General features: G+C 65.0%; 105 protein-coding genes, 1 tRNA gene, 1 pseudogene and 1 riboswitch (2 of these 108 cut by a window edge). Of the genes and pseudogenes, 54 read left to right on the forward strand and 53 right to left on the reverse strand.

Annotated features, from left to right (window positions below):
* The 5 genes in view from J0H39_18485 to J0H39_18505 are tightly spaced (at most 49 nt apart) and all read right to left on the reverse strand, a layout consistent with a single transcriptional unit that may run on beyond the window.
* Positions 1-764, reverse strand: partial view of a protein phosphatase 2C domain-containing protein gene (locus tag J0H39_18485; GenBank protein ID MBN9498745.1) — the 5' portion only. It extends 226 nt beyond the left edge of the window; 764 of the gene's 990 nt are visible here — the first part of the coding sequence; it begins with the start codon at positions 762-764; its stop codon lies off the left edge, out of view.
* A gap of 7 nt (positions 765-771) precedes the next feature.
* Positions 772-1,749, reverse strand: a complete 978-nt coding sequence (locus J0H39_18490) for an extracellular solute-binding protein (GenBank protein ID MBN9498746.1) — start codon at positions 1,747-1,749, stop codon at positions 772-774.
* 49 nt (positions 1,750-1,798) lie between these two features.
* The gene (locus J0H39_18495) at positions 1,799-2,755 is read right to left on the reverse strand and encodes an SIS domain-containing protein (protein ID MBN9498747.1); all 957 of its coding nucleotides are present in this window, start codon (positions 2,753-2,755) and stop codon (positions 1,799-1,801) included.
* Positions 2,756-2,763: 8 nt separating this feature from the next.
* Positions 2,764-3,750: an N-acetylglucosamine kinase gene (locus J0H39_18500; protein MBN9498748.1), complete on the reverse strand. Its 987-nt coding sequence runs from the start codon at positions 3,748-3,750 to the stop codon at positions 2,764-2,766.
* Positions 3,743-4,534 carry a DeoR/GlpR transcriptional regulator gene (locus J0H39_18505; protein MBN9498749.1) on the reverse strand — a complete coding sequence of 264 codons (792 nt, stop codon included), beginning with the start codon at positions 4,532-4,534 and terminating at the stop codon, positions 3,743-3,745. The genes J0H39_18500 and J0H39_18505 overlap by 8 nt, the downstream gene beginning before the upstream one ends.
* A 177-nt stretch (positions 4,535-4,711) precedes the next feature.
* On the opposite strand from J0H39_18505, the gene J0H39_18510 reads away from it, so the two are divergent.
* Complete coding sequence (locus J0H39_18510) at positions 4,712-5,983, forward strand: D-tagatose-bisphosphate aldolase, class II, non-catalytic subunit (GenBank protein MBN9498750.1); 1,272 nt, start codon at positions 4,712-4,714, stop codon at positions 5,981-5,983.
* Positions 5,984-5,986: 3 nt separating this feature from the next.
* Here the strand turns inward: J0H39_18510 and J0H39_18515 are convergent, their stop codons facing one another.
* Entirely contained in the window at positions 5,987-6,871 is an 885-nt protein-coding gene (locus J0H39_18515; GenBank protein ID MBN9498751.1) for an aminotransferase class IV, read from the reverse strand.
* Positions 6,871-8,466, reverse strand: a complete 1,596-nt coding sequence (locus tag J0H39_18520) for a peptide chain release factor 3 (GenBank protein ID MBN9498752.1) — start codon at positions 8,464-8,466, stop codon at positions 6,871-6,873. Before J0H39_18520 ends, J0H39_18515 begins: the two co-directional genes overlap by 1 nt.
* Positions 8,467-8,591: 125 nt before the next feature.
* Here J0H39_18520 and J0H39_18525 point away from each other — a divergent pair, with 125 nt between their 5' ends.
* A complete protein-coding gene (locus tag J0H39_18525) occupies positions 8,592-9,236 on the forward strand; it encodes an aspartate/glutamate racemase family protein (GenBank protein MBN9498753.1) in 645 nt (214 codons plus the stop codon).
* On the opposite strand, the gene J0H39_18530 is transcribed toward J0H39_18525, so the two are convergent.
* From J0H39_18530 to J0H39_18605, 16 genes are all read right to left on the reverse strand, one after another.
* Complete coding sequence (locus tag J0H39_18530) at positions 9,233-10,279, reverse strand: hypothetical protein (GenBank protein ID MBN9498754.1); 1,047 nt, start codon at positions 10,277-10,279, stop codon at positions 9,233-9,235. The two genes, J0H39_18525 and J0H39_18530, sit on opposite strands and share 4 nt — an antisense overlap.
* Positions 10,276-11,787 carry an acyl--CoA ligase gene (locus J0H39_18535; protein ID MBN9498755.1) on the reverse strand — a complete coding sequence of 504 codons (1,512 nt, stop codon included), beginning with the start codon at positions 11,785-11,787 and terminating at the stop codon, positions 10,276-10,278. Before J0H39_18535 ends, J0H39_18530 begins: the two co-directional genes overlap by 4 nt.
* 12 nt (positions 11,788-11,799) lie before the next feature.
* Positions 11,800-13,275: an FAD-binding protein gene (locus J0H39_18540; GenBank protein ID MBN9498756.1), complete on the reverse strand. Its 1,476-nt coding sequence runs from the start codon at positions 13,273-13,275 to the stop codon at positions 11,800-11,802.
* Entirely contained in the window at positions 13,272-14,027 is a 756-nt protein-coding gene (locus tag J0H39_18545) for a creatininase family protein (GenBank protein ID MBN9498757.1), read from the reverse strand. The genes J0H39_18540 and J0H39_18545 overlap by 4 nt, the downstream gene beginning before the upstream one ends.
* Positions 14,024-15,118 (reverse strand): prolyl oligopeptidase family serine peptidase, encoded by a 1,095-nt coding sequence (locus tag J0H39_18550; protein MBN9498758.1) that lies wholly within the window; start codon positions 15,116-15,118, stop codon positions 14,024-14,026. The genes J0H39_18545 and J0H39_18550 overlap by 4 nt, the downstream gene beginning before the upstream one ends.
* An 8-nt stretch (positions 15,119-15,126) precedes the next feature.
* Positions 15,127-16,068: an ABC transporter ATP-binding protein gene (locus J0H39_18555; protein MBN9498759.1), complete on the reverse strand. Its 942-nt coding sequence runs from the start codon at positions 16,066-16,068 to the stop codon at positions 15,127-15,129.
* A complete protein-coding gene (locus J0H39_18560; protein MBN9498760.1) occupies positions 16,065-17,051 on the reverse strand; it encodes an ABC transporter ATP-binding protein in 987 nt (328 codons plus the stop codon). The genes J0H39_18555 and J0H39_18560 overlap by 4 nt, the downstream gene beginning before the upstream one ends.
* Positions 17,051-17,926, reverse strand: coding sequence for an ABC transporter permease (locus J0H39_18565; GenBank protein MBN9498761.1), 876 nt, complete (start codon positions 17,924-17,926; stop codon positions 17,051-17,053). Before J0H39_18565 ends, J0H39_18560 begins: the two co-directional genes overlap by 1 nt.
* On the reverse strand, positions 17,923-18,861 hold the full coding sequence (locus J0H39_18570; protein MBN9498762.1) for an ABC transporter permease: 939 nt from the start codon (positions 18,859-18,861) through the stop codon (positions 17,923-17,925). Before J0H39_18570 ends, J0H39_18565 begins: the two co-directional genes overlap by 4 nt.
* Positions 18,862-18,885: 24 nt before the next feature.
* A complete protein-coding gene (locus J0H39_18575) occupies positions 18,886-20,430 on the reverse strand; it encodes an ABC transporter substrate-binding protein (GenBank protein ID MBN9498763.1) in 1,545 nt (514 codons plus the stop codon).
* Between the two features lie 110 nt (positions 20,431-20,540).
* On the reverse strand, positions 20,541-21,554 hold the full coding sequence (locus tag J0H39_18580) for an SDR family NAD(P)-dependent oxidoreductase (protein MBN9498764.1): 1,014 nt from the start codon (positions 21,552-21,554) through the stop codon (positions 20,541-20,543).
* A 3-nt stretch (positions 21,555-21,557) separates the two neighbouring features.
* Positions 21,558-22,190, reverse strand: coding sequence for a VOC family protein (locus J0H39_18585; protein ID MBN9498765.1), 633 nt, complete (start codon positions 22,188-22,190; stop codon positions 21,558-21,560).
* A complete protein-coding gene (locus J0H39_18590; protein MBN9498766.1) occupies positions 22,187-22,603 on the reverse strand; it encodes a PaaI family thioesterase in 417 nt (138 codons plus the stop codon). The genes J0H39_18585 and J0H39_18590 overlap by 4 nt, the downstream gene beginning before the upstream one ends.
* Positions 22,600-23,790 carry an aminotransferase class V-fold PLP-dependent enzyme gene (locus tag J0H39_18595; GenBank protein ID MBN9498767.1) on the reverse strand — a complete coding sequence of 397 codons (1,191 nt, stop codon included), beginning with the start codon at positions 23,788-23,790 and terminating at the stop codon, positions 22,600-22,602. The genes J0H39_18590 and J0H39_18595 overlap by 4 nt, the downstream gene beginning before the upstream one ends.
* Positions 23,787-24,479: a GntR family transcriptional regulator gene (locus J0H39_18600; GenBank protein ID MBN9498768.1), complete on the reverse strand. Its 693-nt coding sequence runs from the start codon at positions 24,477-24,479 to the stop codon at positions 23,787-23,789. Before J0H39_18600 ends, J0H39_18595 begins: the two co-directional genes overlap by 4 nt.
* Before the next feature lie 169 nt (positions 24,480-24,648).
* Positions 24,649-25,524 (reverse strand): helix-turn-helix domain-containing protein, encoded by an 876-nt coding sequence (locus tag J0H39_18605; GenBank protein MBN9498769.1) that lies wholly within the window; start codon positions 25,522-25,524, stop codon positions 24,649-24,651.
* 123 nt (positions 25,525-25,647) lie between these two features.
* Here J0H39_18605 and pobA point away from each other — a divergent pair, with 123 nt between their 5' ends.
* From pobA to J0H39_18655, 10 genes are all read left to right on the forward strand, one after another.
* On the forward strand, positions 25,648-26,820 hold the full coding sequence (gene pobA / locus J0H39_18610) for a 4-hydroxybenzoate 3-monooxygenase (GenBank protein ID MBN9498770.1): 1,173 nt from the start codon (positions 25,648-25,650) through the stop codon (positions 26,818-26,820).
* Between the two features lie 41 nt (positions 26,821-26,861).
* The gene (locus J0H39_18615) at positions 26,862-28,055 is read left to right on the forward strand and encodes an ABC transporter substrate-binding protein (protein MBN9498771.1); all 1,194 of its coding nucleotides are present in this window, start codon (positions 26,862-26,864) and stop codon (positions 28,053-28,055) included.
* 63 nt (positions 28,056-28,118) lie between these two features.
* Positions 28,119-28,982, forward strand: coding sequence for a branched-chain amino acid ABC transporter permease (locus J0H39_18620; protein MBN9498772.1), 864 nt, complete (start codon positions 28,119-28,121; stop codon positions 28,980-28,982).
* Positions 28,979-29,995 (forward strand): branched-chain amino acid ABC transporter permease, encoded by a 1,017-nt coding sequence (locus tag J0H39_18625; protein ID MBN9498773.1) that lies wholly within the window; start codon positions 28,979-28,981, stop codon positions 29,993-29,995. The genes J0H39_18620 and J0H39_18625 overlap by 4 nt, the downstream gene beginning before the upstream one ends.
* Complete coding sequence (locus J0H39_18630) at positions 29,992-30,756, forward strand: ABC transporter ATP-binding protein (GenBank protein ID MBN9498774.1); 765 nt, start codon at positions 29,992-29,994, stop codon at positions 30,754-30,756. The genes J0H39_18625 and J0H39_18630 overlap by 4 nt, the downstream gene beginning before the upstream one ends.
* Positions 30,737-31,459, forward strand: a complete 723-nt coding sequence (locus tag J0H39_18635; GenBank protein MBN9498775.1) for an ABC transporter ATP-binding protein — start codon at positions 30,737-30,739, stop codon at positions 31,457-31,459. The genes J0H39_18630 and J0H39_18635 overlap by 20 nt, the downstream gene beginning before the upstream one ends.
* Before the next feature lie 36 nt (positions 31,460-31,495).
* Complete coding sequence (pcaH, locus tag J0H39_18640; GenBank protein ID MBN9498776.1) at positions 31,496-32,218, forward strand: protocatechuate 3,4-dioxygenase subunit beta; 723 nt, start codon at positions 31,496-31,498, stop codon at positions 32,216-32,218.
* Position 32,219: 1 nt separating this feature from the next.
* Entirely contained in the window at positions 32,220-32,789 is a 570-nt protein-coding gene (pcaG, locus tag J0H39_18645) for a protocatechuate 3,4-dioxygenase subunit alpha (GenBank protein ID MBN9498777.1), read from the forward strand.
* 21 nt (positions 32,790-32,810) lie between these two features.
* The gene (locus J0H39_18650; GenBank protein MBN9498778.1) at positions 32,811-33,518 is read left to right on the forward strand and encodes a 3-oxoacid CoA-transferase subunit A; all 708 of its coding nucleotides are present in this window, start codon (positions 32,811-32,813) and stop codon (positions 33,516-33,518) included.
* Positions 33,515-34,195 (forward strand): CoA transferase subunit B, encoded by a 681-nt coding sequence (locus J0H39_18655; protein ID MBN9498779.1) that lies wholly within the window; start codon positions 33,515-33,517, stop codon positions 34,193-34,195. The genes J0H39_18650 and J0H39_18655 overlap by 4 nt, the downstream gene beginning before the upstream one ends.
* A gap of 3 nt (positions 34,196-34,198) precedes the next feature.
* Here J0H39_18655 and J0H39_18660 read toward each other — a convergent pair whose 3' ends face one another.
* The 5 genes from J0H39_18660 to J0H39_18680 are packed head-to-tail and all read right to left on the reverse strand — an operon-like array spanning position 34,199 to position 38,758.
* Positions 34,199-34,945: an aspartate/glutamate racemase family protein gene (locus tag J0H39_18660; protein ID MBN9498780.1), complete on the reverse strand. Its 747-nt coding sequence runs from the start codon at positions 34,943-34,945 to the stop codon at positions 34,199-34,201.
* A 3-nt stretch (positions 34,946-34,948) separates the two neighbouring features.
* Positions 34,949-35,998: an ABC transporter ATP-binding protein gene (locus J0H39_18665; protein ID MBN9498781.1), complete on the reverse strand. Its 1,050-nt coding sequence runs from the start codon at positions 35,996-35,998 to the stop codon at positions 34,949-34,951.
* Positions 35,995-36,813: an ABC transporter permease gene (locus J0H39_18670; GenBank protein MBN9498782.1), complete on the reverse strand. Its 819-nt coding sequence runs from the start codon at positions 36,811-36,813 to the stop codon at positions 35,995-35,997. The genes J0H39_18665 and J0H39_18670 overlap by 4 nt, the downstream gene beginning before the upstream one ends.
* Positions 36,810-37,670 carry an ABC transporter permease subunit gene (locus J0H39_18675; protein ID MBN9498783.1) on the reverse strand — a complete coding sequence of 287 codons (861 nt, stop codon included), beginning with the start codon at positions 37,668-37,670 and terminating at the stop codon, positions 36,810-36,812. The genes J0H39_18670 and J0H39_18675 overlap by 4 nt, the downstream gene beginning before the upstream one ends.
* On the reverse strand, positions 37,667-38,758 hold the full coding sequence (locus J0H39_18680; protein MBN9498784.1) for an extracellular solute-binding protein: 1,092 nt from the start codon (positions 38,756-38,758) through the stop codon (positions 37,667-37,669). Before J0H39_18680 ends, J0H39_18675 begins: the two co-directional genes overlap by 4 nt.
* Before the next feature lie 113 nt (positions 38,759-38,871).
* Between J0H39_18680 and J0H39_18685 the strand changes: the two genes are divergently transcribed.
* On the forward strand, positions 38,872-40,203 hold the full coding sequence (locus J0H39_18685; GenBank protein MBN9498785.1) for an amidohydrolase family protein: 1,332 nt from the start codon (positions 38,872-38,874) through the stop codon (positions 40,201-40,203).
* A gap of 1 nt (position 40,204) precedes the next feature.
* Here the strand turns inward: J0H39_18685 and J0H39_18690 are convergent, their stop codons facing one another.
* Positions 40,205-40,906, reverse strand: a complete 702-nt coding sequence (locus tag J0H39_18690; protein ID MBN9498786.1) for a GntR family transcriptional regulator — start codon at positions 40,904-40,906, stop codon at positions 40,205-40,207.
* A gap of 98 nt (positions 40,907-41,004) precedes the next feature.
* On the opposite strand from J0H39_18690, the gene J0H39_18695 reads away from it, so the two are divergent.
* Positions 41,005-42,027: a hypothetical protein gene (locus tag J0H39_18695; protein ID MBN9498787.1), complete on the forward strand. Its 1,023-nt coding sequence runs from the start codon at positions 41,005-41,007 to the stop codon at positions 42,025-42,027.
* Positions 42,024-43,007 carry an isopenicillin N synthase family oxygenase gene (locus tag J0H39_18700; protein ID MBN9498788.1) on the forward strand — a complete coding sequence of 328 codons (984 nt, stop codon included), beginning with the start codon at positions 42,024-42,026 and terminating at the stop codon, positions 43,005-43,007. Before J0H39_18695 ends, J0H39_18700 begins: the two co-directional genes overlap by 4 nt.
* 5 nt (positions 43,008-43,012) lie before the next feature.
* Here the strand turns inward: J0H39_18700 and J0H39_18705 are convergent, their stop codons facing one another.
* From J0H39_18705 to J0H39_18730, 6 genes are read right to left on the reverse strand one after another with little or no spacing between them, the layout of a single operon-like run.
* Positions 43,013-43,669 (reverse strand): lysophospholipase, encoded by a 657-nt coding sequence (locus J0H39_18705; GenBank protein ID MBN9498789.1) that lies wholly within the window; start codon positions 43,667-43,669, stop codon positions 43,013-43,015.
* Positions 43,659-44,627, reverse strand: coding sequence for an ATP-binding cassette domain-containing protein (locus J0H39_18710; GenBank protein MBN9498790.1), 969 nt, complete (start codon positions 44,625-44,627; stop codon positions 43,659-43,661). The genes J0H39_18705 and J0H39_18710 overlap by 11 nt, the downstream gene beginning before the upstream one ends.
* Positions 44,624-45,607, reverse strand: a complete 984-nt coding sequence (locus J0H39_18715; GenBank protein MBN9498791.1) for an ABC transporter ATP-binding protein — start codon at positions 45,605-45,607, stop codon at positions 44,624-44,626. The genes J0H39_18710 and J0H39_18715 overlap by 4 nt, the downstream gene beginning before the upstream one ends.
* Positions 45,604-46,422 carry an ABC transporter permease gene (locus tag J0H39_18720; protein ID MBN9498792.1) on the reverse strand — a complete coding sequence of 273 codons (819 nt, stop codon included), beginning with the start codon at positions 46,420-46,422 and terminating at the stop codon, positions 45,604-45,606. Before J0H39_18720 ends, J0H39_18715 begins: the two co-directional genes overlap by 4 nt.
* Positions 46,419-47,372, reverse strand: a complete 954-nt coding sequence (locus J0H39_18725; GenBank protein MBN9498793.1) for an ABC transporter permease — start codon at positions 47,370-47,372, stop codon at positions 46,419-46,421. Before J0H39_18725 ends, J0H39_18720 begins: the two co-directional genes overlap by 4 nt.
* Positions 47,373-47,407: 35 nt before the next feature.
* Positions 47,408-48,982 carry an ABC transporter substrate-binding protein gene (locus J0H39_18730; GenBank protein ID MBN9498794.1) on the reverse strand — a complete coding sequence of 525 codons (1,575 nt, stop codon included), beginning with the start codon at positions 48,980-48,982 and terminating at the stop codon, positions 47,408-47,410.
* Between the two features lie 153 nt (positions 48,983-49,135).
* Here J0H39_18730 and J0H39_18735 point away from each other — a divergent pair, with 153 nt between their 5' ends.
* Complete coding sequence (locus tag J0H39_18735) at positions 49,136-50,020, forward strand: LysR family transcriptional regulator (GenBank protein MBN9498795.1); 885 nt, start codon at positions 49,136-49,138, stop codon at positions 50,018-50,020.
* Here the strand turns inward: J0H39_18735 and J0H39_18740 are convergent.
* The 5 genes from J0H39_18740 to J0H39_18760 all read right to left on the reverse strand — a co-directional run bounded on the left by J0H39_18740 (position 50,017) and on the right by J0H39_18760 (position 56,936).
* Positions 50,017-52,368, reverse strand: coding sequence for a glycoside hydrolase family 31 protein (locus J0H39_18740; protein MBN9498796.1), 2,352 nt, complete (start codon positions 52,366-52,368; stop codon positions 50,017-50,019). The two genes, J0H39_18735 and J0H39_18740, sit on opposite strands and share 4 nt — an antisense overlap.
* Before the next feature lie 12 nt (positions 52,369-52,380).
* Positions 52,381-53,454 carry a sn-glycerol-3-phosphate ABC transporter ATP-binding protein UgpC gene (gene ugpC / locus J0H39_18745; GenBank protein MBN9498797.1) on the reverse strand — a complete coding sequence of 358 codons (1,074 nt, stop codon included), beginning with the start codon at positions 53,452-53,454 and terminating at the stop codon, positions 52,381-52,383.
* Positions 53,454-54,524, reverse strand: coding sequence for a carbohydrate ABC transporter permease (locus tag J0H39_18750; protein ID MBN9498798.1), 1,071 nt, complete (start codon positions 54,522-54,524; stop codon positions 53,454-53,456). Before J0H39_18750 ends, ugpC begins: the two co-directional genes overlap by 1 nt.
* A 5-nt stretch (positions 54,525-54,529) precedes the next feature.
* The gene (locus J0H39_18755) at positions 54,530-55,579 is read right to left on the reverse strand and encodes a sugar ABC transporter permease (GenBank protein ID MBN9498799.1); all 1,050 of its coding nucleotides are present in this window, start codon (positions 55,577-55,579) and stop codon (positions 54,530-54,532) included.
* Positions 55,580-55,658: 79 nt separating this feature from the next.
* A complete protein-coding gene (locus J0H39_18760; GenBank protein ID MBN9498800.1) occupies positions 55,659-56,936 on the reverse strand; it encodes a carbohydrate ABC transporter substrate-binding protein in 1,278 nt (425 codons plus the stop codon).
* A gap of 151 nt (positions 56,937-57,087) precedes the next feature.
* On the opposite strand from J0H39_18760, the gene J0H39_18765 reads away from it, so the two are divergent.
* Positions 57,088-58,137, forward strand: coding sequence for a LacI family DNA-binding transcriptional regulator (locus tag J0H39_18765; GenBank protein ID MBN9498801.1), 1,050 nt, complete (start codon positions 57,088-57,090; stop codon positions 58,135-58,137).
* 62 nt (positions 58,138-58,199) lie between these two features.
* Positions 58,200-59,018: an acetylxylan esterase gene (locus tag J0H39_18770; protein MBN9498802.1), complete on the forward strand. Its 819-nt coding sequence runs from the start codon at positions 58,200-58,202 to the stop codon at positions 59,016-59,018.
* Here the strand turns inward: J0H39_18770 and J0H39_18775 are convergent.
* Both J0H39_18775 and J0H39_18780 read right to left on the reverse strand, forming a co-directional pair.
* Positions 59,015-59,908 (reverse strand): aldo/keto reductase, encoded by an 894-nt coding sequence (locus J0H39_18775; protein MBN9498803.1) that lies wholly within the window; start codon positions 59,906-59,908, stop codon positions 59,015-59,017. The genes J0H39_18770 and J0H39_18775 overlap by 4 nt on opposite strands.
* Complete coding sequence (locus J0H39_18780; protein ID MBN9498804.1) at positions 59,908-61,065, reverse strand: LLM class flavin-dependent oxidoreductase; 1,158 nt, start codon at positions 61,063-61,065, stop codon at positions 59,908-59,910. Before J0H39_18780 ends, J0H39_18775 begins: the two co-directional genes overlap by 1 nt.
* 99 nt (positions 61,066-61,164) lie before the next feature.
* Between J0H39_18780 and J0H39_18785 the strand changes: the two genes are divergently transcribed.
* The 8 genes from J0H39_18785 (at position 61,165) to J0H39_18820 (ending at position 72,481) form a co-directional block, all read left to right on the forward strand.
* Positions 61,165-62,268, forward strand: a complete 1,104-nt coding sequence (locus J0H39_18785; GenBank protein ID MBN9498805.1) for a Gfo/Idh/MocA family oxidoreductase — start codon at positions 61,165-61,167, stop codon at positions 62,266-62,268.
* A gap of 28 nt (positions 62,269-62,296) precedes the next feature.
* A complete protein-coding gene (locus J0H39_18790) occupies positions 62,297-63,811 on the forward strand; it encodes a malonyl-CoA synthase (protein ID MBN9498806.1) in 1,515 nt (504 codons plus the stop codon).
* A gap of 7 nt (positions 63,812-63,818) precedes the next feature.
* Positions 63,819-65,072, forward strand: a complete 1,254-nt coding sequence (locus tag J0H39_18795) for a sarcosine oxidase subunit beta family protein (protein ID MBN9498807.1) — start codon at positions 63,819-63,821, stop codon at positions 65,070-65,072.
* Positions 65,073-65,078: 6 nt separating this feature from the next.
* Positions 65,079-65,324, forward strand: a complete 246-nt coding sequence (locus J0H39_18800) for a sarcosine oxidase subunit delta (GenBank protein MBN9498808.1) — start codon at positions 65,079-65,081, stop codon at positions 65,322-65,324.
* Positions 65,321-68,269 carry a sarcosine oxidase subunit alpha family protein gene (locus J0H39_18805; protein ID MBN9498809.1) on the forward strand — a complete coding sequence of 983 codons (2,949 nt, stop codon included), beginning with the start codon at positions 65,321-65,323 and terminating at the stop codon, positions 68,267-68,269. The genes J0H39_18800 and J0H39_18805 overlap by 4 nt, the downstream gene beginning before the upstream one ends.
* Positions 68,262-68,798, forward strand: coding sequence for a sarcosine oxidase subunit gamma (locus J0H39_18810; GenBank protein ID MBN9498810.1), 537 nt, complete (start codon positions 68,262-68,264; stop codon positions 68,796-68,798). Before J0H39_18805 ends, J0H39_18810 begins: the two co-directional genes overlap by 8 nt.
* Complete coding sequence (gene purU, locus J0H39_18815) at positions 68,795-69,655, forward strand: formyltetrahydrofolate deformylase (protein MBN9498811.1); 861 nt, start codon at positions 68,795-68,797, stop codon at positions 69,653-69,655. The genes J0H39_18810 and purU overlap by 4 nt, the downstream gene beginning before the upstream one ends.
* A 165-nt stretch (positions 69,656-69,820) precedes the next feature.
* Positions 69,821-72,481 (forward strand): CHASE domain-containing protein, encoded by a 2,661-nt coding sequence (locus J0H39_18820; GenBank protein MBN9498812.1) that lies wholly within the window; start codon positions 69,821-69,823, stop codon positions 72,479-72,481.
* Here J0H39_18820 and J0H39_18825 read toward each other — a convergent pair.
* Both J0H39_18825 and J0H39_18830 read right to left on the reverse strand, forming a co-directional pair.
* The gene (locus J0H39_18825) at positions 72,478-73,206 is read right to left on the reverse strand and encodes a response regulator transcription factor (GenBank protein MBN9498813.1); all 729 of its coding nucleotides are present in this window, start codon (positions 73,204-73,206) and stop codon (positions 72,478-72,480) included. The genes J0H39_18820 and J0H39_18825 overlap by 4 nt on opposite strands.
* A gap of 25 nt (positions 73,207-73,231) precedes the next feature.
* Positions 73,232-73,567, reverse strand: coding sequence for a hypothetical protein (locus tag J0H39_18830; protein ID MBN9498814.1), 336 nt, complete (start codon positions 73,565-73,567; stop codon positions 73,232-73,234).
* 236 nt (positions 73,568-73,803) lie between these two features.
* Here J0H39_18830 and J0H39_18835 point away from each other — a divergent pair, with 236 nt between their 5' ends.
* From J0H39_18835 to J0H39_18855, 5 genes are read left to right on the forward strand one after another with little or no spacing between them, the layout of a single operon-like run.
* On the forward strand, positions 73,804-74,337 hold the full coding sequence (locus J0H39_18835; GenBank protein MBN9498815.1) for a spore coat protein U domain-containing protein: 534 nt from the start codon (positions 73,804-73,806) through the stop codon (positions 74,335-74,337).
* An 18-nt stretch (positions 74,338-74,355) separates the two neighbouring features.
* Entirely contained in the window at positions 74,356-75,078 is a 723-nt protein-coding gene (locus tag J0H39_18840) for a molecular chaperone (protein ID MBN9498816.1), read from the forward strand.
* A 5-nt stretch (positions 75,079-75,083) separates the two neighbouring features.
* The gene (locus tag J0H39_18845; GenBank protein MBN9498817.1) at positions 75,084-77,417 is read left to right on the forward strand and encodes a fimbrial biogenesis outer membrane usher protein; all 2,334 of its coding nucleotides are present in this window, start codon (positions 75,084-75,086) and stop codon (positions 77,415-77,417) included.
* A complete protein-coding gene (locus J0H39_18850; protein MBN9498818.1) occupies positions 77,414-77,881 on the forward strand; it encodes a spore coat protein U domain-containing protein in 468 nt (155 codons plus the stop codon). The genes J0H39_18845 and J0H39_18850 overlap by 4 nt, the downstream gene beginning before the upstream one ends.
* Positions 77,882-77,901: 20 nt before the next feature.
* Positions 77,902-78,336 carry a response regulator gene (locus J0H39_18855; GenBank protein MBN9498819.1) on the forward strand — a complete coding sequence of 145 codons (435 nt, stop codon included), beginning with the start codon at positions 77,902-77,904 and terminating at the stop codon, positions 78,334-78,336.
* Between the two features lie 7 nt (positions 78,337-78,343).
* Here J0H39_18855 and J0H39_18860 read toward each other — a convergent pair whose 3' ends face one another.
* On the reverse strand, positions 78,344-79,207 hold the full coding sequence (locus J0H39_18860; GenBank protein ID MBN9498820.1) for an isocitrate lyase/PEP mutase family protein: 864 nt from the start codon (positions 79,205-79,207) through the stop codon (positions 78,344-78,346).
* 285 nt (positions 79,208-79,492) lie between these two features.
* Between J0H39_18860 and J0H39_18865 the strand changes: the two genes are divergently transcribed.
* Entirely contained in the window at positions 79,493-82,651 is a 3,159-nt protein-coding gene (locus J0H39_18865) for a CHAT domain-containing protein (protein MBN9498821.1), read from the forward strand.
* Positions 82,652-82,677: 26 nt separating this feature from the next.
* The gene (locus tag J0H39_18870; protein ID MBN9498822.1) at positions 82,678-83,583 is read left to right on the forward strand and encodes a dienelactone hydrolase family protein; all 906 of its coding nucleotides are present in this window, start codon (positions 82,678-82,680) and stop codon (positions 83,581-83,583) included.
* On the opposite strand, the gene J0H39_18875 is transcribed toward J0H39_18870, so the two are convergent.
* Positions 83,569-84,600: a ribonucleotide-diphosphate reductase subunit beta gene (locus J0H39_18875; GenBank protein ID MBN9498823.1), complete on the reverse strand. Its 1,032-nt coding sequence runs from the start codon at positions 84,598-84,600 to the stop codon at positions 83,569-83,571. The two genes, J0H39_18870 and J0H39_18875, sit on opposite strands and share 15 nt — an antisense overlap.
* Positions 84,600-86,462 carry a ribonucleoside-diphosphate reductase subunit alpha gene (locus J0H39_18880; protein ID MBN9498824.1) on the reverse strand — a complete coding sequence of 621 codons (1,863 nt, stop codon included), beginning with the start codon at positions 86,460-86,462 and terminating at the stop codon, positions 84,600-84,602. Before J0H39_18880 ends, J0H39_18875 begins: the two co-directional genes overlap by 1 nt.
* A gap of 108 nt (positions 86,463-86,570) precedes the next feature.
* Positions 86,571-86,754, reverse strand: a riboswitch (cobalamin riboswitch).
* Positions 86,755-86,853: 99 nt separating this feature from the next.
* Here J0H39_18880 and J0H39_18885 point away from each other — a divergent pair.
* From J0H39_18885 to J0H39_18915, 7 genes are all read left to right on the forward strand, one after another.
* Entirely contained in the window at positions 86,854-87,963 is a 1,110-nt protein-coding gene (locus J0H39_18885) for an S-(hydroxymethyl)glutathione dehydrogenase/class III alcohol dehydrogenase (GenBank protein MBN9498825.1), read from the forward strand.
* Positions 87,963-88,808, forward strand: coding sequence for an S-formylglutathione hydrolase (fghA, locus tag J0H39_18890; protein ID MBN9498826.1), 846 nt, complete (start codon positions 87,963-87,965; stop codon positions 88,806-88,808). The genes J0H39_18885 and fghA overlap by 1 nt, the downstream gene beginning before the upstream one ends.
* Positions 88,809-89,101: 293 nt before the next feature.
* Positions 89,102-90,280 (forward strand): mandelate racemase/muconate lactonizing enzyme family protein, encoded by a 1,179-nt coding sequence (locus J0H39_18895; GenBank protein ID MBN9498827.1) that lies wholly within the window; start codon positions 89,102-89,104, stop codon positions 90,278-90,280.
* A 5-nt stretch (positions 90,281-90,285) separates the two neighbouring features.
* Positions 90,286-91,302 (forward strand): substrate-binding domain-containing protein, encoded by a 1,017-nt coding sequence (locus J0H39_18900; GenBank protein MBN9498828.1) that lies wholly within the window; start codon positions 90,286-90,288, stop codon positions 91,300-91,302.
* A 44-nt stretch (positions 91,303-91,346) separates the two neighbouring features.
* Positions 91,347-91,751 (forward strand): DoxX family protein, encoded by a 405-nt coding sequence (locus tag J0H39_18905; protein ID MBN9498829.1) that lies wholly within the window; start codon positions 91,347-91,349, stop codon positions 91,749-91,751.
* A gap of 58 nt (positions 91,752-91,809) precedes the next feature.
* Complete coding sequence (locus J0H39_18910) at positions 91,810-92,886, forward strand: tartrate dehydrogenase (GenBank protein ID MBN9498830.1); 1,077 nt, start codon at positions 91,810-91,812, stop codon at positions 92,884-92,886.
* Complete coding sequence (locus tag J0H39_18915) at positions 92,886-94,496, forward strand: acyl-CoA/acyl-ACP dehydrogenase (GenBank protein MBN9498831.1); 1,611 nt, start codon at positions 92,886-92,888, stop codon at positions 94,494-94,496. Before J0H39_18910 ends, J0H39_18915 begins: the two co-directional genes overlap by 1 nt.
* A gap of 3 nt (positions 94,497-94,499) precedes the next feature.
* Here the strand turns inward: J0H39_18915 and J0H39_18920 are convergent, their stop codons facing one another.
* A complete protein-coding gene (locus J0H39_18920) occupies positions 94,500-95,600 on the reverse strand; it encodes a hypothetical protein (protein ID MBN9498832.1) in 1,101 nt (366 codons plus the stop codon).
* Positions 95,601-96,009: 409 nt separating this feature from the next.
* Between J0H39_18920 and fdnG the strand changes: the two genes are divergently transcribed.
* The 14 genes and pseudogenes from fdnG (at position 96,010) to selD (ending at position 110,348) form a co-directional block, all read left to right on the forward strand.
* On the forward strand, positions 96,010-99,084 hold the full coding sequence (gene fdnG / locus J0H39_18925) for a formate dehydrogenase-N subunit alpha (protein ID MBN9498833.1): 3,075 nt from the start codon (positions 96,010-96,012) through the stop codon (positions 99,082-99,084).
* 12 nt (positions 99,085-99,096) lie between these two features.
* Positions 99,097-99,999 carry a formate dehydrogenase subunit beta gene (gene fdxH, locus J0H39_18930; GenBank protein MBN9498834.1) on the forward strand — a complete coding sequence of 301 codons (903 nt, stop codon included), beginning with the start codon at positions 99,097-99,099 and terminating at the stop codon, positions 99,997-99,999.
* Positions 99,996-100,655: a formate dehydrogenase subunit gamma gene (locus J0H39_18935; protein ID MBN9498835.1), complete on the forward strand. Its 660-nt coding sequence runs from the start codon at positions 99,996-99,998 to the stop codon at positions 100,653-100,655. Before fdxH ends, J0H39_18935 begins: the two co-directional genes overlap by 4 nt.
* A 76-nt stretch (positions 100,656-100,731) precedes the next feature.
* Positions 100,732-101,649: a formate dehydrogenase accessory protein FdhE gene (fdhE, locus tag J0H39_18940; protein ID MBN9498836.1), complete on the forward strand. Its 918-nt coding sequence runs from the start codon at positions 100,732-100,734 to the stop codon at positions 101,647-101,649.
* A gap of 1 nt (position 101,650) precedes the next feature.
* Complete coding sequence (locus tag J0H39_18945) at positions 101,651-103,030, forward strand: L-seryl-tRNA(Sec) selenium transferase (protein MBN9498837.1); 1,380 nt, start codon at positions 101,651-101,653, stop codon at positions 103,028-103,030.
* Positions 103,027-103,731, forward strand: coding sequence for a sel1 repeat family protein (locus J0H39_18950; protein ID MBN9498838.1), 705 nt, complete (start codon positions 103,027-103,029; stop codon positions 103,729-103,731). Before J0H39_18945 ends, J0H39_18950 begins: the two co-directional genes overlap by 4 nt.
* Positions 103,728-105,647 (forward strand): annotated as a pseudogene (selB, locus tag J0H39_18955) (selenocysteine-specific translation elongation factor). Before J0H39_18950 ends, selB begins: the two are co-directional and overlap by 4 nt.
* 42 nt (positions 105,648-105,689) lie before the next feature.
* Positions 105,690-105,785: transfer RNA gene (locus tag J0H39_18960), tRNA-Sec, on the forward strand.
* 17 nt (positions 105,786-105,802) lie between these two features.
* Positions 105,803-106,231: a hypothetical protein gene (locus J0H39_18965; protein MBN9498839.1), complete on the forward strand. Its 429-nt coding sequence runs from the start codon at positions 105,803-105,805 to the stop codon at positions 106,229-106,231.
* Positions 106,218-106,610, forward strand: a complete 393-nt coding sequence (locus J0H39_18970) for a hypothetical protein (GenBank protein MBN9498840.1) — start codon at positions 106,218-106,220, stop codon at positions 106,608-106,610. Before J0H39_18965 ends, J0H39_18970 begins: the two co-directional genes overlap by 14 nt.
* On the forward strand, positions 106,610-107,317 hold the full coding sequence (locus J0H39_18975) for a lipoate--protein ligase family protein (protein MBN9498841.1): 708 nt from the start codon (positions 106,610-106,612) through the stop codon (positions 107,315-107,317). Before J0H39_18970 ends, J0H39_18975 begins: the two co-directional genes overlap by 1 nt.
* The gene (locus J0H39_18980; protein MBN9498842.1) at positions 107,302-107,676 is read left to right on the forward strand and encodes a DsrE/DsrF/DrsH-like family protein; all 375 of its coding nucleotides are present in this window, start codon (positions 107,302-107,304) and stop codon (positions 107,674-107,676) included. The genes J0H39_18975 and J0H39_18980 overlap by 16 nt, the downstream gene beginning before the upstream one ends.
* Before the next feature lie 9 nt (positions 107,677-107,685).
* Positions 107,686-108,129, forward strand: coding sequence for a glycine cleavage system protein H (locus tag J0H39_18985; protein MBN9498843.1), 444 nt, complete (start codon positions 107,686-107,688; stop codon positions 108,127-108,129).
* Entirely contained in the window at positions 108,126-110,348 is a 2,223-nt protein-coding gene (selD, locus tag J0H39_18990; protein ID MBN9498844.1) for a selenide, water dikinase SelD, read from the forward strand. Before J0H39_18985 ends, selD begins: the two co-directional genes overlap by 4 nt.
* Here the strand turns inward: selD and J0H39_18995 are convergent.
* From J0H39_18995 to J0H39_19015, 5 genes are all read right to left on the reverse strand, one after another.
* Entirely contained in the window at positions 110,340-111,479 is a 1,140-nt protein-coding gene (locus J0H39_18995) for a cysteine desulfurase (protein MBN9498845.1), read from the reverse strand. The genes selD and J0H39_18995 overlap by 9 nt on opposite strands.
* Positions 111,480-111,487: 8 nt before the next feature.
* A complete protein-coding gene (locus tag J0H39_19000; protein ID MBN9498846.1) occupies positions 111,488-112,600 on the reverse strand; it encodes a transglutaminase domain-containing protein in 1,113 nt (370 codons plus the stop codon).
* A gap of 198 nt (positions 112,601-112,798) precedes the next feature.
* Positions 112,799-113,614, reverse strand: a complete 816-nt coding sequence (locus J0H39_19005) for an SDR family NAD(P)-dependent oxidoreductase (GenBank protein ID MBN9498847.1) — start codon at positions 113,612-113,614, stop codon at positions 112,799-112,801.
* A 1-nt stretch (position 113,615) separates the two neighbouring features.
* Positions 113,616-114,287 carry a GntR family transcriptional regulator gene (locus J0H39_19010; GenBank protein MBN9498848.1) on the reverse strand — a complete coding sequence of 224 codons (672 nt, stop codon included), beginning with the start codon at positions 114,285-114,287 and terminating at the stop codon, positions 113,616-113,618.
* Positions 114,284-114,805, reverse strand: the 3' portion of a protein-coding gene (locus J0H39_19015) for a carbohydrate ABC transporter permease (protein MBN9498849.1). Its footprint extends 321 nt past the window's final position; 522 of the gene's 843 nt are visible here — the last part of the coding sequence; the start codon falls outside the window, past its right edge; its stop codon occupies positions 114,284-114,286. The genes J0H39_19010 and J0H39_19015 overlap by 4 nt, the downstream gene beginning before the upstream one ends.

A 114,805-nucleotide genomic window follows, 5' to 3' on the forward strand; every position in this document is an offset into this window, starting at 1 on the left:
TCGCGGCGGATTTGGAAACCGTTCAGCGACGCGTAACCCAGAACGGCGTCGTCGTTGTTTTGGAAACCGCCTTGGCCGTGCACGATGCCGCCGAAGACCATCTTCTCGGCTTCCGCGCGCGGCACATGGGAAAGTTCGGCGCGGCAGAATTCGAGCGCCTTGGCCTCGACTTCGGCCATTTCAGCGGGAGTCATCACGCCTTCGACATCGGCATGGCGCGTGCCGCCCCAGGAAACCTTGCGCGACAGGCGTTCGCGTTCGTCGGGATCGGCGACCCGCGACGCGATGACCGGCCACGCGAAGCGGCGCAGCATCGAGGAGATCGTGTCGATATCCTTGTCCTCGCGCCACACGGTCTTGCCGTTGATGCGCAAGCCGCTATCGCCGACGAGCACCGCATAAGCGGTGTCGCCGGCGAACGTGACGAGCGTGAGGGTCGAAGCCATCTGCCTGTTCCAATCGCCGCGCACGGCGTCGGTAAGGCCGAGCCGGTCATACGTGCCGCGGATCGCGGCGGTCGCGATCTCGACCGCCGCCCACGGATCGTCGAGCTTCGCCGCGGGGCCTGTCAACCAGGCCTCGAGGGTCCGCCGCAGCAATTGCGAAGCATAGCGCCCGGCCAGCACGCCGTCGTAACGGCTGCCGATCCGGTCGCTGACGCCGTCCATCACCGCATAGGCGCGTCCCGGCAGGATTAGGAACGCGTCCTCGTTGGTGTCGGGGGCGTCGGCGCGCTTGGCTTCGCTGAAGGCTTCGATCCGCATGATGCGCTTAGCGACCCACCGCCATCGCGCGCCACTGCTTCAGAAGCTCGTCGCGCTGGGCGGCGATCTTCAGAATGTCGTAGTCGATCGTCTTGATCGCCGTGATCGGCGTGCCCGGGAAGGGCGTGTCGATACGCGCCGAGCGGCGATTGGTTTCCTTGACGACGTAGTCCTGAACCGGCTTCGACAGAACCCAGTTCATGAACTTCTTGCCTTCTTCCGGCGAGGGCGCGCCCTTGATCAGTGCCATACCGTCCGGCACGGTCGACGTGCCGTCGCCGGGCATCACGATCTCGATCGGGCCGCCGTTCTTCTTGTACTGCATCGCGTCGTCTTCCAGCGTGATGCCGACGGCGGCTTCGCCGTCGTTCACCAGGCGGTTGACGACGCCCGAGCTGGTGGCGAAGTTGATGTTGTCGAGGATCGCTTTGTAGATCGCCGGGCCTTCGTTGCCGTAGATCGTCAGCACCGTCGCGTATTGCTGGAAGGCCGAACCGGAAGCGTCGGCGCGGGCCGACGTGATCTTGCCCTTCCAGCGCGGATCGGCGAGGTCCTTCCACGACTTCGGGTACTGCTCGGGCTTCAGCATTTTGGTGTTGACCGAGAACACCGCGAGAATGCCGCTATAGGGCGACCACGCCTTGCTGATCTTGTAGGCGGGCAGGATCGCCGCGTCTTCGGCGGTCGTGAATTCCGCCAGCAGATCCTTGTTGGATTCAAGCTGTTCGCCGCCCACGCTCCAGATCACATCGGCTTTGGGCGAAGCGCTTTCCGCACGCACGCGGCGGATCAGATCGCCCGAACCCGCCTTGACGACCTGCACCTTGACGCCGGTCTCCTTGGCGTAGCGGTCGGTCAGCGCGTCGACCACTGCGCCCGGGGCGGCGGTGTAGATGACGACTTCCTTGGTTTGCGCGGACGCAGCGAACGCCGCGAACGCGATGGCGCCGGCGACGAGCGTGCCGGACAGTCGGATTGCCTTCATACTGTTCTCCTCTTTTTTGGGCGTTGTGTTCGTTTGGTTAGTCGGTAGATCAGGCCGTACGCACGACCTTGGTGAGATGGCGGGGCACGGCGGAATCGATGCCGCGCGCTTGGGCGCGGCGTTCGCCGAGGATTTGCAGGGCGGGCAGCACGATAAGCCCGCGCGTCAGCGCATCGGCGGGCAGATCGAACGACAGATCGCCCGGGCCGCCGAAGCCGACGACGAAGGCGCCCTTGGCGCGCAATTCCTCGGTCAACAGCGATTCCTCGGCCAGCGTGTCGGGATGATAGAGCATCACGACGAACGAGGATTTGTCGATCAGGCTGACGGGCCCGTGACGATATTCCAGCGGATGATGCGCCTCGGTCTGGCTCAGGCTCATTTCCTGGAGCTTCAAACCCGCTTCGCAGGCGATGCCGTAAAGCGGGCCGCCGCCCAGAAACACGTAATGCGAACGCCCGTCGAGCGCCTTGCCGAGCTTGGCGTCGAACGCCTTCATCGTCGCTTCGGCCGTCTTCGCCGCCGCGTCGATATCGAAATCGAGGCCGGCGAAGCGCATGCCCATCAGTAGCAGCAGGCTCGCGGCACTCGTCATGACGATATCCTCTTCGGCATGCGTTTGGGCATGGACGAAGCGGCTCGACTCACGCGCGAGCGAGCTGTCGATCGTGCAGGTGAAGCCGGTGACGTGCAAACCGGCCTTACGGCTGGCGATGGCAGCGCGCACGAGTTCGCTGGACTCGCCGCTGCGCGAAAACGCCAGCACGTCGGGCTTGATCGACGCGGCCATGGCGTCGTGCGGGCGGCGCGTCCATTCGTTGCCGGTCACGGCGCGCGCGTCGAAACCCTGATGGCACATGATCGCGGCGACGGTCTTCGAAACATGAACCGACGTGCCGCAACCGACGACCGCGTAGGCTTTCCCGGCTTCGGCGGTGAAAGCCGCCTTGGGCGCGCGGCGCCAAAAATCGAATTGCTCGCGGATGACGCGTTCGGTGGCGTTCATGGTCGTTCTCATCTTTCGTCGACGGCGTGAAGATTGATCGAAGCGGGTTTGAATTCGGCGAGCGACGCGGCGAGCCGCGCGATCCAGGCGGCGTCGATCGGCCAGCCCGCCATCTTGGCGGCGCGCCATAACGCACCGCCGATCGGCGGCAAGGCCGGCGGCATGGGTTTGCCCAAGCGCGCGATCATCGCGGCCTTCAAGGCGGGCGACGCGAAGCTGCCGCCGGCATGGCTCCAAATCGCACCCGCTTGCGGGCAGCGTTGGCGCGCCGTGCGCACAAGGGCGGCCAATTCGTCGGCGGCTTCGGCGAAGATGCGTAATGCCGTCGCGTCGCCCGACGCGGCGATCGCGTCGATCCCTTGCGCGAGTGCGGCGATCATCGGGCGCGGATGGGGCAGGGCGTAGAACCACGCCGTCAGCGCCTTGTCGGGATCGCGACGATCCGCGATACCGATCAGTTTCAGCATCGCGCGCACGAATCCGGGAGCCTCGAGCCGCCCGTCGAGCGCGTGGCCCAGCAGCACGACGGCGCGCCAGCCGATCCAATAGGCGCTGCCTTCGTCGCCGAAACCGTGGCCCCAGCCGCCGACGCGCACGATATCGGCGCCGTTCTGCGCCCAGGCCATCGATCCGGTGCCCGACAGCACCAGCGTGCCCGGTCGGTCGCCGAGCGCGCCGTCGTAAGCCATCTGCACGTCGTTATGCACGGCCGCGGGGCGGGCGAAGGCCTGCGCGATCGCGGCTTCCTGCTTCGCGTTCAAGTCCACGTGCTCGCCATAACCGGGAAGTCCGGCGGCGACGGCGACGGGACGCAAGCCCGACGCACGCGTTAGAATCTCGCCCAAGGCTTCGCGCCAATCGGTGCCGTCGAACGGGTTGACGCCGGGGCCGCGCAGCAGCGCCGTGACGGCACCCTGGCGCGTGGCGGCCGCGAGCAGCGACTTGGTGCCGCCGCCGTCGATCCCCAGCACCAATTCTTCGTCGCGGTTAAGCATGCGCGGCCTCGTCGGCGGGCGCATCGGCGATCGTCACGTCCAACCCGCAATCGGCGAGACGCGCGCGCCAGCGCGCGTCGAGGGCGGCGTCGGAGATCACGTCCGTCGCGGCTTCCAGCTTCGCGACGCCATAGGTCGCGGTCTGGCCGAACTTGGTCGCGTCGGCCAGGATGCAGCGCCGCGTGGCGCGTTGAAGCATGCGCAGATTGATGCTGGCTTCGGCCGCATCGGGCGTGGACAGCGTGCCGTCGTCCTGGACCGCGCTCGCCCCGAGGAACAATTGATCGAACCACAAGCGATCGATCGTCGCTTCGGCGATCGGCCCGACGACCGAATGGTTCTCCGGGCGCACTTGGCCGCCCAGCAGCGTCAGCCGCAAATCCTCGACACCGTTCAGCGTCTGCACCACGACCAAGCTGTTGGTGAAGACGGTGAGCGGCAGCGGGGCGACGCGCAGCAACCGCGCGAGTTGCAGCACGGTCGATCCGGCGTCGAGCATCACGCTCGTACCCGGTTGCAGACGGGAATAGGCGGCTTGGGCGATGGCTTTCTTGGCGGCGATGTTCTGCAACTCGCGCGCTTCGAACGCGACTTCCAGCCCGACCTTGCCCGCGATGCGCGCCCCGCCATGCGTGCGCTCGACCATGCCCTTGTCTTCCAGGCGCAGCAGGTCGCGGCGGATGGTGGCGAGCGAAGCATGTGCGACTTCCGCGAGTTCCTGAATCGACGCCTGACCCTTCGTATAAAGGTGCTGGCGGATCACGGTATCGCGGTCTGGCTGCATGGCGCTTGCGGGACGGCGGTTAAAGTTTCAATTTTGTGAAGCGTGATCGAAGATTTGATCACGGTCAATCATGATGATGATCGTTTGTGAATTATTTTGATGAAAATCGAGTGACAACGTGATCGAAATAGGGGCCGAAACGTCGATTTCGCGCCAAGTTTGGAAGGCCCGACCGCCATGTCCGATGTCCTGATGGCTCTCGCTGAAGCCCGAAAAACCAGCAAACCCAAAGGTTTGTCGTCGGTTTGCTCGGCGCATTCGAAGGTATTGGCGGCGGCGTTCCGCCATGGTGCGGCAAAGTCCAAGCCCGTTCTGGTGGAAGCGACGTGCAATCAAGTGAACCAGGACGGCGGCTATACCGGCCTGACACCGGCGGCGTTTCGTGCCCGTGCCGAGGCGTTGGCGACCGAAAACGGCTTGCCCGCCGATCGATTGATTCTCGGCGGCGATCATCTGGGCCCGAACCCGTGGACCAAGCTGCCGGCCGAAGCGGCGATGGATAAGGCGCGCGCAATGGTCGCGGCTTATGCCGCCGCCGGATTTCGCAAGATCCATCTCGACGCCAGCATGGCGTGCGCCGACGACGGCGAAGCGGTGCCGGAAGCGATCATTGCGGCGCGCGCCGCGAGCCTCGCCGCCGTGGCGGAGGAAGCCGCGCATGCGCAGGGTCTGCCTACGCCGGTCTATGTCATCGGCACCGAAGTGCCGCCGCCGGGCGGGGCGCGCGAGCGCATCGACACGATAACGCCGACATCGACCGCGGCGGCCGAAAGCACCATCGCCGCGCATGACGCCGCGTTCACCAAGGCGGGCTTGCGCGGCGCGTTCGACCGCGCGATCGGCATCGTCGTGCAGCCGGGTGTGGAGTTCGGCATCGAGAACGTCGTCGCCTACTATCCCGCCAAGGCGCGGCATTTGCGCGCCGTGCTCGATCGGCATCCGCGTTTGGTGTTCGAAGCGCACTCGACCGATTATCAATCGCGCGCGGCGCTGCAAACCTTGGTGCGCGACGGCTTCGCGTTGTTGAAGGTCGGGCCGGGCTTGACCTTCGCGTTGCGCGAGGCGCTTTACGCCCTCGACGCCATCGACGCGATCCTGCATCGTGACCGGCCGGCCGCATCCTTGCCCGACGCGATGGAAGCGATCATGCAAGCGCAGCCGGGCTATTGGCGCGGCCATTGCCATGGCGACGCCGCCAAGCAGCGCATCGACCGGCATTTCAGCTATAGCGACCGCATCCGCTATTACTGGCAAACGCCCGCGGCGGAAAAGGCGGTCGGCGATATGCTCGCACGGCTTCGTGCGGCAACGATCCCCGAAACGCTGGTTAGCCAGTTTTTCCCGGCACAAATCGGCGCATTGCGTGCGTCGGGCCAGCCAGCGACGCCCGATGCGTTGATCGAGGGTACGATCTTCGCCGTGCTCGACGACTACGCCGCCGCCGAATAGATCTCAGCCGATTTTCGTGCCGTGCCAACCGGCTTCGCGCTTCGTCCAATAAAGCGCGTTGAGCTTTTGGGTGATCGGGCCGGGGGCGCCGCCACGGATCATACGACCGGCCGCTTCGCGGATCGGCAATGCCGCCCCGGACGTCGAGCAAGTGAAGGCTTCGTCCGCCGCGAACAGATCGAACGCGGTCAGCGCGCCGGTTTCGACCGGAATGTTCAGCTCCGCCGCCAATTCGCAGAACGTCATGCGCGTGATGCCGTGCAACACGCCCAACGACGGCGTGCGCAAGATGCCGTTCTTGACCAGAAATAGGTTCGAACGCGGCGCTTCCTCCAGGAAGCCTTGCGACGACAGCCACACGACATCGTCGTATCCGGCTTCGAGCGATTCGATCTTCGCGAGCTGGTATTGCAGCCGCGACGTATGTTTGTAGCGCGGGTCGAGCGTATCGGGCGCCATGCCGCGCTGATGGCCGATCTGCACGCGAATGCCATTCGCGCGCTGCTCCGCCGTGCCGAGATGCGCGTAGGGTGTCGCGAAAGCGCGCACGCTGGGCTTCGCCGCGCGCGGGTCCGGATTGCCGGGGGCGAGCAGGCCGCGCGTGACGATGATCTTGATCGAGGCGTCCGTCAGGCCGTTGCGCTTCGCCGTCTCGCGCACGATCCCCCGCCAATCCTCGCGCGATAGGCCGGTGTCGATGCGCGCGGCATGCAGCGTGTCGATCAAGCGGTCGAGGTGATCCTCCATGCGGAAGATCAAACCTTTCCACGCCGAGACGACCTCGTAGACGCCATCGCCGAATTGCACGCCCAAATCGAACGCCGAAAGCCGCGCTTGGCTTTCGGGAACATAGGCGCCGTCGCAATAAAGGATGGGTTCGGTGGCCATCAGGCGCGCTCGTGCGTGGAACTGAAACGGATCGCCGGCCAATCGGTCGTCGTGCGCGAAAGATCCCACGAATTGCGCGCCATGAAGACCGGCGCTTCGTCGTTGTCTTCCGCTACCGCGAAGCGGTTGCCGTCGATGAACGCCTTCAGCTTGACCGGATCGTCCGACGAAATCCAGCGTGCGGTTTCGAACGGCGCTTGTTCGAAATGGATCGCCACGCCGTACTCGTTTTTGAGGCGCGAGGTTAGCACGTCGAGCTGCAGCTGGCCGACGACGCCGACGATCCAGTCGGCGCCCAGCATCGGGCGGAACAGGCGCGTGACCCCTTCCTCGGCGAGGTCCTGCAACGCCTTGCGCATCTGCTTGGCGCGGATCGGATCGTCGAGCCGCACGCGGCGCAGGATTTCGGGCGCGAAACTGGGCAAGCCTGTGAAGCGCAGCGCCTTGCCTTCGGTCAACGTATCGCCCACGCGCAGCGTGCCGTGATTGGGAATGCCGACGATATCGCCGGGCCAGGCTTCGTCCGCGACCTCGCGTTCCTGCGCGAAGAAGAAGATCGGGCTGGCGACGGAGATCGCCTTTCCGCTGCGCGGATGTTTGAGCTTCATGCCGCGCTTCAAACGGCCCGAGCACACGCGCATGAACGCCACGCGGTCGCGGTGGTTCGGGTCGGTATTCGCCTGAACCTTGAACACGAAGCCGGAGACTTCGCCATCGTCGGGCATGACGGCGGCGGGGACGGCCGGCTGCGGGCGCGGGCTGGGTGCCCAATTCGCCACGCGATCGAGCAATTGCGCGACGCCGAAATCCTTCAAGGCGCTGCCGAACAGCACCGGCGTCAGATGGCCCGCACGATATGACTCGAGATCGAGCGCGGGATATCCGGCGAGGGCCAATTCCGCCTGATCGCGGAATTCCGACAAGCGGACATCGCCGATCAATTCGGGCAAACGCGGATCGTCGAAACCTTCGAGCTGTTCTTCGGTCGCGAATACGCCGTTGGCGCCCGGCTTGTAGAAGCGATGCTGCAACAGATCGTAGCTGCCGCGAAACAACCCGCCCATGCCGGCCGGCCACAGCACCGGCGACACGTCGAGCGCGAGCTTGCTTGCGATCTCGTCCAGCAGTTCGAACGGGTCTTGGCCTTCGCGGTCGATCTTGTTGACGAAGGTCAGGATCGGCACGTCGCGCAGGCGGCAGATTTCGAACAGCTTCAGCGTTTGCGCTTCAATGCCCTTGGCCGCGTCGATCACCATCACGGCGGAATCGACGGCGGTCAGGATGCGATAGGTGTCTTCGCTGAAATCCTGGTGGCCGGGCGTATCGAGCAGATTGAACTGAATGCCGTTATGCTCGAACGTCATCACCGAGCTCGACACGGAAATGCCGCGCGAACGCTCGATCTCCATCCAGTCGGATTTCGTGCGGCGGCTTTCGCCGCGCGCCTTCACGTGACCGGCCAGACGCAAGGCGCCTCCGAACAGCAGCAGCTTTTCGGTCAGCGTCGTTTTTCCGGCGTCGGGGTGCGAGATGATCGCGAATGTGCGCCGCGGGAGGGGCGCGCCGGCTTCGGGTGCGGCGGCGGGGTCGGTCAAAACAAATCCTTCGAGGGCGGGACGCCTGGAATCGCGCGTATAGGGCGGGCGAAACTATGCCAGCCGGACCCGGCGGACAAGGGGCTTCGCCCGGGCTGGCATGGCGCTTGCTGCGTTTCGGCGCCATGAAGTTTTTGCTGGTCAATCCCAACACCAATACGCGCACGACCGACGCGATGGCCGCGATCGCCCGCGAAGCCGCACCCGGCGATACGATCATCGCGGCGACGGTGGCGTTCGGCGTGAATTTGATCGTGGACGAGAAGATGCTCGCCAAGGCGGCCGAGGCGGTGGAGGCGTTGTTCGCCGAGTTCGATTTCACGGGTTTCGATGGCGCCATCGTCGCGGCGTTCGGCGACCCCGCCCTTGAAACCGTGCGCAAATCCTGCGCCGTACCCGTCACGGGCATCGCGGAAGCCGGCATGCTGGAGGCCGGCGAAGGCGGACGGCGCTTCGGTGTGGCGACCACCACGCCGCTGCTGGTCAAGTCGATCGCCAAGCGTGCCGTATCGCTGAAGCTTGGCGGGCAATTCACCGGCGTGCGGCTCACGCCGGGCGACATTCACGCGCTGATGGCCGATCCGCCGGCGTTGGAAGCCGCGCTGGGCGCGGCGTGCGAAGCGTCGATCGCGCAGGACGGTGCGCAAGCCATCGTGATCGGCGGCGGGCCGTTGGCGGTGGCGGCACGCGCACTCGCCCCGCGTTTCGCCGTGCCGATCGTCGAACCGATTCCGGCCGCCGTAAGGCTCGCGCGCAAACGCGCGGCTTAAAGCTTGATCGCGGCGAGGCGCCTGGCCAATTCGCCGGGATCGATTTCCAGCAATGTCGGATTGGCGCGCAGCAGCACGGCGTCGCCCGACGCTTCGCCCAGGATTATACCGGCTTCCTTGCACGCGGCTTTGAACGCGGATGCCGGGCCGGGCGTGACCAGCCAAAACGTACTAGTGGTTTCGGCGCCCGACGGACGGATCGCGAAGCCCGCCTCGGTCAAGGCGCGTTCGAACGTCTGGCGCCAAACCATCGCGCGCGCCCAGTTGGGCTCCAGCTTGTCGAGTTCGGCGAGGACCAACGCCGCGATCGGCCAGAATTGCGGCAAGGCGCCACCATGCAAGCGCCGGTCGCGCTCGATGCCGTCGAGCAAGGCGGCGGGCCCCGCCAGGACCGCACCGAAGGGCAGGCCCAGCATCTTCCACAGCGACAAATAGACCGTGTCGAAGGGCTCGGCGAAATCCGCCATCGCGATGCCGCGCGCGGCCGATGCGATGGGCAAGCGCGCACCATCCAAATGCAACGCGACGCCCGCTTTCTTCGCGGCGGTGATCACCGCTTCCATTTGCGCGGCGGGGAACATTTCGCCGTGGCGGCGACGCACCGGCGTTTCGATGACGAGGGCGCCGATACTGCGACGGACCTTGCCGTCCTGCGCGCGCGCCAACGCATCGGTCAACGCTTTGGCGGCGAAACCGGGCCCGGTCGTCGCGGCCACAATGGGAGTAATACCCGCACCGGCGACCAGGGAGTCGCCGGTATCGTTCAAGATATGGCTGTCGGGATGCAGCAATACGCGCCGCGCATCGCGCCCGCAGAGCCGGTCGAGCGCCAGAAAATTGGCGAGCGTGCCGGTCGCGAAGATCACCGCGCGTTCCTTGCCCAGCGCCTTGGCGAGCTTCGCTTCGCATTCGCGGATCAACGCGCCTTCGCCGTAGCTGTCGGGCGTTATGTCGCGGCTGATCGCGGCGAGCCGCGTCGCGAAACTCGCATCGCCATAGGCGCCATCGACGTCCAAGCGAAGGTCGGGGAGGCGGATCGTCATAGCGTCGGCCGCTTGCCCTTCGACAAGCCCTCGGCCTCGGCGATCAGCTTTTTACGATCAGGCTTGTTCGTCGCCGCGAGCGGGATTTCATTCCGGAAAGATACGAAACGCGGATGCGCGTAGGCCGGGCCGTTGGCGAGCGCGAATTGCTTGATCTCCGCTTCGGTTGGCGAAGCGCCCGGCGAGGGCACGACGAAAGCGAAGGGGATCGCGCCTTTGATGTCGTCGGGGACCGGCACCACGCAAGCCTGGTGCACACCCGGCATGCGCTCCAGCAGGCGTTCGACTTCGCCCGGCCAGACGTTTTCGCCGCCGACCACGAACATGTCGTCCGCGCGACCGATGAAATAGAAGAACCCGTCCTTGTCGCGGCGGAAAATATCACCCGAGCGATACCAGCCGTCCTTCAGCACGGCGCCGGTCTTCTCGGGCAGATTGTTGTAGCCCTCCATCATCATGGGGCTGCGCATATAAAGAACACCTTCGTCGGCGTTCGGGCCTTCGCGCAATTCCGCTTCGCTGCCGGGGACCGGATAGCCGCAGGCGAGCGACGGGCGCGGGATCCCGTTTGGATGGATGCCGAACGGCGCGGGGCCCGCTTCGGTGGTGCCGTAGCTGTTGTTGATCAGCGCCTTGGGGAATAGCGCCTGGATCTTGTCGATCAGCGCTTGGGTCAGCGGCGCCGAGCCCATCGTCACGTTCGTGACGGAGGAAAAGTCGAGTGTGGAGAGCAACTCTTTTTCCTTGGCGACGAGGGCGAGCATCGTCGGCACGGAGGTGAGCCATGTCACGCGATGGTCTTGGATCGCGCGCGCGTAGACTTTCGCGTCGAACGCCGGCAGAAAGACGATCGACGCGCCGGAGGCAAGCGCGCCTTTGACGCTGATCGTCGCGTTCATATGGAACATCGGCGCGCCGACGATATAGCGATGATGCGAACGCTCGCCATAGAGCTTCGCCGCCGTTTCCATCGACCAGCGCTGGGAGTCGTGCGACAGCAGCACGCCCTTGGGCATGCCGGTCGAGCCCGACGTATAGAGCAGCATCGCGAGTTCGCGGGGCGCGGGCTCGACCGTGTCGAAGGGGCCGGGATCGAGCAATGCGTCGAACCCGCCATCGTCGTAGCCGATGCGCGTTACACCCGGCGGGCAGACCGGAATGCGGTCGGTGTCGTGGAACACGGCCTTCAATTGCGCGTCGTCGGAGATGTGTTTGACGATGTCGGCGCCCAGCTTGAACGAGATCGGCACCGAGACGAGGCCGGCGCGCATCGTGCCGAAATAGGCGTAGAGATATTCGAGCCGATTGAGCGACAGAATGCCGATCCGGTCGCCGCGCTTGTAGCCGCGCTTCAACAAGCCGCGCGCGACGGCGTTGCACTTCTCGTCGAGTTCGCGATAGGTGATCGCGCGCGGATTGGCGGGATCGCGCAATTCGACGATCGCGATCTTGTCGGGGGCGGCGTTCGCGTCGAAACAGCGACCGAGATTGCGCGACGGGATGGGCATGGTTTCGTTTCCTTAAACGGCGGCGTTGCGGCCGGCGATGCGCCCGCCGACGAAGCTTTCGGCGATGTTGCCGCCGGAGAGATAGAGATGGCCGAACACGCTGCCGAGTTCGCCCGCGACGTAAAGCCCCGGGATCGGCGCGCCATAGGGATCGAGCACGCGCTGCTCGGGATCGTGCGGCAAGCCGCCTTGGGTGTTCGACACGACCGGCCAGACTTTGGCGGTCGAGAACGGCCCTTTGCGGATCGGCAGCATCGATCCCGCGGGGCGGCCGAAGGCCGCGTCATTCCCCGCGTCGCAGGCCGCGTTCCAGGCATCGACGCTGCGCTTCAACGCGGCGGCATCGATCCCGTGACGCGCGGCGGCGGCGTCGAGCGTCTCGTCCTCGGCGAAAATCGCCGCATCGAGATCGCGCGGCGTGTGCTTGCCGAATTTCGCGGCGACCGACGCGTCGTTCCAGGTCGGCGCGCTGATCGGATAGCGCGCACGGCCTTCCGCATCGAGCAGCATAATCGCGGGCACACGCGGGAACTTCTGGCGCGAGGTGTCGTAATGCTCGAACGGCCGATGCCCTGTGTCCTGCATATAGGGCTCGTACTCGTTCATGAAGCGATGGCCGTCTTGATCCAGCAGGATCCAGGTCATGGTCACGTCGCCGCGCAAGCCTTCGGCATTGTTCCAATCGGGCAGGCGCTTCACGCGGATGCCGAATTTGTAATCCGGGTCCGGATGCTTGAGGCCGTAGGAGCCGTGGTAATGCCACATATGCCAAAGCCCGGCGCCGGCGGCTTGGCCCATGCGCAAGCCGTCGCCGGTATTGAAATCGACGGCCGCCGACAGCACCGGCTTCAGCACCCAATGCTGGCGCTGAATCTCGGGATCGGCTTCGAACCCGCCGCAGGCGAGTACGACCGATTTCGCCGCAATCGTCTTGCCCGCGACAACGATCCCGGTCACGCGGTCGCCGGTCTTCGCCAAGCGTTCGACGCGCGTGGCGAGTTTCACGTCGATCTTGCGATTGGCGACATTACGGCGCACGACCTCGAACAGCCGCGCCCCTTCAACGGCGCCGCGTACATGCGCGTAATCGCGCGCGACGTCGAACCCGTCGAGCGCTTCGACATAGGCGAAGCCGAACGTCTTATAGCCGGGCAGGGGATAATTGCCGGAATTGGGCTTCAGGCCGATCGCGCCGCCGACGGGCGTACTCAGCGTGCGGGCGTAATCCGCCAGCGTCGTCATGCCGTCGGCGAGGACTTTCAGAACGGGCTCTGGCGTCGTGCCGCCATTGGTGGCGACGAGATAGCTCATCGCGTCGTTGGCATCCTTGGCGATGCGCAATCCGCCGGCCGAGCAGACCGAGATGCCGCCGGGGATCGCGTTTTTCTCGACCAGCAGCACGCGCTTGCCGGCATCATGCGCCTCGATGGCGGCGACACCGCCGGCGAAACCGAAGCCGACGACGATAACGTCGTAGTCGTGGGTCATAGACCGAGCTTGCGCAATCCGTCGACCAGATCGGCGACCATCGCGTCGAGCGTAGCGCGACCTTTCTCGAGCGTGGCGCCGCGCGGGTCGCCGCGCGCCCCCGAGACGCTATAATCGGGGGTCGCCTTAGCGTTCCCGCGGAAAATCGTGGGCACGTAGAATACGGTCTTCGGTTCGTTCAGCGCGTTGCCGTAATCCTCGACCGCGCGGTCGATATGCGCAAGCTCGGGTGCGATCGCCAGGATCAGCGAGGCTTCCATCTCGTCGGCGTGGCCGCCGAGCTTCTGGCTCATCATGCCGCGCGTGGCGTTACCCAGCGCGCGGATATGCGCGACCGGAATGCGCACGTTCTTATGTTCCAGCGTTTCGCGCACCACGACCGTCACGGGGCCTTCGGTCGACACGCCCGTATTGACGATGACGATGTTCTTCGCCTTGTGACGGATCAGACCGTCGATGATGTCGTGCAGCACGGCCTGAAACGTCTCGGGCCGCAGATGTTGGCTGCCCGGATATTCGACGAAGGCGGGGTAGTAGCCGAAATCGACGACCGGCGCGATCAGCACGGGCAGCGACTTGGCGACACCATCGCACAGCGCGCGCGCGACCAGATAATCGGTCTGCATCGGCAAATGCGGCCCGTGCTCCTTGGCGCGTGCACCGATCGGAATCAGCACGGTTGAAGATTCGATCTTGGCCGCGACTTCCGGCCAAGTCAGATTTTCGATCCAAGCGCGGCTGGTGTCGGTCATAGGTAAAGCTCCAGGAAGCGATGGATGTCCGGGCCCCAGAAATTCTGGGCCGTGCTTTCGAACAGATGGCCTTCCCACGGCAGGAAGCCGAAGGCGGGATAGATTTTCGACCACACGACGCGGCCATTGCCCGCCAGCGCCGCCGCGATTTCCTTGGTCGGGCGGATCGAATAATCGTTCTCCGCCTGGATCAGGAACAGCGGCATCGTCACCTTCTTGGCGGCGGCGATCATCGTTTCGCGCAAGCGCGGCGTGCGGTCCCAATTCATCGCCGCCCCCGCGAAGTCGATCGCGCAGCGGAAGCGGTCGCATTTCGACGCGGCGAACAGCGTGTTCGTGCCGCCGAAGGACGAGCCCATCACGCCGATATGATCCTTACGGATCTCCGGCAGGGCTTCGACGGTCGCCAGCGCCGCGATTACGTCGTCGCTTTCGCGGTCGAGGCGCGTGGCGAGCTGGTCGTCGTATTCGTCGGTGCCGAATTCGGCCTTCACGTCCTCGCGCCACGGGGCGCCGGGCGAATTGCCGTAACCGCGCCGATGCGGCAGGAACGAGGCGATCCCCCAGGACATCAACGTCGAAGCCGTGCCAGGGCGGCTGACGTCGAGGGTGCCTTGATTTATGCCGCTGCCGTGGTTCAGCACCATGCACGGGAAGGGGCCGTCGCCCGGCGGCAGGTAGAGATAGCCGGCGAGTTCGCGCCCGTCCGATTTGAACTTGATCTCGCGCGGCACGATCGGCAGGGCATGCAGCGATGTGGGGCGCATGCCGCTGGGCAAAGCCGCATCGTCCTCGGCCACGATCACGCGATCGAACCCGTCGATCGCGGCCCCCATCGTTTTGCGCACGGCCTCGAAATCGGGGCTCGCCGCGCGCGCGTCGAGATCGGCTTGATGCGCCGCCTTGGTCGGGAATTCGCATTCCCAAGTGACGTCGGGCACGCGGCCTGCGCCGGCATCGACGCGCACGAAAACGCGGCCCGCCGCCAAACCGATCGCGCGGCGGACCGCGCACGCGCGCCGGCGGATCGCCAGCACGTCCGCCGCCTTGCCGGGCTTGGCGTAATAATGCGTGCGTTCGACGATCGGCATGGGAAACCTCAGTTCGGGAAGTGGCAGCGGATCTGGCGGCCGTCGTTGCCCGCCACCAAGGCGGGGTCTTCGACGCGGCAGCGAGCTTGGGCTTTCGGGCAGCGCGGATGGAAATGGCAGCCCGAGGGCCGCTCGCGCGCGTTCGGGATTTCGCCCATCAACGTGTCGGGTACCGGTAAATCGGGATCGGGCTCGGGCACGGCCGCGATCAACGCTTCGGTGTAGGGGTGCGCGGGCTTGTCGAAAATTGCGCCGACGGGGCCGATCTCGACGATGCGGCCCAGATACATGATCGCGACGCGATCGGCGATGTATCGCACGGCGCCGAGATTGTGCGAGATGAACAGCATCGACAGGCCGTAGCGCGCACGAAGCTCGCCCAGAAGATTCAACACTTGCGCTTGAACTGAGACATCTAGCGCCGAGGTCGCTTCGTCGCACACCACGAGTTTGGGCGAAGAAGCAAGCGCACGCGCGATCGCGATACGCTGGCGCTGCCCGCCGGAGAAGGCGTGCGGATAGCGTTCGGCCGCGTCGGCGGGCAGACCAACGATCGACAGCATTTCGCGCACGCGGGCTTCGCGCGTCGCGGCGTCGATGCCAGCCGCGCGCATCGGTTCGGCGACGATGTCGCGTACGCGCATGCGCGGGTTAAGCGACGACATCGGATCCTGGAACACCGCTTGGATGCCGCGCCGCAAGGGCCGCATCTGCGCTTCCGGCAGATCGGTGATATCGGCACCGTCCAAGCGGATACGGCCGGCACTGACCGAAAGCAGCTTCAGTACCATGCGTGCGAGCGTGCTTTTGCCGCAGCCGGACTCGCCGACGATGCCCAGCGTCTCGCCGCTCGCGAGTTTGAAGCTGACGCCGTCGACCGCGATCAGCGGGCTGAGGCCGGGGCTTTCGAAATTGCGGCCGACATTTTCGACCTCGAGGATAGGATTCATCGTGCGGCCTCCGCTATGCCGACGGCGATCGGGCAGCGGATCGAACGGCCCATGGCGCTTTCGATCAAGGCGGGCTCGGCCTGCGAACAGCCGGGCTGCACATCGGGGCAGCGCGGATGGAAGCGGCAGCCGCGCGGCAGATTGCCGGGGGCGGGCATCGTGCCGGGAATGAAAGGCAGATGCGTATCGCGTTTGCGCGCGGTCGGCATCGCCGCCAGCAGCAAGCGCGTATACGGGTGTTCGGGCGCCTTCAGCACGTCGCGCACGCTACCCGTCTCCACGACCTCGCCCGCATACATCACGACCACGCGGTTCGACATGCGCGCGATCACGCCCATATCGTGGGTGATCAACAGGATCGACGTGCCGTAGTCGCGGCGCAGCTCGTTCATCAGCGCCAAGATTTGCGCCTGGATCGTCACGTCGAGCGCGGTCGTCGGCTCGTCGGCGATCAACAAGGCGGGGCGGCAGGCCATCGCCATCGCGATCATCACGCGCTGGCGCATGCCGCCCGACAATGCGTGCGGAAACTCGTCGAAGCGCCGATCCGGGTTGGGAATGCCCACGCGCCCGAACCATTTGACGACTTCGACGCGCGCTTGACTTGCGTCCATGCCGAGATGCGCTTGCAGCACTTCGGCGACTTGGAAGCCGACGGTCAGCAGCGGGTTGAGGCTGGTCATCGGCTCTTGAAAAATCATGCCGATGCGTTTGCCGCGAATCTTCTGGAACGCTTTGGCATCCAGGCGCGCCAAATCCTGGCCGTCGAACATGATCCGGCCCGTCGTGATCGCGCCTTGCGCGCCGAGCAGGCCCATGACGGCCAGCGCGGTCACCGACTTACCCGAGCCGCTTTCGCCGACCACGCCGACGACTTCGCCTGCCGGCACGGCGAAGCTGACGTCGCGCAAGACTTCGCGCTTGCCGCTTTCGGTGGCGAAAGTGACGCTGAGTCCTTCGATGGCGACGATCGGCGTTTCCATCAGCGGCCCTGCAGCTTGGGATCGAGGGCATCGCGCAAGCCGTCGCCCAGCAGATTGAAGCCGATGATCGTGATGCCCAGCGCCAGGCTGCCGAAAATCGCGAGATAGGGATCGGTGCGCAAGGCGGGCAGGCCGTCGCGGATCATGCCGCCCCAGCTGGGGACTGGCTCCTGAATGCCGAGGCCGAGGAAAGAGAGCGTCGCTTCCGCCATCACGATGAAGCCCACGCCGACCGAAGCGCGCACCAGCAATGGGGCGGCGATATTCGGCAGGAGATGGCGCAGGAAGATCGCCCAGGTCGGCGTGCCCGCGACGATCGCGGCGTCGATATAAAGTTCTTCACGGATCACCAGCACGAAAGATCGCGTGAGGCGTGTGACGCCAGGCCACCAGACCAGCGCCAGAGAGATGATGACGGTCAGCACGCCCGAGCCGATCATCGACGCGATCAGGATGGCGATCACGACTTCGGGGAAGGCGAGCATGATATCGACGAAGCGCATCAGGAAGGCGTCGATCCGCCCGCCCATATAGCCCGCGATCATGCCGAGGATGGCGGCGACGGTCAGCGTGATCGCCAGTACCGCGCCCGCGACCAGCAGGGAGACGCGCGCCCCGTAGACAAGTCGGCTCAAAATATCGCGGCCGAGCTTGTCGGTGCCGAGCGGGTTTTGGGCGGTCGGCGGCGACCACGGATTGAAAAGATCGGTTTCCTCGGGCGAGTGCATCATCAACGAAGGGCCGAAGATCGCCACGAGGACGACGAAGAACACGATGGCGCCGCCGATCAGCACATTGCGCTGGCGGGCAAGGCGGCGCAGCACCAAGCGCCAGCCGTCGAGCGGATACTGGGTCGTTTGCGTTGCGGCGGTCATTTCACCCCCATGCGCTGCCGGATGCGGGGATCGATGATCGCGTAGGCGACGTCGACGGCGAGGTTGATGAGCACGAAGAAGGCGGTGAACAGCATCACGATCGCCATCGCGACGGGATAGTCGCGCGCGAAGACGGAATCGATCGCGAGCCGACCGAGGCCGGGGATATTGAAGATCGTCTCGACGACGAACGTGCCGCTGATAAGCCCGCCGAAGATGATGCCCATCGACGTGAGCAGCGGCACGAGGATGTTGCGCAGCGCATGGCGAGCGATCACCACGCGCTCGGCGAGGCCCTTGGCGCGCGCGGTGCGGATGTAATCCTGGCCCAGCACTTCCAGCATGAAGGTGCGGGTGAGGCGCGCGATATAGGCGGCGGAAGGGATGGCGAGGATCGCGACGGGCAGGATCGCCTGATCGATCCGGCCCCAGCCCGCCACGGGGAGGGCCCCCATTTTGATCGAGAAGATATAGACGAAGAACGTCGCGAAGGCGAAGTTCGGGATCGACAGCCCGGCGACGAGAATAAGGATGATCGCGGTATCGACGCCGGAATTGCGCTTGATCGCGGCGAGGATACCCGCCCCGATGCCGATCGCGGCGGCGGCGGCCAATGCGGCGAGGGCGAGGATCGGGCTGATTTTGATCCCGTCGGACAGCACCTCGACGACCGGGATGCGCACGTAACGATAGGACATGCCGAAATCGCCGACGACGACGCCGGCGATGTAGTTGAAGAACTGCTTCCATAGCGGCTGGTCGAGCCCGTATTCCGCCCGCAGGCGGTTCGCCATCTCGACGTTGGACGAGTGGTCGCTGAGCATCACCAGAACGGGATCGCCCGGCAGGGCGTAGGTGGCGAGGAAGGTCGCCACCAACACGATCCCGAGAACGGGAACGAGGCCGGCCAAACGCCATGCGACGAAACGCAGCATCTTGGCCGGCCCCTTTCCCTGACCTTACTTGATCTCGGCGAACACGAAGCGGTCGAAGCCGAACGGCGTGGCGCGCGCGTTCGTGACGTTCGGTTTGACCAGCGCGATCGCCGCCACCATCGGCAGCGGGGCGGCACCCACATCGTCGATGTAGACCATCTCCGCCTGACGGTAGAGTTGGAAGCGCTTGGCGTCGTCGACCGTCGCGGTCGCTTCGTCGATCAGCGCGTCGTATTTCGCGTTGAACCAGCGGCCGCGGTTATACGGGCTCTTCGAGTGCCACATCTGCTCAAGGTAATACATCGCGTCCGGATAGCCGGAGGTCCAGCCCCAGGGGAAGAACGCGACCTCACCCGCGTTCATCGCGCGGATGAACGTGGCGCGCTCGACGACGTTGACGTTGACCTGCATGCCCAGCGTGCGGTTCAACTCGTTGGCGTAGTAGGTCAGCTCGTCCTTGAACACGGCGGTGGACGAGATGTCGATCGGCGGCAGGCCGCGGCCACCCGGGAAGCCCGCGTCGGCCAGCAGCTTCTTTGCGGCTTCCGGATCGTATTTGGGCTTGGGCAGATCGTTGAAATAGCCCGCCACGCCCGGTGTGGTGATGCCGTGCAGTTGGAAGGCCGCGTTGTCGTAGAAGCCGCGGATCATGCCGTCGCGGTTGATGGTCAGCGAGATCGCTTCGCGCACGCGCTTGTCCTTGAACGGCGCGTAGACCAGCGGGTTCATGGCGAGGAAGCGCGACTGTGCGCGCGGCACGACCTGGCGTTCCTTTTCCTTGCTCGCGTCGCGCATCACGCGGCGGATGGTGCTTTCCTGCACGTCGAGCACGTCGAGCTCGCCCGCTTCGTACTGCGCCAGCGCCGTGTCACCGTTGGGGATCACCAGGAAGCGCACGGCGTCGATCTTCGCCTTGTTGCCCCAGTAATCCTTGTTGGCGTCGATTTCGACGAAGGCGCCGCGGCGCCATTCCTTGAACTTGAACGGGCCCGTGCCGGCCGAAACCGTGCGCACCCAATCGGCGCCCTTGTCGGCGACGATGCCGGAATCCATGAACCAGATCGGATAGATCGGGAACAGAACGTCGGGCTTGGTGAAACGGATCTCGATCGTGTGATCGTCGACGATCTTCACGCCCGAAAGGTCCTTGGTCTTGCCGCCCTTCACATCCTCGATGCCGACGATGCGCGCGACGTAACCCGCGCCGATACCGGCCTTGGTGTCGGGTGCGGCAAGCTGCTCGAGCGTGTATTTCACGTCCTTGGCCGTGAAGGCGCGGCCCGAATGGAACTTCACGTTCTTGCGCAGATTGAAGCGGAAACCGTGCTCGCCCGGCAGGGCGGTCCAGGATTCCGCCAGCACGTTGACGATCTTTCCGTCCGGCGTGAAATCGGTGAAACCTTCGTAGACGTTGCGCAGCACGCGCCCGGCCACGAGTTCGGAATAGGTGATCGGATCCAGCATCGCGGGATCGCCGGTCACGTTGATGCGCAGGGTCTTCGCGTCGGCGGCGGTGGCGACCGCCGCGAGCATGAGGAACCCGGCGAAGGCTTTGGCGAGGACTCTCATCGCGGCTCTCCGTTATTTATGGGCGCAAGCGCCCGGGATGATGATGAATACGGTTGCAAGCAAAGATTGGACCGGACGCGGAAGTCGGTCAATGCGCGCGAGCGTCGCGGTCATGGCTCGATCACCACTTTGCCGAAGCTCTTGCGTTCCTCCAGCACGCGCATCGCGTCGGCTGCGCGTTCCAGCGGGAATCTCTCGGGATGCAGCACGGGCTCCAACGTGCCGTCGCCCAGCATGGCGAGCAGCGCAGTGACGTCCTCGCGCGACCAGCCGTTGGAGCCGACGATGTTCAGCTCGAACGTCCAGATGTAACGAATATCTTCTTTGGGGTCGTAGCCGGCCGTGGCGCCGCAAGTCAGCATGCGTCCGTCGCGGCGCAGAACGCGCAGCGCTTTAGTCCAGGTATCGCCGCCGGTGAAGTTCACCACGACATCGATCCCGCCTTCGTCTTTCTTCGCCACGCGTGCACGTCCGAATTGGCGATGGCATTCGGCGACGAAATCCTGCGTCGCGTAGTCGATGCCGATATCGGCCCCGAGCGTCTTCAGGCGATCGAGCTTGTCCTGGCTCGACGCGGCGACGATGACTTTGGCGCCCGCGCGCTTGGCGAGTTGCACGCAGCATGTGCCCACACCGCCGGACGCACCCAGGATCAGGATCGTCTCGCCCGCTTTCAGCTTACCGCGATCCAGGATCATGCGATGCGCGGTGCCGTAGGCGGTGGGCAACGCCGCCGCCTCGGCATAGCCGATCGACGCGGGCAGGGGAATGCACATATGGGCGGGCACGCGCACTAGTTCGGCGAGACCGCCGTCGAAGGTTTCGCCCATGAAGCCGCGTTCGACGCGGTTGATCGGATCGATCAGCACGCGGTCGCCCGGTTTGAAATCGGTCACGCCCGGCCCGACTTTGGCGATATCGCCCGCCGCGTCGATGCCCATGATCAGCGGCAGCGGAATCTTGATGCCCGGCATGCCGCGCCGTGTGAACACGTCGTGATAATTCAGCGTGCAGGCGCGCACGCGCACCAGCACGTCACCTTCGCCGAACGGCGGATCGCGATAATCCGGCGTGTAGGTCAGCCGATCGATCCCGCCATGTTCGTGGATGACGACGGCGCGCATGGGTCAGGCCGCCGTCGTCAAGGTGATGTCGCCGCGCGGGCTCGTCAGCACGGCTTGGAAGCCGGCGCGATCGCCGCGCAATACGGGCACCGGAATGCCAAGCGCCGTGTAGATCGCCGACAGACGTTCGCTATCGGGATGCAAGGCGACGACCGATTTGAAGCCGATGCCGCCCGGCGTGGTGCCCGCCGGATGCGGCGAGCCTTTCCAATCGATTGCGAAGGGAATCATGTCCGCATCCTGTCCTTCGCCGAAATAGAGGATTTCCCAATGGAGCCGCACGCCGTCGCCGCGCGTGCGCCCGCCGGGAATAGGCCCGCGCACCGGCAGCCCCAGCTTCTTCGCCGCTGCTTCCATCGCGGGCAGATCGTCCGAACGCACGCTAAGTGCCGTGAGTCCCGGACCGGCGAGTTTTGCCAGACGGCCGCCGCGATTGCCGTTCAAATTTTGTGCGGGATCGGGCGCGATAATTTCAAAGAACAGCTGGTCGCCCATCGACAGCAGCGCATTGCGCGTGCCGAAGCCTTCATGGATGCCGCCGGGTCCGGGCTTCACGCCCGAAAGCTGTTCGAACAGTTTCTCGCCGGCGGAAAGATCCGGCGTGCCCCACAGAATATGATCGAGAAAGACGGTCATGCGGACACCGTTTGGGTGAAGTATGTGCCGCGCCCGGCGGCGACGATCGCGCCGTTCTTGTCGCGCAGCGCTACATCGACCGTGCCGAGCGTGCGGCCGGCGCGCAGCGCCTTCGCTTCGGCGCGCAGATCGGTGTCGATGGCGGGCCGTATATAGTCGATGCGCAGATCGACCGTCGGCAAGCCGCGCCCGGTTTTGGCGAAGGCTGCGTAAGCGCCGGCGACGTCGATCACCGCGGCCAGCACGCCGCCATGCCATTGCTTGGACCCCGGTTCGCGCTCGAAGCCCGGCCGCCATTTGGCGCCGAGCGTCACCGACGGCCCCGAGGGGTCGAGGTCGAGCAATTCGAGCCCGAGGAAATCGTGGAAAGGCGACGACGCCATCAAAGCGCGCAATTTGGCGGCGTCGGTCATCGCGCGTGCTCCAATGCCATGGCTTCCACGGCTTCGGCGAAGCGCGCGATCTCGTCCTCGGTGTTGTAGTAATGGACCGAGGCGCGGATCATTTTATCGATGCCGCGCGGAATGAGATCGAGGCGCGTGGCTTCCGCGACCGAGACGGTGACGTTGATCTTTCGCTCGGCGAGTTTGGCCTTGAGCGCCGGGGCGGGGATGCCCGCCTTGGTGAAGGTGACGATGCCGCAGCGCCGTGTGCCGCGATCCTGGATCGTCACCCCGGGCACATCGGCAAGGCGCGCGCGCAACGCTGCCGCGAGCGACGCGACGCGCGTTTCGATCGCCGCCATCGGCAAAGCAAGCGCGTAGTCGAGCGCCACGCCGAAACCGACCTTCGCGGCGAAGCTGCATTCGGGCGTTTCGAAGCGGCGCGCGTCGGCGCGCAGACGGTAATCGCCGTCGGCGTACCAATCGGCGGCGAAATCGTCGAGGAAGGGCGGATCGAGAAGGTCGAGCATCGAGCGGCGCACGTAAAGGAAGCCGATGCCCCGGGGCCCGCGCAGGAATTTGCGCGCCGTCGCCGACAGCATGTCGCAGCCGATCGCTTCGACGTCGATCGCCATTTGGCCGACCGATTGGCAGGCATCGAGCAGATAGGGCAATTTCGCGCGCTTGGCGATCGCACCGATCGCCGCGGCGGGATTGACCAGGCCGCCGCTGGTCGCGACATGGGTGATCGCGATCAGCTTGGTGCGCGGGCCGATCAGATTCTCGAACGCGGCGAGGTCGACATCGCCGTTGTCGAGGCTGGGCGCCACGTCGATTTCGATGCCGTCGCGCCGGGCGCGCTGCAGGAAGGCGATATAGTTGCTGCAATACTCCGTGCGCGTCGTCAGCACGCGGTCGCCCGGCGCCATCCGCACGGCATAGAACGCCATGTCCCAGGCGCGCGTCGCATTTTCCAGCACGGCGATTTCGTCGGGTTGCGCATTCAGCAGCGTGGCGAGCGCGGCATAAGGACGATCCAACCGCGCTTGCATCCGTGCGGCGGCTTCATAGCCGCCGATCTCCATTTCCAGGCGCAGATAATCCGTCATCGCGTCGACGACGGCGCGCGGCGGCAAAGCGCAGCCCGCGTTGTTGAAATGGATCAGTTCGGCCGTGCCGGGCGTATCGGCGCGCAAGCGGGCGATGTCGAGGCTCATGCCGCCATTCCTTTCCGCCGGCGGTCGAGCGCGTCGGCGAGATCGGCCCCGCCGCCCACGATATGCGGTTCGAACAGGCGGATCGCCGCATCGATATCGGCGTGACGGCACGCGGTCAGGATCGCGTTGTGTTCGGCGCTGTCGTCGTCGGCGGTGTTCATCGCGACGAATTCGATGCGCAAATAGCGCTCGACGGCATCGTGCTGTTCTTCGATCAGGCGGCGCAGGCGCTCGTTGGCATGGGCGTAGAGACCCATATGGAATTCGCGGTGCAAGGCGAGCCATGCGCCCGCATCCGTTTCGCCGTCCATGGCGCGCAATATCGCCGCCAGGCGGTCGAAATCGGCCGGCACCAGCAACGGAACGGATTGGCGCAAGGCGAGGGATTCGAGCGCGAAGCGGATCTCGAAAATCTGGCGGATCTCGTCGGCGGACAGGGTCGACACCACGGCGCCGCGATGGGGCAGGAAATCGATCCAGCCTTCGGCCTCGAGCAGGCGCAGAGCTTCGCGGATCGGCGTACGGCTCACGCCCAGTGCGGCGGCGATTTCATCCTGAACCAGGGCTTCGCCTTCGGACAGGGCGCCGGTCGCGATTGCCTCGCGCAGGCAATCGACGACGAATTGGGTCGCCGTCCGATGCCGGCTGCCGCCCCGTGTGACGATCTGCTCTATAGCCGCCCTGTTCATTGATTGGATATTGGATAAAATTCAGAACCAGAAAAAGAGGGATTCTTTTACTTATTTAAAATCATATACTTGACTTGAATACCTAAAGTGCATCGGCAGAAAATCTGTTCCTTTCGAACGCCAATTCAGACGGTAAAACCCGCGCGATTCCAAGCCGATGGCGCCGAGTCTAGCCGCTCATCCGGTAGGTTTTCGGCGATGTCCCGGCATGGGTAGCGAAAAACCGGGAAAAGTAGGCCGGGTCCGAGAAGCCGAGCTGGAAGGCGATCTGGGAGATCGATAGCGCCGTGTAGACCAGGTCGCGGCGTGCCTCGATCATCAATCGTTCCTGCATGATCTGGGTCGCCGACCGGCCGACGATCTGGCGGCAAGTCCGGGTCAGATGCGTGGTCGAAACCCCAAGCGCGCGGGCATAGTCGGTCAGCGGTCTATGGGTGCGGAACGACGCTTCGACCATCTCGATGAAACGGCGCACGAGATCGGCGCGCGGGGCCGGGGCAAGATCGCCGCCGGCGACATGGCGGCGCACCGCGCGCGCGAACCAGATCGCGATCAACTCGGCATAGGCCGACAGGGCGAAATCGCGATTGGCCCGGCCGCCGGCGAATTCGGCGAGGGCCGAACGCATGATGGCGCCCAGATCGCGCAAAGCCGGATCGTTGCGCGGGATCGCGGCGACCGAAGGCTGGGACAGGATCGCCGCCGCCGCCGGTTCGTTTTTCAGCAGGCGCAGCATCGTATTGCGCGCCGCACTGGCGACGAACCCGTCGCTGCCCGCGCGGAACTTGAATTCATGCACCGTCAACGGCGGCAGCAACACGGCCGTGCCCGGCTTCAGCGGGAACGCGCGCCCATCGACGCGCGTTTCGCCGCCGCCCTTTTCGACGAGCATGAACTGGAACATGTCGTGATGGCGATGCGGCTGGATCCGCCAGTTATAGGCCGCACTGCGCAGCTCCAGCGTTTCGATATGCAGCGCGTCCGGGAAACGGTCATCGCGCCGTTCGCCGTACAGCCAGAAAGCGGGGATCGCCTGGTCGCGCATGGGGCCGCCTTATGTTCGATTTGTCCAAGAGGCTGATCGAATGCTCCATTGCGGTCAAGCCGAATTCACAACCACTATGCGTTCCAAGGCCGCATCGAAGCGGCGGGGAGGACACGGCATCGCATGCGCACGCAAGTCGCCATCATTGGGGCCGGGCCTTCGGGCCTGTTGCTCGGGCAGTTGCTGACGCTTGCCGGTATCGACAACGTCATTCTCGAACGGCGCAGCGCCGATTACGTGCTCTCGCGCATCCGGGCGGGCGTGCTCGAACGCGGCATGGTCGATCTTCTGCACGAGGCCGGGGCGGGCGAAAGACTCGCCAAGCACGGCCTGATCCACGAAGGATTTTCGATCGCCTTCGACGAAGCGTCGCATCGCATCGACATCGCCGGGTTGACCGGCGGCAAGGCCGTCACCGTCTACGGCCAAACCGAAGTCACCGCCGATCTGATGGACGCGCGCAAACGCGCTGGCGGCATCACAATCTACGAAGCCGAAGACGTGACGCTCCACGATTTCGATGGCGCCAGCCCGCGCGTCGCCTTCGTCCAAGACGGTGTGGCCAAGGAACTGACCTGCGACTTCATCGCGGGCTGCGACGGTTATCACGGCGTGTCGCGCGCCTCGGCACCGCCAAGCGTGTTGAAGGAGTTCGAGCGCGTCTATCCCTTCGGCTGGCTCGGCGTGCTGGTCGACACGGCACCGGCGGCACACGAGCTCGTCTATGCCAGCGGCGAACGCGGCTTCGCGCTGTGCTCGATGCGCTCGCCCACGCGCAGCCGCTATTACGTGCAAGTGCCGCTCGACGAGAAGCTCGAAGATTGGTCGGATGACCGCTTCTTCGACGAATTGCGCCGGCGCGTGCCCGCCGATGTTGCGGCCCATGTCAAATCCGGACCCTCGATCGAGAAGAGCATTGCGCCCTTGCGCAGTTTCGTCGCCGAACCGATGCGCTTCGGCCGATTGTTCCTGGCGGGCGATGCCGCGCATATTGTCCCGCCAACGGGGGCGAAGGGGCTCAACCTCGCGGCCAGCGACGTGCGCTATCTGTTCGACGCGTTGCGCGAGCATTATCTCGACCGGTCCGATGCCGGGCTCGACGCCTATTCGGCGCGCGCTTTGGCGCGGGTTTGGAAGGCCGAGCGTTTTTCGTGGTGGATGACCGGGCTTTTACACTTGTTTCCCGGTGAAACGCCCTTCGATCGCCGGGTGCGCCGAGCGGAATTCGACTACATTGCGCAGTCGACTCACGCGGCGTCGGCGGTGGCCGAAAATTACGTCGGGCTGCCCTATTGAGGCCACCCGGCGCCAACGACGACAAAAAAGGAGGAACCCCCATGTCGAAAACAATCGTCTCGCGGCTGAAGCGCTTCGGCGCCGCGGTCGCTATGCTGGCGGCGGGCGCTGCGGGTGCGGCGCAGGCCGACACGATCAAGGTCGGCATCATCGGGCCGTATTCGGGCCCGTTCGCGTTGCAGGGCAAGAATTTCCAAGCAGGCGTGGAAGCCTATCTGGCGCAGAACGGCAAGAACGTCGCCGGGCATACGATCGAGATCGTCTATCGCGATTTGCCCGGCGCCAATCCGCAGCAGGCGCGCGCGCTGGCGCAGGAACTGATCGTGCGCGAGAAGGTGCAGTATCTCGGCGGCGTCTACTTCACGCCCGACGCGCTGGCGATCACGCCGCTGCTCGAACAAGCGAACGTGCCGCTGGTCATCTTCAACGCCGCGACCTCGGCGATCATGAATTCGTCGCCGCTGGTCGTGCGCACATCGTTCACCACGGCGCAGACGACCACGCCGCTGGGCAAGGCCGCGATCGAACGCGGCACCAAGAAATTCATCACCGTGGTCAGCGACTACGGTCCCGGTATCGACGCCGAGAACGCCTTCAAGAAGGCGATCGAGGCGGCGGGCGGGCAGGTCGCGGAATCGATCCGCATGCCGATGACCACGAACGAGTTCAGCCCGATCATGCAGCGTGTGCGCGGTGCGGGCGTGGAAGGCTTGTTCGCCTTCCTGCCGTCGGGCCCGCCCACGCTGGGTTTCGTCAAGGCGTTCAACGACGCCGGTTTGCGCCAGGCGGGTATTCGCTTCTTCTCGACCGGCGACCTCACGCAGGAATCCGACCTGCCGGCGTTGGGCGAGGCGGCTTCGGGCATGCTGACCGGCTTCCACTACGCCGTGTCGCATGACTCGGCCGTCAACCGCGCCTTCGTCGAGGCGGCGGGAAAAGCGCTGGGCGACGTCAATCAATTGTCGTTCCCGGCCGTCGGCGCCTATGACGGCATGCGCGTGATCGCCAAGATGATCGAAGCGACCGCCGGCAAGCAGGAAGCGGCCAAGGCCGTGGCGGCGGTCAAGGGCATGGCGTGGGAAAGTCCGCGCGGGCCGGTGAAGATCGACGCCGAAACCCGCCACATCACGCAGACGATCTATCTGCGCGAAGTCGCCAAGGACGCCACGGGCAAGTGGATCAACAAGGAGATTCAGAGCTTCCCCGAACAAGGCGATCCGGGTCTGGCGAAGTAAGCACGGCGTGCGGCCGGGGCGGCGAATGCCGTCCCGGCTTCGTGCGAGGATCACCACGTCGATATGATCACGTTCTTCAGCATCGCGGTCGACGCCGTCGCCTACGGGATGGCGTTGTTCATCATCTGCATCGGTTTGTCGCTGATGATGGGCTTGATGCGCGTGGTCAATCTCGCCCACGGCGCCTTCGCGATGATCGGGGGCTATCTCGCCTCCTACGCGACGATGCAGCTGGGCTTCGGCTATTTCGCCGGAATCGCGCTGGCGGTTCTCGGCACGGTTCTAATCGCCTTGCCGCTGGAGCCGCTGCTCTACCGGCGCATTTACGGCAAGCCCGAATTGATGCAGGTGCTGATGACGGTGGGCATCGCCTTCGCCGCCATCGGCATCGTCAATTATTTGATGGGCCCGACGCTGAAAACGATCCCGCTGCCGCCGATCCTGGCCACGCCGGTCGATATCGGCTTTCGCAGCATCGCGGGCCATCGGCTGTTCGTCATCGCCAGCGGCATCGTCGTGGTCGCGGCATTGTGGATCGCGATCGAATACACGACGCTGGGCATCAAGCTGCGCGCGGCGATCGAAAAGCCCGACATGGCGCGGGCACTGGGCGTGCGCACGAACGCCTATTTCCTGGGCTGCTATGTCGTCGCGACGGCGCTGGCGGCGTTCGGCGGGGCGGTGGGGGCGGAGTTCCTGCCGATCGAGCCGTTCTACGCGCTGCGCTATATCGTGACCTTCCTGGTGGTCGTCTCGGTCGGCGGGGCGGGCTCGATCGTCGGCTCGCTGCTTGCCTGCCTGCTGCTCGGCGCCATCGACGTGACGGGCCGTTATCTCGTGCCCGATTTCGGCAATTTCTTCTTCTATCTTTGCGTCATTGTCGTGATCTTCGCCTATCCCAACGGCTTGATGGGACGCGCGCGATGACGATGCGCCATCCCCCCTTGTCGGACGCGGCGCGCGGAGCTTGGCCCGCGTATAAGCGCGACGCTTACGGCATTCTCGTCGTCTTCGCGGGCGGCATCGCGGGTTATTACTTGTTCCCCGACAGCCTCGCCTTGCTGACGCGCATCGTATCGATCGCGCTGCTGGTGCTGTCGCTCGATCTGGTCGTCGGCTTCTGCGGTGTGGCGACCTTGGGCCATGCGGCGCTGTACGGGATCGGCGCCTATGCCGCCGGAATCGTGTGTTTGCGCGCCGGGATCACCGATCCGTTCTTGCTGGTCATGATCGGCGCGGGTGCAGGGGCGGTCGCGGGGATCGCGATGGGCGCGGTGCTGCTGCGCACGCATGGATTGCCGCAACTCGTGCTGTCGATCGCTTTCGTCCAACTCGTGCAGGAAGGGGCGAACAAAGCGTCGGCCTATACCGGCGGCAGCGACGGTTTGGCCGGAATGATGCCGGCTCCGATTTTCGGCGTGTTCGCCTTCGATCTATGGGGCCGCAGCGCCTATCTGTTTGCGATCTTCCTGCTGATCGCCGTTTTGGCGATCCTGGCGATCGTCGCGCGCTCGCCCTTCGCCATGCTGTGCCGGGGGGCGAAGGAAGATCCGGTGCGCGTCGAATCGCTCGGCGTGGCGATCCGCCTGGTGCTGCTGCGCATGTACGCGATCTCGGGCGCCATCGCGGGTATCGGCGGCGCGCTCGGCATGCTGGCGACGCAAGTCGTCGGGCTCGACGGCGTGTCGTTCGAATTGTCGGCCAACGCGCTGGTGATGCTGGCGCTGGGCGGCGTGGGCTCGCTTTACGGCGCGCTTGGCGGCACGGTCGCCTTCATGATGGTCGAACACATGGTCGCCGCGATCAACCCGTTCCATTGGATGACCGTGATCGGCGGTTTGATGATCGGCGTCGTGCTGGTCGCCCCGCGCGGCCTCGCGGGCGGGCTCGACGACCTCCAACGCCGTTTGTTCGGCGGTAAATCGGAGACGCGGCAATGAGCGCTGTCTTCGACGTCGCCGGTATCACCAAAAGCTTCGGCGGCTTGAGCGTCAATCGCGACGTGTCGATGCGTTTGGCCGAAGGCGATCGCGTCGCGTTGATCGGGCCCAACGGGGCGGGGAAGACGACGTTCGTGAATCTCGTCACCGGGCATTTGGCGCCCGATGCGGGGCGCATCGCTCTGGCGGGCGAGGACATCACGCGCCTCGACACCGTCGCCCGCGTCACGCGCGGCCTGGTGCGCACGTTCCAAGTCACGCGGCTGTTCGCCGACATGACGCCGGCCGATCACGTCGTGATGACGATCCTGCGCCGCACCGGAAAGGCGACACGCATCCTGGCACGGTTCGGCGGCGATTCCGCCGCCAACGACGAAGCCTATGAAATCCTCGCGGCGTTGGGCTTGAGCGACGCGATGCGCCGCAAAGTGGGCGAGATCGCTTATGGCCAGCAGCGTTTGGTCGAGCTTGCCATCGCGCTGGCGCACCAGCCCAAGGTGCTGCTGCTGGACGAACCGGCGGCCGGTGTCGCGTCGTCCGACGTGCCGCGCATCGAACAAGCGCTCGAAAACTTGCCGCCGACGCTGGCGGTACTGATGATCGATCACGACATGGATCTGGTAATGCGCTTCGCCCAGCGCGTCGCGGTGCTGGTGGCGGGCGAACTCGTGTTCGATGGCGCGCCCGCCGATGTGGCGCGCGATGCGCAGGTGCGCGCGGCCTATCTGGGGAGCTACGGCCATGCAAGCCGCGACGCTTGAGATCGCCGGCCTCGGCGCGGGCTATGCGCGCTCGCAAGTGCTGGAGGACGTGTCCTTCACGGTGCCGGCGGGCGGACGGCTTTGCGTGTTCGGGCGCAACGGGGTGGGCAAGTCGACGCTGATGGCGGCGATCATGGGGCTCTGCCGCCGCTTCACGGGCGATATCCGGATCGACGGGCAAAGCGTGTCGGCGCAAGGCCCGTCGTCGCGCGCCCTGGGCGGGATCGGCCTCGTGCCGCAAACCCGCGAGATCTTCCGCACGCTGACGGTCGAGGAGAATCTGATCGCGGGTCTCAAAAGCCGCCCGCGCGCGGCGATCGACGAGGCCTACGAATTGTTTCCGCGGCTGGCGCAGCGCCGGCGCAATCTCGGCGCGCAATTGTCGGGCGGCGAACAGCAGATGCTGTCGATGGCGCGCACGATTTTGGGCAAGCCGCGTGTGCTGCTGCTCGACGAACCGCTGGAAGGCTTGGCGCCGGTGATTTGCGATGCGGTGATGGCGGCGATCGACCGCTTGGCCGCGACCGGCGAAATGACGATTCTATTGGTCGAACAGCGCCTTGAACTCGCCTTCGAGTTCGGCGAAATGGCGCTGGTATTGGAACGCGGCCGGGTCGTATGGTCCGGCCGATGCGACGATCTGCGCCGCGACACCGCCGCCGTCGAACGGCATATCGGTGTTGGCGGTCTGGGCGGGCATTGACCCGTCCGCGCGACGGGGAGGGGGAGTAAGGGAACGATGTCGAACACCGAATATTATCGCCGGGACCGGAAATGGCATCCGGCGCCGATCGTGCCGAACTACAAATCGACGGTGCTGCGCAATCCGCAACGGCCGCTGCTGTCGCTGCCGCAATCCGCCGTCGATATGGCGAGCCCGGTCTTCGGCCAAGCGAAACTCGATCCGCTCGATCACGATCTGATCCTGAATTACGGCACGGGCGCGGAAGCGGTGGGCGAGCGTATCGTCGTCCATGGCCGCGTGCTCGATCAGAATGCGCGCCCCGTGCCCGGCGCGTTGATCGAGATTTGGCAGGCCAATGCCGGCGGGCGCTATCGCCATGTACGCGACGGCTATCTCGCCGCGATCGATCCGAATTTCGGCGGCTGCGGCCGCGTGCTCACAGATGCGGAGGGCAAATACGCTTTCCGCACGATCAAGCCCGGCCCGTATCCTTTCCGCAACAACGGCTCCGACTGGCGCCCGGCGCATATCCATATCTCGATTTTCGGTGCCGCGTTCGCGCAGCGCTTGATCACGCAATTCTATTTCGAAGGCGACCCGCTGATCGCCAAATGCCCGATCGTCAACACGATCGCGGACGCGGCGGCGATCGATATGCTGGTCGCGAAGCTCGACCTCGAAAACCAGGGGCCGTACGACCACCTGACCTATCGCTTCGACATCGTGCTGCGCGGCCGCCGCTCGACCTTCTTCGAGAACCGGCCGGAGGGGAACTGACATGACGATCGAACCGTTGAACGAAACCCCGTCGCAGACCGCCGGCCCCTATGTGCATATCGGCACGCTGCCGTCGGTCGCGGGGCTGAACGTCCGCACGCAGGAAAAGCTCGACGTCGCGGCACCCGCCAATGCGGCGGGCGAGCGCATCTTCATCGAAGGCACGGTGCGCGACGGCGCGGGCTCGCTGGTCGTCGATGCGGTGCTGGAGCTGTGGCAGGCCGACAGCAAAGGCAAGCTGCCCGGCTTCTGGGGCCGTGCGGCGACCGATTTCAAGACCGGCCTCTATCGGTTCGAAACGGTCAAGCCCGGCAAGGTCGCGGGCGCGCCGGACGCGCCCTTCGTCACGCTGCTGCTGTTCGCGCGCGGGCTCAACATCCATCTTCATACGCGGATGTATTTCGCGGACGAGAAGGACGCCAACGCCGCCGATCCCACGTTGAAGGCCGTGGGCGATCCCGCTTTGGCGGCGACGCTGATCGGCGCGCGATCGACGGAGAGTGGCAAGACGGTCTATCGTTTCGATATCGTTCTGCAAGGCGACGGCGAGACCGTCTTCTTCGACATCTGACCGGCAAGGAGCCCCCCGGCCTTGAACAAGACAATCGCAAGTCTCGCCGAAGCCGTGTCGGTGATCGGCGACGGCGCGTCGGTGATGATCGGCGGGTTCGGCGGGTCCGGCTCGCCGATCGAGCTGATCCATGCGCTGATCGACAAGGGGCCGAAAGGCCTCACCGTCGTCAACAACAACGCCGGGAACGGGCATGTCGGCCTCGCCGCGCTGATCGAAGCGGGATGCGTGGCGAAGCTGATCTGCTCCTTTCCGCGTTCGGCCGATCCGGTCGTGTTCACCGAACGCTACCTTGCCGGCAAGATCGAGCTGGAGCTCGTGCCGCAAGGCACGCTCGCCGAGCGTATCCGCGCGGGCGGGGCGGGGATTCCGGCATTCTATACGCCGACCAGCTACGGCACCGATCTCGCCAAAGGCAAGCCGGTCGCCGAGTTCGACGGGCGGCCTTACGTGCAGGAACGTTGGCTGAAAGCGGATTTCGCGCTGGTGAAGGCCGAGATCGGCGACACGCACGGCAATCTCACCTACCGTGCGGCCGCGCGTAATTTCGGCCCGCTGATGTGCATGGCGTCGGCCACGGCGATCGTGCAGGTCTCGAAGCTCGTCGCGCCCGGCGGTATCGCGCCTGAAAGCGTCGTCACACCCGGCATCTTCGTGCAGAAGATCGTCGAAGTGCCGAACCCGGCGCAGGAAGAAGATTTGAACCGCGCGGGGGCGCGCTACCCATGACCGCCGAAAAGCTTTCCAACGCCCAGATCGCCTGGCGCGCGGCGCAGGACATCGCCGATGGCGCTTACGTCAATCTCGGGATCGGCTTCCCGGAGATGGTCGCGCAGTATCAGCCGCCGGGCCGCCAAGCGATCTTCCATACCGAAAACGGCATTCTGGATTTCGGGCCCGCCCCCAAAGCGGGCGAAGAAGACTGGGATCTGATCAACGCCGGCAAGAAGGCCGTGACGTTGAAGCCGGGCTCGGCCTTCTTCGATCACGCGACCAGTTTCGCGATGGTGCGCGGCGGTCATTTGGATGTCGCGATCCTTGGCGCCTATCAGGTGGCGCAGAGCGGCGACCTCGCGAATTGGAGCACCGGCCCCAAGGGCGTGCCGGCGGTCGGCGGCGCGATGGACTTGGTCCACGGCGCCAAGCGCGTGGCGGTGATCACCGAGCACGTCACTAAGGATGGCAAGCCCAAGCTCGTCGAACGCTGCACGCTGCCGCTGACCGGGGTGGGGTGCGTCACGCGCGTCTATACCAGCCTCGCGGTCATCGACATCGCCGGCGGCAAGTTCGTGCTGCGGGAGAAGCTTGGCAGCATGACGCTCGACGAACTCCAAGCGCTCACCGGCGCCAAGCTTCATGTCGACGGCGCAGTCGGCGAGTTGAAGGTGCCGAGCCTCGCGGCGTGATTTTTATTTCTCGTGCGCGATGCGCGCGGCGAGGGCGGCGGCAAGCCCCGAGCTCGGTTTGGCGCCTGGGCGACGAAAGCCGCCAGCGGTCGCCTTGCGCGGCTTGAGCGTGGCCAGCGCTTCGGCTTGTTTGACGGCGGCGGCGGCTTGATCGACCAGCGGCACGGGGATGCGATCCGCGACCTTGGCGGCGAGACCCGATAACGGCGCTCCCGCCAGGATGACGACTTCCGCCCCGTCGAGTGCGACCGACTTATGGGCGAGGTCGATCAGCGCCGCTTCCTTCTCCTCCTGCACGTCGTCGATCGACCGGAAGCTGCCGTCGAGGCAGCGAATACCGGCACAGCGATGGGCAAGCCCATGCTGCTCGACGCATTCGCGATACCAGGCTTCCATGGCGGCGGCGAAGGTGACGATGCCGAAACGCTTTCCGAGCATGCAGGCGGTCAGCATCGCGGCTTCGGACATGCCGATGACGGGCACGTCGAACAATTCGCGCGCGGCGAACAGGCCGGGATCGCCGAAGGCGGCGATGATCGCGGCGTCGTAGGTTCCGGCGCGCTCGGCGAGCATTTCCAGCGCGATGGCGCCGCCGATCTGCGCTTCCGCGCGGCTGGAGATATAAGGGACACCGCGCGGGGCGGTGATCGGCACGATCTCGGTGCCCTGCGCCGCCGCCGGAATCGCCGCCGCGGCCAGGATATCCGTGATCGATTGCGACGTGTTCGGGTTCAGCAAAAGGATGCGCAAGGGTCAGTCCGTATCTTCGGGAACGGGCAAAGCGCGCGCCGGATCGAAGCCGATCGCGACGCGCGTCCCCGGTTCAGGGATCGGCGCACCGTGCGGCACTTCGATCGATACGGTCAAGCGCCCCGCGATATCCAGCTCCAGAAGATCGGCGTGGCCGCGATAGCGCACGGATTTGACCGTCGCGGGGAATCCGTCGCCATCGCCCAGACGCGCTTTCAAGGTCAGCGCTTCGGGGCGCAGCATCAGGCCGTAGCGTGCGGCCGACAGATAGGCGGGCGCGCAGCGCAAGGCGAAGCCCGTGTCGGTGACGAAACGCTCGCCGTCGAACTTGCCTTCGAGCCAGAGCGACTTGCCGAGGAATTCCGCCACAAAGCGCGTCGCGGGTTTCTCGTAAACTTGGCGCGGCGTGCCCAATTGCAGCGTGCGGCCGTGGCGCATCACCGCGATCCGGTCGGCCAGCGCCATCGCTTCTTCCTGGTCGTGGGTAACGATCAATGTCGTCGTGCCCACGCGGGTCAGGATTTCGCGCAGCTCCGTCTGCAGCACGCCGCGCAATTTGGCGTCGAGATTGGACAAGGGCTCGTCGAGCAGCAGCAAGCGCGGGCGGATCGCCAGTGCGCGGGCCAGCGCCACGCGCTGCTGCTGGCCGCCGGACAACTGCGCGGGCCGGCGTGCTTCGAGGCCCGAGAGGCGCACCGTTTCCAGCGTTTTCTGGACGGTGAGATTGCGTTCGAGCTTCGGCACGCCGCGCCGCTTGAGGCCGTAGGCGACGTTGTCGGCCACGCTCATATGCGGGAACAGCGCGTAGTCCTGAAAGACCAAGCCGATATCGCGCTTATGCGGCGGCAGGCGGCCGATCTCCTCGCCGCCCAGCATGACATGGCCGGAATCCGAATTCTCGAATCCCGCGACGATACGCAAGGTCGTGGTTTTGCCGCAGCCCGAGGGGCCGAGCAACGCGACGATCTCGCCGGAATTCGCGTCGAGGCTGGCGCCGTCCAGCGCCAGCGCGTTGCCGAAACGGCGGACGAGATTTTGAACTTCGAGTTTCATCCGCGCGCTCCCACGTCGCCGGCGAGCCGTTCGATACCGAGCGTGCGGTCAAGCACGAAAAGCAACGCCAATGTCGCGGCGAGAAAGACGGTCGATACCGCCGCGATGGTCAAATTCAAATTCGCGCGCATCTCGGCGACGAGCGCGATCGGCAGCGTTTGCGTGAACGCATCCGACAGGAACAGGCTGACCGCGACTTCGTCGAAGGACAGCACGAAGGCGATGGCCCCGCCCGCGACGATGCCGCTGCGCGCGGCCGGTACGGCGACGTCCCAGAGCGCGCGGGGTTCCGATGCGCCCAGCGACATCGCGGCTTCGATATGGCTGCGTTTGAGCGCCACGAGGCTGGCGGAAACCGCGCGGATAGTGAACGGAATGGTGATGATCGTATGGCCCATCACCAGCCGCACGAAGGGATCGTAGATGCCGATGAAGGCGGTGAAGACGAGCAGCGAGAAACCGATCACCACCGTCGGTACGAATTTGGGCGACAGGAAGACGGCTTCGATGGCGTCGCGGCCGGGCAAGCGCGGATCGGCCAAGGCCAGCGCCGTCGCCGTACCGATGGCGGTGGAGATGGCGCCTGCGATGATCGCGATATGCACGCTCATCCAGAACCCGTCCAGATAGGACGGATTGTCGAGGAACGAGCGATACCAGCGCAGCGAAAAATCCTTGGGCGGGAAGGGGCCCAGGAAGCTGCGATTGTCGAACGACAACAGGCATGCGACCAGCAGCGGGGCGAGCAGGAACGCGACCGTCGCGACGACGATTGCAAGCGTGACGATACGCAAAGGCAGGTCGAGCGGTTTCATCGCGTCGGGACCGCGCCGGGCAGAAATTTCTTCGCGATGGTCGCAAGGCCGTAGACGACCGCGAAGCTGGCGATCAGCATGAACACGCCGATCGCCGCACCTGCTTGGTAATTCCCGATATCGGTGAAGCGCGTGTACATCAAGTTCGTGGTGAACACGACCACGCCGCGTCCGAGCAGCAAGGGTGCCACGAAATTGCTGATGCACATGGCGAGCGACACGAGATAGGCCGACACCATCGCGGGTGCCGCGAGCGGCAGCACGACCGTCAGAATCGCCTCGCTACGTGTCGCCCCCAGTGAGGCGGCGGCCTCCTCCAGGCGCGGCGACAGCGCGCGGAAAGCGCCGACCAGCATCAGCGCCACGATCGGAATGGTGAAATGCATCAGGCCGATGGCGACCAGAACTTCGGCATAGCGCGGGCTACGCGGGGCCAGGCCGCTGACGAACGCGCCGATGAAGGCGAGCGGCCCGTGCGTGCCCCAGGTCATCTCGATCGCGTAAAGCCGCGCGATCAGACTCATGACCAACAGCCCGACGAGCAGCGTCAGCAGACCTTTGCGCACGATCGCACGACGGCTGCGCACCGCGACATAAGCCAAGGGTGCGCCCATGGCGACCGAGAACGCGGACACGATCAGTCCGATGCGGAAAGTTTCGTAGGCGTAGTTGAAATAGGCGGGCTTCGCGAGTTCGATGTAGTTCGCGAACGTGTACCCGTCGCCCGCCCGGATGCTGCCGGGAATATACGGGCGCAAGGAATCGATCGTCAGTACCGCGACGGGTCCCCCCATCAGGAGGACCAGCGCCGCGGCACCGGGAACGATCAGCCAAACCGCGATCGGAAGACGCATCATCCTTGGCGGACGAGCGGCGTGATCTCGGTTTCCCAACGGCGCGTCCATGCGTCGACCTGGGTGGACATGTAGCTGTAGTCGGGGATGTAGGCGTATTTCGCCAATTCGTCGGGCTTGTAGAAGATATCCTTGATCGCGTCGGCGGGCTTGGCGTTGACGTTGGTCGGGCCCGAGCCGAGCGGCATGTTGTAGCGCGTGTTGATTTCGGCGGTCGCGAAATGGTTGGCGAAGCGCTTGGCCGCGGCGATCTTCGCCGGGTTGTCGCCCTTCATCACGACATAGCCTTCGTTGAACAGGAAGCCCTTGTTGTCGTTGAGGCGCGTGAGCAGGCGTGTGGGGAAACGCTCGCTGACCGCCTGCCAGCCGCCGGTGTTCCAGAAGGCGACCGACAGATCGCCCTGGCTCATCGCGTTGATCATTTCGCTGTTGTTGGCGACGACGCGGCCGATATTGCCGCGCTGGGCGAGTTCCTTCAGGAACTGCCAGCCGGGTTCGATGTTGCGTTCGTTGCCGCCGCGTTGGATGGCCAAGCTGACCATCAACAGACCCGACAGGTTGACGGGAACGGGCACGCACAGCTTGCCCTTGAAGCGCGGCTCGAGCAGCTGCTCGATATTCTCGAGCGGCTTGTCGAGCAGATCGGTGCGATAGCCCCAGAACGCGCCGGCCGTGGACAGCGGCACCGTGATCTTGCGGCCCTGCTTATCCTTCTTGAAGAAGATCTCGGGGATCTCCTTCAGCGCGGACATTTCGGTTTCGCTAACGGGTTCGAGCCAATCGGCTTCGATCATCGCGTCGAACACCGGGTCCCAGGCCGCGACAAGATTCTGCTGGATGCGCGGGAATTGCGGGCGCATGCGGCCGACGATGCCCATAGCGCCGCCGGCATGGAGTTCCCATTGCACGCGGTCGCCGGTGGCGCGCAGCCATTCCTCGCCGATCGGGCGGCAGACTTCGATCCATTGGGCGCCCCACATGACGACGAGGATCTGTTCGCCGCGCGCCTGGCCGAAGACCGGCCCGGCGGAGGTTGCGGCCGCGGCACTCATCGCGGCGAGAAGGGAACGGCGATTCATCGAAACGGTCATCGGGGTCTCCCGGTTGGGGGTCGGTCGAAAGGATGCCGCCAAGCGCTTTGTCGGCATGTAAACTGCATTGTCGACAAAATCCTTGCACGCGGTATGCCAAGCGGAGAGACGCCGTGAAACCCGACCTGATCCTGACCGATGCCACAATTGTAAGCCCGGGGGCGGCCCCCATCGCGCGCGGCTGGCTGGCGTTAAACGGCGAGAAAATCCTCGATCTGGGGCCGATGGCGACGCTGCCGGCGTATGACGGGCGTATCGAAAGCCTGGCGGGCCGCGTGCTGACCCCGGGCTTCGTCAACATCCATACGCACGCGATCCTCAGCCTGATGCGCGGCATTGCCATCGATATGGGCTTCGCGCCCGCCTATACGCGCGGCGTGCCGCATGGGCACGAAATCGGGCCCGAGGAATCCGTCGCCTTGGCGCGTCTGGGCGCGTTGGAGGCGCTGCTCGCCGGCTCGACCGCGATGGTCGACAGCTACGTGCATGGCGAATTGACGCTGCCGGCGATGTGCGATCTGGGCATGCGCGTCTGGGCGTGCGGACGATTGCACGACGTCGATTTCTCGCGCGTCCATCTGTCCGATTGGGAACATAAGGACGAGATCGGCAAGCTGCGACTTGGCGAGATCGAGAAGCTGACCCGCGATTTCAACGGCGCGTTTGGCGGGCGCGCCCGCACCATCGCGATTCCGCATGCGCCCGATACCTGCTCGGCCGATCTATTGCGCCGGGCGGGCGAATTCGCGCGCGCCAACGGCTTGAAGGTGTCGACGCATCTGTCGCAGTCGAAGCTCGAAAACGCGCAGATCCAGAAGCGCGACGGCTGCACGCCCACGCAATTGCTGGAACGCGTGGGCTTGCTCAACGAAGATCTGATCGCCGCGCACTGCATTCATATGACCGAAGACGACGTGAAGCGCTTCGGTGCGGCGGGGGCGACGGTTGCCCATGTGCCCAAGGGCAACGCGACGGGCGGTGCTGTTGCGCACACGCCGAATCTACGCGCGGCCGGCGCCAATATCGCGCTCGGCACCGACAATTTGACGCAGGATATGGCCGAGCAAATGCGCTGGGGCTTGGCCAATGCGCGCGTGCATTTGGGCCGTGTCGCCGAGGATTGGCAGCCCGAAGATGCCTTCGAAATGGCCACCAGCAACGGCGCCAAGGCGCTGGGTGTGGATGCGTGGCTCGGCCGTTTGGCGCCAGGCTATGCCGCCGATATCGTCGCGTGGGATTTCCGCCGCGCGCATTTGACGCCGCTGCTTGACCCGCTGGGCACGCTGGTCCACGACGCCAATGGGCGCGACGTGCAGCATGTCTGGGTCGCCGGTCGCCAAGTGGTGCGCGATGGCGAAGCGTTGTTCGCCGATACGAACGCCGTTCGTGTGGACGCGCAGAAAGCCGCCGAAGGTTTGTGGGCGCGGGCGGCCGAAGATGCGTGATCTACGCGGGCAGCAGCGCCGCGCGCAGATCGGCCGTCTGCGCCGATGCCGCTACGCGCAGGCGTGCGCGGTTGTCCATCATGTGCTTGGACGCCAGGCGTTGCGCCAGCGCGCCGTCGCCCTTGGCGAGCGCGTCGACCATCGCGACGTGATCGTCGATTGCGCAGATCTGGGTTGGCGGCGGGAACAGCGCGGTCATGAAGCTGGTGCGCGCGACCAAGCGTTCCAGCGTTTCGGTGACGACCGGATTGCCGTGCAGCGTGGCGAGCAGGGTGTGGAAATCGCCCATCAAGCGCAGATGTTCGCGCCGCTCGCCGCTGTCGTTGGTGCGCCGCTGCGCGCCGATATGTTCGCGCAGCTTGCGGATATCGGCGGCGGTGATGTGCTGGGCGAGATCGGCGGCCATCGCCCCTTCGATCAACGCGCGCGCGGCATAGGTTTGGGTGACTTCGTCTTCGGTGGGCGAGGCGACGCGCGCCCCGCGATTGGGCTGCAGCACCGCGACGCCACGCTCGGCCAGCGCCTTCAACGCCTCGCGCACCGCCGCCCGGCTCGCACCGAATATCCCGGCGATTTCCTCCTCGCGCAGGCGCGTGCCGGCGGTCAAACGCCCATGGGCGATCGCCTCCAAAACCGCGTCGACGATCTTGGCGGAGACGAGGGCGGCTTGCAGCGGGCGCGGGGCGAGCGTGTCGGCAGGCATGTCCGCCCTTTAGCACATTCCCGGCAATTTGCCCTAATGGTCAATCATTGGGCTTTATTGCCGACAAAATGACTAATTCGTCAGCAAAGTAGGAATCGATGAAGACGACAGCGATACGCCCGATCCGCCTGCCCATGCGTGCCCCCGACGACCTCGCGGGCTTTGCCCAAATTCTGGATGGCGGAACGATCAACGCCGCCGACATTGTCGGGCTGTGGTGCAAGACGCGCGGCAACGGTCTGCGCAACGATTTCACCAAACCGTGGATCGACCTATTGCTGCGCACGATGCTCGCCAAGCGTTTGGGCGTGGACGAAGCCGCGGTCGCCGAGCAAGTGCCGATCCTGGTGTCGGGCGGATCGGAAGGGCCGGTCTCGCCCCATCTCGTGATCTGGACGAAGGGGCAAGCGACAGGCGAACGCGGCTTGCTTGCGGGCGTGTCGCGGATCGAGGTCGCGCCCGCCGATCACGGCACGGCCAAGCATCGCGACGCGACCGCGCGTCAGTTGGCCGATCTGATGGCGGCGTCGAATTGGCGCGCCGACGATATCGGGCTGGTAATCGTGCGCGCACCCTCGAATTTCGAAGACCCGGCCGCCGATCCCGCCGTGCGCAAGCAAGCGGCCCTTGGCGTGGCGCAAGTGGTGGACGGCAAGGATGCGAATTTCGCCAGCCGCGCTTTCGTCGTGGCGCGGCATGACGGGCCGGGTCAGCAGATTTTCGTGCTGGCGAACGGGGCGGGCGGCGATCCCGCCTATGCCGTATCCCACGCCGTGCTCGCCGATCCGTTCGACTCACCGTCGGTCGCGGGTGCGCTGGCGAAATTCGGATTCGCCGCTGCGCCGCAATTGCCGCCGGATCAGTCGAAGCGTTTGATCGCCGCGATCTCCAAGGGCGACGCGCCGGCGAACGGCACGATAAGGGGCATGCCGCATGCGATGAATCTCGACAACGATATCGCCATGCATCGCCATGCGCGCGCCGCCTATGGCGCGATGATCGGTTCGACGATCGGCCACGGTGCCGTGCTGGTCTCGGGCGGGGCGGAAGCCCAGGGCCCGGACGATGGCGGCTTCGCGTCGTTCGTCGCCCAAGTGAAAGCGGAAGGAAGCGAAGCATGAGCGCCGTCCCCGTCGTCGATATCGCGCCGATCCGCTCGGGCGATGCCGCCGCGATCGCAACGTTGGGCCGCACGATCGACGAGGCCTGCCGCAAGATCGGCTTTCTGGTGATCCGCGGCCATGGCGTGCCCGCCGATCTGATCGCCGAAGTGCGCCGATTGTCGTGGGAGTTCTTCGCGCTGCCCGAGGCCGAGAAGGAAAAGCTGCGCCCGCCCAAAGGCACGATGCTGCGCGGCTACACCCCGCCGGAGACCAACACGCTGGCGCGCTCGCGCGGCGTGGAAACGCCGCCCGATTTCCGCACGCTGCTCAGCTTCGGCCGCCCCGAAGTCACGGGCATCGAATACGCGCAATACGAAAACGCGGCGCCGTTCTACAAGCCGAACATTTGGCCCGCGAAGCCCGAGGGATTGAAGCTCGTCTTCACCGCCTATTTCCGCGAGATGGAGCGGTTATCGGGCGAGATCATGCGCTGCTTCGCCGCCGCGTTGAACCTGCCGATCGGTTTCTTCAACGACAAGATCGACAACCACTTCGCCGCGTTTCACGCGCTGCATTATCCCGCGTTGGACAAGCCGCCGGTCGAAGGGCAATTGCGCGCCGGCGCGCATTCGGATTTCGGCAGCTTGACCGTATTGCTGCCGCCCGAGGAGGGCGGCATGGGTTTGGAAGTGCAAACGCCCGACGGCGAATTCGTGCCCGTCGATCCGCCCGCCGACGCTTACGTCATCAATATCGGCGATCTGATGCAGCAATGGACGAACGATCGCTGGGTCAGCACCGTCCATCGCGTGCAGAACCCGCAAGGCGAGGCGGCGAAGCGCGCGCGCCTGTCGCTCGGCTATTTCTGCCATCCGAATTTCGACGCGCCCGTCGCGGCGTTGCCCGGTACGGTGCCGCCGGGTGAAAGCCCGCGTCATGCGCCGATCCTCGCGGGCGAATACATGCACAAACGGATCAGTGCGGTGCGGCGCGGTTGAACGCCTCAACGCCAAAGTTCGTCGGTCGCTTCCAGCTTCTCGCGCCACACATTATAGCCGGTGGCGTTGAGATGGATCTGATCGTCGGCGTAGTAGCGCCCGATGGGCCGTCCGTTGGGGCCGATCAAGCACGAGGTCAAATCGATGTAATGCCGGTTATTCGCGCGCGCGGCGTCCTCGCGCAGCGCTTCGTTCAGCCGGTCGAATTCCTCGCCATACAGCCAGCGCTTCGGGCTGTGCTTGATCGACACGTAGTAGAGCGGCACGGCACCGTAGCATTCCTCGATCCGCTTCACGAGTTGCATCATGCCGATCATGATCTGCGCCGCCGTCAGTCCGTCATTCGCGACGTCGTTCTCGCCGAAATACAGCACGATCTTGGCGGGATCGATGCCGTCGAACAGGCGGTCGAAATAGCGAAGCGCGCTTTCGACCGTGCCGCCGCCGAAGCCGAGATTGAGCACGTCGAGACGGCCGAGATCCTCCGTCATCCGCATCCAATAGCGGAAGGACGACGAGCCGAAGAACACGATCGGACGACCTTGGAAGCGGCGCCGGCGCGCCTGCTTGATGACGGCGAGGACGTCGTCGTCCCAATGCTGGGTGGTCCAATCCGAGCGTTCGACGTCGAGCGGATATTGGACGATCTTGTCATAGTTCATCGGTCGAGATCTCTTCGCTGCGGAGACAGGCGACGGAACGCGCCGGCGAGACGGCGCGAAGTTCGGGCACGGCGGCACGGCAGGCATCGATCGCGTGCGGGCAGCGCGCGACGAAGGCGCAGCCCGGCGGCAGATCGATGGGGCTCGGCGGATCGCCGGTCAACGGCGTGCGTGTGCGGCGTTGTTCGGGATCGGGGACCGGCACGGCGTCGAGCAGCCCGCGCGTATAAGGATGGCGGGGGCTGCGCAGCACGTCCGCTGTCGGCCCGATTTCGACGATGCGGCCCAGATACATGACCGCGATCCGCGTGCTGATATGCGCGACGACGCCGATATCGTGCGAGATGAAGACGAGCGCCAGATCGCCCGATGCGATCAGATCCGACAAAAGATTGATGACCTGCGCGCGCACCGAAACGTCGAGCGCGGAGACGGGCTCGTCCGCCACCAGCAGACGCGGATTGCCCGCGAGTGCCCGCGCGATCGCCACGCGCTGCTTTTGTCCGCCGGAAAGCTCGTGCGGATAGCGCTCGGCGAACTCGGGCCGCAATCCCACGCGCTTTAGCAGATCGCGGACCCGTTCCGCGCGATCCGTTCGCGTGCCGATGGCGAAATTCTCCAGCGGTTCGCGCAACGACTGGCCGATCGTCCAGCGCGGATTGAGCGACGTGCCGGGATCCTGGAAGATCATCTGGAAGCCCGCACGGCTCTTGCGCAAGGCCGTGCCGGACAGCGCCGACAGGTCGTTGCCGTTCATCCGTACGGCGCCCCGTGTGGGGCGGTCCAGCGCCACCAAGATGCGGCCCAGCGTCGATTTCCCGCAGCCGCTTTCGCCGACGACCGCGAGGACTTCGCCCGCGTTCAGCGATAGCGAGACGCCGTTGACCGCGTGAACGGTCGAAGCACCCGCCGGGAAATGGCGGACGATGTTTTCGGCTTCGAGGATGGCGGCGGTCATCGCGCGACGCTCCCGGCCATTTGCGGTGCGCGGAAATAGGGGCAAGCCGCGCCATGTGCGCGGGTCAGACGGCGCCATTCGGGCGGCGATTGGGTGCACGCATCGACGGCGTAGGCGCAGCGCGGCGCGAAGGCGCAGCCCGGAATCGCCTCGCCCGCAACCGGGACCGTGCCGGGCAATTCGACCAGGCGCTGGCCCCGCGCGTCGTTTGCCGTGCGATGGTCGAGCGTGGCGGCCATCAAGCCCGCCGTATACGGATGCGCGGGATCGCGAAAAATTTCACCGACCGGGCCGCGCTCGACGATGCGCCCCGCATACATTACCGCGACGTCGTGCGCGATTTCCGCCACCACGCCCAGATCGTGGGTGATGAACAGGATCGCCGTGCCTGTCTCGCGTTGCAATTCCTGCAACAGCCACAGGATTTGCGCCTGTACGGTCACGTCCAAGGCGGTCGTCGGCTCGTCGGCGATTAGCAGACGCGGGCGGCAGATCAACGCCATCGCGATCATCACGCGCTGGCGCATACCACCCGAAAGCTGATGCGGGTAGGCGGCGAGGCGCGTGGCCGGATCGGGAATGCGGACTTGGCGCATCACGTCCAGCACGCGCGCATGCGCGGCGTCGTTCGAGACTTTCTCTTTGAGCTGCAACGCCTCGCGCAATTGATAGCCGATGGTCAGGACCGGATTGAGCGAGGTCATCGGGTCCTGGAAGATCATCGCCATGTCGCGTTCGGCACGGCGCATATCGGCGAGGGGGCGGCCGCCCAGATTCATCGTCGCGGCGTCGATGCGCGCATGCGGCGGTAACAGATCCATTAGCGCGGCGGCCGTCACGCTTTTGCCCGAGCCGGACTCGCCGACCAGGCACAGCGTGCGGCTTTCGGCCAAATCGAAGTCGACGCCGCGCAGCACTTGCGTGCGGCCCTGATTCATCGCGACGCGCAGGTCGCGCACTTCCAGAAGCGGTGCGGTCATGCGCGCCGCCCCGACAGCATCGGATCGCCGCGTTCGCGCAGCGCGTCGCCGAACAGATTGATTGCCAGCACGAAGATCGACAGGAAAATGCCGGGGAACAGGATGACCCACGGCGCCACGCGGAAGAACTGCCGTCCGCCCGCCATGACGTTGCCCCAGCTCGGGATGTCGGGCGAGGTGCCCACGCCCAGGAAGCTCAACACCGCTTCGGTCAGGATGGCGGAGGCGCAAACGAACGTCGCCTGCACCATCAGCGCCGGCATCGCGTTGGGCAGGATATGGCGCAGCAGGATTTTGGGCGTGCTGGAGCCGACCGAGATCGCGGCGGCGACGAAAGGCATTTCGCGGATCGTCAGCACGACCGAGCGCACGAGGCGCGCGGTGCGGGGGATTTCGGGGGCGGCGATCGCGATGACGACGGTGTAGAGCCCGCTGCCCAGGATCGCGGCAAGCGCGATCGCCAGCAACACGCCGGGGATCGCCATCAGCCCGTCCATCATGCGCATGATCGCGCCGTCGAGCCGGTTGAAATACCCGGCGAGCAGACCGAACGCCGTGCCGATCAGCAAAGTGAGCCCCGCGACGCCGATCCCGACGATGACCGAATTGCGTGCACCCGACAGCGTGCGCACGAAGATGTCGCGGCCCAGATTGTCGGTGCCGAACCAGTATTCCGCGCCGGGGGCCCGCATGCTGCGCGTCATCACGATATCGTCGCTATAGCCCAGGATCATCGGCGCGAGCAGGGCGCAAAGCAGCGTCGCCGCAATCACCGTGCCGCCGAACACCATCGGGAAGGAATAGCCGCGTTTCATCGCGCGCCGCCGTGGCGGATGCGCGGATCGAACAGCGTGTAGCTCAAATCCACCAGCAGATTGACGCCGACCAGGATGACGGCGAAGACGAGCATCACGCCCTGCACGACGGGATAGTCGCGCGTCAGGATCGCTTCGACCGTCAGGCGGCCGGCCCCGGGAATGTTGAACACGCTTTCGGTGACGACCACGCCGCCGAGCAAGGCGGCGAAGGACGTGCCGACGACCGTGACGACGGGCACGCCGATATTCTTGAGCGCATGGACCAGCAGGATGCGAAAGCGGCCCGCCCCTTTGGCGCGCGCCGTGCGGATGTAATCCTGCGCCAGCACGTCGAGCATCGTGGCGCGGGTGATGCGCGCGACCAAGGCGGCGAACAGGCAGGTCAGCGCCAGCGTGGGTAAAGTGAGGCTCGTCAAGCACGCCATCAATCCGGCGGAGAGCGGGCGATAACCCTGCACCGGCAGCCAGCGCAGCGAAATCGCGAAACTTTGCATCAGCAGATAACCGAGCACGAAAACGGGCACGGAAAAGGCGAGGGCGGAAAGCCCCATCACGACGTAGTCGCCGAAACGGCCCACCCGCTTGGCGGCATAGATGCCGGCCGGAACCGCGACGATGACCGAGAGCAGCGTCGTGGTCGTCGCCAGCATCAAGGTCGGTTCGGCGCGCTGCAGGATCAGCGTCGTGACCGGCCGGTTGGAGAAGACGGAAACGCCGAGATCGAACGACAGGACTTGGCGCAGATAGATCGCGAACTGAACGATCAGCGGCTGATCGAGATGGAGCCGGGCGCGGATGCCCGCGATCTGCTCCGGCGTCGCGTTGTCGCCCGCCAAGGTGGCGGCGGGATCTCCCGGCCCGATATGCAGCAGCAGGAAGATCACCACCAGCACGGTCAACATGACCGGCACCGTCGACAACAAACGCCAGAGCAGAAAACGCGCCACTAATCAGTCCTCGTATCCGGAAAATCCCGCCGAACTTAGCGGGTCTTCTGGACGTTCCACAGCGTCAGGATCGGGCCCGGCACCATGCCCGACACGTTCTTGCGCCAAGCGGAGATGTCGTTGTACTGGCCGATCGGGATGTAGGTGACGATCTCGTTCGCTTTGGCTTGCAGCTTGACCGCGATTTCGCGCCGCTGGGCGTCGTTGCCCGCGAGCAGGAAATCCTGCCACAGCTTCTGCATTTCCGTGTCGCACGGCCAGCCGATCCACGCGCGTTCGCACGCCCCCGTCATGAACGGGTTGGTCAGCGGGTCCATCAACGCGTCGCCCGCGAAGCCGGTCATGAACACGTTCCAGCCGCCTTCTTTGGGCGTGCCCTTGTTGGTGCGGCGGGTGAACATCGTCGCCGTATCCATCTGCACGTCTTCAACAACCAGACCCGCTTTGCGCATCGCGGCGACCAGGATCGTACCGCCGTCGCGCTGGATCTTGCCATCCATCGGATGCAGATAGACGATCGGCGTGCCGTCATAGCCGGCGGCCTTGATCAGTTCTTTCGCCTTGTCGACCGACGGGTTGAGGAACCTCTCGCTGCCGATATCGGTGGCGTAGGGGCCGCCGCACATGAACAACGCGCCGCAGATCTCGTACAGGTCTTTCCTGTTGCCGAAGATCGCGGTCATCATGTCCTGCTGATTGACCAGATATTGCAGCGCTTGGCGCATCCGCACGTCGTTGAAGGGCGGTTGGGTGTGGTTGATGATCACCTGGAAGTTCTTGCCCAGGATCGGCGCCTTCGCCCATTGGATGTCCGGATCGGCCTGGAGCACGGGCAGCAATTCCGGCGGCACGGAGCTGACATAGTCGATCTCGCCCGCCAGCAGCGCGTTCACGGCGCTCATATCGTCGCGGAAGGTGATGCGCTCGATGCGGTCGACCTTGGCGATCTTACCGCCGGCGAGCGCCGAAGGCGCTTCGCTGCGCGGCACGTAATCCGCGTTCTTGGTCAGTACGAGTTGCACGCCCGGCACCCACTCCGACGCCGCCAGCTTGAACGGGCCCGAGCCGACGAACTCGCGGATCTCCTCCGTCGGCGGCGTTTTGGCCAGGCGCGCCGGCAAGATGAACAGCGGATAGGCGGTCATGCGCCCGAAACCTTCGATCACGCGATCGAATGGCTCCTTGAGAACGAGTTTGAACGTCGACTGATCGACGGCGACGAGGGACTCGCGGCGCTTGCCGATTTCCATCCCCATGCTGTCGCGCTGAAGCCAGCGATCGATCGAGGCGACGACATCGGCCGAGGTGACCGGCGCACCGTCGTGGAACTTGAGGCCGGGGCGCAGCGTGAAGGTATAGGTCTTGCGGTCGTCCGAGACCGACCACTTATCGACCATCTGCGGCTGCGGCTTGTAGTTGGCGTCGACCGAGAACAGCGTGTCGAAAATGAGATACGCCATGTCGCGCGTCGGATACGACGTGGTGAACAGCGCGTCGAGCTGCTTGATATCGCCGTCGCCCTTCACGCGCAGCACGCTTTGCGCCTGGGCGGGCAGGGCGAAGGCCAAGCCCATCAGCATCGCCGCGGCGATCGCTTTTTTGCGAAACATTCGTCTGGTTCCTCCCGAGACATCGGCCGCGCTTGGACTCGCGCGGACCGTTTTCGATGTCGCGACAATATGGACCGGCCGGGCCCCCAACTAGACGCGGAAGACGAATTCAGATATATAAAAATTATATATCCGGCGGCGCGGAAAATCGCGATGAACCTGCGGCAACTCAAGCATTTTTTGGCGATCGCCGAGGCGGGCAGCATTCTGGGTGCCGCCAATCGCCTGGGCGTGGCGCAGCCCTCGCTCAGCCGCGACGTGAAGCTGCTCGAAACCGAATTGTCGGCGCGGCTTTTCCGCCGCGACGGGCGCGGTGTGTCGCTGACGCGCGACGGACAGATCTTCCACGACGCGATCGAGCCGCATGTCGCCGGGCTCGATCGGGCGAAGGAAAAGTTCCTCGCCAAGCGCGCAGGTAAGGACGGCGCGATCCGGCTGGGCTGGACCGGCACGGTCTCCATTCCCTACGGGCCGAAGATCATCGCGGCCTTCACGCGCGCCTATCCGAAGGTCGAGATGCATGCGCGCGGCGGATCGAGTTCGCAGATCATCGACTGGGTCGCCAACGAGGCGATCGATATCGGCGTGATGAATTCCGAACGCCCGGCCTCGGGCAGCTTCGCCGAGAATTTGGGGCGCGCACCGCTGTATCTGGTGACCGCCCCCGACCCAAAGGAGAAGGGCGAGACGGTTACTTTCGCGCGCGCGGCCGAATATCCGATGTTCGTCCACAGCCCGCAGAACGCGCTGGGCCGCATCGTGCGCGCGGCGGCGCGCGAGCGCGGCATCGGCCTCGACATCTATGCCGAGATCGACGATTTCGTCGCCGTGCGTCCGATCATCGCGCAAGGTGTCGGCGCCGCAATCGTGCCGATGGGCTTGCTCGTCGGTGCGGACGGGCTCGATCTCGCCGTGCGCCGGATCGTCGATCCGGAACTGTGGATCTATTTCCACCTCGCGATATCGAAATCCGGACGACGCAAACCCGCCGTGCAGCTTCTGGCCGACGCGATCCGGGGCGAGTACCCGACGCGCTAACCAGCGATCGTTAGAGTCACCTTGCGAGCGCCCGCGCCGTCGATCCGCCAATCACCGGCTTGACCGGCGGGCCAGCCTTTCGCGGTCAGGCGGATATCGGCGTTCGTCGCGGTCCATTCGACGGCGATAGAAAGGTCCATCGCCGCCCCGCGCCGCAAGCCCCAGGTCACGCCGTCGTCTTCGAAATGGCGGCCGGTGATTTTGCCGGAACCGGGCGGCAGAGCGAGATAGAGGCGCCGTGCGGGGGCGTCATGCGGCTTCACGTCGGGCGTGGATGCGGCGAGCACCAAGGCCGCACCCGCACGGATGAAGATCGGCGGATGGCCCAAAGGTGCATCGACCGTCGCGGTCGTGCCGGCCGCATGGAACTTGCCGGTACGATACTCGATCCAGCCGGCCGGGCCCTTCGGCAGATACTGCGCCTTGGTCGTCGCCCCTTCCGTCACGACGGGGGAGAACAGAATATCCGAGCCCAGCATCATCGCGTCCTGATCGGCGTAGGCCGCGTCGTCGTCCGGGAATTCCTGGAACAACGGCCGGATCATTGCGTCGCCGGTCGCGTGATAGTCGTGCGCGAGCGTATAGATCACCGGCAGGAAGCTGGTGCGCAGATCGAGGGCCGTGCGGATCTGCGGCAGGATTTCCGGGTAGAGCCACGGCACCGTCGCGGCCGTCCAATCTGGGGCGACGTCCGGCTTCCAGGAATTCATCACCGCGCGCGGATGCAGCGCCATCATCTCGACGAAGCGGCACAGCAATTCGGGATTGGGGCGGGGGCCCGTAAAGCCGCCGATATCGTGGCCGACATTCGACTGGCCGCTCAGCGCCAACGACAGCGCGTTGCGCAGATTCCATTTGAGCGTATGCCACGACGTGGCGTTGTCGCCGGTCCAGGTCTCGCCATAGCGCTGGATGCCCGCCGGGCCCGCGCGGGTGACGGTGAAGGGCCGCAGATCGGGATCGCGGCTTTGCGTCGCGTCGAACGTCGCGCGCGTCATCAGCAGCGCGTGCAATGGGCGGATCGATGTGGCGTCGAGCGGCTTGCCGAACCCGGTCGCGACGGAATCCTCGCGGCCGACTTCGTATTCGTTGTTGTCGTTCCAGCCCGACGTAAATCCGTAATCGAGAACTTGCTTCTCGAAGCGGCGCTGCCACCAGCCGACGGTCTCGGCATTGGTGAAGTCGAGATAGGAACCCATCCCGTCCCAGAATTGTTCGACGACCGGCTTGCCGTCGCCGTCCTTGATGAAGCCGCCCGCCTTGGCGACTTCGGTGTAGTCCGGGTGATCGTCGATCAGCACCGGCTTCAGATTGGCGACGGTGGGAAAGCCCAGCTCGGTCAGCTTCGCGAACAGGGCTTGCGGGTCCGGGAACTTGTCCTTGTTCCAGGTGAACACGTAGCGCCGCTTGCCTTTGCTGGAATAGCCGGAGCCGAAATGGATCGCGCTGATCGCGATCTTTTCCTGCCGGCAGCGCTCGGCGAAAGCGGCGATCACCTTCTGGCCGTTCGCGTCGTCGGCATGGTGCATCGTCGTGAAGGCGAAGCCGAAGCTCCAGCGCGGCGGCAAAGCGGGGCGGCCCGTGAGCATCGTGAAGCGCCGCGAGACGGCGGCGAGATCGGGCCCTGCGATCAGCCACAGATCGAGGCCCGGCTCCTCGACTTCCACGTAACGATAGATGCCGTGATAATTCGAGCGTTCGGCGCCGATGTCGAACACCGACGGGGCGAGGCTGTCGTAGAACATGCCGCCCACGACGCCGTTCGACTGCACGGCCATATAAGGAATGTGCTTGTAGAGCGGATCGCCGATCTCGGCGTCGTAGCCCAGCGCGTCGAGCTGCAACACGCGATAGCGCCGCCCGGTGCGATCGACCGGGCCCGATTTGTCGCCCAGCCCGTAATGCCGGTCGCCCGCATTGCGGATCTGGAAATGCCGGACCTTGCGGCCGTGATCCTCGCGCACGAAGCCACCGGTCGCGCGATCGGCGAACCATTCGCGCCACGCGCCGTCCTTCCATTGCGCGACGGCCAAGCGCAACGGCGCCCAGCTCAGCGTCAAACGGAACAGCCCGGCGGTGAGGATGGCTTCGCCGTCTTTCTGCGCGAATGTAACCTTCGGCGGCGCGAAGCCAGTGGTCGCTTCGCGTGAACGTCCTTCCCAAGGCACATCGCCTTCGGGGGCGATCATCCAGGTGCGATCGACCGGCAAACCCTTCGCCGGTTCGACGACGACGCGCAGCAACCCGTCGTCCATCGCGCGCACGCGCAGGCGCCAGCCGTCGTCGAGGGAAGCGTCGAAGCCGTGCGCATGCGGCGCGATCGCCGTGACGTTCTGGAAAATACGCATTGTCGTTCCGGATCAGAGAGGAGCGAGGACGAGGCCGCTGGCGGCGTCGAAGACATGGCGCGCGGCCGGTGTACCCAGCACGAGACCGACCTTATCGCCGCGCGAGACTTGAGTTTGGCCGCCAAGGCGAACGGAAAGCGCTTCGCCCGAGGCGAGCGTGCCGTGCAGATAGGATTCGCCGCCAAGCTGTTCGATCAGTGTGACCGACAACGTCGCGTCGGGCGAAGCGCCATCGCTCAGCGAAATATGTTCCGGCCGCACGCCGAGCTTGACCGCTTGACCCGCTTTGCCGCCTTGGCAGGCGGCGGCGACGCGCTCACCGCTTTTGAGGCGCACGGCGCTATCCTCGAAAATACCGTCGAGGAAATTCATGCGCGGCGAGCCGATGAACCCGGCGACGAACAGATTGGCCGGGCGGTTATAAAGGTCGAGCGGTTTGCCGAACTGCTCCAGCCGCCCGTCGCGCAACACGGCGATCCGGTCGGCCATGGTCATGGCTTCGACCTGATCGTGGGTCACGTAGATCATCGTGTTGCCCAGGCGCTGGTGCAGATTGCCGATCTCCACGCGCATCTGCACGCGCAGCTCGGCGTCGAGATTGGAGAGCGGTTCGTCAAACAGGAAGATGCGCGGTTCGCGCACCACCGCGCGGCCGATCGCCACGCGCTGGCGCTGACCGCCGGACAATTGGCCCGGCCGGCGGTCGAGCAACGCGTCGAGGCGCAGCATCCGTGCCGCTTCGTCGACGCGTTTCTTGACCTCGGCCTTCGGCATTTTCAGGTTTTCGAGCCCGAAGGACAGGTTTTGGCGCACGCTCATATGCGGATAGAGCGCGTAGCTTTGGAACACCATCGCGAGGCCGCGTTCGGCGGCGGGCACGGTATTGACGCTTTGCCCGTCGATGGCGATCTCGCCGGTGGTTACGTCCTCGAGCCCCGCGATCATCCGCAGCAGCGTGGATTTGCCGCAGCCCGACGGGCCGACGAATACGACGAATTCGCCATGTTCGATCGCAAGGTCGATGCCGTGAATGACCTCGACTGGGCCGAAGGCTTTCTTGACCTGTTTGAGTTCCAGCCGCGCCATCACTTCAACCCCGTATTGGCGATGCCCGACGTGATGTGCTTTTGCAGGAAGACGAACACCAGCGTCACCGGCAAAAGCGTCAGCACCGTCATCGCGAGCAGATAATGCATGTTGTCGTTGAGCTCGCCCTTGAAGGTCGACAGGCCGAGTTGGAGGGTGAAGACCTCCGACTGGGTCAGCACGATCAACGGCCACATGAAGTCGTTCCAGCGCCACATGACCGACAGGATCGCCAGCACCGACAGTGCGGGCAGGGCCAGCGGCAGGATGATGCGCCAAAAGATCTTCCATTCCGACGCCGCATCCATGCGCGCGGCTTCGAGCAACTCGTCGGGAATGGTCAGCATGTATTGGCGCAGCAGGAATACGCCCGTGGGCGTAGCGATGGTGGGGATGATCACGCCCCACAGCGAGTTCAGCATGCCAAGCGACGACACGGTCATGAACAACGGCACCAGAATGACCGTCGGCGGGATCAGCAGCGTCGCCACGATGGTCAGGGCCATCGCATCGCGGCCGCGGAATTTGTATTTCGACAGCGCGAAACCTGCCATCGCGTTGACGATCAGCGTCAGCAGCGTCGCCATGACGGTGACGAAGGTCGAGTTCCAGAAATAGCGCAGGAAGTTGAACGTGCGCGATTGGGTCGAGCCGAGTGTCGGCTCGGTATAGTTCTCCCAGCGCGGATCGACCACTTCTTTGCGCGCGAGGCTGGTGCGCGGCACCTCGAACACCGTGTCGGGCTTGCCGAGTTCGTAGACGCGCGCGTTGATGCCGCGGGGATTCACGAAGGCGACGTCGACGGTCGTTCCGTCAGCGCGTGTATGGACGAACACGTTTTGATCGCGGCCGCCGGTCGGCGAAGGCACGGACAACTGCGTATAGGGCAGGATGCGCGGGTCGTTTTCGACCAAGGCGGCAGGCGACTTCACCGAGGACAGGAACATCCACATGATCGGCAGCACGACGACGAGCAGGCTGAGGATCAGATAGGCGTAGGTCAGCCAATCGGACCAATGCAGACGGCCGCGCCCGCGCGTGCGGGTCAGAAAGCGGATGACGTCGCCCATGCCCATCAATTGCCCGCTTTCTTGCGCGTGACGGCGAGTTGCAGGAAGGTCAGCACCATCAGCAGCAACGCGACCAGCACCGACGAGGCCGCGGCGATGCCGTAGCGCTTGGCGTCGCCGATGAAGGCGCTTTCGTAGATATGCTGGATCATCATCTTCGTCGCTTGGCCGGGGCCGCCGCCGGTCAGCACGTAGACTTCGTCGAAGACCTGAAAGGCGCGGATCAGCGACAGCACCAGCACCACGATCATCGTGGGCATCAGCAACGGCAGCGTGATGCGCCAGAACTGGCGCGATTTCGACGTGCCGTCCATCTGAGCGGCTTCGTAGAGATCGCGCGGGATCGCCTGGAGCCCCGCGAGCAGGATCAGCATGTAGAAGCCGAGATGCGCCCAGGTATAGACGAAGATCACCCAGAACATCGGCCAGCCGGAGCGCGCGTCGATCAGCCAGTTGATCGCGCGATAATCGGCCATCATCAGGAAGGTCGGCGTGATCGCGTTCCACGTCTCGACGGCCTTCTCGAGCGTGGCGTTGAGGATGCCGCGCCGCTTCAAGATCCAGTCCCAGATCACCGCGACGACGACCGGCGACAGCATCACCGGATAGAAATAGACGGCGCGCCAGAAGCCGCGCGCGCGGATGTCGCGGTTGAGGATCAGCGCGGTCGCCAGCGCCACGACGATCATCAGCGGCACCTGGACCAGAGCGAAGAACAGCGTGTTCCACAAGCCCGTCCAGAATGAATAGCCCGCCACGCCGCAAGTGCGCGGATCGAGATAGGAGGGGCAGGCGAGCAATTCGCGGAAATTGTCGAGCCCGACCAGCGGGCGGTCGGCGAGGATGACCGATTGGCCGCCGGTGAAGGCGATGTAGAAATTCAGCAGCATCGGCCAGAAGGAAAACAGGCCGAAGACGAGCAGATTGGGCAAAAGGAAAACATAGGCCATGCGGTGCGCGCCGATATGGCTTTGAATGGCGCGCATCGGACCGTCCAGCACATCGCCGGCGGATTTCCAGAGCCATTCGAAGGCGGCTTGCGGCCGGACCTGCATCGTTTTCCTTCGTGGCGCGGGTAAAGAAAAAGGCCGGCGGCGGGAGGAACGCCGCCGGCCCTCGTTGAACGCTGGAGCCTTACTTGCTCACGGCGTTGTCGATCTCCTCCTGCACCTTGGCGTAGGCCTGGGGCAGGGTGAGCGTGCCGGTGATCGCTTGCGCGACGTAGTTCACGGTCGCGTTAAAGATCGCGACGTTACGCTGGTAGCTTTGCAGCTGGTGCGCGACGGGCGAGATCTTCTGGAAGTCCGCGGTGAACTGCTTCAGCGCGGCCTGCGTTTCGGGGCCGACGTCCTTGCCGTAGTTCAGGCCCTTTTCCGCGATCCCCTTATGCGCGGGGATCTGGACGGTGCGCTCGTAGTATTCCTTCAGCACCGGCTCGGACGCCATGAACTCCATGACCTTGGCGACTTCGGCCGGATGCTTGGTCGCCTTGAACGCGACCATCGCGGCCCCGCCGGGCATCGCCGAGCAGCCCGCCGGACCGCAAGGCTGCGGCGGCACGACCCACTCGAACTTGTCGCCGACATCCGACTGGAAGCGCTGAATCATCCACGAGCCCGAGATGACCATCGCGACGTCGTTGTTGATGAACATGTCGCCGGCGTTCTTCCACTTCGCACCCGAAGCGCCCGGCCACAGATCCTGCGGCATCAAGCCGTCCTTGTGCCACTGGACCATACGTTCCGACACGGCCTTGAAGCCGTCGTCGACGACGTTGGACGGCACGCCTTTCGCGTCGAAATACTTGGCGCCGTAGCTGATCGACACGCCGGCGAAGCGATGGCCGGTGCGGTCCATCACCATGCCCGCGTAGACCTTGCCCTTCTTCTGGACTTCGGCCGTCGCCTTGGCCCAATCGTCCCAGGTCGCGCCGGCACCCGGCATCTTCACGCCGGCTTGGTCGAACATCGTCTTGTTGACGAACGGGCCCGTGACGGTGATCTGCGTCAGGAAGCCGTAGATACCCTTGTCGTTCTCGCCCACGCGCATCCAGGGCAAGGTGGAGGCGAAGTTACTTTCCCAATACGCCGCGTTCACATGCGGGCGCAGATCGAGATAGTATTTGTTGAGGCCGCCGAGATTGGTGACGCGCGCCATATCCGGCGCCTCGCCGCCTTGCAGGCGCGTCTCGAGCTGTTCGCGGATCACCGCGAAGCCGACCTTGTCGACCGTCACTTTGATCGTCGGGTTCGCCTTCTCGAAGCGATCGAGCAGATCGCGCGCGACGTCGCATTCATTCGCGTCCGCGTAGCACAGGTAACGCAGATTGACGGTCTGCGCCGATGCGGCGGTCGCCATCGCGAACAGCGACGCGGTCGCGAACAAAGCCAGCGTTGATTTCTGGATCTTCATCGTTGTCCTCCCAGCCGCCGGGGAATACCGGCTGGCGAATTGGCGGCGATATTGGTCGCCTTGCGAATTATCTTGGCAAACGTTTGCCGAAAGAGTCAAGCTGCCTACGATGACAAACCGGCGATGACGCCGAAAAAAGAGGGGGGAGGGCATGGAAAAGCGACCGCGCAAGCCGGATTCGCCCCGCGTCTCTCTGAATACAATCGCCGAAAAGGCCGGTGTTTCGGTTTCGACCGTCTCGCGCATCGTCAACGGCCATTTGAACCGCGCCAATCCGCGCACCGTCGAGCGGGTCCGGGCTCTGCTCGACGAATTCGATTACCGGCCCGACAAGATCGCGCGCGCTTTGCGCCGGGGTGAGAGCCGCGTGATCGCGATGCTCGTGCCCAATCTTGACAATCCGGCGATGGGCGCCATCGCGTCGTCGACCGAGGCGGCGCTGCGCGCGGCGGGCTACGTCATGCTGATGTGCGATACGCATGACGAGCCGGAATTGCAGGACTACTACCTCGCCGCCATGCGCGAGCAATCGGTCGAGGGCTATATCGTCGTGTCGGCGGTCGCGAGTCCGATGCTGGCGACGTTCCTCGACCGCGGCGAACCGATCGTGCTGGTCGGCCGCCATGCGCCGCCGGGCATGAAGCGCACGGCATTCGTCGGCATCGACAATTTCGCCGCCGGCAAACTCGCGACCGAGTATCTGCTGGGACATGGCGCCATTCCGGCGGCCGTGCATACGTCGCTGGCGTCGTCGGCCATCGCCGATCGCCTGAAAGGCTATCAAGCCGCGATGGCGGCGGCGGGGCATAAGGGCGATGCGGTGCGCATCGCGGGCTCGACGCATCTTCAGCATTTGGAAGCGGGCTATCTCGCCGCCCAAGCGCTGGTCGCCAAAGGCGGCTGGCCGAAAGCCGTGTTCTGCGTTTCGGACCTTATGGCTTATGGCGTCTACCGCTTGGCCAACGAGCATGGCGTCGCCGTGCCCGGGCATTGCGTGATCGCGGGCGTGGACGACAGCAAGCTCAACGATTGGATCGCGTCCTGGCTGCCGTCGGTCCATATCCCTTATGCGGAATACGGCGCCGCGATATTCGAGCAGTTAAAGAACGTGTGGTCCGGTGCCCCCGCCGGCGACAAATTGCTGCGGCATCGCTTGATCGATCGGCTGGCGGCACGCACCACGAAGGCGGGCGCCGCGTGAGCGGCGATCGCACGGTGCTGGCGGGTTTGCTCGGCGGCTTCGCGCCGTCGCGGTTCAAAACGTTGTCGCGCACGCCCGAACCCGCCGACGGATTCCGGGCGGAGAAACTCATCCTCGAACGCGTCGATGGTGTGCGCGTGCGCGGCTTTCTGATCGGGCCCGCCGGTGAATGGCGTGGTTTGCCCGCGATCGTCTACGCCCATGCCCACGGCGCCAAATACGATATCGGCGCGCGCGAATTGCTCGACGGGCGGCCCGCTTTGCGAGGGGCCTACGCGCCCGATCTCGCGCGGCACGGGATCGTGGCTTTGGCGCTCGATATGCCGTGTTTCGGCGATCGGGCGACCGAGCCGGAATCCGCCACCGCCAAGCGCCATCTGTGGAATGGTACGACGCTGTTCGGCGAGATGCTGAACGATCTCGGTGGTGCGGTGGATGTGCTGGCGGCGCAGGACGGCGTGGACGCCAAACGCATCGGCGCGTTCGGCCTGTCGATGGGGGCCACGCTCGCGTTCTGGCTTGGCGCGCTTGATATGCGCATCGCCGCCGTCGCGCATCTGTGCTGTTTCGCCGATCTGGGCGAACTCGTCCGGCAAAACGGCCACGATCTTCACGGCATCTACATGACCGTGCCCGGCCTCTTGCCGAAAATGCGCACGGGCCAGATCGCCGGATTGGCCGCCCCGCGCCCGCAATACGCGGCGATGGGGGCGAAGGATCCGCTCACGCCGCCTGAGGCGATCGATATCGGGCTCGCCGATCTCAAACTCGCCTATGGCGACTCAAGCGCGCTGCGCATCCATGTCGATCCGGACACGGGCCATGTCGAAACGCCGCGCATGCGCGCGGACGTTTTAAGATTTTTTGCCGAAAGCCTTTAGGGCACCGGCTTCCCGTTGGCGAGCGAGTAAAGCTCGTACCACGTCTCGCGATCCATATCGAGCTTCATCGCGTCGCCGATCTTGGCGATGCGCGCGAGATTGTTGGTGCCGAGCACGGGGATCAGGCGCGACGGGTGGCGCAGCAGCCACGCGACGGCGACCGCCGCTTCGTCGATGCCCGTTTTCGCGCCGATCTTCGCCAAGGCTTCGCGCAGCTTGGCGTGTTCGGGCGCGTAAATCCGCCCGCCGCCCAAAGGCGACCACGCCATCGGTGCCATGCAACGCTCCTGCATCGAGGCGATGTCGCCGTTGGTGAAGGGCGAAGTTTCCAGCAGACTCACTTCGATCTGGTTGGTTGCCAGGTGGTTCTTCATCGCCGATTGCAGCAGACTCAAATCCCAGGGGCGGAAATTGGAAACGCCCGCCGCACAGATTTTGCCTTCTGCGATCAGCGCGTCCAGCGCGCGGCCGGTCTCGACATGGTCCATTAGCGGGTCGGGACGATGGATCAGCAGCAGATCGATCCGCTCGATCGCCATTTCGCGCAAGGACGCCTCGACCGAGGCGCGGATATGCGCTTCGCTCGTGTCGTAATGCTTGACCCGGCGATGCGCATGCCGCCCGGCGGGCGCGATGATGTCGCATTTGGTGACGATTTCGACTTTGGCCCGCAGATGCGGCGCTGCCTTGAACGCGCCGCCCAAAATCGCCTCGGCCGTGTAGCCGCCGTAGATGTCGGCTTGGTCGAGTGTCGTGATCCCTTGCGCCAAGCAGGCTTCGATCTTCGCCTGAACGTGTTTGGGCGATTTGTCCGTGTCGTCGCCCAAGCGCCACATGCCGTAGACGAGGCGGCTGAGTTGCAGGCCAGGCGTTAGATCGATGCGTTGCATTAGCGGCGGACTCTGGTACCGAGCGGCGTGGCGGGCGTGGATGCCGGCACGCGGCCGTATTCGTGCGGCAGCGAGCAGGTTTTGAGATTGGGCAGCACTTTCGTGCCGAAATGCCGCGCCTCGTCGAGATGCGGATAACCGGAGAAGATGAAGGCGCGAATACCCATCTTCCGGTATTCCTCGATCTGCGTCATCACCTGATCGGTGGAGCCGACGAGGGCGGCGCCGCAACCCGATCGCGCGCGGCCGATCCCGGTCCATAGATGCGGCTCGACATAACCGAATTTGTCGGCGAGTTCGCGGATCTTGGCCTGATGGGCCACACCCAGGCTGATGCTGTCATGCGCGCGCTCGCGGATCAGCTTGCCGTATTCGTCGTCGAGCTTGGCGACGAGGTAATCGGCATACTCGCGCGCCTCTTTTTCGGTATCGCGCACGATCATGTGGACGCGCAGGCCGTAATCGAGCGTGCGGCCATGCGCGGCGGCCCGCGCGTGCACGTCCTTCATGCGCTTGGCGAGCAGATCCTTGGTCTCCGGCCACATCAAGTAAACGTCGCATTGCGCGCCGCACAGCTCCAGCGCGTCGGGCGAGTAACCGCCGAAATAGAGCAGCGGCCCGCCATTCTGCTGATAGGGCTTGGCCGGAACGGTGGTGACGCCCTTGAACTGATAGGTCTCGCCGTCATGGTCGATCGTGTCGCGCGTCCAGGCCTGGCGCAGGATCTGGACGACCTCGTGGCTGCGGCGATAACGCAGCGCGCTGTCGGCGACTTCGCCCGGAAAGTCGGAGGAGATCACGTTCAGCGTCAGCCGACCCTTCAGCATATGGTCGAGTGTCGCGACCGTGCGGGCCAGCATGATCGGCTGCATTTCGCCGCAGCGTATGGCGGCGAGCAGGTTGATCTTGCTGGTGATGGGCGCGCAGGCGGCGACGAAGCTCAGCGTGTCCTGGCCGACCTGATAGGACGACGGGCACAAAATATTGCGGAAGCCGTAGCCTTCGGCGGCCTTCACGATCGACGAGCAATGCTCCCAGGATGAGCGCAAGCTCCCGTCGGGCACGCCAAGCTGGGCGTAATCGTCGGAGCAAAGGGCGGCGAACCAGCTGATTTCGGCGGCGTCGAGGTCGGGCGAAGTGATCGGAACGATCGTCATACGCGTTTCCCTGATGGAAGTTTTATTCTCGCTGTCGCATTCTTTGCGCCGACGGCGCATGTTCCGTCAACGGTCAGTTCGACGCAATCGGGGAGAGGCATGGTCACGCTGCGCTACGGAGTCATCGGTTGCGGGATGATGGGGCAGGAGCACTTACGCAACATCGCCCTGCTGAAAGACGCGGAAATCGCGGCGATTTTCGAGCCCGATGCCGAGATGCGCGCGCGCTCGAAAGCACTGGCGCCGACGGTGGAATTCGTCGGATCGATTGCCGAGTTGGTGCGGCGCCAAGACATCGACTGCCTGCTGATCGCCAGCCCCAACGACAAGCATCTCGGCCAGTTGGAGGAGATCGCGGCGATTCGCCCGCTGCCCGTCCTCGTCGAAAAGCCCTTGTTCACCAACGCGGCCGATACTTCCCGTGTCGCGGAATTGCGCAAGCGCTATACGGCCCCGATCTGGGTGGCGATGGAGTATCGCTACATGCCGCCGGTGACGCGGCTGATCGAAAGCGTTGATGCGGCGACCGGCGGCGTAAAGATGCTGACGATCCGCGAGCATCGCTACCCGTTCCTGGAAAAGGTCGGCGATTGGAACCGCTTCAACGAGCGCACCGGCGGCACGCTGGTCGAGAAATGCTGCCATTTCTTCGATCTCATGCGCCATATCGCGCAGTCCGATCCCGTGCGCGTGATGGCGTCGGGCGGGCAAGCCGTGAACCATCTCGACGAGCGGATCGGCAATCGTACGCCCGATATCTGGGATCACGCTTACGCGATCGTCGATTTCAAATCGGGCCTGCGGGCGATGCTGGAACTGTGCATGTTCGCCGAAGGCTCGAAATACCAGGAAGAGATTTCCGCCGTCGGCCCTGCGGGCAAGATCGAATGCCATGTCCCCGGCCCGGGGCGGTTCTGGCCCGCGCATTTGGGCCCCGCACCGGTGGCGCAGGTTGTCGTCAGCCCGCGCGACCCGGCGGGGCCGCGCACGCTGGAAGTACCAGTCGATCCCGAATTGCTCGCGGCGGGCGACCATAACGGCTCGACCTTCTACCAGCATCAGCGCTTCGCCGATGTCGTGCGCGGCAAGGGCAAGGTGGAGGTGAGCCTCGCCGATGGCTGGTGGGCCGCCGCGATGGGCATGGCCGCGCAGGAATCCGCGCGCACCGGCCAGTCCGTGACGATCGCCGATCCGTTCGTCTGAATGCCGTATTAAGTTAGAGAGTAGGACTATGAACGCCAATCTTTTCGCTCGTCTCGAAGCCCGCATCGTCGATCCCGCGCGCATCGCGATCGAATTGCCCGACGGCACCCCGATTTCGTATGGCGCCTTGCGCGCACGCACGGCGCGTATCGCCAATCGCCTGAAGGCGCTGGGCCTGCAAACCGGCGACCGCGTGGCGGTGCAGGTGGAGAAATCGGTCGATGCGCTGGCGCTCTATCTCGCCACGGTGCGTGCGGGCGGCGTGTTCCTGCCGCTGAACACCGCCTATACGCTGGCCGAGCTGGAGTACTTCATCGGCGACGCGGGCCCGCGCATCGTCGTCTGCGATCCGGCACGCGAGGCGGGGCTGAAACCGGTCGCGGCGAAGCTGGGCGGTACGGTCGCGACGCTGGGGGCCGACGGTTCGGGCTCTCTGCTCGCCGAAATCGATGCGCTACCGGGCGATTTCGCGACCGAGCCCCGCAAGGGCGACGATCTCGCCGCGATCCTCTACACCTCGGGCACGACCGGGCGATCCAAAGGCGCCATGTTGACCCACGACAATCTGGTGTCGAACGCCGAGACGCTGATCGGCTATTGGCGCTTCACGGATAAGGACACGCTGATCCACGCGTTGCCGATCTATCACACGCATGGGCTGTTCGTGGCGTCGAACGTGATTCTGTTCTCCGGCGCCAAGATGATTTTCTTGCCGAAGTTCGACGCCAACGACGTGCTGAAGCGGATGTCGAAGGCCACCACGCTGATGGGCGTGCCGACCTTCTATGTGCGCTTGCTGCAGGCGCCGGGCCTCACCAAGGAAGCGACCGCCGGGATGCGGCTGTTCGTCTCCGGTTCGGCGCCGTTGCTCGCCGACACGCATCGCGAGTGGAGTGCGCGCACCGGTCACGCGATCCTCGAGCGCTACGGCATGACCGAGACGAATATGAACACCTCGAACCCCTATGACGGGGATCGCGTGCCCGGCGCCGTCGGTTTCCCGCTGCCGGGCGTGGACGTGCGCGTCGCCGACCCGGAGACGGGCAAGATCCTCGGCGCCGACGAAATCGGCATGATCGAGGTGAAGGGTCCGAACGTGTTCAAGGGCTATTGGAACATGCCGGAGAAGACGGCGTCGGAGTTCCGGCAAGACGGGTTCTTCATCACCGGCGATCTCGGCAAGATCGACGCCAAGGGCTACGTGCATATTGTCGGGCGCGGCAAGGACCTCATCATCACCGGCGGGTTCAACGTCTACCCGAAGGAGATCGAGGCGGAGATCGACGCGATCCCGGGCGTGTTCGAAAGTGCGGTGATCGGCATTGCGCACGCGGATTTCGGCGAGGGCGTGACCGCCGTCGTGGTGCGCAATCCGGGCGCCACGGTGACGGAAGCCGACATCGTCGCGGCGCTCGCCGACCGCTTGGCCAAATTCAAGCAGCCCAAGCGCGTGTTCTTCGTCGACGATTTGCCGCGCAACGCCATGGGCAAGGTGCAGAAGAACGTCCTGCGCGAGACCTATAAGGACATTTACAAGTCCTAAGCCGCGCATGAAATTCTCCGCCCTCTCCCTGCTGCGCCATGCGCTGACCGGCAACCGCGAATGGACGCCGCATTGGCGCGACGCGGCGCCGAAGCCCGGTTACGACGTCGTGATCGTGGGCGGCGGCGGGCATGGGCTTGCGACGGCCTATTACCTCGCGCGCGAATTCGGCATTCGCAATGTCGCCCTGTTGGAAAAGGGCTGGATCGGCGGCGGCAATGTCGGGCGCAACACCACGATCGTGCGCTCCAATTATCTGCTGCCCGGCAATATCCCGTTCTACGAGACATCGCTGAAGCTGTGGGAAGGGCTGGAGCAAGCGTTGAACTTCAACGCGATGGTCAGCCAGCGCGGCGTATTGAATCTCTATCATTCCGACGCGCAGCGTGACGCCTACGCGCGGCGCGGCAACGCGATGCGCCTGGAAGGCGTCGATGCCGAATTGCTCGACGCCGACGCCGTCGCGAAGCTCGTGCCGCAGCTCGATTTCGACAATGCGCGATTTCCGATCAAAGGCGGCTTGCTGCAACCGCGCGGCGGCACGGTGCGCCACGATGCGGTCGCCTGGGGTTTCGCGCGCGCGGCGAGCGACCTCGGTGTGGATATCATCCAGAACTGCGAAGTAACGGCGATCGAGCGCGACGCAAGCGGGCGCGCCATCGCCGTGCAAACCGCGCGCGGACGCATCGGCGCGGCCAAAATCGGTCTCGCGGTCGCGGGCAATTCCTCGCGCGTCGCGGCGCTGGCGGGTTTGCGCCTGCCTATCGAAAGCCATGTGTTGCAGGCTTTCGTGTCGGAAGGGGTGAAGCCGCTGATCGATGGCGTCATCACCTTCGGCGCCGGCCATTTCTATGTCAGCCAATCCGACAAGGGTGGGCTGGTCTTCGGCGGCGATATCGACGGCTATAATTCCTATGCCCAGCGCGGCAATCTGCCGGTGGTCGAGGATGTGTGCGAAGGCGGCATGGCGATTTTGCCGATGATCGGCCGCCTGCGTTTGCTGCGATCCTGGGGCGGCATCATGGATATGTCGATGGACGGTTCGCCGATCATCGACCGAACGCCGATCGATGGGCTCTATCTCAATGCCGGCTGGTGCTATGGCGGATTCAAGGCCACACCCGCTTCCGGCCTGTGTTTCGCGCATTTGATCGCGCGCGATACGCCGCATCCGGTTGCGAGCGCCTATCGCCTCGACCGTTTCGCGACCGGGGCGGTGATCGACGAAAAGGGCCAAGGCGCCCAGCCCAATCTTCATTGAGGCGCTATGCGTATTCCTTGCCCCTACTGCGGCGAACGCGACGCGCGGGAGTTCTCCTATCTCGGCGATGCGAGTGTTGCGCGCCCGGCGACGGATGACGCGGCCGCGTACCACGAATACGTCAATCTGCGCGCCAATCCGGCGGGCCCGCATCGCGAGTTTTGGTATCACGCGTCGGGCTGCCGGTCCTGGCTGGTCGTGACGCGCGATACGCGCACACACCGCATCGAAGGCGCGGAGCTTGTGCGATGATGCGAAGGCTCGACCAAGGCGGCGTGATCGACCGCGCCGACGCGCGGCGCTTCACCTTCGACGGGCGAAGCTACGCAGGCGTGGCGGGCGATACGCTCGCCTCGGCGCTGCTGGCCAACGGCGTCAAGCTGGTCGGGCGATCGTTCAAATATCACCGGCCGCGCGGCGTGTTCACTGCCGGGCCGGAAGAACCCAACGCGCTGGTCGAATTGCGCAGCGGCGCGCGGCGCGAGCCCAACACCAAAACCACGACGGTCGAGCTTTACGACGGGCTGGACGCCGCGAGTCAGAATCGCTGGCCGAGCCTCGACTGGGACATTCGTGCGGCGCATCGCTATCTGTCGCCGCTGCTGTCGGCCGGGTTCTACTACAAGACCTTCATGTGGCCGGCTTCGTTCTGGGAAAAGCTCTACGAGCCCTTGATTCGCCGCGCTGCCGGTCTGGGCCGCGCCAGCGGCGAAGCCGATCCCGACACATACGAAGCATCGGCCGCTTTCGCCGATGTGCTGGTGATCGGGGCGGGGCCCGCCGGGATATCCGCCGCACTTGCCGCCGCGCGCGCCGGGGCGCGGGTCATTCTCTGCGACGACGATTTCCGCCTTGGAGGACGCTTGCTGTCCGAGAAGCACGTTGTCAACGAACGCGACGCGCTCGATTGGGCAAACGATGCGATCGACGAGCTTCAAGCGATGCCGGAGGTGCGGATCTTCCGCCGCACGCAAGTGTTCGGCGCCTATGACGGCGGCGAATTCGGCGCGCTGGAGCGTGTCGCCGATCATCTGCCGGTACCGCCCCTGCACACGCCGCGGCAGCGCTATTGGCGTTTCATCGTGAAACGGGCGGTTATCGCGACCGGCGCCATCGAGCGCCCCATCGCCTTCGCCGACAACGACCGGCCGGGGATCATGCTAGCCTCCGCCGCGCGCAGCTACGTCAACCGCTTCGCCGTACGCCTCGCCGATAAGGCCGTCGTGTTCGCGAGCAGCGACGATGGCTGGGCATCGGCTTTCGACCTCGCGGCGAGCGGTGCCGTGACCACGATCGTCGATCCGCGCGACGCTGTGGCCCCCGAATTAATGACGAAGGCTGGCAAACTCGGTATTCGCAGGATCGAAGGGCATGTCGTCGGCAGCGAAGGCGGGCGGCACGGCGTGCGCGCGGCGATCGTCGAAACGGCGCAAGGCCGCGAAGCGCTCGCGGCCGATCTGATCGCCGTCGCGGGCGGGGTCAATCCCGCAATCGGCATCGCGACGCATTTGGGCGACAAGCCGGTCTGGTCGCCGGCGAAATCGGCGTTCCTCGCCGCCGAGAATAATCGCGTCGGCGTTGCGGTGGGCGCCGCGTCGGGCAAATTCACGTTGGGCGAAGCGTTGCGCGACGGTCATGCGGCGGGCGTCGCGGCGGCGGCGGCGCTCGGTTTCGCCAAAGCGTCGGACGATCCGCCGCAGGCCGATGACGAAGCGTCCGGCGTGACAGCGTTCTGGCATGTCGGTGCGTCGGCGAAGGCGTTCGTCGATTTCCAGCACGACGTGACCGTCGCGGATATCGAATTGGCGCATCGCGAAGGTTATCGCGCGCCCGAACACGCCAAGCGCTACACCACGCTGGGTATGGCGACCGATCAGGGCAAGACTTCCGGCGTGATCGGCCACGCGATCCTGGCGCGATTGTCGGGGCAGGGCGAGGGGCCGGTGGGCACGCCTGCCGCACGTTCGCCGAATTCGCCCGTCGCAATCGGCGCATTGGCGGGCCCACATCGCGGCAAGCATTTCCGACCCTATCGTCATCTCGCCGGGCATCGCTGGGCCGTCGATCACGGTGCCGTGATGGTCGAGACGGGCCAATGGCTGCGACCCCAATATTTTCCGTTGCCGGGCGAGACGGACTGGCTGGAATCCGTCACGCGCGAAGCGCGCGCCGTTCGCGCGAGCGTCGGCGTATGCGACGTATCCACGCTCGGCAAGATCGACGTGCAAGGCCCCGACGCCGGCGCGTTTCTCGACTTCGTCTACGCGAACACGTTCTCGACCCTGCCGGTCGGCCGCACGCGCTACGGTTTGATGCTGCGCGAGGACGGGTTCGTGTTCGACGACGGCACGGCCGCGCGATTGGCGGCGGAACACTTCATCGTCTCGACGACGACCGCCAACGCCGCGCGCGCGATGCAGCATCTCGAGTTCTGCCATCAAGTGCTGCGCCCCGATTTGCGGGTGACACTCGCTTCCGTCACCGAGGCATGGTCGCAATATGCCGTCGCGGGGCCGAAGTCGCGTGCGCTGCTTCAAGACCTGCTGGGCGACGCATTCGATTTGTCGGACGCGGCGTTCCCGTATCTTGCCTGCGCCGAAACGAAACTTGGCGCCGCGACGATCCGGTTGTTCCGCGTCTCGTTCTCCGGCGAGCTTGCTTACGAGATCGCCGCGCCCGCTCAGTACGGCGCGTCTCTGCTCGACGCGCTGATGAAGTCGGGCGCGACACCCTATGGCACGGAAGCTCTGGGCGTGCTCCGGGTCGAGAAGGGGCATGTCGCGGGTAACGAGATCAGCGGCCAGACCACGGCGGGCGATCTGGGCCTTGGCAAAATGCTGTCGGCGAAGAAGGATTATATCGGCCGCACGATGGCCAAGCGGCCGGCCTTAATCGCCGCCGATCGGCCGACGCTCGTCGGCTTGAAGCCCGTGGACGCCACGCAGCGTCTGCGTGCGGGCGCGCATTTCCTGGCGCTGGGTGCGCCGGCGACGACCGCGAACGACGAAGGCTACGTCACCTCGGCGATTTATTCGCCCCATGTCGAATCGTGGATCGGGCTCGGCCTGCTGAAAGGCGGAACATCGCGCATCGGCCAGCGTGTCCGCGTCTACGATCCGGTGCGCGGCGGCGATCTGGTCGTGGAGATCGTGTCGCCGGTCTTTACCGATCCGGCGGGGGAGCGTGTTCGTGGCTGATCCGATCGTTCTGACTGCCGAAACCGCGTTTGCGAGCTTGCTGAAGCCGGCGGGCGATACGCGCGATCCCGGCATGACTGTTCGCGAAGTGACGGGGCTGCAGATCGCGACGGTGATCGCGCGCGGACCGATATCCGGCTTGACCGATGGGCCAAAGCGCGTGTCGCGTGACGGCACCGACTATCTCGGCATCGGGCCGGGCAAATGGCTCGCTTTCGGCGCGATCGCGCCGGATATCGCGGCGTCGGCCAGCGTGATCGACCAAAGCGGCGGCTATGGCGTGTTGGAAATTTCGGGCCGCGACGCCGTGGCGACGCTCGAAAAGGGGATCGGCGTCGATCTCCATCCGCGCGAATTCGCGCCCGATGCCGTCGCCGTCACCACCGTCGCGCATATGGGTGTGATACTGTGGCGAAGCGAGCGCGAAGCGTGGCGCGTCGCCGTGTTTCGCAGCAACGCGGCCTCGTTCTGGCATTGGCTGGAATCGAGCGCCGCTGTTTTCGGGTTGGTCATTCAGGAACGAAGATGAGCGAACATTATCTGCTGACTTTGGCGTGCCCGAACCGTCCGGGCATCGTCGCCGCCGTATCGACGCGACTTTTCGAATGCGGCTTCAATATCGGCGAAGCGAACCAGTTCGATTCAACCGAGACCGACCGGTTCTATATGCGCGTCGCGTTCGACGCGGCGAAGTCGGACGCGTCGATCGACATGTTTCGCGCGGCGATGGCCGAGCTCGCGGTCAAGTTCGACATGAAGCTCGATATCGTCGCGGGCGCGGCACGGCCCAAGGTCATGCTGTTGGTCTCGAAATTCGACCATTGTCTGGCCGATATCCTGTATCGCTGGCGGATCGGCGAGTTGCGGATGGAGATTTCGGGCATCGTCGCCAACCATCCGCGCGAGACCTATACGCATCACGATTTCGCGGGGATTCCGTTCCATCATCTGCCGGTGACGCGCGACAACAAGGCGGCGCAGGAAGCCGAGCTGTGGCGCCTGGTGCAGTCGACCGGCACCGATCTGGTCGTGCTCGCGCGCTACATGCAGGTGCTGTCGAACGACCTGGCCGAGAAATTGGCGGGGCGCTGCATCAACATCCATCATTCGTTCTTGCCGGGATTCAAGGGCGCCAAGCCCTATCACCAGGCGCATGCGCGCGGCGTGAAGCTGATCGGCGCCACGGCGCATTACGTGACCGCCGATCTCGACGAAGGCCCGATCATCGAACAGGACGTCGAGCGCATCAGCCATCGCGACACGCCCGACGATCTGGTGCGCAAGGGGCGGGACATCGAGCGCCGCGTGTTGTCGCGCGCGATCGCTTGGCATATCGACCGCCGCGTGTTGATGGATGGCGCAAAAACCGTCGTTTTCGGTAACTGAACACCGGTCTCGATTCCACGATTTCGGACGGTACAAGAAAATCTACGGCGCAGTGCAGGTAGTTTGCATTGCAAAATTGTTTGGATTTAAAACGACGCATCCGGTTTCTGCAAACTCTCGTTATAGTAGTGGTCTCCCAAAGGATGGAGCAGCCGGAGACCGTTCGTGGAATCCTCGCCCATCGACCGGATGATCGCCGCTTTGCGGCAGTTCGCGGTATTCGCGCTCGGCCCCGCCGCGTTGATCGCGTTGGCGATCGGCTTCGCGGCCGCCGCCGGCGCATGGCAACTCGCGCGCTTGGTCGATGATGCGCGGATCGAACGCGCGGTCCAGATCCGCGTCGAATGGCGCGCGCGCGATATCGAAGCGAAACTGCATGCTATGACCGCGCCGATCGTGGCGACGGCGGCGTATTTGCGGACGAATTCGCGGCCGACGGCGGGCGAGTTCCGGCGGTTCGTGCGCGAAATGGCGCTGGGCGACGACGCATTGTCGAGCGTCCTATGGGCACCGCTGGTCGAACAAAGCGCGCGCGCGGTGTTCGAGTTAATGGATTATCATATCGTCGATCCGTCGGGGATGCCGGCGGGCACACGCGACGTGTATCTGCCGGTGCTTTATATCGAGACGTTCGGCCGGTGGACCGTGCCGGCGGGCCGCGATCTGCTGGCGGATCCGGCGTTGGCCGGTCTGATCGAAGCCGCGCGCCGGGCGGGCGGGCCGGTGGTGATGCCGGCGATAGAGTTAATCGGGGTCAGCGGAACGACGCCGAAGCGAATCGTCGCCGCACCCGTGTATGGCGCGACGAGCGGTGGCCAAGCCCAGGGCGCGTTGATCGGCTTCGTGATCGGCCATTGGCGGATCGAAGACGCGCTGAACGCGGCTATCGAAGGCACGCCGGAAATCCCGGAAACGTTGCGCTTCTATCTGGGACGCGGCCAATCCCTGGCGCAAGACGAATTGGTCGCGTCGCTGGATCCGTCGCGCCAGCGTTTCCGCACCGCCGCGGCCGCCGCCGTTGCGCCGTCGCCCGACGCGACACAAGCCACCGCGGATATCCGGGACTACGACCATCGCTGGCGGCTGGCGTTCGCCTTCCCGGCGGAATTCGGGGATTCGCTGCGCTCGTCCGCGCACTGGTTCGCGCTCGCCGCCATTCTGGCGCTGACGGCGCTCGCACTCGGCTACATCGTTTATCAACGCAGCACGCGCGCGCGGATCGAAACGGAAGTGACGACACGTACGCGCGCGTTGTCGGATGCCAACCGCCAGCTGGCGAACGAGATCGGCGAACGCAACCGGGTGGAAGACGAATTGCGCCGCCAGGCGCAATGGACCGATACGGCGCTGGAAGCCTTGCCCGTCGCGGTTATTTTCGTCGATACCGCCCGCAACATCCAATTTTGGAGTACCGCAGCCGAGCGGATTTTCGGCTATCGCGCGGTCGATGTTCTGCGCAAACCCTATGCGTTGACGCCCGATGAAGAAATGCCGGCGGTCGATCGCCTGTTCGAAGCGGTCGAGGGCGGATTGGTCGTCCGCAATCGGTCGATCGTCTGCCGGGATCGCGACGGCAAGTCGATCCATGTGCGCTTTTCCGGCGCACCGCTGTTCGGCGAACGCGTTTTGCACGGCAGCTTGATCGTGCTGGAGGACGTGACCCAGGCCAAGCAGACCGAAGATCAGCTTTTCCAGGCGCAGAAGATGGACGCGCTCGGTCAGCTGACCGGCGGCCTTGCGCATGATTTCAACAATCTGCTGCTCGTCATCATGGGCAATATCCAGCTATTGCGCGAGGAGCGTCCGGGCGACGCGGTCGTCGATAATTTCGCGACCGAGGCTTACAACGCGGCTTTGCGCGGCGCCGATCTGGTGCGCAGCATGCTGGCCTTCGCGCGCCGCCAGCCTTTGCAGCCGCGGCCCGTCGATATCAACCGCACGGTCAGCTCGACGACGCAGATGTTGCGTCGCGTGCTGGGCGAACGGGTGGAGATATCGCTCACGCTCGACCGCGATCCCTGGACGGTGATGGTCGATCCCACGCAGCTCGAAGCGGCTCTCGCCAATCTCGCGACCAACGCGCGCGACGCGATGCCCAAAGGCGGGCGCTTGTCGATCGTCACCACGCGGCGGCGGCTCGATTCCGACTATGCGATGCGCCATCCCGACGTGGTCGAAGGCGACTACGTGATGCTGCAGGTCAGCGACACCGGCGACGGGATTTCGCCCGAGAATATGAAGAAGGTCTTCGACCCGTTCTTCACCACCAAAGAGGCGGGGCGCGGCTCCGGTCTCGGCCTAAGCATGGTCTTCGGCTTCATCAAGCAATCGGGCGGGCATATCAACGTCTATAGCGAGGTCGGCGTCGGCACCACGTTCCGGCTTTATCTGCCGCGCCATTATCTGGCGTTGGAAACGCCCGACACGACGCCCGAGATCGTTAGCAGCGGCGGCAACGAGACGATTTTGGCGGTCGAGGACGATCCCGGCATTCGCCGGCTGGTGCGCATCGATCTTGCGTCGTTCGGCTACAAAGTGCTGATGGCCGAGAATGCCGCCGACGCGCTGCAAGTCCTCGAATCCGGCGAACGGATCGACCTTCTGTTCAGCGACATCGTAATGGCGGGCAAGATCGACGGGTTGGCGCTGGCGCGGTTGGTGCGTCAGCGTTGGCCGTCGATCCGTATCCTGCTGACATCGGGCTTTCCGGATACGGATATCGACGACGGTTCGCGGATGGGTGAGAATTTCGCGCTGCTCAGCAAGCCCTATCGCAAACCCGAATTGGCGATGGCGTTGCGCGCGGCACTCGACGGTCAAGATTAGACGGAAGGCGGGATCAGCATATAGCCCGTGCCGCGCACGGTGCGAATGATGCCTGCGCGATTGGCGGCGCCGTCGATCTTCTTGCGCAAATTGCTGAGATGCACGTCGATGCTGCGATCGTTGGGATCCCAGTCGCGGCCGGCGACGTCCTCGGACAATTGATCGCGCGGAACGACTTTGCCCGCATTGCGCGCCAGGATCGACAGAAGCCGGAACTCGGCCATCGTGAGCTTGATCTCGGCGCCGTTCGGGTCGCGCACCTCATGGGCGACGACATCGATCTCCAAACCATGGAAGCGGAACTTCGTTTCGGCCGCCGCCGCAGCGGGCTGTGCTTGTTGGATTTGCTGATCGGCGTAGACGCGGCGGCGCTGAATCGTGCGCAAGCGCGCCAGCAATTCGCGCATCTCGAACGGTTTGGCGAGATAATCGTCGGCGCCCATCTCCAGCCCGACGATCTTGTCGATCGTGTCGCCCTTGCCGGTCAGCATCATGACCGGCAATTGGCTGCGCTCGCGAATCCAACGGAGCGCGCCCCAGCCGTCGCCGTCGGGCAGCATCACGTCGAGGATCACCAACTCGGGCGGCGATTTCTCGAAACTCGCCTGCATCGCGGCGACGGAATCGGCGATTTCCGGCGCGTAGCCTTCGCGGCCAAGATAAGTGGCGAGGAGTTTGGAAACACCGGGGTCGTCGTCGACGATCAGCAGCCGGATTTTGTTCATGGCCGGCGCCGGGCGGGCAAGCCGATCAGCCAGCCGGACGCGCGACGATGACGAGCGGCGCGTTGGCCGTGCCGCAATCGGCGATCACAGGTTGGGTGCGGGAATGGGCGAGGGCGGCTACCAGCTTCGATGTCGCGGCGCAGTAATCCTTCGCGGCGAGATTGAGCTTGCCGACGCGATATTGGCCGACGGCGGGGTCGATCATCGGCACCGGACGACCGGCCTGTTCGGCCCAGCGCGTGACGACTTCCGTCAACGTCGCGGCTTGCGCGGTCGGCCATGCGGGCGGCGGTGCTTGCTCGGGAACCGGCATGACGGTCGTGGATACCGCAAACACCGCTGCTTTGATTAAACCGGGCACGAAGTCTCTCCAAATGACGCCAACGCAGCGTCGAGCGAATTATTAGATAAATTAACATGGCTTTACACTCTTCACAATCAAGGTCGCATCGCGCGACAAAATGGTTAATGGCGTAAGCGAGTTTAAAGAACGTCGAGAATCGCAAGGGATTCCGCGAGATTCTTGACTCTACTTAACTGGGATGCGCGCCACGCAACGCAGATAAAGGCTCCGTCGAATTCTCAACGGAGCCGAAAATGTCATCTGCGCTTAATCACACACGCAACTCGCTAATTCGCCGTCTGACGGCGGCCGCCGCGATCGTTGGTTTGCTCGGCGGCGCGATCGGCGAACATCAAGCGCGCGCCGCGACGGCGACGTCGTCGATCCTGGTCAGCGCCACGATCATCCAATCCTGCGCCATCGTGGCGCTGCCTTTGGCCTTCGGCCTTTACGACCCGACGTCGTCGACGCCGCATGACGGTTCGACGACCGTCTCGGTCATTTGCACGACGGGCACGCCATTCAATATCGGCCTCAACGCCGGCGGCGGCACGGGCGCCACGGTCGCCAGCCGCAAGATGACGTTCGGCGCCAACTTGCTGAACTACACGCTGTATCAGGACGCGAACCGCACGTCGCTGTGGGGCCAGACGATCGGCAGCGACACGGTCGCGGGTACGGCGACCGGTCTTCTGACGAACTTCACGGTTTACGGCCGCATCCCCGCCCAGCAGGCGGCGCCGACGGGCATCTACACCGACACCATCACCGTCACGCTGACCTACTGAAACGGAAGGATCGCAACCATGCGCAATTTCAAGAACAGCGTCGCGTCGGCCGTCAGCCTCGCCCTTCTGGCGATCGCGAGTGCGGCGCAAGCGGGCGAGTTGAAGCTCAGCACCGTTCGCATCGACCTCAACGACCGCCAGAGCAACGTGGCGCTGATGGTCACCAATGTCGGCACGACGCCGTCGCTGGTGCAGTTCCGCGCGATGAACTGGCGCCAGGCCGAACAGCGCGACACGCTGACGCCGACGCGCGAAGTGATGGCCAATCCGCCGATCGCCGAAATCGCCCCGGGCGCCCAGCAGCTCGTGCGCGTGGGCTACAACGGCAAGCTCCAAGCGCAGGACGAGCGCAGCTACCGCCTGCTGATCGAAGAAGTGCCGAAGAAGGACCGCGAGCGCGTCCAGGCGATCGAAACCTATCTGCGTATTTCGATCCCGGTCTTCGTCGCGGGCCTCGACGCCGCTTCGCGCAAACTCACGCCGTCGCTGGGCACGGGCGAGAACGGCGCGCCGGTCCTGATCCTGCGCAACGCCGGCAACAATCATGTGCGCCTCACCGGCTACAGCCTGAGCGACATGGCGGGTGCTGCGGGTTCGGGCCACAAGGGCCTTTATTACGTGCTGCCCGGTGCGACGATGTCGCTGCCGATCGCTGATGCGGGCGTGAAGCTCGACCGCCTTGCGCGCGTCGATCTCGCGACCGATGCCGGCCCGCTGCAACTGCCGCTAAGCGCGCGATGATCACAATGGCCGCGCGCGCGAAATCGGTTCTGGCGACGGGCCTGGCGTTGACCGCCGGCCTGCTGATCGCCGATCCCCGTCCGGGCTTCGCCCAGGCGGTCGAACCGATCGCTTCGCGCGAGACCGAAGACGAGAGCGAGATCCTGTCGGTCAGCCTCAACGGCACACCGCTCGTCGATACCGTCCTCGCGATGAAGCGCGCGGATGGCTACTACTTGCCGGTCGAGATCCTGACCGAAGCGCGCGTCGAAATTCCGGCGTCGGCGCGCCGCATTTCCGGCCCGGGTGCGGATTATGTGCGCCTTGCCGACATTCCCGCGATGAATGTCCGCTTCGATACCGCGAAGATGGATCTGGCGCTGACGCTCGACCCCAAGGGTTTCCGCCGCCAGGTCGTCGACACGACGCGCAGCGACACGGCGAAGGTCGACGCGTCGGCCAGCGGCGCCTATCTCAACTACGACGCCATCGCCCAAACGATCGGCGGCGTCAGCTACGCGGCGAGCCAGCTCGAAGCCGGCGGCCCGGTGTTCGGCGGCGGCTTGCAAACGGCGGGCATCGTTCGCACCGGTGCCACGAAAGCGGGCAACTTCACGCGCCTCGACAGCTCCTACATCCACGATCTTTACGGCAGCATGACGCGCGTGAAGCTCGGCGACGCGATCTCGCGCGGCGGCGCTTGGGGCCGGCCGGCGCGTTTCGGCGGCGTGCAGATCGCCAGCAATTTCGCGCTCCAGCCCGGCTATATTTCCTATCCGACCGCGAGCTTCGCGGGCCAAGCGGCTCTGCCTTCGACCGTCGACGTCTATGTCAACGGCGCGCTGCGCTATCGCGGCCAGGTCGATCGCGGCCCGTTCGAGCTCAATCAGTTGCCCACGCTGACCGGCGGCGGCGACGCGCGCGTGGTGCTGACCGATCCGCTCGGCCGCCAGCAAGCGCTGAACGTGCCGTTCTATGTGAGCCCGCGTCTGCTGCGCGCGGGCAAGTCGGACTATTCCTACGAAGGCGGGTTCCTGCGCACCGGCTACGGCTTCACCAGCGGCGGTTACGACGCGCCGATGCTGGCGGGCACGCATCGTTACGGTTTGACCGACAGCCACACGGTCGAAGCCCATGCCGAAGGCACGGATCGCCGCCAGGCGGCGGGCGCCAGCCTGACCAGCGCGTTCCTGGGCCTGGGCGAGTTCCACGAGGAAGTCGCGGTCGCCAACGGGACGCGCGGCACGGGCTGGCTGGCGGGTGCCGCGTTCTCGCGCAATGCGGGCGCTTGGACCTTCAGCGTGCGCCAGCGCTTCCAGTCGTCGAATTTCGACGCGGGCGGCTTCGTGTTCTCGACCGCCGCCGCTCCCCAGCGTTCGGAGACGCTCGCGACCGTCGCCCTCGGCCTCGAAAGCTACGGCTCGCTGTCGCTGTCGGCGGCGCGCGTCGGCTACGACGGCAAGGCGCCCGCGCGCGTCGTCTCGGCGAATTGGAGCTTGCCGCTCAACGACCGCGCGTTCGTCAATACCTACGCGCTGGGCACGAAGCAGGAGCGTTCGACCGCCGTGATCGGCATGACGGTCACTTTCATGTTCGGAACCTCAACCACCGCGTCGATCGACGCCAGCACGCGCGACGGCCGCGCGTCGAGCACGCTGCAAGCGCGCCATTCGCCGGCGGGCGACGCGGGCTGGGCTTTCGGCGCCGCCGTTTCGCGCGGCGAACTGGAACGCAACAGCGTCGATGCCACGCGCCGCACCAGCTTCGGCGATTTCGGCGGCGCCGTCGACCAAGCCGCGCGCCAGACAGGCGGGCGCATGTCGGCCAGCGGCGGCTTGGCGGTCGCCAACGGCAAGTTCTTCCCGACGCGCCGCATCGACGACGCGTTCGGCGTGGTCTCGGTGCCCGGCCGTGCGGGCGTGACCGTCCTTCAGGAAAATCGCCCGATCGGCAAGACCGACGCGGATGGCGATCTGTTCGTGCCGCGCCTGCTGTCGAACTACGCCAACCGCATCGCCATCGAAACGACAGATCTGCCGGTCGATGCCGATGTCGAGAAGCTCGAAACCTCCGTCACGCCGCGCCACCGCGGCATCGCGAAGGTCGAGTTCCGCGTCGAATCCGCCAGCAAGGTGTCGCTGACGGTCGTGGGCGAGGACGGCGAGCCGATCGATAGCGGCATCGAAGTGGTGCGCGTCGCCGACGCGAAGGTTTTCCGCTCGGGCTTCGACGGCGAAGTCTATCTGGAAGGTGCAGCGGGCGACGAATTCGAAACCGACAACCGCGCCCAGACCTGCCGCTTCCGCATTCCCGCCGCGATCGAAGAAGGCACCGTCGCGATCTGCGAGGCCGTGAAATGAAACGCCTTCTTCTCGCCCTGTTCTTGCTGGTCGCGTCGGTGCCAAGCGCTTTCGCGGCGATCGCCTGCACGGTCGCGACCAATTCGGTCGCCTTCGGCATCTACGATCCGACCAGCGGCGTCGATAAGACCAGCAACGGCAGCGTGACCGTCACGTGCCTGATCGTGGTCGGGCTGTCGGGCTCGGTCGCCTACAACATCCATTTTGCGCCGGGCAACGGCAGCTACGCGTCGCGCGCGCTGAAATCCGGTTCGCTGACGCTCAACTACAACCTCTACACCGATGCCGGGCTTTCGCAGGTTTGGGGCGACGGCACCGGTTCGAGCGGCCGGATCAGCGACAGCTATTCGATCCCGCTCGTGGGTTCGATCGTTTCCTACAACGTCTACGGCAAGATTCCGGCGCGGCAGAACCCTGGAATGGGCAGCTTCACCGACAGCATGATCGTCACCGTCAACTACTGAAAACAGGGCAGGGCAAGGTTATGAACGTATTGATCGCGGAACACGATGGGTTGCAGCGCCGCATGGCCTGCGATGCCGTGTCCGACCTCGGCATGAATGTCTGCGCCGCGGATGGTGGATTGCTGGCGCTGGAAACGCTGGCGGCCCGCAAGAACATCGATCTGCTGGTGACCGATGTCAGCCTGCCGGTGATCGAAGGCTATCGCTTGGTCGATATGGCGAAGCTCCGGCTGCCGAATTTGAAGATCATCTATCTTGCCGCCGATCGCTACGAAGCCGAATGCAAAATCGGCCGCGTGCATGGCGAGATCATCGCCAAGCCCTATATTTGTTGTCAGTTGCAGAAGGCGGTTGCCCGCGCCTTCGCGGCGACGCCCGGCGCCATCTGCGGCATGCTGGCCCAGCATGCGCATCTGTTCGACGGATGCGGGGTCGTCGCGCCGGTGCTCGCCTAATCCCGAATCACGTTCCGGCGACGAACTGCTTCGCGTGGGCGTCGTAAGCGTCGTAGCCCAGCACTTCGCGCAGCTTCTTGCCCGGCAAAGCGCCCGGCGCTTCGGCGGCACCCGAACCGATGGCATCGAGGCCGGCTTGCATACCTGCGATGGCCGGCGACAACATGCCGGTCGGATAGGTACCGATCTTCAGGCCCAACGCGGCGGCGTCCTTCTGCGACGGTGCGGCGCGCGGCTGGCCGGGCGTGAGCACCGAGAAAGCCGGTGCCTTGCCCGATGCCGCGACCGCGCGACGGATTTCGTTTTCGTCGGCGGGTGAGTCGAGAAAGGTGATCGCGGCCCCTTCGGCCACATACATCTCGATACGCGCGACGGCTTCGTCGATGCCGAGTGTGGGGCGGCAATCGGTGCGCGCCATGACCAGAATGCCGGTTTCCTTCGCGGCGGCGACGGCGGCGCGGATTTTCATGCGCGCTTCTTCGAAGGGCAAGCAAGGCTTGCCCGCAGCGGTGAGGGCGCGCGGGGTCAGCTTGTCTTCGATCAGCACGGCGGCGGCCCCGGCGCGGCCATAGGCGGCGACGGTGCGCTGCACGTTCATCGCGTTACCGTAGCCGTGATCGCCGTCGGCGAGGATCAGCAGATCGGGGGCGGCGTTGCGCGCCTTGTTGAGCGCATCGTACATCTCGCCGAAGCCGATTAGATCGAGATCGGGGCCGCCCAAGCAACTCGCCGCGACGCAGGAGCCCGACAGAAACGCGGTCTTGAAGCCGCTTTTGGCCGTCAGCTTGGCGGTCAGCCCATCCCAAATCGCGGGCATGACCACGAAGCCCGGCTGGGCCAAATAGCTGCGCATCTTCTCGCCTGGCGTCATCGTCAACGTCTCCTCCGACTCTACAATTGTCTCGAAGACTTTAACCAATACATGTGATCTCCGTCACGCGTGATGCGGCGGGGGATGTAATAAACTTCATGTTGCGCCAAAATCACTCGATCGTTGTACGAATTGTTTTTGGCAAGATACACTCGCGATGCTCGGTTCCAAACGATGGTGTAAGTCGAACGGACAAGCGAGGTCGAACGACGGTTCAATGTCGGGCGGTCGGGGGATGGAAATATGGGGTCTCGAAGCGTTGGTGTCGTTTGCGCCTCCATTTTCTTGTTTGGAGCGCTTGTCGCCTGTCAACCGGAGGAGCGTCCGGTCGTCAGCCTCGATCAAGCGCGGCGTACGGCCACGACCTTCCAAGCGCAGAGTTTCCGCGCACCGCCGCGCAGCGTTAACGACATCGCCGCGATCATCGAAGCGCGGCGGCCCGATACGGCGCGGCTAGCCGAAGCGCAAGCGCTCGCGGACTCGGCGCCGACGGATCGCGAGCGCGCCGACGCGGGCGAACTTGCCGCGTATTACACCCGCCGTGCCGCTGCCGCCGAGTTTCTCGGACGTGCTGCGCAACGCGCCGACGATTTGCGCCTAGCCTATGAGGCCGGCGTCATCGCGGGCGGCGACGCGCTAATCGGCGCGCGGCGGATTCAAACTTGGACGGTCGCCGAGCTCAATCGCGGCCATACCGCCAAAGCGATCGAATTGAGCCGCCAGCGGATCGAAGCGTCGCCGAACGCGTCGTGGGAACTTCAGGCGCGCGCCAATCTGTTGACCGCCTATATCCAGTTCGGAGACCTCGCCGCCGCACAAAGTGAACTCCCGAAGATCGACGCCAATCTGGCGAGCGTGCGGTCGAACTTCTTTTTTGCCGCTTGGGTCGGTCAGTCCAGCGAGTTCGCCGCGGCGCGCGCCCATGCGCTGTACGCGCTGGGCTCAGGCAACTACGCGGATGCGGAGCGGCATTTGCGCGCCGCGTTGGCCGCCAACGCGGCGCTGGTGCGCGACGAAACTTCGATCGTGCGCAACAACAATCTGCCGCCCAATGCGATGACGGGCAGTGGGCTCTACGCGAGGCAGGAATTGTCGCGCGTTTTGGCGCGCCAAGGTCGGCTGGTCGAAGCGGAAAGCGAAGCCCGGCTCGTGGTCGTCGAACGGCTGGAGAAATGGGGCCGCGATGCGCCGGAAACAGCCTGGGCGATCGCAGGTCTCGCCGATGTGCTGCGCGAGCAGGGCCGTTTCGCCGATAGCGAACGCTTGGCGCAGCTGGCCTACGACGCGCTCGATAAACCGGGGATCGCGCCCGATTCTGCGATGTTCGTGCGCGTGGCGCAGCTGCTGGCCGGCGCACAAACGGCGCGGCGGGACTATGCGCGTGCGGCCGCCACCTATGCGGAGCTGCGCCGCCGCCTCGCGTCGAACGCGGCCTTGAGCGAGCTGGTGTTCGAGCGCGGCTTAGGATGGGGCATCGTGGCGTTGCAGACCGGCGATGCGGCCGAGGCGCGGCGGGTGTTCGGGCGCGTCGCGACGCATGGCGCGACGTTTTTCGGCCCCGACCATGTCGAAACGCTGCTGGCGCGCGGATTGGCGGCGGTCGCAGCCATGCGCGGCGGCGACGCGTTCGGCGCACGCGCGGAGTTGGCGCAAGTGGCGCCCGCGTTGTTGGAAGGGGCACTGCGTGCCGGAATCGCGGACGACGGCGCGTCCGACCGCGACGCGTTGATCCGGCTGGTCGTCGAAGCCGCGATCGGCGCGCTGGAGGATTCGCAATCGCCCGACGCGGCGGCCGAATCATTCCGGCTCGCCGACGCGATCCGCGGGCGCAGCGTGCAGCGCGCCCTGGCGCAGTCCTCCGCGCGGGTCGCCGCCGCGGACGGGACGCTCGCGACCTTGGTGCGCGAAGAGCAGGACACCCAGAAGCAGTTGGGCGCGCTGCGCGCGGTGCTGACGGATATGTTGGCGTCGGCGGCACCGGACGCCGCCGCCGCGCGCGAACTTCGCGGCCGTATCGAGACGTTGCGCGTCGCGCGCGAGGCGATCGCGCGGGAAATCGAAACGCGTTTCCCCGATTATGCCGAGCTGATCGATCCGCGCCCCGTGACGATCGAGCGGGTGCGCGCGATGCTGCGCGACGACGAAGCGCTGATCGCGACCTATGTCGGCGAGGAACGCGGCTTCGTCTGGGCGGTCCGCAAATCGGGACCGGTCGCGTTCGCCGGTATCGCGAAGGGGCGCGGCGCGATCGCGGCGGCGGTCGCGAAATTGCGCGCGGCACTCGACCCGAACGCGAGCGTGCTGGGCGACATTCCCGCTTTTGACGTCGAGACCGCGCACAAGCTTTACGATGATCTCCTGCGCCCGGTCGAGGCGGGGTTCGCGGGGGCCGCGTCGCTGTTGGTCGTGCCGCACGACGCGTTGGGGCAACTGCCGTTCGGCGTGCTGGTGACCGCACCCGCGCGGCCGGTGCTCGACGGCGAAGGGACGGCGTTGTTCTCCGGCTATCGCGCGGTGCCGTTCCTGATCCGCAAAGCGGACGTGACGCAGTTGCCGTCGGTCGCGTCGCTCGCGTCGTTGCGCGGCTTGCCGGCCCCATTGACCGCGCGCAAACCCTTCGTCGGCTTCGGCGACCCCTGGTTTAGCGCCGCCCAGATGGCCGAAGCGCAAAGCACGGCGGCGACGCAGGTCGCGGCCGTGACGACGCGAGGTTTGCAGACGCGTAGCATTTCGCTGGTGCGTCGCAACGCGCCCGCGACGCGCACGATCGACAGCGCCGAACTCGCGATTCTGCCACGTCTGCCGGACACGGCCGACGAATTGCGCGGCGTGGCGCGGGCGTTGGGGGCGGGAACGTCCGACGTAATCCTTGGCGCCGCCGCCAACGAGCGCGCGGTTGCGGCGATGGATTTGAGCGACCGCAAGGTTGTCATGTTCGCCACGCACGGTCTGGTCCCCGGCGATCTCAACGGGCTGACGCAGCCCGCACTCGCCTTGTCCGCGCCAGACGTCGCGGGCGTCGATGGCGACGGCCTGCTGACGCTCGACGAGATTCTGGGGCTGAAGCTCGACGCCGATTGGGTCGTACTGTCGGCGTGCAACACGGCGACGGGCGACGGCGCGGGCGCCGAAGCCGTTTCGGGGCTTGGCCGCGCCTTCTTCTATGCGGGCACGCGCGCGTTGCTCGTCACCAACTGGCCGGTCGAGACGACGAGCGCACGCACGCTGACGACCGATCTGTTTGCCCGCCAAGCGGCCGACGCGACGTTGGGCCGCGCGGCGGCGCTGCGCCAGACGATGCTGGCGATGATCGACGGGCCGGGCTTCGTCGATCCGCAGAGCGGGCGGACGGTGTTCGCCTATTCCCACCCGATCTTCTGGGCGCCGTTCGCCCTGGTCGGCGACAATGCCGGCGGTGCAACGCGCATCGCAGGGCTTCGTTGATTTTTCAACCCGCGAGGTCGAACGACATGAAATCGAACATCATCCGTATGCTCACCGCCGTTTCCGTCGCGGCACTGTTGCTCGCAGCTTGCGGCGGTCAGGAGCGTTACGACGCGCGAATGGCCGAGTACGCTACGATCCAGCCGACTGTCGATATCCGTGTGCCGCTGGGGGCCGGACCGTTTCCGGCAGTCGTATTGCTGCACAATTGCGCGGGTATCGAAGGCGATCGCGGCGGTCAGATCACGCGCGACTGGGCCGGTTTTCTAATCGCCAATGGTTACGCGGTCGTAATGCCGGATAGCTTCGTTCCACGCGGACTTCGCGGCGGTGTCTGCGAGCGGCCGGGATCGCAATGGCCGGCAGCGTATGTGCGCGGCGGCGACGCCTATGTCGCCCTGCGCGCCGCTCAAGCAGACGCGCGGATCGACGGCCGACGCATCGCTGTTATGGGCGGCTCGAATGGCGGCGTCGCAACGCTCGCGGCGGCGAATGCGGACATGATTAAGGAATACGGCTGGTTGGCGCCATCGCAGCCCGGTTTTGTCCAGGCGATATCGTTCTATCCCGAATGCGGGTTGAGTTACGGGACATGGCAAGTGCAAAGCCGAACGCCGAAAATCGCTTCGACAGGCAGCTTCAAGCCCGCAATGCCGGTGCTGATTTTGATCGGCTCGGCAGACAATTGGACGCCGGCATCGTCGTGCGAAGCGATGCTTCGCGAGTCCGCGGGACAACCGATCGAAATGAAAATCTATCCTGGCGCGCATCACGGCTTCGACACTCCCAGTCCGGGAGTCTTCCACAATCCGCGGGTCTACAATTCGAACAACCCGAGCGGTGGCGCAACGACCGGACAGAACCCGGCGGCGCGCGAAGATTCGCGGCGCGTCGTTCTAGCGCTGTTGGGGGAGAAACTAGCCCGTAAGTGACGGTAAGCGCCCCGTCATGCGTTTATCGAAATTCGCCCATACGCCCTCGGCGCCGTGCCACGCCCCCTTCGTGGCGCCCTTCGAATACTCGGTCGCGCGCGCTTCGAAGAAATTGGCGTGCTCGACGCCGTTGAGGATTTCGCTGAGCCACGGCAGCGGGTGCTCGCCGATGCGATAGATCGTGGGAAGCCCAAGCTGCGACAGGCGCCAATCCGCGATGAAACGGATATAGCGCTTGATGTCGTCGGGCGTCATGCCGTCGACCGGGCCCATCTCGAAGGCGAGATCGATAAAGCGATCCTCGAGGCCGACGACGGTCTTGCAGCAATCGACGATGTCGTCGCGCACCGACGGCGTCAGGCATTGCGTTTCGGCGGCGAAAGCGTGGAACAGCTTTATCATGCCTTCGCAATGCAAGCTTTCGTCGCGCACCGACCACGACACGATCTGCCCCATGCCGCGCATCTTGTTGCGGCGGGGGAAGTTCAGCAGCATCGCGAAACTCGCGAAAAGCTGCAGCCCTTCGGTGAAGGCGCCGAACATGGCGAGCGTGCGCGCGATATCCGCGTCCGTCTCGACGCCGAAACGCTGCATATAGTCGTGCTTGTCCTTCATCGCCTTGTAGTCGGTGAAGGCGGCGAATTCAGAATCCGGCATACCGATGGTTTCGAGCAGCAGCGCGTAGGCGGCGATATGCACGGTTTCGATATTGGAGAATGCCGCCAACATCATCTTGATTTCGGTCGGCCGGAAGACGCGCGAATAGCGCTCCATGTAGTTGTCGTTCACCTCGACGTCGGATTGGGTGAAGAAGCGGAAAATCTGGGTCAGCAGATTGCGCTCGGCGTCGGTGAGCTTCACCGCCCAATCCTTGCAGTCTTCGCCCAGCGGCACTTCCTCGGGCATCCAATGGACTTGCTGCTGGCGGCGCCAGTAATCGATGGCCCAGGGGTAGCGGAAGGGCTTGTAGCTGTGGCTGGGCGTCAGAAGGCCGAGTTTCGTCATGAACTTTTCCATCACTGGCACGCCAAGCATTCTTCGTAATCGGTCTTGGCCGAGAGCGTCGGGCCTTCGACTTTCGTTTCGGTCTGTCCCGCGATCGCGGCGCGCTGGATGGATTTGGAGCGGCAGTAATAGAGGCTCTTGAGCCCGCGTTCCCACGCCGTCCAATGCAGCATCATCAAATCCCATTTGTCGATGTCGCTTGGCAGATAGAGATTGATCGACTGGCCCTGGCAGATGAACGGCGTGCGATCGCCGGCAAGCTCGACGACCCAGCGCTGATCGATCTCGAACGCCGTACGGAACACGGCTTTCTCGTCGTCGCTTAAGCCGTCGAGATGCGCGACCGAGCCTTCGTTCTCGAGGATCGATTTCCACACCGCGTCGGTGTCGAGCCCCTTCGACGCCAGCATGCGGCGCAGATGCGGGTTTTTGACCGCCGTCGAGCCCGACAGCGTCTTGTGCGTATAGACATTCGCCGGGATAGGCTCGACGCACGCGGACACGCCGCCGCAGATGATGCTGATCGACGCCGTCGGCGCGATCGCCATTTTATGGCTGAAGCGTTCCATCACGCCGCGCTCGGCGGCGTCGGGGCAGGGGCCGCGCTCATGGGCGAGCTTCACCGACGCCGCGTCGGCCGCCGCGCGGATATGCTTGAACACGCGCATGTTCCACGCCTTGGCCATGGCGCTTTCGAACGGCACGCCTTGGGCTTGCAGGAAGGAATGGAAACCCATGACGCCCAAACCCACCGAACGCTCGCGCATCGCGGAATAGCGCGCGCGGTCCATGCTGCCGGGCGCGTGGTCGATGAAATCCTGCAACACGTTGTCGAGGAAGCGCATGACGTCTTCGACGAAACGCGGCTCGGCCGACCATTCGGCCCATGTCTCGATATTGATCGAGGACAGGCAGCACACCGCCGTGCGGTCCTTGCCGAGATGGTCGGTGCCCGTCGCCAGCATGATCTCGCTGCACAGATTCGACTGGCGAACCTTCAAGCCCAATTCGCGCTGATGGGGCGCAAGGCCACGGTTTACGGCATCAACAAAGAGCAGATAGGGCTCGCCCGTCTGCAAGCGCAGCTCCAGAATTTTCTGCCAGATCAAGCGCGCGTTCACTTTGCGCAGAACGGCGCCGGTCTTCGGGCTGCGCAGGCCGAACTCGGCGTCGTTGCGCACCGCCATCATGAATTCGTCGGTGATGTTGATGCCGTGATGGAGATTGAGGCTCTTGCGGTTGAAATCGCCCGACGGCTTGCGGATTTCGAGGAACTCCTCGATCTCCGGGTGATGCACGTCGAGATAGACGGCGGCCGAGCCACGCCGCAGCGAGCCTTGCGAGATCGCGAGGGTGAGCGAGTCCATCACGCGCAGGAACGGAATGATGCCGGAGGTCTGGCCCGAGCCCTTCACCGGTTCGCCGATCGAGCGCACGCCGCCCCAATAGGTGCCGATCCCGCCGCCGTTCGACGCGAGGAACACGTTCTCGTTCCACGTGCCGACGATGCCGTCGAGGGAGTCGTTCACCGAGTTGAGGAAGCACGAAATCGGCAGGCCGCGCCCGGCACCGCCATTGCTGAGGATCGGTGTGGCCGGCATGAACCACAGCTTCGACATATAGTCGTAAAGCCGCTGGGCGTGGGCGGGGTCGTCGGCGTATTGGCGCGCCACGCGCGCGAACAGATCTTGATAGGACTCGCCGGGCAGAAGATAGCGATCGTTCAGCGTGTCCTTGCCGAACTCGGTCAGCAGCGCGTCGCGGCTGCGGTCGATGCGCAAGCTCGGCGGCACCAGCGCCAATTGCGGGCGCGCGGGCATCACTTGCGTATGGCGAACGAAGCGGCCGGGACCGATCTCGAGGAGGTTTTGCATTCTTCTTGCCCTTCAATCGTTGGACCGAAGGGCGGGGGAACGCAAAGGCGCGCATCGGGAATTCCGTGCGCGGCAATCGCGGCTTCCCGACGGCGCACCCCGGCCGAAGTCAAACCTACCGGCGACGGCAGGTCTCCTGGCTTGGCGGGTCTTTGCTCGGAGCCGAACCTTCCCGGTTGCCCAGTGGTTTCGATCGGCCGAACTCGCCGCTGACAGTTGCGGGGGCAGCGCCGGAATGACTACCGGACTTCCCTATTGTTCCCGTGCGGGAACCGTCGCCTGACAACATATAGGGCTTGGCGGCCTCGCGAAGTCAATAGGCTGTGTGCGTATACATGGGCAAACGGCTTCTGCTAAAGCAGTCGCCTTACCGAATCAGGGAGTCGCCGAGATGAAAGTTCGCGCCGCCGTCGCTTGGGAAGCGGGCAAGCCGCTTGAAATCGAAACCGTCGATCTCGAAGGCCCGCGCGAGGGCGAAGTCCTGGTCGAGGTGAAGGCGACCGGCATCTGTCACACCGACAAATACACGTTGTCGGGTGCCGATCCCGAAGGTCTATTTCCGGCGATTCTGGGCCATGAAGGTGCGGGCGTGGTGGTCGAAGTCGGCCCCGGCGTGAAGAGCCTGAAGAAGGACGATCACGTCATTCCGCTCTACACGCCCGAATGCCGCCAGTGCGAATACTGCCTGTCGCGCAAAACCAATCTCTGCCAGGCGATCCGCACGACGCAGGGAAAGGGCTTGATGCCCGACGGCTCCAGCCGCTTCTCCTGCCGCGGCAAGACGATCCATCACTATATGGGCACGTCGACCTTCGCGAACTACACCGTGCTGCCCGAAATCGCGCTGGCGAAAATCCGCCCCGACGCGCCGTTCGACAAGGTTTGCTATATCGGCTGCGGTGTGACGACCGGCATCGGCGCCGTCATCTACACCGCGCGCGTGCAGCCGGGTTCGCGCGTCGTCGTGTTCGGCCTGGGCGGCATCGGCCTCAACGTCATCCAAGGCGCCAAGATGGTGGGTGCCGAGATGATCGTCGGCGTCGACATCAATCCGGGCCGCGAGAAGCTCGCGCGCAAATTCGGCCTGACGCATTTCGTCAATCCGAAGGACGTGAAGGGCGATATCGTCGGCCATTTGGTGGAACTCACCAAAGGCGGGGCCGACTACACATTCGAATGCGTCGGCAATCCCACGCTGATGCGCCAAGCGTTGGAGTGCTGCCACAAGGGCTGGGGCGTTTCGACGATCATCGGCGTGGCCGCCGCCGGTCAGGAAATCTCGACCCGGCCGTTCCAGCTCGTCACCGGCCGCGTGTGGCAGGGTTCGGCCTTCGGCGGGGCGCGCGGTCGCACCGACGTGCCGAACATCGTCGACTGGTACATGGACGGGCGGATCAATATCGACGACATGATCACGCACACCATGCCGCTCGAAAAGATCAACGACGCCTTCGACCTGATGACGAAGGGCGAGTCGATCCGCTCGGTGGTGATCTACTGATGTCGGCGATCGAGACGATCTCCGCCCATCGCTGCTTCGACGGCACGCTGGGTTACTACAAGCACCAATCGGCCGAGACGAAGACGGCGATGAAATTCGCCGTCTTCGTGCCGCCGCAAGCCGCGAAGGGGAAGGTGCCCGCGCTCTATTTCCTCGCGGGCCTCACCTGCACCGAAGAGACGTTCATGATCAAGGCGGGCGCGCAGCGTTTCGCCGCCGAACACGGGATCATGCTCGTCGTGTGCGATACGTCTCCGCGTGGTCTCGGCCTGCCGGGCGAGGATGCGGATTGGGATTTCGGCACGGGGGCGGGGTTCTATCTCGACGCGACGGCCGAGCCGTGGGCCGGTCATTATCGGATGTTCTCGTATGTGAATTCCGAACTGCCCGGCATCGTCGAAGCAAATTTCCCGGCGTTGCCGGGTATACGCGGTATCTCCGGCCATTCGATGGGCGGGCATGGCGCGCTGACCATCGGTTTGCGCGCGCCGGAAAATTGGCGTTCGGTCTCGGCTTTCGCGCCGATCTCGAATCCCGTTGCCGTGCCGTGGGGCGAGAAGGCGTTCGGCAATTATCTCGGCCCCGACCGCGCGGCGTGGAAAGCGTGGGACGCGTCCGAGTTGATGCGCAAAGCGCCGCGAACGGACACGATCCTGGTCGATCAAGGCATGTCGGACCAGTTCCTGACCAGTCAGCTTCATCCCGAAGCGTTGGAACAGGCGGCGGCCGCATCGGGACAAAAACTCGTCCTCAACCGGCGCGACGGCTACGACCATTCCTATTGGTTCATTCAGAGCTTCGTCGCCGATCACATCGCGTTTCACGCGAAGGCGCTGAAGGCATAGGCCCCAACGAAAAACGGCCCCCGCGAGGGAGCCGTCTTGCCGCTGGTACATCCGCAGTCGGCCGATCCACCGTGGTCGGTGGATGCACATATAATGGGTATGGCCGGGGCAAAGCGCAAGTCCCGCCACACTCAAATCATTGCAATCATGTGAATATTTCGTCGGGACGCGAGCGGTGGGGGTGCGGCGCCGCCCGGCCAACCAGTGCTAGTGCCGCGCGGCCGGCTTGAACATCGATCTATGTTATCGGTAACATAGATCCCACGCGACGAAGATCGCGAAAAGGGGGATGGATGTCCGCGAATTTGAAACAAGACAAGCGCGCCTGCCGCATCACCAAGGTCACGACCTATGTGGTCGGCATGCGCTGGCGCAACTGCGTGTTCGCCCAGATCGAAACCGACGAAGGCATTCGCGGCATCGGCGAAGGCTCGCTCGAATACCAGCCCCAGGCGGTGGCGGCGGCGATCGATCAGCTTGCCGCGCGCTATGCGATCGGCCGGTCGGTCTTCGGCGTCGAGAAACTCTGGCACGACGTGTTGCGCAACGAGTTCATGCATTCGCCGATCATCAACAGCGCGGCCGCGGCGTTGGAAATGGCGATGTGGGACGTTGCGGGCAAGGCGCTGGGCCGCCCGGTCTACGAACTTCTGGGCGGCAAGGTGCACGATGTGCTGCCGGCTTACGCCAACGCCTGGTACGGCGTGGGCAAAACGCCGGCCGAAATCGGTGCGGCCGCCAAAGCCGCCGCCGCGAAAGGCTATCGCGGCTTGAAGTTCGATCCGTTCGAGGATGCGGGGCGCGAACCCGACAAGGCATCGATCCGGCGTGCAGCCGCGATCGTCGAAGTGGTGCGTGGCGGCGTGGGGCCCGATGTCGACCTGATGATCGACGCGCATGGCCGTTTCAGCCCCGGGGCGGCGATCGCCGTGGCGCGCGATCTCGAACCTTACGATCTGTTCTGGTTCGAGGAGCCGTGCGATCCCGAAAATGCGGCCTCGCTCGCCGCCGTCGGGCGCAACATGAAAACGCGCTTGGCGACGGGGGAACGCTGCACCAGCCGCGCGGCCATGGTCAATCTGCTGGAGACGCACGAAGTGGACGTGCTGCAGCCCGACATCATCCATGTTGGCGGCATCATGGAATCGAAGAAGATCGCCGCGATGGCCGACGCCTATTACGCGCCGGTGTCGTTCCACAATCCGTTCGGGCCGGTGGCGACGGCGGCGGCCGTCCAACTCGATGCCTGCACGACGAATTTTTTCATGCAGGAATCCTTCTGCGAATACGACGTGCCTTATCGCTTCGATCTGGTCGAACACGCGCCCAAACCGGTCAATGGCACCTATCTGGTGCCCGACCGTCCGGGGCTGGGGATCGGTGAGTTCCGGCCGGACGTGGCGAAGCAATATCCCTTCGATCCCGACGCGTTTCTGCCGCTGTTCACCGATCGCTGGTCGTCGCGGTTCTGACCGGCATGACGAAGCGCGAGCAGAACTTTCCCCGCATGGCGGAGGTGGCGAAGCTCGCCGGCGTCACCGTCATGACCGTATCGCGCGCGTTGCGCAGCCCGGCGAAAGTGGCGCCCGATACGCTCGCGCGCATTCACGCGGCGATCGAGCGAACGGGCTACGTGCCCAACGCGCTGGCGGGTGCCTTGTCGGCAGGCGGCGGGGGCAAGACGATCACCGCACTGATCCCCACGATGCAGCACGCGATCTTCGCCGATACGATCGCCGGTCTGTCGGCGGCTTTGCGCCCCGAAGGCTATCACCTTGTCTTGGGCGAGACGGGTTACCTGAGCGAGGAGGAGGACGCGCTGGTCGCGGCGTTCCTTTCGCGCCGGCCGGAAGGCTTTTTGCTGACCGGCGTTACGCGTTCGCCGCGCGCGCGCGAATTGTTGAAGCGCGCGAACGTGCCGGTCGTCGAAACATGGGAACTGACCAACACGCCGATCGATATGGTCGTCGGTTTTTCGAACGAAAAGGCCGCGCACGAAATGACGGCCTGGCTTGCGGGGCGCGGCTATAAGCGCATCGCCTTCGTCAGCGGCCCGTCGCGGATCAACGAACGCGCGCGGCGACGGGAAGTCGGCTACCGGCGTGCGCTCAAGGAACTTGGCTTGCCCGTGTTGAAAATCTTCACCATTGGCGCGCCGGCCGCCCCGCAAGTCGAAGACGGTGCGGCAATTCTTCCGGAAGTGTTGGCGGAGAAGCCCGACGCGATCTTCTTCACCAGCGATATTTATGCGGTGGGTGCGATCCAGGAAGCGAAACGGCGCGGCATCGCCGTGCCGACGGAGCTTGGGATCGCGGGTTTTCACGATCTCGCCATCGCAACGGTGATCGAACCGAAGCTCACGACCGTTCATGTGCCCGGCCGGGAGATTGGGTATATCGCGGGGCGGAATATCCTCGCGCGCATCAGGGGCGAACCGGCCCCGCAATTGAGCGCGATCCCGTTTTCGATCGTCGCGCGCGACAGCACGAAATAGATGTCGTAAAGGGAGCCGCAAGCGATTCCCTTTAAAGGTGCGACATGAAAATTTTCCGTGAAGTCGCGGCGATGCCGCAGATGGCGTTCTTCGGCCGCGTTCTGCTGACGCTGCCGTTCTGGTTGAGCGGCTTGGTCAAGGCGCTCGACTTCGGCGGGGCGACGGCCGAGATGGCCCATTTCGGCCTGACGCCGGCGGCGCTGTTCGCGGCGGCAGTCATCGTCGTGCAACTCGGCGGGTCGGCGGCCGTGATTCTCGATCGCTTTACCTGGCTGGGGGCGGGCGCGCTCAGCGTGTTCACCGTTCTCGCCAACGTGGTCGCGCATCGCTTTTGGGAAATCGAGGATCCGGTGGCGCGCTTCCACGACATGGCGCAATTCATCACCAATGTCGCGATGATCGGCGGCTTCATCCTGGCGGCGGCGTTGGCGGAGCGGCCGCGCGCGTAGGCGTCGCGGCGCGGCGCGCTTATCGCTATAAGACTCCGGGGAAACGCGGAGCAACCGAATGAAGACCTACAAGATCGCGGCGATTCCGGGCGACGGTATCGGCGGGGAAGTCGTTTCGGCGGGCGTGGAAGTGCTCGCCGCCATTGCCAAGCGCGACGGCAAATTCGCCTTCGCCGTCGATCATTTCGATTGGGGCGGCGATTTCTACAAGCGCCACGGCCGCATGATGCCGGAGAACGGCCGCGATCTGATCCGCAAGCACGACGCCATCTTGTTCGGTTCGGCCGGGCATCCGGACATTCCCGATCACGTGACGTTGTGGGGCTTGCGCCTGGCGATCTGTCAGCCCTTCGATCAATACGCGAATGTCCGCCCGACGCGCATTCTGCCCGGCATCAAATCGCCCTTGCGCGATGTCGGCCCCGATCGGCTCGACTGGGTGATCGTGCGCGAGAATTCGGAAGGCGAGTACGCGGGCGTGGGCGGGCGGGCCCATCAAGGCTCGCCGCTGGAGGTCGCGACCGACGTCGCTATGTTCACGCGCGCAGGCGTTGCGCGCATCATGCGCTACGCGTTCAAGCTGGCGCGTTCGCGCCCGCGCAAAAAACTGACCGTCGTCACGAAGTCGAACGCTCAGCGCCACGCGATGGTGATGTGGGACGAGATCGCGGCCGAGATTGCGGCGGAGTTCCCGGATGTCGCCTGGGACAAGATGCTGGTCGACGCGATGACCATGCGCATGGTGATGAAGCCCGAGACGGTCGATACCGTCGTCGCGACCAATCTTCACGCGGACATCCTGTCGGATCTCGCCGCGGCGTTGGCGGGTTCGCTCGGCATCGCGCCGACGGCCAATCTCAATCCCGAGCGCGAATTCCCGTCGATGTTCGAGCCGATCCACGGTTCGGCCTTCGACATCATGGGGAAGGGCATCGCCAATCCGATCGGCACGTTCTGGTCGAACGTCATGCTGCTCGAACATATCGGCGAGGCGGCGGCTGCCGCGCGCCTGATGAAGGCGATCGAGCGCGTGACCGCCAATTCGCGTTTCCACACGCCGGATCTGGGCGGCAAAGCGCGCACGGTCGAGGTGACAGCGGCGGTGATCGACGCGATCGGTGCCGAGAACGCCTAGTGACGATTGCGTCCGCCAATGCTTGCGCCGCCGCGGCCGGCGGAATCCTGGCTGACGCGAAACGCGCGGTCGCGGCGCGTGTTGAGGGCTTGAGCGGCGCGGCGCTCGACGCCGCGCAGCGCGCGACGCATGGCCTCGCTTGGGTCGCGACCTATGCGACTGCGATCGAACAGATCGCGCGTTATCTCGCGGCGCTTGAACCGCCCGGCGAACTCGAAACCGATCTCGCTTGCGTTTTGCTGGGCGAGTATATGGCGCAGCTCGCCGGCGGCATCCCGATGAGCCAGGGGGAGATTGTCCGGCCCGTCGATCTCGGCTTAACGGCGGCGCAGATCGCGTCGCGCTTGGCGCCGGTCGAGAGTTTTCTGACCCAGGCGAACACGTCCGAACGGCGCGCGCGCATCGCGCAAGCCTTGGCGGCGGGCCAAGAAGCGCAGGATACGCTCGACGAGACTTTGCGCGCGATGCGCGCGGAGATGCGCAAGTTCACCGCCGCCGAGATCGACGGCAAGGCGCATCGCTGGCATCTCGACAACGCCTATATTCCGCTCGACACGATCGGGAAGATGGCGGCGCTGGGCGTATTCGGGCTGACGCTGCCGGAAGAATATGGCGGGCTTGGCCTCGGCAAAGTGTCGATGTGCGTCGTGTCCGAAGAACTTTCGCGCGGCTATATCGGTGTGGGCTCGCTCGGCACGCGCGCCGAAATCGCGGGCGAGCTGATTTTGGGCTCGGGCACGCAAGCGCAGAAGCAGCGCTTTCTGCCGGGGATCGCGTCGGGCGCGATCTTGCCGACGGCGGTATTCACCGAGCCCGATACGGGCTCGGACCTCGCCGCGATCCGCACGCGCGCGGTGCGCGAGGGCGATGTCTATAAGGTCTACGGCAACAAGACGTGGATCACCCATCCGGTGCGCGCCGATCTGATGACGCTGTTGGTGCGTACGGATCCCGCAAGCAAAGATCATCGCGGTTTGTCGATGCTGCTGGCCGAAAAGCCGCGCGGGAACGACGCCGATCCTTTTCCCGCGCAGGGTATGTCGGGCACGGAGATCGAAGTCCTCGGCTATCGCGGCATGAAGGAATACGAGATCGCCTTCGATGGGTTCAAGGTGAAGGCCGAGAATCTGCTCGGCGGCGTGGAAGGCGAGGGCTTCCGCCAGTTGATGCGCACCTTCGAAGCCGCGCGCATCCAAACGGCCGCGCGCGCCGTGGGCGTGGGGCAGGCGGCGTTGGATACGGCGCTCGGCTATGCGAATGCGCGTACGCAGTTCGGGCGCAAGATCGCGGCGTTCCCGCGCGTCGCCGACAAGATCGCGATGATGGCGGCCGAGTTGCTGGCGGCGCGCGCGCTGACCTATCACGCCGCGCGCGAGAAGGATTCCGGGCGGCGCTGCGATTTGGAAGCGGGCATGGCGAAGCTGCTGGCCGCGCGCGTGGCATGGGCCAACGCCGACAACGCGGTGCAAATCCACGGCGGCAACGGTTTCGCGCTGGAATTCCCGGTGTCGCGCCTGCTGTGCGACGCGCGCATCTTGAGCATTTTCGAAGGGGCCGCCGAGATTCAGGCCCAGATCATCGCGCGCCGTCTGCTCGACGGCGCCAATTGATCGTTACGCGGCGGCGGGGCGCAACCCCGGTACGCCGATATCGGCCTTCCCGGCGAAGATCGCAGGATCGACGCCGTGACGTTCGTAGATCGGCGTCATTTCGGGTGCGGCGAGGAACACGAACTCGCCGTCGCGCCAGAATTCGCGGCCGTCGAAGGCGATCGTCGGGTCGAAGACCTGGCCGCAAATCTCGCCGGGGCCGCGCCCGCACATATGGAAATGCGCGTAGCGCGGGCTGCCGAACGCGACCGAGGCCCAGCGATGGATATCGTCCAGCGCCTTGCCCCGGAACGCGGTGCCGGGATTGATCCCGGCATGCCAGGAATCGACGGTCAGCGGATCGACGCCGAAATGCGCGCCGACGCGGGCGAAGTGCTTCTCGACATGCGCGCCTTGCGCGCCGCCGAACGCGGCGATGGCGCCGTTGGCGATCGTCACTTCGACGGTGCCGCTAAGCGGCTGCACGTCGTCGGGATAAGGATGCGTATAGGTCGAGGTGAGCGCATGGGTCAGCGCCAACGTGCCGCTGGCCGCGCGCGCCGACAAAGCCGGGAAAATCATCACCGGGAAATTCAACACGGTGAAATTCGCGAAGCGCGACACGTCGAGCCCGCCGGCGAAATCGAATTCCAGCGCGCTACCCGCCGGGCAGACGAGCGTTGCCTTGCGCGCGCCCGCGATCGCGTTCAGGAACGCTTGATGCGCGTCCTTCTGGAAGCCATAGGGCACGCGCGCAAAGGGCGTTTCCAGATCGGCGGCGTCGAGCAGATAGCACATCGTGCGCGATGCCTTGCCCGGCAGATCCTTGAAGCGGATGCGATCGCCGAAGCGCGACAGGAAGATCGCGTGGTCGGCGGCCGTCAGGGCTTGCGAGACATTCGCCGGCATGTCGTCGGGATCGGCATCGGGGGCGGTCTCGACGATCCGCGCCTTGGCGCCGCGCGCGTCGATCGCCGTGATCAGCCACGCGGTCACGCGCGGGTCGTAATGGCGCTCGCCCGCAGGTTCGACCAGCACGGCGACATCGTCGTCCTTGGCCACGCCGAGCGCCGCCCCGAGAAGATTCTCGAGCGCTTCGGCGGCGAGGGCGGGGATGGCGGTCATGGAAAAACTATAGCGGGGCCACGCTGTCGGACTGGATGATAAATTTTCGGGAGGTCATTCGGATTTCCGGTGCGGGGGGCTGCCGAGGTCTTTAGGAAAACTAACAAGTGATTTTACGATCGCTCAGCAAGCCCATGATTCTTCACGTTTAAGCGCAAAAAATTTATGTTCGGACGGCCCGCCGGCGGGCGCCGTTATGCTGCATCGCAGCGTATAAGTCATAGAAATAGAAAGAAGAATCCCGCTGCCCAAAGCGGCGGCAGCTTGACAGGTGAGCGGTTCGAATTTACCCATTAGGGCATCGCGGGGATTCTCCGAAAGCCTTCCGAAAAAGGCCCGGAGCGTCGGCCGCCGGCGTCCCTCGTTGAGGGCTAGCGATCGAAAAGGGGGCTCGACCCTTCATATGAACATGCAGCTTTCCAGGCGCGCTTTCCTGGGGAGGACCGGTGCAGGTATCGCCGGGACCGCCCTCGGTGCGCTCGGCTTCGGAGAGGTGGAGTCTGCTTACGCGCAGGCCGTCCGCCCCTTCAAGCTGGCGCGCACCACGGAGACGCGCAACACCTGCACCTACTGCTCGGTAGCGTGCGGGATCATCATGTATTCGATGGGCGACGGCTCGAAAAACGCCAAGTCGGCCGTCATTCATATCGAAGGCGACCCCGACCATCCGGTCAATCGCGGCACGTTGTGCCCGAAGGGTGCCGCCCTTCTCGATTACGTCCATTCGGAAACGCGCCTGAAATATCCGATGTACCGGAAGCCCGGCTCGGACAAGTTCGAGCGCGTGACCTGGGACTTCGCGCTGGATCGCATCGCGCAGCTGATGAAGGCCGACCGCGACGCGAACTTCATCGAGAAGAACAACGACGGCCAGACCGTGAACCGGTGGACGACCACCGGCTTCTTGGCCGCTTCCGCAACGACGAATGAAACGGCGTTCGCGACCTACAAGGTCGTGCGCAGCGCCGGCATGGTGGTGTTCGACAACCAAGCGCGCGTTTGACACGGTCCTACGGTGTCCAGTTTGGGCCCAACATTTGGCCGTGGCGCGATGACGAATGGTTGGAACGATATCAAGAACACCGACCTCGTCGTCATCATGGGCGGTAACGCCGCCGAGGCTCACCCGTGCGGTTTCAAATGGGTGACCGAGGCGAAGGCGCACCGCGGTGCGAAGCTCGTCGTCGTCGATCCGCGTTTCACGCGCTCGGCGGCGGTGGCCGATTATTACGCGCCGATCCGCCAGGGAACCGACATCGCGTTCCTGATGGGCGTGATCAACTACTGCATCCAGAACGACAAGGTGCAGTGGGACTACGTGAAATCGTTCACGAACGCGTCGTATATCGTGAAGGAAGGGTTCGAGTATTCGGACGGCCTGTTCACGGGCTACGACGAATCGCGCCGCGACTACAACCGCTCGACCTGGGACTACGAGTTCGGGGCGGACGGTTTCGCGGTCGTCGACGAGACGCTGCAGAACCCGCGCTGCGTGTGGAACCTGCTCAAGAAGCATGTCGCGGTCTATACGCCCGAGATGGTCGAGCGTATTTGCGGCACGCCGAAGGACAAGTTCGTCGCCGTCGCGAAGATGATCGCGGAGACGTCGGCCAAAGATAAGGTCATGACGTCGATGTACGCGCTCGGCTGGACCCAGCACTCGAAGGGGTCCCAGAACATCCGCGGCATGGCGATGCTGCAGTTGATTCTGGGCAACATCGGCGTGCGCGGGGGCGGCATGAACGCGCTTCGCGGCCACTCCAACATCCAAGGTCTGACCGATATCGGTCTGATGTCGAACCTGATCCCGGGCTACCTCACGCTGCCCACGGATCGCGAGGCCGACATCAACGCCTATATGTCGACCCGCGGCTTCCGGCCCCAGCGGCCGGGACAGATGAGCTTCTGGCAGAACTACAAGAAGTTCTTCGTGTCCTTCCAGAAGTCGATGTACGGGGCGGCGGCGACCAAGGATAACGACTTCGCCTACGACTACCTGCCCAAGCTCGACGTGCCGGCCTACGACGTGCTGCGCGCGTTCGAGTTGATGCACCAGGGCAAGATGAACGGGTATTTCTGCCAGGGCTTCAACCCGCTGATGTCCTTCCCGAACAAGCGGAAGCTGACGGCGGCGCTGTCCAAGCTGAAATTCCTGGTCATCTTCGATCCGCTGGAAACCGAAACGGCGCGGTTCTGGGAGAACCACGGCGAGTTCAACGACGTCAATCCGGCGTCGATCCAGACGGAAGTGATCCAGCTGCCGACCACCTGCTTCGCCGAGGACGAAGGGTCGCTGACCAATTCGTCGCGGTGGATCCAGTGGCATTGGCCGGCGGCCGAGCCGCCGGGCGAGGCCAAGACGGACATCTGGATCATGGCCCAGCTGCATCTGAAGCTGAAGGCGCTGTACAAGAAGGACGGGGGCAAATTCCCCGACCCGATCGTCAACCTGCACTGGCCTTACCGTCTGCCGAACGATCCGCAGCCGGAGGAAATCGCGCGCGAGCTCAACGGCTATGTCGTCGAGAACGTGCCCGATCCGAACGACGCGACGAAGCTGGTCCTCGAAAAGGGCAAGCAGGTTCCGACGTTCGGTGTCCTTCGCGACGACGGATCGACGGCGTGCGGCTGCTGGATCTATGCCGGCATCTACACCGAGGCCGGCAATATGATGGCCCGGCGCGGCACGGCCGATCCCGGCGACACGGGCGCCTATTCGCAATGGGCGTTCTCGTGGCCGGCCAACCGGCGGATCCTCTACAACCGCGCTTCGTCGGACATCAACGGCAAACCGTGGGATGAAAGCCGCAAGCTGATCTGGTGGAACGGCACGAATTGGGGCGGCTTCGACGTTCCCGATATCGCGCCCACCGCCAAGCCCCAGGATGTGGGCCCGTTCATCATGAATCCGGAAGGCGTGTCGCGCCTGTTCACCCGGGGCATGATGCGCGAAGGTCCGTTCCCGGTGCACTACGAGCCGTTCGAATCCCCGATCGCCAATCCGATCGCCCCGAAGATCCAGGGCAATCCGGTGGCGCGCGTGTTCCGCGGGGATATGGAACAGTTCGGCGATTCGAAGGAGTTCCCGTACGCGGCGACCTCCTATCGTCTCACCGAGCATTTCCACTTCTGGACCAAGCACGTCTGGGTCAACGCCGTCCTGCAGCCCGAATTCTTCGTCGAGATCTCGGAAGAGCTCGCGAAGGAGAAGAAGATCGCGTCGGGCGGTTGGGTGCGCGTGTGGTCCAAACGCGGGTCCGTGAAGGCGAAGGCCGTGGTCACGAAACGCATCCGTCCGCTCGTCTGCGACGGGAAGACGGTGCATATCGTGGGCATTCCGATCCATTGGGGCTTTACGGGTGCGGCGAAGAAGGGGTTCGGTGCGAATATGCTGACTCCCTTCGTGGGCGACGCGAACATCGAAACGCCGGAATACAAGGCGTTCCTTGTCGACGTCGAACCCATCGCCGGCGCTCAGGTCTAGGGAGGGAAGATCATGGCAACGCTTCAATCCCAGGACATCGTCCGCCGGTCGGCCACGACGTTCACCCCGCCCGCGGCGCGTCACCAGATCAAGGTCGCCAAGCTCATCGATGTATCCAAATGCATCGGGTGCAAGGCGTGCCAGGCGGCGTGCCTCGAATGGAACAATCTGCGCGAAGACGTCGGCGTCAACGTGGGGCAATACCAAAACCCCCACGATTTGACCGCCAACTCCTGGACGCTGATGCGTTTCACCGAGTGGGTGAATCCGGAGACCGACAACCTCGAATGGCTGATCCGCAAGGACGGCTGCATGCACTGCGAGGATCCGGGCTGCTTGAAAGCCTGTCCCTCGCCGGGCGCTATCGTTCAGTACTCGAACGGGATCGTCGATTTCGTTTCCGAGAACTGCATCGGTTGCGGCTACTGCATCAAGGGATGCCCGTTCAACATCCCGCGTATCTCGAAGGCCGACAGCAAGGCGTATAAGTGCACGCTTTGCGTCGATCGCGTGTCCGTCGGTCAGGCGCCGGCTTGCGCCAAATCCTGCCCGACCCAGGCGATCGTGTTCGGTACCAAGGAAGCGATGCTCGAACACGCCGCGGGCCGCGTGACCGATCTCAAGTCGCGCGGCTACAAGAACGCGGGCATCTACGACCCGCCGGGCGTGGGCGGCACGCATGTGCTGTACGTGCTGCATCACGCCGACAAGCCGCAGATTTACGCGAACCTTCCCAACAATCCGGCGATCAGCCCGATCGTCGGCCTGTGGAAGGGAACCGTCAAATACGCGGGCATGGCGGCGCTCGGCTTGATGGCCGTGTTCGGGTTCATGCACCACGTCGTCGCCGGACCCAACGAGGTCTCGGAAGAGGACGAGGCGAACGCGAAGAAACTGAAGGATGCCGCCGAATGAGCACGACCCATAACGAGAAATCGTCGACGGTCCAACGCTACTCGGCGGGCGCGCGGGTCAATCACTGGATTACGGCGGGGAGCCTTGTGCTCCTCGCTCTTTCCGGTCTCGCGCTGTTCCATCCCAGCCTGTTCTTCCTGACCGCCTTCTTCGGCGGCGGGGAGACGACGCGCGCCGTCCATCCGTGGATCGGCGTCGTGTTGTTCTTCAGCTTCCTCGGCCTGTTCTTCCGCTTCTGGCGCGCGAATCTTTGGAACCGCACCGATAACGTGTGGATGTCCAAACTTCGCGACGTGCTGGCGGGCAACGAAGAAAACATGCCGGAGATCGGCAAGTACAACGCCGGTCAGAAGCTGGTTTTCTGGTCGATGTCGGCGCTGATCTTGATCCTGATCACCAGCGGCATCGTGGTTTGGGACGAGTATTTCTATCAATACACGTCGATCGACCAGAAGCGTTACGCCATCCTGGTCCACTCGCTGGCGGCGATCGCCGCCATCTCGGTCTGGATCGTCCATGTTTACGCGGCGATCTGGGTCAAGGGCACGATCCGCGCGATGACGCGCGGCTCGGTGACCGGCGGCTGGGCGTGGCGCCATCATCGCAAGTGGTTGCGCGAATTGGTGGCCGGCAAGGCGACGGGCGCGGGCAAGTAGAAAAATCCCGCGCACGCGCTAGTATGGTATGCGCACGGGTTCCCCGGTCCCGGGGACCCGAATTTGAGGGCTCGAAATGGCGAAAGGCGGCAATCCTCTTCACGATTCGGTACCGATCGGGGAGGAGGCGAAACCGCCTTTCGCGATACTGCCGGACCCGGCGGCTCTGTTCGCCGCCCGGGCCGCGCGGTTCCGGGCCTTGGCGGACGGGCACGAGCTCGGGCCGTATCTTCTCTTCCTCGCCGGCATCGCGGATATACAGAACGCCCTGATCGGCGATCTGCCCGCCGTCGCGCGGCCGAACGCCGAGGCGTTGGCGCGTGCCGAATCCTTCGGCATGCCGCCGCTCGACCGAAACGCGTTCGTCTACGACGACATGTTCAAGGCGACCTTCGCCCGGCTGCTGACGGCGGCGGGCGAACTCGACATGCCGCAGGCCGCGCGCGACGCGCTGGATCGTCTGACCGCGGCGGACGATGCGCGGCGCGAGGAACTCGCCCGTTCCATGCTGGCGGATTCGGCGGAGGTCGAATTCCTCGCCGACCATATTTTCGTCGCCGCCGCGTTGCAGGTGCATCTCGCGCGCCTCGCCGCGACGCTCGACGCCGACAAGCTCGTCGAAATCGGGCCGGGTGCATGCCCGTCCTGCGGCGGGCCGCCGGTCTCGACGATGGTTGTCGGCTGGCAAGGGTCCCACGGCAGTCGGTTCTGCGTCTGCGCGCATTGCGCGACGAAGTGGAACTACGTGCGCATCAAATGCACGCTGTGCGGCGAGACCAAGGGGATCGAATATCACGAGGTCGACGGCTCCGGCGGCGCGGTGAAGGCGGAAAGCTGCACGTCCTGCGGCGGCTATGTGAAGGCGCTGCAGCAGATCAAGCACCCCGACGTCGATCCGGTCGCCGACGACGTGGCCTCGCTCGCCCTCGATATCTTGATGCGCGAAGAAGGTCGACGGCGCGGCGCCGTGAATCCCTTCCTGTTCGGCTACTGACATGGCCCCCGAGGACACCGGCATTTCCCCCCGACGCCGGCTTCCGTCGGTGGACGAGGCGCTGAAAGCGCCCGAGGCCGCGGCGGCCCTCGCCAAGCACGGGCGCACGGCGCTGGTCGATGCGCTGCGGGCGGCCATCGCCGAATTCCGCGCGAAGGGTGCGGGCGCTTCGGCGGCCGAGGCGGCCGTTGCGGCGTCGGCATTGCTCGACAAGGCCGACCGGCCGCGGTTGCGCGCGGTGCATAACCTCACCGGCACGATCCTGCACACCAATCTCGGCCGCGCCTTGCTGGCCGAAGCGGCGATCGAAGCGGCAACGAACGCGATGCGCTCTGCCGTGGCGCTCGAATACGACATAGCGACCGGCAAGCGCGGCGAGCGCGACGATATCGTGCGCGAACTCCTCTGCAAGCTGACGGGCGCGGAAGACGCGACCGTCGTGAACAACAACGCCGCCGCCGTGCTGCTCTGCCTCAACGCGATCGGCGCCGGTAAGGAAACCATCGTCTCGCGCGGCGAATTGATCGAAATCGGCGGCGCGTTCCGCATGCCGGACATCATGGCGCGCGCGGGCACGACGCTGGTCGAAATCGGCACGACCAACCGCACGCATGCGAAGGATTACGCGGGCGCCATCGGCGAGCGCACGGCGCTGCTGATGAAGGTGCATACGTCCAACTACCGCATCCAAGGTTTCGTCAAGGAAGTGCCGCCCCGCGAAGTGGCCGAGATCGCCCATGCGCATGGCCTTCCGATGCTCAACGATCTGGGCTCGGGCACGCTGATCGATCTCGACGGCTACGGGCTTGCGCACGAGCCGACGGTTGCCGAGGCGGTCGCGGAAGGGGCGGATCTGGTCACCTTCTCGGGCGACAAGCTGCTCGGCGGGCCGCAGACCGGTTTCATCGTCGGCAAGAAGGCGCTGATCGAGAAGATCAACCGCAACCCGATGAAGCGCGCCTTGCGCGTCGATAAGATGCGCCTCGCCGCGTTGGAAGCGACGCTGCGGCTGTATCTCAATCCCGAGAAGCTCGCCGAACGTCTGCCGACGATGCGTTTGATCGCGCGCCCGGTGGCGGAGATCGAAGCGGTCGCCGCGCGTATCGCCGGCCCGATCGGCGATGTGTTGGGTGCGCGTTTCGCCGTCGTACCAATCCAATGCGAAAGCCAGGTCGGCTCCGGCGCCATGCCGCTCTCGGTCTTGAAAAGTGCGGGGCTGTCGATCAAGGGCCGGCCGCTCGATGCGCTGGCCACGGCCTTGCGTGAGCTGCCGGTCCCCGTGATCGGCCGGTTGGAAGACGGCGCGCTCATTCTCGATTGCCGTTGCCTGGAGGACGAGCCCGCCTTCCTCGCCAATTTCGCGAAGCTCGCCTTGCCATGAGTGCCGCCCTCGACATTCAGGCGGAGATGGCGCGCGCGCGCGATGCCGCCGATCGCGAGGATTACCAGACCGCGCTCGCGATCTGGGGACCGCTCGCCCATGCCGGTGTCGCACGCGCCCAAAACAATATCGGCGCTTGTTTCGCCGAAGGCATGGGCGTGGAACGCGACGGCGAACTGGCGCGCAAATGGCTGGAACTTTCGGCGCAATCGGGCGACCCGATCGGGCAGCGCAATCTCGCCACGCTGCTGTTCCGGGGCGAACTCGTGCCCATCGATGTGGCGCAGGCCGCCGATCTCTATCGCAAATCGGCCGAGGCGGGCGACGCGCTCGCCCAGGACATGCTGTCCTGGCTGCTGCTCGAAGGCGAGGATTTGCCGACCGATCCGGTCGAAGCCTTGCGCTGGGCGAAGAAGGCGGCGGAGCAGGGTGTCGCCTCGGCGATGACGCGTATCGGCATGATCCATCACAACGCGCTGGGCGTCGAGCGGAACCCGGTCGTGGCCGCGCATTGGTGGCGCGAGGCCGCGTCGCGTGGCGACGCCGATGGGCAGGCGATGTATGGGGCGGCCTTGCATCTGGGGGCGGGTGTCGCGCGCGATCCCGCCGAAGCTTTGGCGTGGCTCACGCGCGCCGCCGCCAATGGCAGCAAACTCGCCGAGCCGTTCCTTCCGGCCGCGCAAGCGGCGGTGACGCCATGATCGTCGGCACCGCGGGGCATATCGATCACGGCAAGACCTCGCTGGTGCGCACGCTCACCGGCGTCGATACCGACCGTCTCAAGGAAGAGAAGACGCGCGGCATTTCGATCGAGCTGGGCTTCGCCTATTTGCCGGCCCCCGACGGGCAGATCGTCGGCTTCGTCGACGTGCCCGGCCACGAGAAGCTCGTCCACACGATGCTGGCCGGGGCGAGCGGCATCGATTTCGTCGTGCTGGTCGTCGCGGCCGATGACGGCATCATGCCGCAAACGCGCGAGCATCTCGCCATCGTCGAATTGCTCGGCATCAAGCGCGGTCTGGTCGCACTGACCAAGATCGACGCCGTCGCCGAGGATCGCGTGGCGGAAGTGACGCGCGAGATCGAGAACGTGCTCGCCGATACGTTGCTCGCGGGCGCTGCGATCCATCCCGTGTCGTCGATCACCGGGCAAGGGATCGCCGAATTGAAGGCGGCGCTGTTCGACGCCTCGACCGCGATCCCGCGCCGGCCCGACGATGGACGCTTCCGCCTCGCCGTCGATCGCTGCTTCGCGCTCGCCGGGGCGGGGACGGTCGTGACCGGCACGGTATTGTCGGGGCGGGTCAACATCGGCGACGCGGTCGTCGTCAGCCCGGCGGGCCTGACCGCACGCGTGCGCTCGATCCACGCCCAGAACCGTGCGGCGGAGGAAGGCCGCGCGGGCGATCGTTGCGCGCTTGGCCTGACGGGATCGGATATTTCCAAGGACGCGATATCGCGCGGCGACGTGGTGCTCGACGGCGTGTTGCATGCGCCGACCGACCGCATCGACGCCGAGTTGACCGTGATGCGCGGCGAGCCCAAACCCGTCGGCCAATGGATGCCGGTGCGTTTGCATCACGCCTCGATCTCGGTGCCCGCGCGTATCGTGCTGCTCGACGACGCGGATGTGGCGCCGGGCAAGACGGCGCCTGTGCAGCTCGTGCTCGAGGCGAAGATCGCGGCCGCCGTCGGCGATCGCTTCGTTATCCGCGACGTCTCGGCACAGCGCACGATCGGCGGTGGACGATTCCTGGATCTGCGCGCACCGGCGCGCAAACGCCGCACGCCCGAACGCCGCGCCCAGCTCGATGCGCTGGCGCTCGGCGATCCGGCCAAGGCGCTTGCCGCGTTGCTGGAACTGCCGCCCTATAACGTCGATTTCGGCGCCTTCGCGCGCGACCGCGTTCTCACCGCCGATAACGCCGACGCGATCGCCCGGACTTTGGGCGTCGTCCGCTTTACGGCCTCGGGCGGCGAAATCGCGATCTCGGCGCCGAATTGGACCAAGCTGCGCGAGGATATCCGCCGCGCGCTCGAGAGCTATCACAAAGACAATCCCGATCTGCCGGGGATCGGGCTCGAACGTTTGCGCATGCAGATGGAAATCAAGCTTGCGGCGCCGTTCTTCCTGACCGCATTGCGCGCGATGGCGAAGGCGGGCGAGATTTCGCTCGACGGCGCTTGGGTGCGCTTGGCGACGCACGAAGGCAAGCTGACGGCGAGCGACGAAAAGCTCTGGGCCTTGATGGCGCCCTTGTTGACCGGCACGGAACGCTTCCGTCCGCCGCGCGTGCGCGATATCGCCGGTTTGCTGATCGTCCAGGAAACCGAAGTGCGCCGGTTGCTGAAACTGCTCGGCCGCATGGGCAAGGTCGACGAGATCGCGCACGACCATTTCTTCCCGCGCGAAACCGTGTCGGAAATGGTCGATATCTGCGTCGACATCTCAGCCAAGGCCAAAGACGCGAATTTCACCGCCGCGCAATTGCGCGACCGGCTCGACAACGGCCGCAAGGTCGCGATCCAAATCCTCGAATTCTTCGACCGGCACGGCGTTACCCTGCGCAAGGGCGATTTGCGCCGGCCCAACCCGCATCGGCTTGATCTGTTCCGCAAGCTGGGGCAAGAAGAAGGCAAGTCCAACGTGCTTAAAATCGGAAGAGACTCGTCCCCGGTGGGGCGTCCGGGCTTCAAACCCGGGTGGGGCCGCGAGCCGGTCCTAGGTGGGTTCGACTCCCATTCTCTTCCGCCAGATTCCGGGGGCGCACGATGAGCATTTATCTCGCATCGTTGCGCCAAGCGGCCGAGGCCGCTTCGAAAGGTGAAGACGCGTATCGGCGCGAAGCGGCGGCGAAGATCGCCGCCCTCGAAACCGCGCGCAGCCACGCGTTCCGGCGCCTCAATCTGATGACCCGCATCGCCGACGTGGTGCGCGCCGTCGAGCATGACGAACAGGCGGGGGAGAGTGCGCGCCTGTCGCTCGCCGATCGCTTGGACTGGGCGCCGAACGCGGCCGGCGGGCGCAAGGAAGCGCTGGACGCTTTCGTGCCGGTCGCGCAGGCTTTGCGCTCTGGCGACGACGAAGCGACCCAAGCCGAACTCGCCAAGTTCGAGGCGTGGTACGAAGCGCGCTTCGGCTCGTCGTTCTGGGAATTGTTCGCGAACAACATGCCGGAGACGCCGCGTGTCGACTACTAAGGCGAAATCCAAGGCCAATGATTTCGAAGCCTGGATCAAGCAGGAATTCGCCGAGACGGGCGAATTCACCGCGCTGATCGTGCTGGTCGATATCGACGCTAAGGCGGTCACGCCGCTGTGTTCGACCTATTTCAATGTCATCGGCGACGAGATCGAGTGGAACGACATCGTCGTGATGTTCGCCGGTGCGGGCGCGGATTGGTCGGGTGCGTCGTTCTTCCCGGTGACCGCGCGCGACGGCGGCGGCCCGCTCGACAATCCGACCGCGCGTTTGCAATTGCGCGCGCTGGAGATGCGCATCGACGAAGATCGCCTCGTGCTCAACGAAGGCAATTTCTTCGACAAATGGGGACGGCGCCTCAAAATTGAGGAAGCTTGATGCGCCGAGTCTTGCGCATCGTCGATACCGGCGTGCGGCCCTCGCGCTGGAATGTCGCGGCGAGTGCCGCCCTTGCCGAAAGCGGCGACGAAGGCCTGCTGCGCTTCCATCGCTATGTGCCTTGCGTATTGCTCGGCAACGGTCAGAAATTCGCCGATGCCGCGCGCAAGGGCCCGTGGGAAATCGCGCGGCGCGTGACAGGCGGCGGGGCCGTCTATATGGATCCCGGCATTCTCGCCTGGGACTTATTTGTCGATGGGCGCGACCCGAAAGTCTTTGCGGCGACCGTGGGCAAGGCGATCACCTCCGCCGTCACGCAACTGGGTGTGCGCGCTGACTACGTATCGCCGCACGACGTGCGCGTGGGCGGCGAGAAGATTTCGGGTTCCAGCGGTCTCGTCGCGGGCGCGCGCTTGATGCTTCAGGGCACGCTGGTCGCCACGCTCGATCGCGAGGCTTTCGCCAAAAGTCTGGTGATGCCCGGCCCCGTGCGCGTCGCGTCGCTGTCGGAGTTCCTGACGCCGCTGCCGCCGATGGACGCGATCTTGGAAGCGGTCGCGGATGCGCTCTGCGCGGCATTGAATAGAGATGCCGCACCCGGCGATCTGACCGATGCGGAGAACGCGGCGATCGACGCGACGTATCGCGGCGAGATCGGCACGGATGTGTTCGTGTTCGGGACGGAGGCGTCATGCGCCGCCTCCTGATCGTGTTGATGAACACCGACCCGCGCAATCCGGAAGAACTCGGGGCGCCGTTCTATCACGCGTCGGTCGCCGCCGCGATGGACTACAAGGTCGACGTCGTGTGCACGGCGACGGCCGGCAAACTGCTGCTGAAGGGTGTTGCGGAGAAGCTCCGCACGCGGCCCGACTCTCCGCGTTCGGTGCTCGATTGGATCCGCGAGGCGCATGGGCACGGCGTGAAATTCTGGGCGTGCCCGGCCAATCTGGAACTGTTCGGCGTCACCAAAGACGATCTGATCCCCGAATGCGAAGGCGTAATGGGGGCCGCCGCCATGATCGAGCAGATCATGGAGGGCGACGGGCGCGTATTGACGTATTAGGATCGCGCCATGGCGACGATCGACGGCATCGAATATCCCGAACATCTCCATTACGACGTCGACAACCAGATCTGGTACGAGGATCTGGGCGACGGCACGTTGCGCGCCGGGTTCACGCCGATTTCGATCTCGCTGGCGGGCGACGTGCTGGTCTTTACGCCCAAGCGCGTGGGCCGCGATTTCGAGAAAAACCGCTCTTTCGCTACGATCGAATGCGGCAAATGGGTGGGGGCGGCGCGCGCCGCGTTTCCCGGCATCGTCGTGGCCGCCAATCCCGAGCTCGACAACCGACCGAAATTCCTGAACCTCGACGCGTTCGGCAAAGGCTGGATGCTGATCGTCCGGCCGTCGATCCCGAATTGGCGCGACGGCCTCGTCACCGGCAAGGCGGTGCAGACGGCCTTCAAGGATTGGATCGACGCCGAAAGCTACAAGGATCGGACCGACGGATGATCCAGCGCGCGGAAATCATCCGGCACGATATCGTCCTGGTCGGCGGCGGCCATGCGCATGTCCAAGTCATGACCGCTTTCGGCATGGACCGGCCGGCAGGCATGCGGCTCACGCTCGTGACCGACCGTTTGCTGACGCCGTATTCCGGCATGTTGCCGGGCCATATCGCGGGCGCTTACACGCATGACGAGACTCATATCGATCTGTGGCGCCTGGCGCGCGCCACGAACACGCGGTTGATCCACGCGCCCGCGACCGGGCTCGACCTCGCCGAGAAGCGTGTCGCCTTTGCCGATCGCCCGGCGCTGAATTTCGACACGCTATCGATCGATGTCGGGATCACACCGGACGTATCGGCCATTCAAGGGGTCGCCGAGCACGCGCTGCTCGTCAAGCCGATCTCGACCTTCCTGGCGAAATTTGAGGCGGCGTTGCACGCCAATCCGCGCCCCAAGCGTTTCGCCATTGTCGGCGGCGGGGCGGCGGGGTTCGAGCTTGCCTGCGCATTGAAGGCGCGCCTCGCGCGCGACGGGATCGCGGATGCGGAAGTCGCGTTGCTCAGCGGCGCCAAGCTGATGCCCACGCTCAACACGGGCGTACGCCTGCTCGCAAGGCTGGCGCTACGTAGACACGCGATCGCGTTCCACAGCGGCTTCCGGGCGATCGAAGTGACGGCGACAGGTGTGCGTGCCGATGACGGGCGTTTCCACGAGGCCGATCTCGTGCTCGTCTCGACCGCCGCACGCGCCCCGTCCTGGCTCGCCAAGACGGGGCTGAAGCTGGCGCCGGATGGCTCGATCGCCATCGGTCCGACCTTGCAGGTCGAGGGTCGCGACGACGTGTTCGCCGTCGGCGATTGCGCGACAAGGGAAGACGATCCGCGCGAAAAGGCCGGCGTGTTCGCCGTGCGCCAAGGCCCGATCCTGGCGAAGAATCTCCGCGCCCGCGCGACGGGCGAAAGTCTGGAAGCGCACAAGGCGCAGACGGATTTTCTGGTTCTGCTCAATACCGGCGACGGCAAGGCGATCGCGGGGCGCGGGCGCTATTTCGCCTGGGCGGGCGCGCGGCTGTGGCGCTGGAAGGATTCGATCGATCGTCGCTTCATGGCGATGTTCGCCGAATTCGGGCGCAATATGGCGCGGCCCGCCTCGGCCGAGGAAATCGCGTCGGGCAGTGCCATGCGCTGTGCGGGTTGTGCGGCCAAGATCGGCCCCGATCCGTTGGCGCGCGCCTTGTCGCGTTTGCCTGTGGCGCCTGGCCCGCGCGATAAAATTCTGGTTGGGCTTGGCGACGACGCGGCGGTGACGGAGATCGCACCGGGGATCGCGCAGATCGAAACGATCGATCAGATATCGGCGATGATCGCCGATCCCTATATGTTCGGCGAGATCGCGGCGCTCCATGCGATCAACGACGTGCTGGCAATGGGCGGCGACCCCACGCGCGCTATGGCGTTGGCGACGGTACCGCGCGCCACGCCCCGCATCGTCGAATCCGATCTGGTCGCGTTGCTGGCGGGTGCACGCAAGGTGCTCGATGCGCAACGCATCGCGTTGATCGGCGGCCATTCGGGCGAGGGCGAGGGGTTGGCTTTCGGCCTATCGGTTGTGGGCCGCGCGTCGCCCGAAGCGCTCAAGCCCAAGACCGGCCTGGTCGCGGGCGATGTGTTGATCCTGACCAAGCCGATCGGCGTGGGGCTGATCATGGCCGCCGATATGCGCGGCGCCGTTCACGCCTCGGTCGCGACGGCGGCGATCGAGGCGATGCGCCGTTCGAATGCCGACGCGCTGCCGATCCTCGGCCCTATCGCCAATGCCATGACCGACGTGACCGGTTTCGGTCTCGCCGGGCATTTGATGGAGATGCTGCGTCCCGGCCGTTTGGAAGTGCGCCTCGATCTGGGCGCGATCCCGTTGCTGCCGGGGGCGCTCGATCTCGCCAAAACGGGTTATCGCTCGACCCTCACGGCGCAGAACGCCGTGCAGGGCGGGATGCTGCGCCGGGAGGCGGACGGCGCATTGCCCGACGCGATCGAAGAAGCGCTGCTGCTCGATCCGCAAACCTCGGGCGGGTTGCTCGCCTCCGTGCCCGAAGCGGCGGCGAAGCAAGCGCTCGGGTTGCTGCACGCCGCCGGTTATGCGCAAGCCGCGATCATCGGGCGCGTAAACCGCCGCGATACGCTCGACGTCGCGATCTTCTGCGAAGGCGCGTTAGCGTAACGATTTCCACGCGGCGGCGAGCTTATCGGCCGCCGCGTCGATCTGCGCTTCGGTCGTCGAGCGGCCGGACGTCAAGCGCACGGCGCCCAACGCGACATCGGGCGCATAGCCCAAAGCCAGAATGATGCTCGACGGTTTGCTGTCGCCCGCATGGCAGGCGGAGCCCGTCGAGGCGAAGACATCGGGCAGGCGCGCCAGAATGTCGTTGCCCACGGCATCGGGGAACAGCACGTTCAGCGTATTGGGCAAAGTCGCCGCGCCGGCGGCGACGCGAATTAAGTCAGGTACGGCGGCCGATAGGCGTGTCCATAACCGCTCGCGCAACGCTTCCAGGCGTTTGGAATCATCGGCGAGGCGCTTGGCGGCGATCGCGCAGGCTTCGCCCAGCCCGGCGATATAGGCGACATTCTCCGTACCCGGGCGGCGGCCTTGTTCCTGGCCGGCCCCGTCGAACAGATTGGGCACGTTCAGCACGCGACGCAGATAGAGCGCGCCGATGCCCTTGGGCGCGTACAGCTTGTGGCCCGCGATGGTCAGCGCATCGACGCGCCATTGCCGCACGGAAACGGGAACCTTGCCGAGCGATTGCGACGCGTCGGCGTGGACGGGAATTCTGAACTTCGACGCCAGTGCGGCGAGTTCGCCGACGGGTTCGAGCGTGCCGATCTCGTTCTGCGCATGGATGATCGTGACCAGCGCTGTCGTATCGTCGATTTCGCGCGCGGCGACGGAAAGATCGACCACGCCGTCGCGATTCACGGGCAAGCGGACGACGCTATAGCCGCCGCGTTCCAGGCGCTTGCAGGCATTCTCCGTCGCCGGATGTTCGACGACGGAGGTGACGATCTTGCGCCGTGCGGGCGGTGCGATCTCCGCGAAGCCATGAATCGCGTGATTGCTCGCTTCCGTGCCGCCGCTGGTGAAAACGATATCGGCGGGATCGGCATCGATCAGTGCGGCGACCTGCTCGCGCGCCTTGTCGATGGCGGCCTTGGCGCGGCGGCCCAGATCGGTCGTCGACGACGCGTTGCCGTATTCGTCGCGCAAATAGGGCAGCATCGCCGCGAGGACGTCGTCAGCGACCGGCGTCGTCCCATTATTGTCCAAATAGATGGGACGATCGCCGGTCATAACGCTTGTCAGGCCGTGATCGGCTTCGAGGTGATCGTATAGGCGAAGGCGTCGGGATCGAGGCAATCCAAACGTTCGCCGGCGAGTTCGGCCTGCGGATACATCAGGAATTCGACCTTCGGCCCCTTGGAACCGGGCAACGCCACGTCATGCGCGACGTTATAGGCGGCCCAGTTCATCTCCCACGCGCCGAACAGCGCCTTGCGCGCGGAAACGACGACCGCGTTGTCGATGGCGAGCTTGCCCGGCGGTTCCTCCAGGATCACCTTGCGCACGTCGGCGGGGTCCACGGGCGTCCAGCCGAAACCGTCCAGCCACACTTCGGCACGGCAATGCTGGGCGCGGGTGATGTTGGCAGAACCCGCCCCGAGGCTGCGATAGCCGAAGGCCGACGGCGCCACGCGCAGACCATAGACGTCGCGCGCGGGCAGACCCGAAGCGCGGGCGAGGCCGACGAACAACGCGTTCAAATCGGCGCATTTACCGGTGAGGTCGCCGATCTCCAGCATGTTCTTGATGTTGCCGACGCCGCAGCCGCGCGTCGCCGGATTGCGCGCCGTGTTCTCGACGATCCATTGATAGATCGCTTCGGCCTTCGCGATATCGGTCGTCTTGCCCGCGGTGATGCGATCGGCGGTCGTCTTGACGATGCCGTCTGTCGCGATCAACTCGGTCGCCGAGAGGTTCAGCGTGCGCTCTTCGGTCGTGAGTTGCGTCACGTTCGTGGGCTTGGCGAGGTCGATCGCGCGATCGCGCGTCGAGAAACGGCTGACGACCTCAACGACCGGGGCGCGCTCCGCCGGATCCCACTCGACATGTAGGAACTCCGCGCCATATTTCGCGTCTTTCTTAACCGTCGTCGCCTTGGCATTGCCCGACCAGGTACTGCCTTCGGGGCGGAACCAATCCTGCGCCGTAAAATTCGGCAGCGGAATCCAGGCCTGGGCCTGGCCGTTTTTGGCGTCGATCTTCAACGCCGTGGTCATTTCGAATTTGCGCCAAGCACCCGGTTGCGGGGCAAGCGGGGCGGGGCTTTGCGCGGCGGCGAAACGCGGCGCCAGCGCGCCGGCGGCCAAAGCGGCGGTGCCCATCAATAAACTACGGCGATCGGTCGAGATCATTCTTTGGCTCCCGTTGTTATGGCCCAAACGACGCCGACGGCCGTATACGGCGACGCCGCGCGCCGGTCTCCCGGGCCGATTATGGATGAACCGCAGCTTGGCCGTTGGGAACCGCGCGAAGGCGGTTCGCGTCGCCCCGACACGCGGGGACCGGCGGCACAGTGCTACCGTGAACTCTAGGTTTCGCTTATAGCCAAGTCAATGACCGTCGGGCGGGAAATCCGCGCCGCGGGCCACCGCTTCCCAGCGCCGAAGTTCGTCGAGCGCATCTTTCGCGACCGTAACCGCGCGCGTATGGGCCTGCGCGCCGAGCACCAAGCACGCCGGCGGCGTTTCCGCCAGCATTGCCGCACGGATCGCCTCGGCCGCGCGGACGGGATCGCCCGCTTGTGTGCCGTCGATCGCGCGCACCGTGTCGCGTCGTTTGCCGGATGTCGCGTCGTAGATCGGTAAGCGCTGTGCCGCTTCCACCCGGCCGGATCCCGCGATCGCGGTCCGGAACGCGCCGGGCTCGACGACCATCACCCGGATGCCGAAGGGACGCACTTCCTCGGCCAGCGCGTCGGACATCGCGCGCAACGCCGCCTTGGTCGCGGCGTAAAGCCCCGAACCCGCCGGACCCTTGCGTGCGGCGATGGAACCGATATTGACGATCCAGCCACTTTGGCGCGCGCGCATATGCGGCAAGGCGGCGCGGATCAAACGCAAACCGGCGAAGAAATTGATCTCGAACAGCCGCGCGGTTTCGGCCTCGCTCGCTTCCTCGATCGAACCGAGCAAGCCCTGGCCCGCGCAGTTCACCAAAACGTCGATATCGGCCAGATGCGGCGCCATCGCCGCGACGGCGGCGGGATCGGCGAGGTCGAGCGGCAGCGCCCGCGCGTTCGGGCTCGGCGGCGCGCCGACATTGCGGCCGGTGAAGGTCGCGCGTTCGCCGTTCGCGATCGCCGCATCGACCAAGGCGCGGCCGATGCCGCTGGTCCCGCCGGTGACGAACCAGGACCGCGCCGTCATGTCAGTCGAGCCCCATCACGCGGCGCATCGTGTTGTCGATATGCACACCCATCGCGTCGGCGGCGGCGTAGCGATCGCGCCGCGCGCAAGCCGCGACGATGGCGAGATGCTCGCGGATCGTCAGCGCCATGAAGCGTTCGGGCCGCACTTGCGTGCGGCGGATCAGGCGGATCTTCAGCGCGTTGACGCGGTAGGCGTTCTCGATCAGCGGATTGCGCAAGGCGGCGATGATCGCCGCGTGAAGCTCGCGATCGACGGCGTAATAGCGCTCGCGGAACGCGGCGTCTGGCTGGGGCGTCACCTCGGCCAGCACGGCTTCATGCGCGCGTCGATGGGCGGCGAGTTCGTCGTCGGAAGCGCTCGTGCAAAACTCCATCACGGCACCGCATTCGACGAAGCGGCGCAGCTGGAACGCGTTGCGGATCAGCGACACGTCGACGCTGGCGACTTTGAAGCCGCGCTGGCGCGCCGTCTCCAACAGGCCTTCGCCGATCAATTGCGCGATCAATTCGCGCGTCGCGCGTTCGGGCAGATTGGTCAGCGCCCCGATCTCGCGCTGGCTCAGGAACTGGCCGGACTGGATCGCGCCTTCCATCAGCCCGGTCTCGAACGCGTCGTAGCCGCGCTCGCGCTGCAAGGGCGGCCGCGCGTGAATATCGAGCGTCTCGCTCATCCTTTGAGGCCTCCGGCGGCACCGTTCGACATCATCTTGCGCTGGACGATGAAGGTGAAGATTAGCACGGGCAGCAGCTGGACCGTCGCGGCGGCGAAAACCTCGCCCCAGGTCGAACGGCCTTCGCCGATACTCGCCAGCATGTCGGCGAGCACGACGGGGGCGGTGACCGAGCGCGCGGTCGTCAGCACCAATGCGAATAGGTAATCGTTCCACACGAACAGCGTCGTGAAGATCGCGACCGTGACGATGCCGGGCAGCAGCAGCGGCAAGGTCACGCGCCGGAACGCCTGGATTCCGGTGCAGCCATCGATCAACGCGGCTTCCTCCAACTCGCGCGGGATGCCGTCGATCATGGTTTTCAGCAGCAGGACGGCCAAACTGAACTCCATCGCCGCGTAGACGAGAATCAGGCCAAGTTTCGAATCGTCGAGGCCGATCGCGCTGAAGATCGGAAACAGCGGCACGGTGATGACCAAGGGCGGCAGCATCTTCATGGCAAAGAGCGACATCGCCGA

It is taken from the genome of Alphaproteobacteria bacterium, assembly GCA_017308135.1.
GTDB lineage: Bacteria > Pseudomonadota > Alphaproteobacteria > CACIAM-22H2 > CACIAM-22H2 > Tagaea.

Coding starts and splice junctions, on each gene's coding strand:
- J0H39_18490 (MBN9498746.1), bottom strand. CDS start 1,749: ATGAAGGCAATCCGACTGTCCGGCACGCTCGTCGCCGGCGCCATCGCG.
- J0H39_18495 (MBN9498747.1), bottom strand. CDS start 2,755: ATGAACGCCACCGAACGCGTCATCCGCGAGCAATTCGATTTTTGGCGC.
- J0H39_18500 (MBN9498748.1), bottom strand. CDS start 3,750: ATGCTTAACCGCGACGAAGAATTGGTGCTGGGGATCGACGGCGGCGGC.
- J0H39_18505 (MBN9498749.1), bottom strand. CDS start 4,534: ATGCAGCCAGACCGCGATACCGTGATCCGCCAGCACCTTTATACGAAG.
- J0H39_18510 (MBN9498750.1), top strand. CDS start 4,712: ATGTCCGATGTCCTGATGGCTCTCGCTGAAGCCCGAAAAACCAGCAAA.
- J0H39_18515 (MBN9498751.1), bottom strand. CDS start 6,871: ATGGCCACCGAACCCATCCTTTATTGCGACGGCGCCTATGTTCCCGAA.
- J0H39_18525 (MBN9498753.1), top strand. CDS start 8,592: ATGAAGTTTTTGCTGGTCAATCCCAACACCAATACGCGCACGACCGAC.
- J0H39_18530 (MBN9498754.1), bottom strand. CDS start 10,279: ATGACGATCCGCCTCCCCGACCTTCGCTTGGACGTCGATGGCGCCTAT.
- J0H39_18535 (MBN9498755.1), bottom strand. CDS start 11,787: ATGCCCATCCCGTCGCGCAATCTCGGTCGCTGTTTCGACGCGAACGCC.
- J0H39_18540 (MBN9498756.1), bottom strand. CDS start 13,275: ATGACCCACGACTACGACGTTATCGTCGTCGGCTTCGGTTTCGCCGGC.
- J0H39_18545 (MBN9498757.1), bottom strand. CDS start 14,027: ATGACCGACACCAGCCGCGCTTGGATCGAAAATCTGACTTGGCCGGAA.
- J0H39_18550 (MBN9498758.1), bottom strand. CDS start 15,118: ATGCCGATCGTCGAACGCACGCATTATTACGCCAAGCCCGGCAAGGCG.
- J0H39_18555 (MBN9498759.1), bottom strand. CDS start 16,068: ATGAATCCTATCCTCGAGGTCGAAAATGTCGGCCGCAATTTCGAAAGC.
- J0H39_18560 (MBN9498760.1), bottom strand. CDS start 17,051: ATGGAAACGCCGATCGTCGCCATCGAAGGACTCAGCGTCACTTTCGCC.
- J0H39_18565 (MBN9498761.1), bottom strand. CDS start 17,926: ATGACCGCCGCAACGCAAACGACCCAGTATCCGCTCGACGGCTGGCGC.
- J0H39_18570 (MBN9498762.1), bottom strand. CDS start 18,861: ATGCTGCGTTTCGTCGCATGGCGTTTGGCCGGCCTCGTTCCCGTTCTC.
- J0H39_18575 (MBN9498763.1), bottom strand. CDS start 20,430: ATGAGAGTCCTCGCCAAAGCCTTCGCCGGGTTCCTCATGCTCGCGGCG.
- J0H39_18580 (MBN9498764.1), bottom strand. CDS start 21,554: ATGCGCGCCGTCGTCATCCACGAACATGGCGGGATCGATCGGCTGACC.
- J0H39_18585 (MBN9498765.1), bottom strand. CDS start 22,190: ATGACCGTCTTTCTCGATCATATTCTGTGGGGCACGCCGGATCTTTCC.
- J0H39_18590 (MBN9498766.1), bottom strand. CDS start 22,603: ATGACCGACGCCGCCAAATTGCGCGCTTTGATGGCGTCGTCGCCTTTC.
- J0H39_18595 (MBN9498767.1), bottom strand. CDS start 23,790: ATGAGCCTCGACATCGCCCGCTTGCGCGCCGATACGCCCGGCACGGCC.
- J0H39_18600 (MBN9498768.1), bottom strand. CDS start 24,479: ATGAACAGGGCGGCTATAGAGCAGATCGTCACACGGGGCGGCAGCCGG.
- J0H39_18605 (MBN9498769.1), bottom strand. CDS start 25,524: ATGCGCGACCAGGCGATCCCCGCTTTCTGGCTGTACGGCGAACGGCGC.
- pobA (MBN9498770.1), top strand. CDS start 25,648: ATGCGCACGCAAGTCGCCATCATTGGGGCCGGGCCTTCGGGCCTGTTG.
- J0H39_18615 (MBN9498771.1), top strand. CDS start 26,862: ATGTCGAAAACAATCGTCTCGCGGCTGAAGCGCTTCGGCGCCGCGGTC.
- J0H39_18620 (MBN9498772.1), top strand. CDS start 28,119: ATGATCACGTTCTTCAGCATCGCGGTCGACGCCGTCGCCTACGGGATG.
- J0H39_18625 (MBN9498773.1), top strand. CDS start 28,979: ATGACGATGCGCCATCCCCCCTTGTCGGACGCGGCGCGCGGAGCTTGG.
- J0H39_18630 (MBN9498774.1), top strand. CDS start 29,992: ATGAGCGCTGTCTTCGACGTCGCCGGTATCACCAAAAGCTTCGGCGGC.
- J0H39_18635 (MBN9498775.1), top strand. CDS start 30,737: ATGCAAGCCGCGACGCTTGAGATCGCCGGCCTCGGCGCGGGCTATGCG.
- pcaH (MBN9498776.1), top strand. CDS start 31,496: ATGTCGAACACCGAATATTATCGCCGGGACCGGAAATGGCATCCGGCG.
- pcaG (MBN9498777.1), top strand. CDS start 32,220: ATGACGATCGAACCGTTGAACGAAACCCCGTCGCAGACCGCCGGCCCC.
- J0H39_18655 (MBN9498779.1), top strand. CDS start 33,515: ATGACCGCCGAAAAGCTTTCCAACGCCCAGATCGCCTGGCGCGCGGCG.
- J0H39_18665 (MBN9498781.1), bottom strand. CDS start 35,998: ATGAAACTCGAAGTTCAAAATCTCGTCCGCCGTTTCGGCAACGCGCTG.
- J0H39_18670 (MBN9498782.1), bottom strand. CDS start 36,813: ATGAAACCGCTCGACCTGCCTTTGCGTATCGTCACGCTTGCAATCGTC.
- J0H39_18675 (MBN9498783.1), bottom strand. CDS start 37,670: ATGATGCGTCTTCCGATCGCGGTTTGGCTGATCGTTCCCGGTGCCGCG.
- J0H39_18680 (MBN9498784.1), bottom strand. CDS start 38,758: ATGACCGTTTCGATGAATCGCCGTTCCCTTCTCGCCGCGATGAGTGCC.
- J0H39_18690 (MBN9498786.1), bottom strand. CDS start 40,906: ATGCCTGCCGACACGCTCGCCCCGCGCCCGCTGCAAGCCGCCCTCGTC.
- J0H39_18695 (MBN9498787.1), top strand. CDS start 41,005: ATGAAGACGACAGCGATACGCCCGATCCGCCTGCCCATGCGTGCCCCC.
- J0H39_18700 (MBN9498788.1), top strand. CDS start 42,024: ATGAGCGCCGTCCCCGTCGTCGATATCGCGCCGATCCGCTCGGGCGAT.
- J0H39_18705 (MBN9498789.1), bottom strand. CDS start 43,669: ATGAACTATGACAAGATCGTCCAATATCCGCTCGACGTCGAACGCTCG.
- J0H39_18710 (MBN9498790.1), bottom strand. CDS start 44,627: ATGACCGCCGCCATCCTCGAAGCCGAAAACATCGTCCGCCATTTCCCG.
- J0H39_18715 (MBN9498791.1), bottom strand. CDS start 45,607: ATGACCGCACCGCTTCTGGAAGTGCGCGACCTGCGCGTCGCGATGAAT.
- J0H39_18720 (MBN9498792.1), bottom strand. CDS start 46,422: ATGAAACGCGGCTATTCCTTCCCGATGGTGTTCGGCGGCACGGTGATT.
- J0H39_18730 (MBN9498794.1), bottom strand. CDS start 48,982: ATGTTTCGCAAAAAAGCGATCGCCGCGGCGATGCTGATGGGCTTGGCC.
- J0H39_18735 (MBN9498795.1), top strand. CDS start 49,136: ATGAACCTGCGGCAACTCAAGCATTTTTTGGCGATCGCCGAGGCGGGC.
- J0H39_18740 (MBN9498796.1), bottom strand. CDS start 52,368: ATGCGTATTTTCCAGAACGTCACGGCGATCGCGCCGCATGCGCACGGC.
- ugpC (MBN9498797.1), bottom strand. CDS start 53,454: ATGGCGCGGCTGGAACTCAAACAGGTCAAGAAAGCCTTCGGCCCAGTC.
- J0H39_18750 (MBN9498798.1), bottom strand. CDS start 54,524: ATGGGCGACGTCATCCGCTTTCTGACCCGCACGCGCGGGCGCGGCCGT.
- J0H39_18755 (MBN9498799.1), bottom strand. CDS start 55,579: ATGCAGGTCCGGCCGCAAGCCGCCTTCGAATGGCTCTGGAAATCCGCC.
- J0H39_18760 (MBN9498800.1), bottom strand. CDS start 56,936: ATGAAGATCCAGAAATCAACGCTGGCTTTGTTCGCGACCGCGTCGCTG.
- J0H39_18765 (MBN9498801.1), top strand. CDS start 57,088: ATGGAAAAGCGACCGCGCAAGCCGGATTCGCCCCGCGTCTCTCTGAAT.
- J0H39_18775 (MBN9498803.1), bottom strand. CDS start 59,908: ATGCAACGCATCGATCTAACGCCTGGCCTGCAACTCAGCCGCCTCGTC.
- J0H39_18780 (MBN9498804.1), bottom strand. CDS start 61,065: ATGACGATCGTTCCGATCACTTCGCCCGACCTCGACGCCGCCGAAATC.
- J0H39_18785 (MBN9498805.1), top strand. CDS start 61,165: ATGGTCACGCTGCGCTACGGAGTCATCGGTTGCGGGATGATGGGGCAG.
- J0H39_18790 (MBN9498806.1), top strand. CDS start 62,297: ATGAACGCCAATCTTTTCGCTCGTCTCGAAGCCCGCATCGTCGATCCC.
- J0H39_18795 (MBN9498807.1), top strand. CDS start 63,819: ATGAAATTCTCCGCCCTCTCCCTGCTGCGCCATGCGCTGACCGGCAAC.
- J0H39_18800 (MBN9498808.1), top strand. CDS start 65,079: ATGCGTATTCCTTGCCCCTACTGCGGCGAACGCGACGCGCGGGAGTTC.
- J0H39_18805 (MBN9498809.1), top strand. CDS start 65,321: ATGATGCGAAGGCTCGACCAAGGCGGCGTGATCGACCGCGCCGACGCG.
- purU (MBN9498811.1), top strand. CDS start 68,795: ATGAGCGAACATTATCTGCTGACTTTGGCGTGCCCGAACCGTCCGGGC.
- J0H39_18825 (MBN9498813.1), bottom strand. CDS start 73,206: ATGAACAAAATCCGGCTGCTGATCGTCGACGACGACCCCGGTGTTTCC.
- J0H39_18835 (MBN9498815.1), top strand. CDS start 73,804: ATGTCATCTGCGCTTAATCACACACGCAACTCGCTAATTCGCCGTCTG.
- J0H39_18840 (MBN9498816.1), top strand. CDS start 74,356: ATGCGCAATTTCAAGAACAGCGTCGCGTCGGCCGTCAGCCTCGCCCTT.
- J0H39_18845 (MBN9498817.1), top strand. CDS start 75,084: ATGGCCGCGCGCGCGAAATCGGTTCTGGCGACGGGCCTGGCGTTGACC.
- J0H39_18850 (MBN9498818.1), top strand. CDS start 77,414: ATGAAACGCCTTCTTCTCGCCCTGTTCTTGCTGGTCGCGTCGGTGCCA.
- J0H39_18855 (MBN9498819.1), top strand. CDS start 77,902: ATGAACGTATTGATCGCGGAACACGATGGGTTGCAGCGCCGCATGGCC.
- J0H39_18860 (MBN9498820.1), bottom strand. CDS start 79,207: ATGACGCCAGGCGAGAAGATGCGCAGCTATTTGGCCCAGCCGGGCTTC.
- J0H39_18870 (MBN9498822.1), top strand. CDS start 82,678: ATGAAATCGAACATCATCCGTATGCTCACCGCCGTTTCCGTCGCGGCA.
- J0H39_18875 (MBN9498823.1), bottom strand. CDS start 84,600: ATGGAAAAGTTCATGACGAAACTCGGCCTTCTGACGCCCAGCCACAGC.
- J0H39_18880 (MBN9498824.1), bottom strand. CDS start 86,462: ATGCAAAACCTCCTCGAGATCGGTCCCGGCCGCTTCGTTCGCCATACG.
- J0H39_18885 (MBN9498825.1), top strand. CDS start 86,854: ATGAAAGTTCGCGCCGCCGTCGCTTGGGAAGCGGGCAAGCCGCTTGAA.
- fghA (MBN9498826.1), top strand. CDS start 87,963: ATGTCGGCGATCGAGACGATCTCCGCCCATCGCTGCTTCGACGGCACG.
- J0H39_18895 (MBN9498827.1), top strand. CDS start 89,102: ATGTCCGCGAATTTGAAACAAGACAAGCGCGCCTGCCGCATCACCAAG.
- J0H39_18900 (MBN9498828.1), top strand. CDS start 90,286: ATGACGAAGCGCGAGCAGAACTTTCCCCGCATGGCGGAGGTGGCGAAG.
- J0H39_18905 (MBN9498829.1), top strand. CDS start 91,347: ATGAAAATTTTCCGTGAAGTCGCGGCGATGCCGCAGATGGCGTTCTTC.
- J0H39_18910 (MBN9498830.1), top strand. CDS start 91,810: ATGAAGACCTACAAGATCGCGGCGATTCCGGGCGACGGTATCGGCGGG.
- J0H39_18920 (MBN9498832.1), bottom strand. CDS start 95,600: ATGACCGCCATCCCCGCCCTCGCCGCCGAAGCGCTCGAGAATCTTCTC.
- fdxH (MBN9498834.1), top strand. CDS start 99,097: ATGGCAACGCTTCAATCCCAGGACATCGTCCGCCGGTCGGCCACGACG.
- J0H39_18935 (MBN9498835.1), top strand. CDS start 99,996: ATGAGCACGACCCATAACGAGAAATCGTCGACGGTCCAACGCTACTCG.
- fdhE (MBN9498836.1), top strand. CDS start 100,732: ATGGCGAAAGGCGGCAATCCTCTTCACGATTCGGTACCGATCGGGGAG.
- J0H39_18945 (MBN9498837.1), top strand. CDS start 101,651: ATGGCCCCCGAGGACACCGGCATTTCCCCCCGACGCCGGCTTCCGTCG.
- J0H39_18950 (MBN9498838.1), top strand. CDS start 103,027: ATGAGTGCCGCCCTCGACATTCAGGCGGAGATGGCGCGCGCGCGCGAT.
- J0H39_18965 (MBN9498839.1), top strand. CDS start 105,803: ATGAGCATTTATCTCGCATCGTTGCGCCAAGCGGCCGAGGCCGCTTCG.
- J0H39_18975 (MBN9498841.1), top strand. CDS start 106,610: ATGCGCCGAGTCTTGCGCATCGTCGATACCGGCGTGCGGCCCTCGCGC.
- J0H39_18980 (MBN9498842.1), top strand. CDS start 107,302: ATGCGCCGCCTCCTGATCGTGTTGATGAACACCGACCCGCGCAATCCG.
- J0H39_18985 (MBN9498843.1), top strand. CDS start 107,686: ATGGCGACGATCGACGGCATCGAATATCCCGAACATCTCCATTACGAC.
- selD (MBN9498844.1), top strand. CDS start 108,126: ATGATCCAGCGCGCGGAAATCATCCGGCACGATATCGTCCTGGTCGGC.
- J0H39_18995 (MBN9498845.1), bottom strand. CDS start 111,479: ATGACCGGCGATCGTCCCATCTATTTGGACAATAATGGGACGACGCCG.
- J0H39_19000 (MBN9498846.1), bottom strand. CDS start 112,600: ATGATCTCGACCGATCGCCGTAGTTTATTGATGGGCACCGCCGCTTTG.
- J0H39_19005 (MBN9498847.1), bottom strand. CDS start 113,614: ATGACGGCGCGGTCCTGGTTCGTCACCGGCGGGACCAGCGGCATCGGC.
- J0H39_19010 (MBN9498848.1), bottom strand. CDS start 114,287: ATGAGCGAGACGCTCGATATTCACGCGCGGCCGCCCTTGCAGCGCGAG.